Origin of the sequence: Diplocloster hominis, assembly GCF_032380655.1 — a bacterium.
Lineage (GTDB): Bacteria > Bacillota > Clostridia > Lachnospirales > Lachnospiraceae > Diplocloster > Diplocloster hominis.
Window position 1 is genome coordinate 57,672 of record NZ_JAWDIY010000012.1, and the last position, 96,917, is coordinate 154,588.

General features: G+C 43.3%; 79 protein-coding genes and 1 pseudogene (1 of these 80 only partly in view). 66 read left to right on the plus strand and 14 right to left on the minus strand.

The window, feature by feature from the left end:
• The 5 genes from ABC831_RS12770 to ABC831_RS12790 form a co-directional block, all read left to right on the plus strand.
• Positions 1 to 179, plus strand: partial view of a TetR/AcrR family transcriptional regulator gene (locus ABC831_RS12770; protein WP_343248513.1) — the 3' portion only. It extends 436 nt beyond the left edge of the window; the window shows 179 of its 615 coding nt (coding positions 437–615); its start codon lies beyond the left edge, outside the window; the stop codon is at positions 177 to 179.
• On the plus strand, positions 176 to 1,429 hold the full coding sequence (locus ABC831_RS12775; protein ID WP_343248514.1) for a cation:proton antiporter: 1,254 nt from the start codon (positions 176 to 178) through the stop codon (positions 1,427 to 1,429). Before ABC831_RS12770 ends, ABC831_RS12775 begins: the two co-directional genes overlap by 4 nt.
• 73 nt (positions 1,430 to 1,502) lie before the next feature.
• Positions 1,503 to 2,336 (plus strand): RNA polymerase sigma factor, encoded by an 834-nt coding sequence (locus tag ABC831_RS12780; RefSeq protein WP_343248515.1) that lies wholly within the window; start codon positions 1,503 to 1,505, stop codon positions 2,334 to 2,336.
• A 1-nt stretch (position 2,337) separates the two neighbouring features.
• Positions 2,338 to 2,700 carry a hypothetical protein gene (locus tag ABC831_RS12785; RefSeq protein WP_343248516.1) on the plus strand — a complete coding sequence of 121 codons (363 nt, stop codon included), beginning with the start codon at positions 2,338 to 2,340 and terminating at the stop codon, positions 2,698 to 2,700.
• Positions 2,697 to 3,014, plus strand: coding sequence for a hypothetical protein (locus ABC831_RS12790; RefSeq protein ID WP_343248517.1), 318 nt, complete (start codon positions 2,697 to 2,699; stop codon positions 3,012 to 3,014). Before ABC831_RS12785 ends, ABC831_RS12790 begins: the two co-directional genes overlap by 4 nt.
• A 548-nt stretch (positions 3,015 to 3,562) precedes the next feature.
• Here ABC831_RS12790 and ABC831_RS12795 read toward each other — a convergent pair.
• The gene (locus ABC831_RS12795; RefSeq protein WP_343248518.1) at positions 3,563 to 4,876 is read right to left on the minus strand and encodes an ATP-binding protein; all 1,314 of its coding nucleotides are present in this window, start codon (positions 4,874 to 4,876) and stop codon (positions 3,563 to 3,565) included.
• A gap of 730 nt (positions 4,877 to 5,606) precedes the next feature.
• Between ABC831_RS12795 and uvrB the strand changes: the two genes are divergently transcribed.
• Both uvrB and uvrA read left to right on the plus strand, forming a co-directional pair.
• Positions 5,607 to 7,592 carry an excinuclease ABC subunit UvrB gene (gene uvrB, locus ABC831_RS12800; protein WP_343248519.1) on the plus strand — a complete coding sequence of 662 codons (1,986 nt, stop codon included), beginning with the start codon at positions 5,607 to 5,609 and terminating at the stop codon, positions 7,590 to 7,592.
• 17 nt (positions 7,593 to 7,609) lie between these two features.
• Positions 7,610 to 10,450: an excinuclease ABC subunit UvrA gene (gene uvrA, locus ABC831_RS12805; RefSeq protein WP_343248520.1), complete on the plus strand. Its 2,841-nt coding sequence runs from the start codon at positions 7,610 to 7,612 to the stop codon at positions 10,448 to 10,450.
• A 9-nt stretch (positions 10,451 to 10,459) separates the two neighbouring features.
• Here uvrA and ABC831_RS12810 read toward each other — a convergent pair whose 3' ends face one another.
• Entirely contained in the window at positions 10,460 to 11,593 is a 1,134-nt protein-coding gene (locus ABC831_RS12810; protein ID WP_343248521.1) for a hypothetical protein, read from the minus strand.
• A gap of 282 nt (positions 11,594 to 11,875) precedes the next feature.
• Between ABC831_RS12810 and ABC831_RS12815 the strand changes: the two genes are divergently transcribed.
• The 10 genes from ABC831_RS12815 to ABC831_RS12860 all read left to right on the plus strand — a co-directional run bounded on the left by ABC831_RS12815 (position 11,876) and on the right by ABC831_RS12860 (position 22,478).
• Positions 11,876 to 12,790, plus strand: coding sequence for a diacylglycerol/lipid kinase family protein (locus tag ABC831_RS12815; RefSeq protein WP_343248522.1), 915 nt, complete (start codon positions 11,876 to 11,878; stop codon positions 12,788 to 12,790).
• Between the two features lie 195 nt (positions 12,791 to 12,985).
• Complete coding sequence (gene mreB, locus ABC831_RS12820; RefSeq protein ID WP_158341832.1) at positions 12,986 to 13,978, plus strand: rod shape-determining protein; 993 nt, start codon at positions 12,986 to 12,988, stop codon at positions 13,976 to 13,978.
• Positions 13,979 to 14,112: 134 nt separating this feature from the next.
• Positions 14,113 to 16,338 (plus strand): SF1B family DNA helicase RecD2, encoded by a 2,226-nt coding sequence (gene recD2, locus ABC831_RS12825; protein WP_343248523.1) that lies wholly within the window; start codon positions 14,113 to 14,115, stop codon positions 16,336 to 16,338.
• Positions 16,335 to 17,051: a ComF family protein gene (locus ABC831_RS12830; protein ID WP_343248524.1), complete on the plus strand. Its 717-nt coding sequence runs from the start codon at positions 16,335 to 16,337 to the stop codon at positions 17,049 to 17,051. The genes recD2 and ABC831_RS12830 overlap by 4 nt, the downstream gene beginning before the upstream one ends.
• An 86-nt stretch (positions 17,052 to 17,137) precedes the next feature.
• Positions 17,138 to 17,593 (plus strand): hypothetical protein, encoded by a 456-nt coding sequence (locus tag ABC831_RS12835; protein ID WP_343248525.1) that lies wholly within the window; start codon positions 17,138 to 17,140, stop codon positions 17,591 to 17,593.
• Positions 17,568 to 18,524, plus strand: a complete 957-nt coding sequence (locus tag ABC831_RS12840; RefSeq protein ID WP_343248526.1) for a hypothetical protein — start codon at positions 17,568 to 17,570, stop codon at positions 18,522 to 18,524. The genes ABC831_RS12835 and ABC831_RS12840 overlap by 26 nt, the downstream gene beginning before the upstream one ends.
• 114 nt (positions 18,525 to 18,638) lie before the next feature.
• A complete protein-coding gene (gene cdaA, locus ABC831_RS12845) occupies positions 18,639 to 19,520 on the plus strand; it encodes a diadenylate cyclase CdaA (protein WP_343248527.1) in 882 nt (293 codons plus the stop codon).
• Complete coding sequence (locus tag ABC831_RS12850; RefSeq protein ID WP_343248528.1) at positions 19,498 to 20,775, plus strand: CdaR family protein; 1,278 nt, start codon at positions 19,498 to 19,500, stop codon at positions 20,773 to 20,775. The genes cdaA and ABC831_RS12850 overlap by 23 nt, the downstream gene beginning before the upstream one ends.
• Before the next feature lie 75 nt (positions 20,776 to 20,850).
• Positions 20,851 to 22,200, plus strand: coding sequence for a phosphoglucosamine mutase (gene glmM / locus ABC831_RS12855; RefSeq protein ID WP_158351573.1), 1,350 nt, complete (start codon positions 20,851 to 20,853; stop codon positions 22,198 to 22,200).
• A 14-nt stretch (positions 22,201 to 22,214) separates the two neighbouring features.
• Positions 22,215 to 22,478, plus strand: coding sequence for an HPr family phosphocarrier protein (locus ABC831_RS12860; protein WP_158341818.1), 264 nt, complete (start codon positions 22,215 to 22,217; stop codon positions 22,476 to 22,478).
• Between the two features lie 885 nt (positions 22,479 to 23,363).
• Here ABC831_RS12860 and ABC831_RS12865 read toward each other — a convergent pair.
• From ABC831_RS12865 to ABC831_RS12885, 5 genes are all read right to left on the minus strand, one after another.
• Positions 23,364 to 24,239: an alpha-1,2-fucosyltransferase gene (locus tag ABC831_RS12865; RefSeq protein ID WP_343248529.1), complete on the minus strand. Its 876-nt coding sequence runs from the start codon at positions 24,237 to 24,239 to the stop codon at positions 23,364 to 23,366.
• 51 nt (positions 24,240 to 24,290) lie between these two features.
• Positions 24,291 to 26,237, minus strand: a complete 1,947-nt coding sequence (locus ABC831_RS12870) for a DUF2142 domain-containing protein (protein WP_343248530.1) — start codon at positions 26,235 to 26,237, stop codon at positions 24,291 to 24,293.
• Positions 26,234 to 26,893: a hypothetical protein gene (locus ABC831_RS12875; protein WP_343248531.1), complete on the minus strand. Its 660-nt coding sequence runs from the start codon at positions 26,891 to 26,893 to the stop codon at positions 26,234 to 26,236. Before ABC831_RS12875 ends, ABC831_RS12870 begins: the two co-directional genes overlap by 4 nt.
• An 85-nt stretch (positions 26,894 to 26,978) precedes the next feature.
• Positions 26,979 to 28,469 carry a glycosyltransferase family 39 protein gene (locus ABC831_RS12880; protein WP_343248532.1) on the minus strand — a complete coding sequence of 497 codons (1,491 nt, stop codon included), beginning with the start codon at positions 28,467 to 28,469 and terminating at the stop codon, positions 26,979 to 26,981.
• 14 nt (positions 28,470 to 28,483) lie between these two features.
• Positions 28,484 to 29,422, minus strand: coding sequence for a glycosyltransferase family 2 protein (locus ABC831_RS12885; RefSeq protein WP_343248533.1), 939 nt, complete (start codon positions 29,420 to 29,422; stop codon positions 28,484 to 28,486).
• A gap of 221 nt (positions 29,423 to 29,643) precedes the next feature.
• On the opposite strand from ABC831_RS12885, the gene ABC831_RS12890 reads away from it, so the two are divergent.
• From ABC831_RS12890 to ABC831_RS12900, 3 genes are all read left to right on the plus strand, one after another.
• Complete coding sequence (locus ABC831_RS12890; protein WP_343248534.1) at positions 29,644 to 30,390, plus strand: glycosyltransferase family 2 protein; 747 nt, start codon at positions 29,644 to 29,646, stop codon at positions 30,388 to 30,390.
• Between the two features lie 156 nt (positions 30,391 to 30,546).
• Positions 30,547 to 32,037: an MBOAT family O-acyltransferase gene (locus ABC831_RS12895; protein WP_343248535.1), complete on the plus strand. Its 1,491-nt coding sequence runs from the start codon at positions 30,547 to 30,549 to the stop codon at positions 32,035 to 32,037.
• Between the two features lie 126 nt (positions 32,038 to 32,163).
• On the plus strand, positions 32,164 to 33,114 hold the full coding sequence (locus tag ABC831_RS12900) for a hypothetical protein (RefSeq protein ID WP_343248536.1): 951 nt from the start codon (positions 32,164 to 32,166) through the stop codon (positions 33,112 to 33,114).
• A gap of 68 nt (positions 33,115 to 33,182) precedes the next feature.
• Here ABC831_RS12900 and ABC831_RS12905 read toward each other — a convergent pair whose 3' ends face one another.
• Positions 33,183 to 34,625, minus strand: coding sequence for a B12-binding domain-containing radical SAM protein (locus ABC831_RS12905; protein WP_343248537.1), 1,443 nt, complete (start codon positions 34,623 to 34,625; stop codon positions 33,183 to 33,185).
• An 84-nt stretch (positions 34,626 to 34,709) separates the two neighbouring features.
• On the opposite strand from ABC831_RS12905, the gene ABC831_RS12910 reads away from it, so the two are divergent.
• Entirely contained in the window at positions 34,710 to 35,066 is a 357-nt protein-coding gene (locus ABC831_RS12910; RefSeq protein WP_343248538.1) for a hypothetical protein, read from the plus strand.
• 31 nt (positions 35,067 to 35,097) lie between these two features.
• Complete coding sequence (locus tag ABC831_RS12915) at positions 35,098 to 36,033, plus strand: UbiA prenyltransferase family protein (protein WP_343248539.1); 936 nt, start codon at positions 35,098 to 35,100, stop codon at positions 36,031 to 36,033.
• A 94-nt stretch (positions 36,034 to 36,127) separates the two neighbouring features.
• Here the strand turns inward: ABC831_RS12915 and ABC831_RS12920 are convergent, their stop codons facing one another.
• Positions 36,128 to 37,111, minus strand: coding sequence for a hypothetical protein (locus ABC831_RS12920; RefSeq protein WP_343248540.1), 984 nt, complete (start codon positions 37,109 to 37,111; stop codon positions 36,128 to 36,130).
• 250 nt (positions 37,112 to 37,361) lie between these two features.
• On the opposite strand from ABC831_RS12920, the gene ABC831_RS12925 reads away from it, so the two are divergent.
• The 20 genes and pseudogenes from ABC831_RS12925 (at position 37,362) to glf (ending at position 58,748) form a co-directional block, all read left to right on the plus strand.
• Positions 37,362 to 38,033 carry an HAD family hydrolase gene (locus tag ABC831_RS12925; protein ID WP_343248541.1) on the plus strand — a complete coding sequence of 224 codons (672 nt, stop codon included), beginning with the start codon at positions 37,362 to 37,364 and terminating at the stop codon, positions 38,031 to 38,033.
• 1 nt (position 38,034) lies between these two features.
• On the plus strand, positions 38,035 to 39,417 hold the full coding sequence (locus ABC831_RS12930) for a hypothetical protein (RefSeq protein ID WP_343248542.1): 1,383 nt from the start codon (positions 38,035 to 38,037) through the stop codon (positions 39,415 to 39,417).
• A 513-nt stretch (positions 39,418 to 39,930) separates the two neighbouring features.
• Positions 39,931 to 40,087 (plus strand): annotated as a pseudogene (locus ABC831_RS26525) (DapH/DapD/GlmU-related protein); the annotation flags it as partial.
• Positions 40,088 to 40,239: 152 nt separating this feature from the next.
• A complete protein-coding gene (locus ABC831_RS12940; RefSeq protein ID WP_343248544.1) occupies positions 40,240 to 41,391 on the plus strand; it encodes a glycosyltransferase family protein in 1,152 nt (383 codons plus the stop codon).
• A 117-nt stretch (positions 41,392 to 41,508) separates the two neighbouring features.
• Positions 41,509 to 42,498, plus strand: a complete 990-nt coding sequence (locus ABC831_RS12945) for a glycosyltransferase (RefSeq protein ID WP_343248545.1) — start codon at positions 41,509 to 41,511, stop codon at positions 42,496 to 42,498.
• A gap of 5 nt (positions 42,499 to 42,503) precedes the next feature.
• Positions 42,504 to 44,048 carry an oligosaccharide flippase family protein gene (locus ABC831_RS12950; RefSeq protein WP_343248546.1) on the plus strand — a complete coding sequence of 515 codons (1,545 nt, stop codon included), beginning with the start codon at positions 42,504 to 42,506 and terminating at the stop codon, positions 44,046 to 44,048.
• Complete coding sequence (locus ABC831_RS12955) at positions 44,045 to 45,367, plus strand: UDP-glucose dehydrogenase family protein (RefSeq protein WP_343248547.1); 1,323 nt, start codon at positions 44,045 to 44,047, stop codon at positions 45,365 to 45,367. Before ABC831_RS12950 ends, ABC831_RS12955 begins: the two co-directional genes overlap by 4 nt.
• Positions 45,360 to 46,307: a hypothetical protein gene (locus ABC831_RS12960; protein ID WP_343248548.1), complete on the plus strand. Its 948-nt coding sequence runs from the start codon at positions 45,360 to 45,362 to the stop codon at positions 46,305 to 46,307. The genes ABC831_RS12955 and ABC831_RS12960 overlap by 8 nt, the downstream gene beginning before the upstream one ends.
• A 4-nt stretch (positions 46,308 to 46,311) precedes the next feature.
• Positions 46,312 to 47,358 (plus strand): glycosyltransferase family 10 domain-containing protein, encoded by a 1,047-nt coding sequence (locus ABC831_RS12965; protein ID WP_343248549.1) that lies wholly within the window; start codon positions 46,312 to 46,314, stop codon positions 47,356 to 47,358.
• Positions 47,359 to 47,436: 78 nt separating this feature from the next.
• Positions 47,437 to 48,435, plus strand: coding sequence for a glycosyltransferase family 2 protein (locus ABC831_RS12970; RefSeq protein ID WP_343248550.1), 999 nt, complete (start codon positions 47,437 to 47,439; stop codon positions 48,433 to 48,435).
• A 169-nt stretch (positions 48,436 to 48,604) separates the two neighbouring features.
• Complete coding sequence (locus ABC831_RS12975) at positions 48,605 to 49,294, plus strand: glycosyltransferase family 2 protein (protein WP_343248551.1); 690 nt, start codon at positions 48,605 to 48,607, stop codon at positions 49,292 to 49,294.
• 15 nt (positions 49,295 to 49,309) lie between these two features.
• On the plus strand, positions 49,310 to 49,750 hold the full coding sequence (locus ABC831_RS12980; RefSeq protein ID WP_343248552.1) for a DUF2304 domain-containing protein: 441 nt from the start codon (positions 49,310 to 49,312) through the stop codon (positions 49,748 to 49,750).
• A 46-nt stretch (positions 49,751 to 49,796) separates the two neighbouring features.
• Entirely contained in the window at positions 49,797 to 50,639 is an 843-nt protein-coding gene (gene rfbD / locus ABC831_RS12985; protein ID WP_343248553.1) for a dTDP-4-dehydrorhamnose reductase, read from the plus strand.
• A gap of 236 nt (positions 50,640 to 50,875) precedes the next feature.
• Positions 50,876 to 51,832 (plus strand): glycosyltransferase family 10 domain-containing protein, encoded by a 957-nt coding sequence (locus ABC831_RS12990; protein WP_343248554.1) that lies wholly within the window; start codon positions 50,876 to 50,878, stop codon positions 51,830 to 51,832.
• Positions 51,833 to 51,849: 17 nt separating this feature from the next.
• Entirely contained in the window at positions 51,850 to 52,653 is an 804-nt protein-coding gene (locus ABC831_RS12995; protein ID WP_343248555.1) for an O-fucosyltransferase family protein, read from the plus strand.
• Between the two features lie 90 nt (positions 52,654 to 52,743).
• A complete protein-coding gene (locus ABC831_RS13000) occupies positions 52,744 to 53,841 on the plus strand; it encodes a DegT/DnrJ/EryC1/StrS family aminotransferase (protein ID WP_343248556.1) in 1,098 nt (365 codons plus the stop codon).
• A gap of 4 nt (positions 53,842 to 53,845) precedes the next feature.
• Positions 53,846 to 54,265 carry a sugar 3,4-ketoisomerase gene (locus tag ABC831_RS13005; RefSeq protein WP_343248557.1) on the plus strand — a complete coding sequence of 140 codons (420 nt, stop codon included), beginning with the start codon at positions 53,846 to 53,848 and terminating at the stop codon, positions 54,263 to 54,265.
• On the plus strand, positions 54,258 to 55,298 hold the full coding sequence (locus ABC831_RS13010) for a glycosyltransferase family 2 protein (protein WP_343248558.1): 1,041 nt from the start codon (positions 54,258 to 54,260) through the stop codon (positions 55,296 to 55,298). The genes ABC831_RS13005 and ABC831_RS13010 overlap by 8 nt, the downstream gene beginning before the upstream one ends.
• 8 nt (positions 55,299 to 55,306) lie before the next feature.
• Complete coding sequence (locus ABC831_RS13015; protein WP_343248559.1) at positions 55,307 to 57,646, plus strand: hypothetical protein; 2,340 nt, start codon at positions 55,307 to 55,309, stop codon at positions 57,644 to 57,646.
• Positions 57,639 to 58,748, plus strand: coding sequence for a UDP-galactopyranose mutase (gene glf / locus ABC831_RS13020; RefSeq protein ID WP_343248560.1), 1,110 nt, complete (start codon positions 57,639 to 57,641; stop codon positions 58,746 to 58,748). Before ABC831_RS13015 ends, glf begins: the two co-directional genes overlap by 8 nt.
• 113 nt (positions 58,749 to 58,861) lie before the next feature.
• On the opposite strand, the gene ABC831_RS13025 is transcribed toward glf, so the two are convergent.
• Together ABC831_RS13025 and ABC831_RS13030 are read right to left on the minus strand one after the other, a co-directional pair.
• Entirely contained in the window at positions 58,862 to 60,253 is a 1,392-nt protein-coding gene (locus tag ABC831_RS13025; protein WP_343248561.1) for an ArnT family glycosyltransferase, read from the minus strand.
• Positions 60,246 to 63,383, minus strand: a complete 3,138-nt coding sequence (locus tag ABC831_RS13030; protein ID WP_343248562.1) for a fucose pyrophosphorylase domain-containing protein — start codon at positions 63,381 to 63,383, stop codon at positions 60,246 to 60,248. Before ABC831_RS13030 ends, ABC831_RS13025 begins: the two co-directional genes overlap by 8 nt.
• Before the next feature lie 598 nt (positions 63,384 to 63,981).
• On the opposite strand from ABC831_RS13030, the gene ABC831_RS13035 reads away from it, so the two are divergent.
• From ABC831_RS13035 to ABC831_RS13105, 15 genes are all read left to right on the plus strand, one after another.
• Positions 63,982 to 65,343: an exopolysaccharide biosynthesis polyprenyl glycosylphosphotransferase gene (locus ABC831_RS13035; RefSeq protein ID WP_343248563.1), complete on the plus strand. Its 1,362-nt coding sequence runs from the start codon at positions 63,982 to 63,984 to the stop codon at positions 65,341 to 65,343.
• Between the two features lie 18 nt (positions 65,344 to 65,361).
• A complete protein-coding gene (locus ABC831_RS13040; protein ID WP_343248564.1) occupies positions 65,362 to 66,189 on the plus strand; it encodes a glycosyltransferase in 828 nt (275 codons plus the stop codon).
• A 19-nt stretch (positions 66,190 to 66,208) separates the two neighbouring features.
• Positions 66,209 to 67,324, plus strand: a complete 1,116-nt coding sequence (locus ABC831_RS13045) for a glycosyltransferase (RefSeq protein ID WP_343248565.1) — start codon at positions 66,209 to 66,211, stop codon at positions 67,322 to 67,324.
• Between the two features lie 13 nt (positions 67,325 to 67,337).
• The gene (locus tag ABC831_RS13050) at positions 67,338 to 68,123 is read left to right on the plus strand and encodes an ABC transporter permease (protein ID WP_343248566.1); all 786 of its coding nucleotides are present in this window, start codon (positions 67,338 to 67,340) and stop codon (positions 68,121 to 68,123) included.
• An 11-nt stretch (positions 68,124 to 68,134) separates the two neighbouring features.
• Entirely contained in the window at positions 68,135 to 68,872 is a 738-nt protein-coding gene (locus ABC831_RS13055; protein WP_343248567.1) for an ABC transporter ATP-binding protein, read from the plus strand.
• 8 nt (positions 68,873 to 68,880) lie between these two features.
• Complete coding sequence (locus ABC831_RS13060) at positions 68,881 to 71,097, plus strand: glycosyltransferase (RefSeq protein ID WP_343248568.1); 2,217 nt, start codon at positions 68,881 to 68,883, stop codon at positions 71,095 to 71,097.
• Between the two features lie 12 nt (positions 71,098 to 71,109).
• Entirely contained in the window at positions 71,110 to 72,492 is a 1,383-nt protein-coding gene (locus ABC831_RS13065; RefSeq protein WP_343248569.1) for an FkbM family methyltransferase, read from the plus strand.
• A 21-nt stretch (positions 72,493 to 72,513) separates the two neighbouring features.
• Complete coding sequence (locus tag ABC831_RS13070) at positions 72,514 to 74,856, plus strand: glycosyltransferase (protein WP_343248570.1); 2,343 nt, start codon at positions 72,514 to 72,516, stop codon at positions 74,854 to 74,856.
• Positions 74,857 to 74,881: 25 nt separating this feature from the next.
• Positions 74,882 to 76,393: a glucosyltransferase domain-containing protein gene (locus tag ABC831_RS13075; protein WP_343248571.1), complete on the plus strand. Its 1,512-nt coding sequence runs from the start codon at positions 74,882 to 74,884 to the stop codon at positions 76,391 to 76,393.
• 35 nt (positions 76,394 to 76,428) lie between these two features.
• Entirely contained in the window at positions 76,429 to 77,571 is a 1,143-nt protein-coding gene (gene rffA, locus ABC831_RS13080; protein WP_343248572.1) for a dTDP-4-amino-4,6-dideoxygalactose transaminase, read from the plus strand.
• A 35-nt stretch (positions 77,572 to 77,606) separates the two neighbouring features.
• Complete coding sequence (locus tag ABC831_RS13085; RefSeq protein ID WP_343248573.1) at positions 77,607 to 78,539, plus strand: glycosyltransferase family 2 protein; 933 nt, start codon at positions 77,607 to 77,609, stop codon at positions 78,537 to 78,539.
• 88 nt (positions 78,540 to 78,627) lie between these two features.
• Complete coding sequence (locus ABC831_RS13090; protein ID WP_343248574.1) at positions 78,628 to 79,638, plus strand: NAD-dependent epimerase/dehydratase family protein; 1,011 nt, start codon at positions 78,628 to 78,630, stop codon at positions 79,636 to 79,638.
• Between the two features lie 14 nt (positions 79,639 to 79,652).
• Positions 79,653 to 80,801, plus strand: coding sequence for an ATP-grasp domain-containing protein (locus tag ABC831_RS13095; protein ID WP_343248575.1), 1,149 nt, complete (start codon positions 79,653 to 79,655; stop codon positions 80,799 to 80,801).
• Positions 80,802 to 81,059: 258 nt separating this feature from the next.
• Positions 81,060 to 81,434: a transporter gene (locus ABC831_RS13100; RefSeq protein WP_343248576.1), complete on the plus strand. Its 375-nt coding sequence runs from the start codon at positions 81,060 to 81,062 to the stop codon at positions 81,432 to 81,434.
• Complete coding sequence (locus tag ABC831_RS13105) at positions 81,415 to 81,768, plus strand: SMR family transporter (protein WP_343248577.1); 354 nt, start codon at positions 81,415 to 81,417, stop codon at positions 81,766 to 81,768. Before ABC831_RS13100 ends, ABC831_RS13105 begins: the two co-directional genes overlap by 20 nt.
• 337 nt (positions 81,769 to 82,105) lie before the next feature.
• On the opposite strand, the gene tnpB is transcribed toward ABC831_RS13105, so the two are convergent.
• From tnpB to ABC831_RS13120, 3 genes are all read right to left on the minus strand, one after another.
• The gene (gene tnpB, locus ABC831_RS13110; protein WP_343248589.1) at positions 82,106 to 82,306 is read right to left on the minus strand and encodes an IS66 family insertion sequence element accessory protein TnpB; all 201 of its coding nucleotides are present in this window, start codon (positions 82,304 to 82,306) and stop codon (positions 82,106 to 82,108) included.
• A 568-nt stretch (positions 82,307 to 82,874) separates the two neighbouring features.
• Positions 82,875 to 83,627, minus strand: a complete 753-nt coding sequence (locus ABC831_RS13115) for a hypothetical protein (protein ID WP_343248578.1) — start codon at positions 83,625 to 83,627, stop codon at positions 82,875 to 82,877.
• A gap of 16 nt (positions 83,628 to 83,643) precedes the next feature.
• On the minus strand, positions 83,644 to 84,681 hold the full coding sequence (locus ABC831_RS13120) for a DUF6077 domain-containing protein (protein WP_343248579.1): 1,038 nt from the start codon (positions 84,679 to 84,681) through the stop codon (positions 83,644 to 83,646).
• 328 nt (positions 84,682 to 85,009) lie between these two features.
• On the opposite strand from ABC831_RS13120, the gene rfbB reads away from it, so the two are divergent.
• The 9 genes from rfbB (at position 85,010) to ABC831_RS13165 (ending at position 96,713) form a co-directional block, all read left to right on the plus strand.
• Positions 85,010 to 86,086: a dTDP-glucose 4,6-dehydratase gene (gene rfbB / locus ABC831_RS13125; RefSeq protein ID WP_343248580.1), complete on the plus strand. Its 1,077-nt coding sequence runs from the start codon at positions 85,010 to 85,012 to the stop codon at positions 86,084 to 86,086.
• A gap of 145 nt (positions 86,087 to 86,231) precedes the next feature.
• Positions 86,232 to 87,101, plus strand: a complete 870-nt coding sequence (gene rfbA, locus ABC831_RS13130) for a glucose-1-phosphate thymidylyltransferase RfbA (RefSeq protein WP_343248581.1) — start codon at positions 86,232 to 86,234, stop codon at positions 87,099 to 87,101.
• A gap of 17 nt (positions 87,102 to 87,118) precedes the next feature.
• Positions 87,119 to 87,664 carry a dTDP-4-dehydrorhamnose 3,5-epimerase gene (gene rfbC, locus ABC831_RS13135; protein WP_343248582.1) on the plus strand — a complete coding sequence of 182 codons (546 nt, stop codon included), beginning with the start codon at positions 87,119 to 87,121 and terminating at the stop codon, positions 87,662 to 87,664.
• A gap of 34 nt (positions 87,665 to 87,698) precedes the next feature.
• Positions 87,699 to 88,676, plus strand: coding sequence for an ABC transporter permease (locus ABC831_RS13140; RefSeq protein ID WP_343248583.1), 978 nt, complete (start codon positions 87,699 to 87,701; stop codon positions 88,674 to 88,676).
• Between the two features lie 15 nt (positions 88,677 to 88,691).
• Complete coding sequence (locus tag ABC831_RS13145; protein ID WP_343248584.1) at positions 88,692 to 89,954, plus strand: ABC transporter ATP-binding protein; 1,263 nt, start codon at positions 88,692 to 88,694, stop codon at positions 89,952 to 89,954.
• Positions 89,955 to 90,015: 61 nt separating this feature from the next.
• Positions 90,016 to 90,945 carry a class I SAM-dependent methyltransferase gene (locus tag ABC831_RS13150; protein WP_343248585.1) on the plus strand — a complete coding sequence of 310 codons (930 nt, stop codon included), beginning with the start codon at positions 90,016 to 90,018 and terminating at the stop codon, positions 90,943 to 90,945.
• Positions 90,942 to 92,246 (plus strand): hypothetical protein, encoded by a 1,305-nt coding sequence (locus ABC831_RS13155; protein ID WP_343248586.1) that lies wholly within the window; start codon positions 90,942 to 90,944, stop codon positions 92,244 to 92,246. The genes ABC831_RS13150 and ABC831_RS13155 overlap by 4 nt, the downstream gene beginning before the upstream one ends.
• 30 nt (positions 92,247 to 92,276) lie before the next feature.
• Positions 92,277 to 94,418, plus strand: coding sequence for a glycosyltransferase family 2 protein (locus ABC831_RS13160; RefSeq protein WP_343248587.1), 2,142 nt, complete (start codon positions 92,277 to 92,279; stop codon positions 94,416 to 94,418).
• Between the two features lie 183 nt (positions 94,419 to 94,601).
• Positions 94,602 to 96,713, plus strand: a complete 2,112-nt coding sequence (locus ABC831_RS13165; protein ID WP_343248588.1) for a GH25 family lysozyme — start codon at positions 94,602 to 94,604, stop codon at positions 96,711 to 96,713.
• The last annotated feature ends 204 nt before the right edge of the window (positions 96,714 to 96,917 follow it).

The following is a 96,917-nucleotide window of genomic DNA, read 5'->3' on the forward strand; positions in this document are numbered from 1 at the left end:
GAATCTCCGAGGAGGACGCGATCGAGTATTTTCAGGCGTTTCAGGAGATATTTCATCGTCTGATGACCACAAAGTTTAAGGATGCCCCGGCGCAAAATGTGCTGGAACTGCATGAACAAGAGCTGCGGAAGAACCTGGGAATCCTCCTGTATGGCATAGCGAAGGAGGAGACCGTATGATCATAATATCGCTTCTTAGGCTGGCTATCGCTTTCGTGCTCGCCTTATTGCTGGGGAAACTGGTGGCGAAAATCAGACTTCCCTCAATCCTGGGATGGCTGCTGGCAGGTATGATTCTGGGGCCCCATGCCTTCCGGTTCATCGACACTTCTGTTTTAGATGCCGCATGGTTCCAAAATGCGGTACATATTCTGGAGTGCGCTGTGGGTCTGATGATTGGTACGGAAATTATCTGGAAAGTGATCAGGCGCTCCGGAAAACAGATTATCGTGACTACGCTGACGGAATCACTGGGTACTTTTTTGGTGGTGGCTCTGGTCTTTGGAGTTGTTTTCTTCATCGAGGGGATACCGCTTTATCTTGCCGCTGTCTTCGGGGCTATCGCATTAGCTACGGCTCCGGCACCGTCGCTCTCCATCGTCAGGGAGTTCAAGACCGACGGCCCGGTGACAAAGACGCTTATCCCCATGGCGGCGTTGGATGATATCGTAGGAGTTGTGGTGTTTTTTACGGTTATTTCTGTGGTATCCGCCAAAGTGTCCACTCAGGCGATGCCAATATGGGTGATTATACTCACACCGGTGCTTCCGCTGATTATCGGTATCCTTGTGGGAATACCCGCAGGTTTTGTATTGAAAAAGGATCGGGGACGGTATGCACTGCCCGTTCTGCTTGCCTTTATTCTGGCTGCGGCTGGCGTCGGATTTCTCTTTAACAATTGGATTATGCCGCAGCCTGTATTGAATTTTATGCTGATCGGAATGGCATTTTCCGCCACATTCGCCAATATCATCCCTTCAGCGCAGCTGGAAATTCTTATGAAGAGGTTTAATCCCATTCTGGGATTTTCCCTGATCGCGGTGATCCTTAATCTGGGAGCGCCGCTGGATTATCACTTGATTCTGGGGGCAGGCGCGTTCACCGCTGTCTATATAATTACCCGCGCCATAGGAAAATACAGCGGTGCGTGGTTTGGTGCGCGTATCACAAAATCCCCAAAGGTGATCCGGAAATATCTGGGATTAACATTGCTTCCTCATTCCGGTGTCTCTTTGGTATTTACCGGGATTGTGGTATCCACACTGTCGGCTCCAGCTCCTGAGGAAGCAAAAATCGTGCAGGGTACGATTGCGGCGGCTGCCGTGATCAACGAAGTGATCGCCGTGATCCTGGCGAAGAAAGGATTTGAATGGGCGGGGGAGACAGAGAGACCGGAAGAGGCAGGAAAAATAGTCACTAAGTGCTCATAGCTATAAAAAAATTGTCACAACCTGCGTTTGTGGCTGTCTAATATAGTGAAAGGAATGGAAGGAGGAAATTATCATGCAGACGGAAACTTTTGAACTGATCGACAAAGCCGTGGATGGCAACAAAAAGGCACTGGAAGGGTTGATCCTGGGGGTAGAGGATATGATCTACAACCTTTCCCTTCGAATGCTGGGCAGCCTTTATGACGCGCAGGATGCAACTCAGGAAATTATCATCAAAATCATTACCCAGCTCTCGACTTTTCGGAAAGAATGCGCTTTTACCACATGGGTTTACCGGATGGCGACAAATTATTTAATCAATTATAAAAAATCGATGTTTGCGCAGCGCCCGTTAAGTTTCGAGTTCTACGGACAGGATATCGAGGCGGGCTTCCTGCCGAACTCAGACGATCTTTTACAGGGGGTGGAGGAAGCAGTTCTGGCAGATGAGTTGAAACAGTCCTGCACCAACGTTATGCTGCAGTGTCTTGACCCGGAAAGCCGCTGCATCTATGTTCTTGGGCTGATGTTTAAGGTTGACAGCAAGGTTTGCGCGGATATATTCGGCATAACGCCGGAGGCCTACCGTCAGAGGCTGTCCCGGATTCGGAAAAGAGTTGGGGAATTTTTGGGAGAATACTGCGGATTGTCCAAAACAGGAAAATGCAGCTGCCAAAAGCGGGTAGGGTATGCCATATCAACCCATAGGCTGGACCCCGGGAATCTGGAATACAGTAAACTGGAAACTGCGGAGAATGACAATTTTACGCAGGCGATGGAGGAAATGGATGAGCTATCCTTTATCTTTGCCGATATGCCAAAATATCGGGCACCACAGGAAACGAGGGCTTTTCTCGATCAGCTTCTTTCTTCGGAAAGTATGAAAATTATCAGGGCGGAGGTGTAATATGTCACGGGTACCCAGTATAAAAAAGCTTGAAAATACGAGACTTGCCAGTACATACGGCGGCTGGATTTACTGTGGGGAATGCGGAAAGAATATCGGTTATCTGTGTTATGTCACCTATGACCATTTTCGCTTTGCATACAAATGTAAATGCGGGGCCTGCGGCAGTATACAGATTGATTTTGAACCGGAAAAGCAATACATTCCCTCGGATAAAAAAACCATAACAATAAAAAACAGACTGTGCTGCGCGGAGGATCAATCCCCCCTGCTCACCGTCCTGGAAAAAAATCTGGATTCGTACAGTTATGAGATCGGGTGCGTGAAGTGTAATACTAAATATGCGGAGGAAAAAACATTATGAAAGAATTCTTTATTACCCTGCTCCTGGGTATCGTGGCCGGTGCCATTGATGTGCTGCCGATGATGAAAATGAAACTGGACAGGCATTCTATCGCCTCCGCGTTTGTGTTTTACCTGATTCTGCCCTTTGTGATCCTGAATATTGATCTGTATGGGCTGGTCTGGTGGCTGAAAGGCGGCGTGACAGGACTCGCGCTTGCGCTGCCTGTTATTATCATAGTATCCGGAGAGGATAAAAAGTCTGTTCCGCCGATGATCGTCATGTCGGCGGTGCTGGGCACGGCTATTTCGGCAGCGGGGCATTTTATCCTGTAAGAATTCCGGTATAATGGAGTGAATTCCTGTATGCGTTCCGTCTTTTTTAAAGCCTATATATTGAATATGGATTAAGCTGCTTTACGGGAGTGCCGGGTGACCGGCTTAGGGGCTATGAAATCATGGCCTGTTATTACAAGAACGGATGAAGCGGAAGGACAAAAAATATGGCACTCCAGCGGCGGGGCGACCTTCCCGGATTATGCCAGGAAGGTGACCTGCCAATGGAGTGCTTTGCAGTAGATATTCACTAAACGGGACATTTCATTTTTGAAATTATATAGAGTCGTCAGATCCTGCACGCATTTCTAACAACTCTGTTACTTTTTCTATTTCCTGATCGATCAGGCCTAACGAATAGGACGCTTCTTCTGATAGCAGTCGGCACATTTCAACGTTACATTAGTATTAGAAAGTGTATTATAAGCGTTGATTTTACTTTCATCAAGTTCAATGGCTGTGATATTCTCACTATATCGCTTTAATTGAGGAAGAAACCTTCCATCCCCAGAAGCCGGTTCCAGTACGTTCAAAGGAAACGCGCTCTCTTATATTTTCTCCAATAGCTTTGTAGAAATCCCCTCTACCGCCCACAACGGCAGATTCAACATCCAATCCTCTTTCCTATAATCCGCCATGGAGGTTCGGATGGACAGCTTTGTTTGGAACTTCTCCCGATACACCTTTAAGCTCTTTGCTTGAAGATTGACCTCGGCCTTGACCTCCACGGGAATCACATCGCTGCCGTTATCAATCACAAAATCCACTTCTGCCGTGCCCCGCTCGGCGGTCCAATAGTAGATATTCAAGCCTTTAATCGTTTTCAGCTGCTGAAGCACATACTGCTCTGTCAGTGCTCCTTTGAATTCTTTGAACAGTTCGTTACCATCCAGCAATACATCTTGCCTCAGACCAACCATACAGGACAGCAGCCCCACATCCACGAGGAACAATTTGAATGCTTTTAAATCCTCATAGGCCTTTAGCGGCAGGTTGGGAACGGACACCCGTTGGACCTTATGGACAAGCCCGCAGTCGGTGAGCCAAAGCATGGCCAGCTCATATTCCTTAGCCCTGGCGCCTTCTTTGATGAGACCATAGATAAACTTCTTGTTTTCTTTGGCGAGCTGTGCCGGGATACTGTTCCACAGCATCCGGATGCGGGGGACTACCTCGTTGGGGGCATGCTTGGAGAAATCCTGCTCGTAGGCGTCCAAGATACGCTGCTGGATCTCCCGCGCCTCGTTGAAGTCCCGGTTGTCCGCAAAGGCCTGCACTACCTCCGGCATCCCGCCCACATAATAGTAGTGTTTCAACAGATCGATATAATCCTGCTTAAAGGTCGCAGCCATATCGAAGTCGCCCTTTTGCAGCAGCTCCACATACTGTCCCTTATTCATGGCCATCATGAACTCAAAGAAGGATAAGGGATACAGATCCAGGAATTCCACCTTGCCCACGGGAAAGGACGTCCCCTGATGGAGCGCCACCCCCAACAGGCTGCCGGCACAGATAATTTGATATTGGGGCGCGTCCTCATTGAAATACTTTAGGCTTGTCAGCGCCTTGGGGACCTCCTGTACCTCGTCGAAAATCAGCAGTGTATTATCCGGGTCGATCTTATGTCCGGCGTATAACTCCAGGCCGGTCACCAGCCGCTCCACTTCCAGACTGCCCTCAAACAGGTTGTGCATCCGTTCGTTATTATCAAAGTTGACGTAGACGACTCTCTCGTAGGCATTGGCCCCAAATTCTTTCATCAACCAGGTTTTTCCCACCTGACGGGCACCGCGAATAATAAGCGGTTTGCGTCGTTGTTTTGCCTTCCACTTTTGCAGTTGTTCAATCGCCGTCCGATACATAGGCATCACCTCACAGTAATCATGACGATATTATAGCACATCAATACAAAAAATCAAATGACTTTTTGTATTGATGTAATTTACTATTCGCAATGCTGCAAACTCGGTTAATAATTACACCATCAAGATCAAAGTTTTTTATGGATTCTTTCATGGTATAACTATGAAATTTCAAAACTGTGCTGACAGTCAACCTTTTCTTATTTATTTTGGATGCGCCATTTGCGCTCCCCGGCAAAATGAGAGGGGGTGATAACGATGCATAGCTGGCAAAAACTCCGTCTAATATTACTTATACCACCAAAGTTATATGCATTTACTCTTGCCAACTGGAAATTAAATTTTCATTCTACAACGAAATTTTGTTGGTAAAATTTAGATACATAAAAAAGAACAAGTGTTCCATTTTTGCCTATACTTTTTTGAATGTCTATGGTATAATTCTTGTTAGTCTGGGAGGAGAAATGGGGAGGTTATTAAAATATTGTCAGATAATTACGGATGCTTTTTACTGTAGAACAGTGCTGTCATAGTTGTTAAAGACTAGTAAGGGGGCAATTGAGTGGAAAGTAAATCGAATAAATCTGAATTATACTTAACTTCACCAAAAGAAGAACAGAAATTTTATGCGACTTGATTCAGAAGAACGTAATTACTATATTGAAGAGGCGATTAGAGGTAAAAATACTGGTACGTAATAGAAAAGGGTCACCAAGGAGGTAAACATATTATGGAGTTCAAACTGCAATCAGAATATCAACCAACCGGCGACCAGCCGCAGGCAATCGAAGCTCTCGTCAAGGGCTTCCAGGAAGGCAACCAATTCGAGACGTTACTGGGGGTTACGGGCTCTGGTAAGACCTTCACCATGGCCAACGTGATCCAACAATTACAGAAGCCAACGCTCATCATTGCCCACAACAAAACCCTCGCCGCGCAGTTATACGGAGAGTTCAAGGAGTTCTTCCCGGAGAACGCCGTGGAATATTTTGTTTCCTACTATGACTACTATCAGCCGGAGGCCTATGTTCCCTCCTCAGATACCTATATTGCAAAAGATTCCTCGATCAATGATGAGATAGACAAGCTGCGGCTTTCCGCGACTACCTCGCTGTCGGAGCGGCGGGATGTGATCATCGTGTCCAGTGTGTCCTGCATCTACGGCCTGGGAAGTCCGGTGGATTATCAGAATATGACCGTATCCCTGCGTCCGGGAATGCAGAAAGACCGGGATGAGGTGATCCGTAAGCTCATTGACATGCAGTATGACAGAAATGAGATGGACTTTAAACGCGGTACCTTCCGGGTGCGTGGCGATGTTCTGGAGATTATCCCGGCCGATTGGAGTGAAACCGCGGTGCGGGTGGAATTTTTCGGGGACGAGATTGACCGGATTGTGGAGATCGACATGCTGACCGGGGAGATTAAGAACACCCTTGCCCATATTGCCATCTTTCCCGCGTCTCACTACGTAGTTCCGCAAGATAAGATCAATGAGGCCTGTAAGCATATAGAAGAAGAGCTGGAGGAACGGATCCGCTATTTTAAGAGCGAGGACAAGCTGCTGGAAGCCCAGAGAATTTCAGAGCGGACGAATTTTGACATCGAGATGCTGCGGGAGACCGGTTTCTGTTCGGGGATCGAGAACTACTCCAGGCATCTGTCAGGTCTGGAACCCGGTACACCGCCCTGGACGCTGATCGATTATTTCCCGGATGATTTTCTGATTATGATCGACGAGTCCCATAAGACAGTTCCTCAGATCCGGGGCATGTATTTTGGGGATCAGAACAGGAAGAAGACTCTGGTGGAATATGGATTCCGTCTCCCCTCGGCCAGAGATAACCGGCCCCTTAACTTTGAGGAGTTCGAGAGCAAGATCAATCAGCTGATGTTCGTGTCCGCGACACCAGGAGAGTATGAGGCGGAGCATGAGCTTCTGCGGACGGAACAGATCATCCGGCCTACGGGCCTGCTGGACCCGGAGGTGGAGGTGCGGCCTGTGGAAGGCCAGATCGACGACCTGGTGGGTGAGGTCAATAAAGAAGTGGCCGCACATCACAAGGTGCTGATCACCACACTGACCAAACGGATGGCGGAAGATCTGACGGACTACATGAAAGATCTGGGAATCCGTGTAAAATATCTGCATTCCGACATCGATACGCTGGAACGCACGGAGATCATCCGGGATATGCGTCTGGATGTATTCGATGTACTGGTGGGAATTAACCTGCTGCGGGAGGGTCTGGACATTCCCGAGATTACACTGGTGGCTATACTGGATGCGGACAAGGAAGGATTCCTGCGTTCGGCTACCTCATTGATCCAGACCATAGGGCGGGCTTCCCGTAACTCCGAGGGACATGTCATCATGTATGCGGACAAGATTACGGATTCCATGAAAGAAGCCCTGGAGGAGACCGGCCGGAGACGGCAGATACAGCAGAAGTATAATGAAGAGCACGGGATCACCCCGCAGACGATCCAAAAGGCAGTGCGGGATTTGATCAGTATCTCCAAAGCTGTGGCGAAACAGGAGATGATATTTGAAAAAGATCCGGAATCCATGAGCAAAAAGGAACTGGAGAAGCTGGTGGCGGATCTGAACAAACAAATGAAACAGGCGGCGGCGGATTTGAACTTCGAAGCTGCCGCAGAGCTGCGAGATAAGATGATCGAGTTGAAAAAGCAGCTGCATGATCTGGAAGGATAAGAGCAGGAGTAAGAACGATGACAAAAATAAAAGATACAAAAAATTACATTAAAATCCGGGGGGCAAATGAGCACAATCTAAAGGATCTGAGCGTGGACATCCCGCGCAATGAATTTGTGGTACTCACAGGTTTGAGCGGATCCGGCAAATCATCCCTGGCCTTTGACACAATCTACGCGGAAGGGCAGCGGCGGTATATGGAATCCCTGTCCTCTTACGCCAGACAGTTCCTGGGACAGATGGAAAAACCCAATGTGGAGAGTATAGAAGGGCTGCCGCCGGCCATCTCCATCGATCAGAAATCCACCAACCGGAATCCCCGTTCCACGGTGGGGACTGTGACGGAGATCTATGATTATTTCCGGCTGCTGTATGCCAGAATCGGTATTCCCCATTGTCCGAAATGCGGCAGGGAGATTAAGAAACAGACGGTAGACCAGATGGTAGACCAGATCCTGGAGCTGCCGGAAGGAACCCGTATCCAGCTGCTGGCGCCGGTGGTCCGGGGCAGAAAGGGCGAGCATACGAAGCTGTTTGCCAAGGCCAAGAGAAGCGGGTACGTCCGGGTAAGGGTTGACGGGAACCAGTATGAACTCTCGGAAGACATACAATTATCCAAGAATATCAAACATAACATTGAAATCATAGTGGACCGGCTGATCGTAAAACCGGGAATCGAAAAGAGGCTGACGGATTCGATTGAAAATGTGCTGGAACTGGCGGAAGGCCTGCTGATCGTGGATGTGTTCGGAGGCGATCCGATTAATTTCAGCCAGAGCTTCTCCTGTCCGGACTGCGGGATCAGTGTGGACGAGATCGAACCCAGAAGCTTTTCCTTTAACAACCCGTTCGGCGCCTGCCCGGACTGTTATGGTCTGGGGTACAAGATGGAGTTTGATGAGGATCTGATGATACCGGATAAATCCATCAGTCTGGCCGACGGAGCGATCGTGGCCATGGGCTGGCAGTCCAGCACAGATTCCGGGAGCTTTACCCATGCGATTTTAAAGGCTCTGTCAGAGACATACAAATTTGATCTTCACACACCCTACCAGGAGCTGCCGGAGGACATCCGGGATGTTATCATTAATGGGACCAACGGCCGCGAGGTAAAGGTGCACTATAAAGGGCAGAGGGGAGAAGGTGTCTATGATGTGGCCTTCGAAGGCCTGATCCGGAATATGGAACGCCGTTACCGGGAAACCGGTTCCGATACCATGAAACAGGAATACGAGACCTTTATGCGCATTACCCCCTGTAAAACCTGCGGGGGCCAGAGACTGAAAAAATCTGCCCTTGCAGTCACCGTGGGAGGCAGGAACATTTACGAAGTTACCTCCATGTCCATCCTGAATCTCCGGCAGTTTTTGAATGATCTGGAACTTACGAACCAGCAGATGCTGATCGGCAGGCAGATCTTAAAAGAAATCAAATCCCGTATTGGATTCCTGAATGATGTGGGACTGGAATACCTGACCCTGGCCAGGGCCACCGGGACGCTGTCCGGAGGGGAAGCCCAGCGGATCCGTCTGGCCACACAGATCGGTTCAGGTCTGGTAGGCGTGGCATATATCCTGGACGAGCCCAGTATCGGGCTGCACCAGCGGGACAATGATAAACTGCTCCGGACACTGAATAACCTTAAGGAGCTGGGAAATACGCTGATCGTGGTAGAACATGACGAAGATACGATGTTTGCTGCGGACCATGTGATCGATATAGGACCGGGAGCCGGAGAACACGGCGGACATGTGGTGGCTCAGGGAACGGCCGAGGAGATTATGAAATCCAAGGATTCCATAACCGGAGCCTATCTGAGCGGAAAGATCAAAATTCCGGTGCCGAAAGTACGCAAGCAGCCCACCGGTTTCCTGACGATCAAAGGAGCCAGGGAAAATAACCTGAAAAACATCGACGTGGACATTCCGCTGGGCGTTATGACCTGTGTCACCGGAGTATCCGGCTCAGGTAAAAGCTCCCTGATCAATGAGATTCTGTACAAAGCGCTGGCGAAGAAGCTGAACCGGGCGCGGACCATACCGGGAAAGCATACAGGGATTCTGGGCGTAGAACAGCTGGATAAGGTGATTGATATAGACCAGTCCCCGATCGGAAGAACCCCCCGGTCGAATCCGGCTACCTATACCGGAGTGTTTGACCAGATCCGGGATTTGTTCGCGGGAACCCCCGATGCCAAGGAGCGGGGCTACAAAAAAGGCCGTTTCAGTTTCAATGTGAAAGGCGGCCGGTGTGAGGCCTGCAGCGGGGACGGAATTATAAAAATAGAGATGCATTTCCTTCCCGATGTCTACGTGCCGTGTGAAGTCTGCCAGGGAAAACGCTATAACCGCGAGACACTGGAGGTCCATTATAAAGGAAAGAACATATACGATGTGCTGGACATGACAGTGGAGGAAGCAAACAAATTCTTTGAAAACGTGCCGTCGATTCAGCGTAAGATCTCCACGCTGAACGATGTGGGCCTGTCTTATATCAAGCTGGGGCAGCCATCCACCACACTGTCCGGCGGAGAGGCGCAGCGGATCAAGCTGGCGACTGAATTAAGCCGCAGGAGCACGGGAAAGACGATCTATATTCTGGACGAGCCGACCACCGGCCTGCATTTTGCAGATGTCCATAAGCTGATCGAGATCCTTCAGAGGCTGGCAGAAGGCGGCAACACGGTTGTGGTCATCGAACATAATCTGGATGTTATCAAAACAGCGGATTATATTATCGATATCGGCCCGGAAGGGGGCGATGCCGGCGGTACGATCATAGCGACCGGAACGCCGGAAGAAGTGGCGAAGAATCCCAAATCCTATACAGGGCAGTATGTGGCAAAATATCTGGAATAGGTTCATGGATCATATGGTAATGTCTATCGTGACAGCAGCCCCTCCGCCCTGCATGACGGCGGCGGAAGGGATACCTGCTGGAACAGGGGTCGAAGACAGCATATCCTGACCGCTCTGGGTCATTCCCCCTGCAGCATTTTCCAGCTGGTCTTTCAGCCGTTTTTCTTCTGCCTTTAGTTCCTGGGGGCTGGGATAATAGTCATGTATCTGCCCGTATTCGCGAACCGTTCTTCTTACCTGTTTTTCTTTGAGGAGACGTTTTAAATACATGGCTTTTTTCAGATTTTGACTGCGCTGCGCTTTTTTACGGGCGGAGTTTATGAGTTCTTCTCTTTTTAGCTGTTTGCTCTTCAACAGGGCCTTTCGCAGGACCTGCTCCGCCTGATGTGTCAGAGGCATGGCCTCCTTCGCGGCATAAGAACCGGACTTCAGCTGATAGATATTTCTGCGGATGGAACTTATAGTAACCTTAACCATCTGTTGATTTCTGGCTCTGGCCAGCCGGGCCAGATCCCTGGATGGAGTGTAGGAAGGCTTCTTTTTTACCGTGATGGCTGAACCGTCTTTATTGTGATAACGGCTGATGGAATTCCCCTTAAACAGAGCGGAAGTTGAAAGGCCGGATTTGTTTTGGATCATATCCGGTTTCCTGCTGGCGATCCATTGACGGATGCTTCCGTCAGCTCCCATATAGATACCGGCTCCTGTGATCTTGCGGCCGGAGTTCGTGTAACGCTCCACCTGGTTAAGAAGAGACTTCCAGGTCTTAGTGAGCTCCTCCAGACACCAGTCCCTGAATTCTGTATCGTTTTGCATTTTCTGTAGCAGGTCCGGGGACAATACCAGTTGGAGCTGACCTTGATGCCCCCTGGCATAGAGGATAATCTGGTCTTTTCCCGACAGATCCTGTATGGCGATCTGCGCACCGGGCATCAATTGCTGCAAATTCAGGTTGCTGAGATATGCGGAAGTATTCCGGCTGTCACCTGCTGTTTTCACAAGCCGGTCCATGGTCATACTGCCGGCAGCAGAAGTATGCTCTCCCGACCGGGAAGTCTGTACACTTTGTTTCCTTTCGTCTGCGGTGCTGCGCTTTTCAGGAGCAAGAGCTGCGCAGGCCCCCCGTTTCTGTTGAATTTTCAAGAAATCATCTCCCTCCAAACCATTCCTATCCAAAACCAGTCAGTATGCGGCGTTTGTTATCCTTATTATATAACGCTGCATTACAATTGTTAACTTCTAAATTCAAAAATGTCTCCCCAAAATTAAAATGCCAAAAATTAAAATATCTCTGGGAAATGTCCCGGTCCCATAAGAAACTCCTCGGCCTTCCTGTGATCGTATATATTAAGATAAAATTAAGTTGCGGGATGGAAACGCAAGTAGTACAATTGGGATGGTAATGATTAGATAGAAGGAGTCTGTATGAGAAAGAAATTACTGTTTATCTATAATGTACATGCAGGTAAAGAGTTAATTAAAAATAAATTGGCCGGTATACTGGATATTTTCGCCAAGGCCGGATATGAGATCACTGCGTACCCCACGCAGAGGAGCAAGGACGCGGAAGAAAAAACCCGTGCGGATGCCGGCGATTATGACCTGCTGGTGTGCAGCGGAGGCGACGGTACGCTGGATGAGGTGGTAACCGGCATGATGAACCGGACCCAGCGGATTCCCATCGGGTATATCCCCGCTGGTTCCACCAACGATTTCGCCAACAGTCTGGGCCTGCCCAAAAATATGCTCCATGCCGCCCGGGTTGCTGTGCGCGGGGAAGGTTTTCCCTGCGACATCGGAGCGTTCAATGACAATTTCTTTGTGTATATCGCGGCGTTTGGAATATTTACGGACGTCTCCTATCTCACGCCTCAGGAGCGGAAGAACGTGCTGGGACATATGGCTTATGTGCTGGAAGGAGTGAAGCGCCTGTACTCGATCAAGTCTTATCGGATCCGGGTAACCTATGACGACGACAGTAAGGTAATCGAAGATGAATTTATGTTTGGCATGGTCACAAATTCGAGATCAGTGGGCGGATTTAAATCGATTATAGGAAAACATGTGGTACTGGATGACGGAGTGTTTGAAGTCACCTTGATCAAAAAACCCACGAATCCCATCGAACTAAATGAGATCCTCTCATCCCTGCTGATTAAGGAAATTAACACGAAGCATATGTATACATTCCGAACAGGAAGCCTGCATATTGAATGCAGGGAGGAGATTCCCTGGACCCTGGATGGAGAATTTGGCGGAGAGCACACACATGTGTTCATAGAAAATCATCACCAGGCAGTGGAGATCATGGTGAAGAAGCCGGAAATGGCTTTGAGGTAGAAAATAGGGCGGGAATATTAAGCGTTAACGATAAAAATAGAATAATTTCCCATCAGAAATTGGGGAAAACGTAAAAAATTATGAAAATACTTTGATTTTTTAAATGAATTGTATATAATAATGAATACACACGTTTAAAGATGCTTACGATTGGAAAAAATAAATGAAAAACGAGTATGATGAAAGGGGATTGTCATGATAGCAACAGATATCGGGATTGACCTTGGTACAGCCAGTATTTTGGTGTACATCAAAGGTAAAGGCGTTGTACTGAAAGAACCCTCGGTTGTAGCTTTTGATAGAGATACGAATAAAATTAAAGCCATAGGAGAAGAGGCACGGCTGATGCTGGGAAGAACTCCCGGTAATATTGTAGCGGTACGTCCGCTGAGACAGGGTGTTATTTCCGATTATACAGTTACGGAGAAGATGCTGAAATATTTTATACAGAAAGCCATCGGCAAGAAAACCTTCCGGAAGCCCCGGATCAGTGTCTGCGTTCCAAGCGGCGTCACGGAAGTGGAGAAAAAAGCCGTGGAAGATGCGACCTACCAGGCCGGAGCCAGGGAAGTTTCTATTATAGAGGAACCCATCGCGGCTGCCATCGGCGCAGGGATTGATATTGCCAGGCCCTGCGGGAATATGATCGTGGATATCGGCGGCGGTACTTCCGATATCGCTGTTATCTCCCTGGGAGGTACGGTGGTCAGCACCTCGATCAAGATCGCCGGCGATGATTTTGATGAAGCTTTGGTTCGTTATATGCGTAAAAAACACAATCTGCTGATCGGTGAGAGAACGGCAGAAGATATCAAGATAAAGATCGGATCGGCCTACCACAGAGCGGAGACGGATTCCTACGATGTAAGGGGAAGAAACCTGGTGACGGGTCTTCCAAAGACGGTTACCGTCACCTCCGACGAGACAGAAGAAGCTCTTCGTGAGACTACCGCGCAGATTGTGGAAGCGGTGCACAGCGTATTGGAGAAAACCCCTCCTGAGCTGGCGGCCGATATCGCGGACCGTGGGATTGTCCTGACCGGAGGCGGCAGCCTTTTGCGGGGACTGGAAGAACTGATCGAAGAAAAGACGGGCATCAACACCATGACGGCAGAGGATCCAATGACCGCTGTGGCGATCGGAACCGGTAAGTTCGTAGAGTTCCTGTCCGGAAAAAGGGATGATTAAAGCTGAATAATCGGGGACGGAGGCTTTGAGGTTCGCATTGTCGAGCTGGCAGAAGCCCCCGTCCCTTGTTGCATCAGGCGGAATAAGAACGAAGTTCGGTTGGGAAACTCGATTAAGATGAGAAGGGTGACGGGATGGAGAAGCTGGAAGGATACATAGAACATATTGTGTTCCGAAATGAAGAAAATGGATATACGGTTTTGTCCATGATCAGTGAAGGGGAGGAGATCACCTGTGTCGGATCTTTTCCTTATATAAGTGAAGGGGAGCGGTTACAGGCATCCGGCAGCTATACGGATCACCAAATCTATGGGCGCCAGTTTCAGGTGGAAACCTTCGAACTGAAATCACCGGAGGATATCATATCCATTGAGAAATATCTGGGGAGCGGGGCGATCAAAGGGATCGGCGCAGCCCTCGCGGCCCGGATCGTCCGGAGGTTCGCAGAGGACACCTTCCGCATTATGGAGGAAGAGCCGGAACGCCTGGCGGAGGTTAAGGGGATCAGCGAACGCAAAGCGCAGGAGATCGCGGCCCAGGTCGTGGACAAACATGATATGCGCAATGCGATGATATTTCTCCAGAAATATGGAATCAGTACCAACCTGGCGGCTAAAATATACGGACATTACGGCCAGGAGCTATATGGGATCATCCAGGAGAACCCTTACCGGATGGCCGACGAACTGGCGGGAGTGGGGTTTAAGATAGCGGACGAGATCGCGGCCAGAGTCGGGATTCAGTCCAACTCAGATTACCGGATCCGCAGCGGTATTCTCTATGTGCTGATGCAGGCGGCAGCGGAAGGACATACCTATCTGCCCGAACCTGTGCTGCTGAACAGGACAGGGGAACTGCTCCGGGTGGAGATCCCTCATATCGAGAAGTTTATCATGGATCTTTGTATAGATAAGAAACTGATCGTAAAGGAAAAAGACGGAGTCCGGAATGTATACGCCGCCCAGTACTACTATCTGGAGTTAAACGTGGCAGCTATGTTACATGATTTGAATGTAAACTGCGAGATTTCTACGGATAAGATCAGTGAACGGCTGGAGAAAATCGAAGAAATCGCACACATTGAGCTGGATGAGATGCAGCGGATGGCCGTGATCGAAGCGGTAAAAAACGGGCTGCTGGTGATAACCGGAGGTCCCGGCACCGGAAAGACAACCACGATCAACGCCATGATCAAATTTTTTGAGACAGAAGGCCTTGAGATCCGGCTGGCTGCGCCTACAGGCCGTGCGGCAAAGCGGATGACCGAGGCCACCGGCTACGAAGCACAGACCATTCATCGTCTGCTGGAGCTGTCTTATGTGCCGGATGATGACGACGGCCGGATAAATTTTGAACGAAATGAGCAGAACCCTCTGGAGGCGGATGTTGTCATGATCGACGAGATGTCTATGGTGGATATCAGCCTGATGAATGCTTTATTAAAAGCAGTTACGGTAGGCACCCGTCTGATTATGGTAGGAGATGTGAATCAGCTGCCTTCGGTAGGCCCCGGCAGTGTTCTGAAAGATATTATCGATTCTCATTGCTGCAACGTGGTCCGGCTTACGAAGATATTCCGGCAGGCATCCATGAGCGATATCGTGGTAAATGCGCATAAGATCAACGCCGGTGAGCAGGTGCTGCTGAACAATAAAAGCAAAGATTTCTATTTCCTGAAGCGGGAGGATGCCAATATCATCGCTCAGTCCATCATCTATCTGGTGGACAAAAAGCTGCCGCCTTATGTGGAGGCCAGGCCCTACGATATTCAGGTGCTGACTCCCATGCGGAAAGGCAATCTGGGTGTGGAACAGCTGAACAAAACACTGCAGCAGGCGTTAAACCCTCCCGGGCCAAATAAGCGGGAGAAGGAATACGGCGATCACATTTACCGGGAAGGCGATAAGGTAATGCAGATCAAGAATAATTATCAGCTGGAATGGGAAGTGCGGGGCCGCTACGGAATACCGGTAGACAAAGGGACCGGCGTGTTCAACGGAGATATGGGTGTAATCAAAGAAATTAATCTGTTCGCAGAGCTTTTAACCGTGGAGTTCGATGAGGGCAGGTGTGTGGAATATAGTTTTAAACAGCTGGAAGAGCTGGAGCTGGCCTATGCCATCACGATTCATAAGGCACAGGGGAGTGAGTACCCTGCAGTTGTTATACCGCTCCTGACAGGCCCCAGGATGCTTCTGAACCGGAATCTGCTGTATACGGCGGTGACCAGGGCCAAGCGGTGCGTAACGATCATAGGGAGCGAAACGACGTTTCGGGCTATGGTGGAAAATGAGAGTGAACAGTCACGTTATTCCGGTCTGCGGGACCGGATCAGGGAGGTGTCGCAACAGCATATATGAGATGGAAAGAACTGTTGTTAGACTTTTTCTTTCCCAGGAGGTGTCCGGTCTGCGATCAGATCGTGACGCCTTACGGGGAAAAAATCTGTAGAAAATGCCGCCCTCTTCTCAAGAGGATTGGCGAGCCCAAGTGCAAAAAGTGCGGCAAACCTTTGGAAAATGAAACGGCGGAATATTGCTATGACTGCGGAAGAAAGACGTATCATTATGAGAGCGGTGCGGCGGTGTTTCTCTATGACACTCGCATGAAAGGCAGTATCGCCAGATATAAATACCCGCCGTTTCGGCGTGAATACGCAGAGTACTATGTGGAAGAGATGATTCAGGCCAGCCGCATACAGATGCGGCGATGGAAGCCGGATGCGCTGATTCCGGTACCCATACATAAATCAAGGCTTGTTTTCCGTGGTTTTAATCAGGCAGAATTGCTGGCCCGGGGTCTGTCCAAAGAGTTTCAGATACCTGTCCGTACCGATCTGGTATATCGTACTAAGAAAACAATTCCCCAGAAAGAACTAAATGAGAAAGAACGTAAGAATAATTTAAAAACCGCTTTTCATGTAAAGCCAAATGCGATAGAATGTAAAACAGTAGTGCTTGTGGATGACATCTATACTACCGGAAGTACCATTGAGACGCTGGCAAAGGCGTTGAAAGCCGCTGGCGTGAACAGGGTGTACTTCGTATGCCTGGCGATTGGCAGGGGATATTGACCAAATTACTTTTCATTCCCGGGCTTCTATGTTATAATAAGTTTTATCAGAATTTGGAAATTCAATGAATGCTTTGAGGTGACCAGATGGTAAATGAAGAAAAGATCAGGTTGATGACAAAGCTGGCTATTTATGAAGAGAATGACGGAAAAAAAGAGATTCCGCTGGCCAGTTATTTTCAATCCGATTATATCAGTTATAATGTAATCAAAACGGCAATATTTGTCACGATTGCATATGCCATTATACTTGGGCTCTGGGCTGTCTGTAACATGGATTATGTTCTAGCAAATCTAAATCCCGACCAGCTGATCGTTATGATTGAAAAGATCGTAATTATATATGTGGCGGTAATGCTTGTGTATCTGATCTGTTCCTATATTCTATATCGGATCCGTTATAAACAGGCGAGAAAAGATTTGAAAGATTACTACAGGCTGCTGAAAGAACTGAATGCTTTCTACAGTAAGGAAGAGCAAAAGACAGGGCGCCAAGAACGATCAGGAGGACAACTTTATGATGATCACATTACTGGAATTTAGGGAGCAGTTGAAAAACTTCTACGCAAAATTCGAAGTTTATATCACACCGCTGTATAAGTTCTTAGTTTCGTTAACGGCGTTTCTGTTAATTAACCAGAATATGGGGTATTTGAAACCGCTGAAGAACCCGGCAATTGCAATCATACTGGCGCTGCTTTGTTCTTTTTTGCCGATGAATTTTGCGGTATTTTTTGCGGGGATACTGATACTCGGGCATGCGATTGGCCTTTCTCTGGAGGCCGGGATCGTGGTTCTGTGTGTGGAGCTCCTGATACTCATGCTCTATCTCAGGTTATCTCCGAAGTCCAGCTTTATACTGCTGCTGACTCCGATTGCGTTTGCACTGAAAGTGCCCTATGTGATACCGATCTCCGTTGGATTGGTGAGCATGCCGGTAGCAGCGCTGCCCGTAGGGTGTGGAGTGGCTGTGTATTATCTGATTGATTTACTGAAGACCAACGCCAGCGCATTAAGCAATTCGGATACAGAATCGATGCTGACCAGGATCAGTCTGCTGGTCAATGGTATTATCGATAACAAGGCCATGCTTCTGACGATTGCAGCCTTTACGATTACAATCATTGTAGTATACATCATCCGGCGTCTGTCTGTAGACTATGCCTGGAGTATCGCGATTGGTGTGGGAGCTATCACGGATATTTTCGTTCTGCTGATCGGCGACTTTATATTAGATGTGTCCAATTCCCTGCTCATGCTGATCGTGGGAAGTCTGGTGGCGGTGCTGGTAGCGCTGGTATTGCACTTTTTCCTGTTCAGTGTGGATTATTCCAGAACAGAACGGGTACAGTTTGAGGATGATGAGTATTACTATTATGTAAAAGCAGTTCCAAAGATGAGCGTCACTACGCGGAAGAAACAGATCAAGAAAATAAACGCGAAGAAAGACGACAGAAGAAACGAGCGATATTAAGAACTGCAAAAACACAGTTAGGGATAACCGTGAAAAAGCGTATAAGAGAGTGAAATATAACAGAGAAAAGACTGCCAAAGATAGTTAGATATAACAGAGAAAGGAAGTGAGAAAATGAGTACACTGGCAAATTATTTCAGTCAATATATAACGGAACTGAAACCCCTGAACCTGAAACTGACGGATTTCGTTGAAGTACTTATTTTGGCCTTCCTGATTTATGAGATACTGGTATGGATCAAAAATACGAGAGCCTGGATACTGCTGAAGGGATTCATTTTGCTGATGCTCTTCATTTTAATGGCGCTTATTTTCCGGATGGATACGATTCTGTTTATCGTGGGAAAATCCGTAAACGCCGGTATTATCGCGCTGGTGGTTATATTCCAGCCGGAGCTTAGAAAGGCTCTGGAGCAGCTGGGGCAGAAAAATGTAATTGCCAATATTGTCTCCTTTGACAGCAATAAGGAGCTTTCCGAGCGCTTCAGCGACCGGACCATCAACGAAGTTGTGAAAGCCTGCTTTGAGATGGGAAAAGTAAAGACAGGCGCATTGATAGTCATAGCCATGGACATACCGCTGACTGAGTATGAGCGGACAGGAATCGTCGTGGATTCCGCCATATCCAGCCAGTTGATTCTGAATATTTTTGAGCATAATACGCCATTGCACGATGGTGCTGTTATCATGTGCGGAGATCGGATCACAGCCGCAACCTGCTATCTGCCGCTTTCGGACAACATGGAACTCAGCAAGGAACTCGGCACCAGACACCGGGCGGCTATAGGTATCAGCGAGGTTACGGATTCCTTTACAATTGTCGTATCGGAGGAAACCGGTGCGGTTTCCATTGCACAGGGGGGACGTCTGTGGAGAAATGTAGATCAGGACGTGCTTAAAAAGCGTCTGGTGGAGATCCAGGGCAAGGAAGCCGAAGCCAGACGGTTCAGACTGTGGAAAGGAAGGCATAGAGATGAAAGAAAAGCTGGCCAATAATTTTGGTTTAAAACTGATCTCGCTGGCTGCCGCTATTGTCATCTGGTTCCTTGTGGTACAGATCAATGATCCTGTTATTTCGGGCTCCTTCGATGGAATCGCGGTGGAAATGCTGAATGTGAAAGCTCTTACCAGTGATCAGGAATACAGTGTGCTGGATGACAGTGATCATGTGGATATCACGGTAAAAGCGAGAAAATCAGTCATACAGGATTTAAAAGCAGAAGATTTTAAAGCCCATGCTGATATGCTGGAATTGACACAGATGGGATCAACATGGGTCGCTCCTATTGATATCACTCTTCCTAAGGATGTCAATGAGAGTGATATCTATTATCGTCCGCATAATTTGAAAATTTCGATAGAAGAATCAGAGACAAAAGCGGTGAAGGTCTCGGTGGTAACGAAGGGGACGCCCGGCGGCGGTTATGTTGTGGGTGAAAAGATACCGACAATCAGTTCTATAGAAATTAAGGGACCGGAGTCTGTTGTGAAGAAAGTGAAGAATGCCGTGGCTACGGTAAATGTTACGGATATGACCACTGATCAGACATTCTCTTCAATTAAGCTTACTATGGTGGATAGTGACGGAGATCCAGTAGTGAATGCGGATAAGCTCAAATATGAACAGAAGGAAAGCGGGATCAGTGTTAAAATTGTAATGTATAAGAAGCAGTTGGTCTCTTTGGTTGGTTCATACAGTGGAAGTCCGGCTCAGGATTACAGGGTAACCAACGTAGTTTGTGACCCGGATCAAATAACAGTAGCCGGTCCTGAGAGTGCTCTCGAAAAACTGGGGAATTCTATTACGATTAGCCCGTCATTGCTAAAAATAAGCGGTGAGGACAAAGATGTGAGTGCAGTGATTGATATTGCTGCAAAAGTTATTAACTCTGAGGAAATCAAAGTTGTGGACCCGGTAGATGAAGACGGAAAGAGCCAGGTATTGGTGATCGCCTATATAGAAAAAATGGTGGAATGGAATGAGCTGGTATCTAAAGATAGTATAGAAGTTACAGGTGCACCGGAAGGATATTCCTATTCCTTCCCCGATGAAGCGTCCAATCTGGTCGTTACTCTCGAGGCACTGGAAGCCGAAAAGGCAAAATTTGACCAGAGCACGCTGAAGACTTCCATCGATCTGTCCAGCTATAAAAGGGCGGGCAGTTATGAAGTTCCGGTAACCGTGACCGTTCCGAGTCCATATACTGTAAAAGACCAGGTCACTGTAAAAGTCGATTTGAGGAAAAAGTAGACGATATAGCAATTAAGCTTCTAAAATTAGACCTGAGTGACCTAAAAGAATAAACATAAAATCTGGAGGTTTTATATGGGAAGATTATTCGGTACCGATGGTGTTAGAGGAGTAGCCAACACAGAGCTGACTCCTACACTTGCGATGCAGCTTGGACAGGCGGGTGCCTATGTTCTGACAAAAGAAAATGAACACAAACCAACAATTTTGGTAGGGTGTGATACGAGAATATCCGGCGGTATGCTGGCAAATGCCCTGATGGCAGGAATCTGTTCCGTGGGGGCCAACGCAGTTTACATCGGAGTACTTCCGACACCGGCTGTAGCCTATCTGACCAGAAAATACCAGGTAGATGCGGGAGTCGTGATATCTGCCTCCCACAATCCGGTCGAGTTCAACGGAATCAAATTTTTTAACGGAAGCGGATATAAGTTATCGGACGCTTTGGAGGACGAGATTGAAGAAGTCATCCGAAGCGGTATGAAAGATCTTCCGGTTCCTGTAGGCCCCATGGTCGGCCACGTCAGCTATCGGTTCGACGCGAGGGAAGACTACATTGAATTTGCGAAATCAGTCGTGGATCTGGATCTGAAGGGATTGAAAATCGTCGTAGACTGTGCGGAAGGAGCTTCTTATTATACCGCGATCGAAACCCTGACCGAGTTAGGAGCCGATGTGGTAGCGATCCACACCGATCCGGACGGCACCAATATAAACGCCAATTGCGGTTCTACCCACATGGAAGAACTCATGGCCAGGGTTGTATATGAAAAAGCCTCCCTGGGACTGGCGTTCGACGGTGACGCAGACAGACTGCTGGCTGTAGACGAGCAGGGAAAAGTCGTGGACGGCGATCAGCTGATGGGCATCTGCGGATACTATCTCAAAGAAAAGGGAAAACTAAAACAAAATACAATCGTAGCAACGGTTATGAGCAATCTGGGATTCTTCCTGATGGGCAAGAAGAACGGCCTGGTGATCGAGCAGACGAAAGTCGGCGACCGATACGTATTAGAGCGGATGATAGAAGCCGGCTACAACCTGGGCGGTGAGCAGTCCGGACACATCATCTTCCTGGATGAAAATACCACCGGCGACGGCCTGATCAGCGCGCTGCATCTGCTGGAAGTCGTGGTCAAGACAGGAAAACCCTTATCGGAGCTGGCATCCATCATGCAGGTAATGCCTCAGGCTCTGATCAACGCCAAAGTCCCGACCCACAAAAAAGACCGCTACATGGAATATCCGGAAATAGCGGCTGCCATCAAAGAATTGGAAGACAAATTCGCCGGAGAAGGCAGGGTACTGATCCGTCCCTCCGGAACAGAACCATTGGTAAGAGTAATGATAGAAGGCAAGGACCAGAAGCTGATTGAAAAAGAAGCGAAAAAACTGGCAGATTTGATAACAAAGACCATGCTGTAGAGGAGGTATCATTTATGGTTAGCCAAAAAGTTGTCATCAAGAACCCGACCGGTCTACACTTGAGACCCGCCGGAATTCTATGTAAAACGGCCATGCAGTTTAAATCCGTGATTACATTCACATTTAAGGAAAACACGGCAAACGCCAAAAGCGTTTTAAGCGTATTAGGGGCCTGCGTGAAATGTGGAGACGAAGTTGAATTCGTATGTGAAGGAGAAGACGAGGAACAGGCACTTAAGACCCTGATAGAGGCCATCGAAGGGGGCCTTGGGGAGTAGAGGGTTGTACTGGAGGAGCGGAACGCAAGGACAGTGGCCGGCTGCAGTCTGCGTAAGCGGGGCCGGGCGTCTGGACGCCGTGATGCCGGGGGTTATCTCTGGCTGGGTTCCCGGCGGGGGCCGGCGTGTTTCATCCTGTCGGGCTGCTCTGTCACAGCTTTAAGTATCTCTAAAATGAAAAACCGCAGGAAATCGAAGAATCGGGCTGATTCGCGGAGAAATCTTGATGATTTCTCCACTCAACAGCCCTCTCAAAACGGTACGGAAAACCGTTTTGAGTCTTCGATTTCCTGCGGTTTTTCATTTAAGAGATACTAAAATCTGTGCCAATGCAGCCCGACAGGATGAAACACGCCGCCCCCCGACAGGAACCCAGCCAGCGATACCCCCGGCATCCCGACACCCAGCCGCCCGGCCCCGCTTACGCAGACTGCAGCCGGCCACTGTCCTTGCGTTCCTTTGCAATTTCCCCGATTGTTGGTTTGCAGCTACGGCACAAATATTTAATTTCTAATTTAGATTTAAAGCAGGAGATTGGAGAGTTGGGCGGATGCCATGGGGGCTGGGGTTTTGTACCTGGGGCGGCGGACTGTTGTTCCGGGGATGCGGCATTGGCCGATCGTATTAGATGTACTTACAGGGAAGGAGAAAAAGTCCCGTTTTCCGTCACACTGTTTGAGCCGTTTTTTGGCGAGTTTGTGACGGAAAATGTAATAAGGACTTTTTCTCCTTCCCTGTTAGTACATCTTATACGATTGGACACAGCCGCATCCCCGGAACAACAGTCCGCCGCCCCAGGTACAAAACCCCAGCCCCCATGGCATCCGCCCAACTCTCCAATCTCCGGCCCTAGAATTACAAGTAAATGAAAGCCAGCAACATTACTCAGGAAGCAATAATCTCGGCCTGTATCGCAGTCCAGTCAGGCAGATAGAAGTCATTGGTCCAGAGATCCGCCAGGGGAGCTATGACTCGCCTGGAAGGGTTCGGGTTCAGATAGGCGGCCCACCAGGAAAAGGTGCTGTTGGCTATGATCTGGTGTCGGCAGGCGGACATTAAATAGAATTCCTCCAGGTCGGTGAGTGTGAGGGAATCGCTCAGGAAAATAGGTGACGGCAGGGTGCTTAAGGCCTGCTTTACGTAAGGGATATCGTCGGAAAAGATGTAGAGACGAAGATCCGGCCCGGCAGATTGCTGCAGGAGGTTTAGGGCCTTCCTATAGTACGTGGGGGAAAGACATTTGCCGCCTTTGAAACTCACATAGTCTCCCCGGCGGATGTGGATAGCGGCGGAGTTTGTGGAACGGAGTGTGGATAACTGTTCCTGAATTTCGGGGCGGAAAGGGGCCTTAGGAATGTATTGACGCAGCAAATCCTGCCGGTACTGGTCGAAATAGCGATAATTTTGCCAATAACCGGTCAGGTGGATATTAGTGTCGTAGGCGAACTGCTCCGGAATATACTCGAACTCATTTTGCTCCCGCACCATTTTGATGGGAGAGGGAAGTTTACGGTTGCGCCTGTATTCATAAAATTTGGTGCGGAAGGGATGTTTATAACGGTCAAAAGGAGCAGCGGGCGGCAATAGCGTTTCCGTACAGTCGATGTTTAACTGATCCAGCTGGAAACGACGGAAATATCCGCAGTCATAGAGATGCTTGTCCAGGATCAGGGTATCGTTGTTCCGCTTTGCTGTTGCGTAGGCGCAGGCGTAGGAAAACAGCTGGTTTCCGAAGCCGCCCATGATTTCAGAGATAACCATTTTAAACTCCTTTTATTTTCTGCGTTATAGTTTTTTATAGCCCTAATTTTTTTATACGTTGAAAGGAAGCATGATAGAGTATGCGCCGTACAGGACGACAAAGGTCATGATGGCCATGACAATACGGTTGTAGTTCTGTATTTTTCCGTGGCAGATCAGGGTTTTGTTCCTGCAAAGGAACGGCAGCATGACCATGATAGGCAGGTAATAGCGGGGCTGCACCCCGTTGAAGCCCAGAGCGCCTATTTGAGTAAAACTTAAATACAGTGCGGTCCAGATCAGGCAGAATACACCGAAAACCAGGACACCAATCAGAAGTTTATACTTTTTGTCCAGTACGTATTTGGTTTCTTCCTGGCAGGAAAGGAAGCCCAAACCCAGGAAGAGCGGGGTGAACAGGTAGGTAAACTGCGCGGAATAAGCTCCCAGGAAGGCAAAATTAGCATTGGCGCCGATTCCGAATATATAGTCACAGAATGTCTTGAAGATCGTTCCAACCAGCAGTTTGGTATAGGTCCAGGGATGATCCAGGATCATCATTAGCTGTTTGACGATTCCGGTCTCGGACTGTTCATTTCTTACGTCAGATCCCCAGTTTACATTTCCCATAGAAGTCTGGGAGGCGACCGGGAACAGGAAGGTATAGATGATGGTTGCCATAATGGCTACGACACCGGCGATGAAACATATCCTCTGTTTTTTGCTGCTGAACTTGGTCTTTGGGAAGAAACACAGCAGGGCCAGCAATATGATATAGATCGCTTTGGGTAAGCTGGCGAATACGAAGCAGCCCACGATTGCCAGCACATTGTACCATTTCAGCTTCTTTTCCTTGTCGAGAACTTCATTTAACCAGAGGATAAAGCCCAGGATGGTAAATGAGATGGCCACACCGTCGTAGGCGTAACAGGTCGCCTGGAACAGGCAGGTGGGGAGCAGACCGATGACGGCGATGATGGCCTTCCCGACCTTCGCGTATTTGATTGCCAGTGCGACAACCAATGTGTAAAGGAGCAGATTGCCGAATTTACCAAACATATAGAGAATGGTAAAGGGCAGATGCAGCAGCCGTCCAACCGCCAGGAATAGAGTCTGGGTAATGTAGGCCCACTGATTATAGGGAATAAACCGGGCTTTGCTGACCAGAACTGCCTGATCGGTATTATCTTTGGAATTAAAATAGTCGGCAATGTACTGCCGTTCTTCCAGCGTATTGTAATAGGGCTGATGCGCCTCTTTCATGATCGTGGCGGCTTCCGTATATTGGACTGTTGAAAAATAAGCATTAGAATAGGCGTTGTCAAAATGGACCTGCTCGTCCCAGCCGATCCGGAGGGTACCGCCGAAAATAATGTAGATACTTCCAGCCAGCAGACTAAGGAAGGCAAAGTATACTTCCAGCTTACGGCCGAATACCGGTGCGCCGAAGATCAGGAACAGGATGCAGCTGAAAACGACAGCCAGGAAAAACATACGGTAGGGATTCATGGATAATTCGTTGCTGAATTCGATGAAATCAATAGTTCCGTTGAAATTGTTGACCACGCGGATCTTGCAGCCGGTGGCGTCCTGACCGATGTTGTTATAATAGTCGGTAAAGGCGGCAAGGGACTGATCGTAATATTCGGTAGTGGAGGTTTCGCCGTATCCGTTATCGCTGTAGGCGTTCATGGTGATGGAAAAATCTACCGGTGACTGGTAGCCGATATGCAGCTTTTTGATATACATATTTTCGGGGAAAGTAAAGGTATAGTCAGTTTCAAGACCCTTGCTTTCCACGGTTTTTCCGTCCTGTTCGGTTGTGGTAGAGTAATCCACATCCTCGATTTTCACATTGTCATACGTCTGGCCGTTTGTAAAATCATAGCGGGTTGTGTAAGTGTCATCAAACAGGGAATGAAAGTTAAACACCAGAAGTTCAACCAATACTGTCAAAAGAATTACCGTGCCGATCATGATCAGTAATTTTCGCCAGTGTTCTTTGATATAAGTTTTCATGCCTTCTTTTTCCCCTTTCTGATGATTGGCTGGCCCTGATCCGTGACGGCAAATAGGGTCAGCAGTACGAACAGGAATAGAACAAAATACCACAGCAGCGGTTTGTTGTACGCGGGATAACAGTAAGTCATGATCATATTTCCCTGTAGGACCTGGCCGTTGATACTGGTGCTGACATCCGGGATGATCTGCGGATTCGTATAGATCCCGGGGTAATTCCCATCGGTCACGCCGTCGCACCAGATGCGCAGGATCAGTGAACCGGAACAGGTCTCAAAGCCGGTGAACGGCATCAGCACATCCTGCCCCTCCGCGATATTAGGGGCGGCCATAGCAGAACTTCCCAGAGAATGGCCATCTGTCTGGGATAGGACTTCGTAGTGAATTACACCAGATGTAAGTTTCTTGTCATAAGTAGTATATTTCACCTGTACGCCCAGCAAACGGTCATCGACCTGGAACTTGTACTCCATAACCGTTCCCTCGGTCAGCGGGTTCTGGACCAATTGGTCCGCCTTGGTGTTATAGCCCTGTGTCGCCATATATTCATTGGGGAACAGGAAGCTTGCGATGATTCCAAGAATACACAGCAGCATCCCCAGCAGAAGCAGACGGCGGATATTCCGGTCTATCCAGTTACACACTTTTTTGATCATGTCTTACCTCTTTTCTATATCGTTTGTTACAATCCCATATCGGCTGTTACAATTTTTACCATCATACTATATGCGCGTAAAAGTGTCAATTTTCGGCTGATTGTTTCGGCGGAATGTTCAGTCCTGCTGTATAATCAGACTTTGCCGCGTAATAGAACAGAACCTCGTATTCATCGAAGGAAAAGGTCCCCCGGTATTCCGGCTGGTAACCGGCTGCTTTAAAATCCTCCAGTACCGTTTTATGAGCAGGATCAGCGGCGATCCAAATATGCCCTTTTACATGATCCAGCTGGGAGAGAGTATTTAATTCCCCGATCTGGTAATTCTGATAAACTTTTTGATAGACGTCTGTAATTTCCGACCCATACAGCTGCTGCTGCTCTTCTGGAAAATAGTAGGCAAAGCATTTTTGAACTCCATTGTGGGTATGCACGATGACGTCACCCGGTTCCAATACGGAATTCATATAGGACTCCATCTGCTCTGCGCCGGATTGGTAACGCAGTTCCAATATGTCCGCAAAATTCAGGACGCTGCATAATATAAGCCATACGGTTAACAGCCGGGTAACCCAGGGGCGCTTGATGTTACGGGCTTCGATGGCGAAGAACAGCCACATGCAGCCATAGGAAGACACCATATAGCGCTGATAAAAAACAGGCCGGATCAGGAATGAGGCGGCCAGTCCCACCAGGACCATGCCGATGGAAGTACTGAAACAGGCCGCAGCGAACCAGTCATCCCGCTCCTTTTTTCGGAAGATAAACAGTAAAAACACTGCCAGAAACACTAAAAGGAGAAGAAGGGAGAGAAGGCGGCTGCGCTTAACGGCAAAAGTATATTCGATATAAGTCACCAGCGTAGAAAAAGTAATAGGAGGAATCCAGTATTTCTCTGTCACCTGAGAGATCTGCCTGAGAACGACTCCCAGCCAGGGCAGATAGGCAAGTACAGTGAAAATGGCACAGAGCATCCATTTTTTCAAAACTTGTTTATTTTGCCTGAATGCGTGGATCAGGAGATAAAAATAAAGGAAAGCCACTGCTGCGCATGCAAAATAATGGGTATAAGCAGCCAGAAGGCTGAACACAGTAAAATACAGCCAGTTGCGGAATTTCCCGTCCAATATTATTTCATATGAAAACAGCGCTGCGGCAGTGACAAAGAACATGGCCCAGCTGTACATACGGATGTCTGTGGAGTAATACAGCATTTTTGGCATACCGAAGAGGCAGAGCAGAAACAAAAAAGATGTCCTGTCTCCAAAACGTTTCCGCACCAGGGTACAGCCCAGAATCATTTGGAAAAGAAAAGGAAGAAATGATACCAGGTGCATCACAATAAGACTGGTTCCGAAAATATCAGTCAGAAATTTCAGAATCAGATAATAAACCGGGGGATGTACATCCGCAGCGGTCAAAGCGATGACATCCCGGTAGGAATGCCCGGTCAGGGCAATCGTAAAAGCCTCATCCATAAATATATTTTTATGAAATATGAGGGTAAGCATCAACAGGCTTTCCAGAATACATAAACCAGCCAGAAATACAGTTTTCTGCTTTTTTGATAAAACCATAACAAAAAATCCTTCTACTTATCTTCGATGTTGGTTTCCTTGCAAATAAACAAGGGACGTTTTTTGGTTTCAAGATAAGTCTTAGCCAAATATTCGCCTAAAATACCTATACTGAATAATTGTAAGCCCCCCAACAGAAAGATAATACAGACCATGGATGGCCATCCGCTGGTCGGATCGCCGAAAATCAGGGTCCTTATAATGATAAAACAGATCATAATAAACGCGGCCAGACATAGAACCACGCCTGTAAAAGCAGCCAGGGCTAAAGGAGCGGTTGAAAATGCCACTATGCCCTCGATACTGTAAACCAACAGTTTCCAGAAAGACCATTTGGTCTCTCCGGCCACTCGTTCTACATTTTCAAATTCAATCCACTTGGTGTCAAAGCCCACCCATCCAAACAGGCCCTTGGAAAAACGGTTGTACTCCCCCATCTCCAGAAGCGCGTTAACAAACTGACGGGTCATAAGACGGAAATCCCGGGCTCCGTCCACGATCTCGGTTTTGGATATTTTATGCATGAATTTATAAAAACAGCGGGCGAAAAAGGAACGGATCGGAGGTTCTCCCTTGCGGGTTACCCTGCGGGTAGCAGCCGAATCATAGCCCTCTTTCGTGATGGCATCATACATCTGCGGCAGCAGTGCCGGAGGGTCCTGTAGATCGGCATCCATAATGGCTACGTAATCGCCCTGGGCATAGGAGAGGCCGGCATAAATGGCGGCTTCCTTGCCGAAGTTCCGGGAAAACGAGACATATTTTATCCGGGAATCTGTTTCGGCGAACTGTTTGGCGATCGCCAGTGTCCGGTCGGTTGAGCCGTCATTGACGAATATAATCTCGAACTCCACATAGGGCATGGATTCTGCAACGCTGCAGATTTCTTTGTAAAAATAGGGCAGGGCATCCTGCTCGTTATAGCAGGGGACAATTGCTGAAAGTTTTTCCATATAGATAGATCACGCACCTTTTTGTTTACCAGAATAATTTTTATTTTTTCAAATATAACTGATTAAATTCATGGACTAAATTTACAGCTACTATACCATAAACAGGCAAAACTTGCAAAGTATGGGAAATAGAAAAGAATTGTTAGGAAATAGAAAAGAATTGTTTGAAATAGAAAAGAATCCAGTTGAAAATAGGAGAAAAACTTGCTATGATGGAACACATGAATAAGCCAACTGTATCAGTGATAACAACCACATATAATAACGCAGATAATCTTAGAAAGACCATGGAGATGATATTGTCCCAGGACTATGAGCAGATTCAGTACGTGATCGTAGATGGAGGATCTACGGATGATACGCTCGCGTTAATCCGGGAATTTGAGCCCAGATTCGGTGAACGTTTAAAATGGATCTCTGAGCCGGATGAGGGCATCTACGATGCGATTAATAAAGGATATCTGCTGTCCGACGGTGATATCATCGGATACTGTTTCGACCGCTATGCGGATGAACATGTGATCAGCCGTATGGTGGAAACGATCGTACGTGAAAAAACAGACGGTGTACACAGCGATCTGATCTACCTGGATGGAGAAAAAGTCGTACGGAAATGGCATATGGGCCAGGGATCGATCCGGACCGGCTGGATGCCGGCCCATCCTACGCTCTATCTGAAACGGGAAGTATATGAAAAATATGGATTGTACAAAACGGATTATAAGTGCTCTGCGGATTATGAATATATGATCCGGTGCCTGAAAGACGGACAGGTTAAATTATCTTATATCCCTGAAGTACTGATCTATATGTATTATGGGGGGACCAGTACCAATGGGTTGTCCTCTTATCTGCTTTCCCTGAAGGAAGGGCATAGGGCTTTAAAAGAAAACGGGGTGGCTTTTGCCTGGGTGACGGATTTTCTGCGAATCGTCCGGGTTTGCCTACAGTTCTTAACAAAATCTTAAGGGTTTTTTTGTTGACTTTAGCACTCGAATACAGTAAAGTAATCTCAAGTTAAAAACGAAGTTTTGATTAATTTAGAACATAATTATATTTTTATATATAATAAAACCGTGCGTGAGAAGTAGTGATAAAATTTACTATGGAAAGGCGGCGGTAGGATGTCGTTTAATTCGATGGAATTCCTGCTGTTTTTTCCGATCGTGGTACTCATTTATTTTATCATTCCGCATAAGGTTCGATGGGTCTGGCTTTTGCTGGCCAGCTACTATTTTTATATGTCGTGGAATCCCAAGTACGCGCTGCTCATGGGTACTTCCACAGTGATTACATACCTGTGCGGAATCCTGATCGGGAGGACGCAGAAAAAGAACTGTAAAAATCAGATATTTTTGAAAAAGCTATGGGTAGTTTTAAGTTTGGTGTTGAATCTGGCCATACTCTTTTTCTTCAAATATTTCGATTTTGCGGTGAACAGCTTAAACAGTATTTTTTCGTATTTGAATCTTGCGCCGGTGCGGGTGTCGTTTGATGTGATCCTGCCGGTGGGGATCTCGTTTTATACCTTTCAGGCGCTTGGCTACACGCTGGATGTCTATCGCGGTGAAATTGAACCGGAAAAGAATCTGGGGAGGTACGCCCTGTTCGTCTCATTTTTCCCGCAATTGGTAGCGGGACCGATCGAACGCAGTAAGAATCTGCTGCATCAGCTCCGGGAGAAGCATATCTTTGATTTTGACAGGGTCAAGGACGGGCTTTTGCTGATGCTTTGGGGATTTTTCCTGAAGATAGTAATCGCGGACAGAGCTGCGATTCTCGTTGATCAGGTTTACAACCATTATGCTGAATATGAAGCTGTCGCGCTGATCCTGGCAACAGTCTTGTTTGCTGTTCAAATTTACTGCGATTTCAGTTCTTACTCCAATATTGCGATCGGAGCGGCCCGGGTAATGGGCTTTCACCTGATGACGAATTTTGAAGAGCCATATCTGGCTTCATCGGTTGCCGGATTTTGGAGGAGATGGCATATCTCCCTGAGTACATGGTTCCGGGATTATGTCTACATTCCATTAGGAGGAAACCGGGTCAAAAAAGGAAGATGGGCTTTTAACGTATTCCTCGTATTTCTGTTGAGCGGCCTTTGGCACGGGGCAGGATGGACCTTTGTAATCTGGGGCGCTCTGCATGGAGCCTATCAGATTATCGGAGGATATCTAAGGCCCTGGAAGCAGAAAATCTGGAAAGCCATGCATGTAAATGTAGATACTGCCAGTTTTCGGATAGGTCAGATATTGGTTACTTTTCTGCTTGTGGATTTTGGATGGATCTTTTTTCGATCCAACTCATTTGATCAGGCCAAAACCATTATAAGAAAAATGTTCATGGAATTTGAGTGGCCGCAGCTGTCCCTGAATTATCTGACCACTTTAGGGTTGGATTACCAGCAGCTGATGATACTTCTGGGAGCGATTCTGGTGTTGGGGGTTATCAGTCTCTGCCATTATCGGGGAATTCATATACGTCCCCTGATCGAGAGACAGCAGCTTTGGTTCCGCTGGTCCTGCTATTTGTGTTTGCTGTTTGCTGTTTTGACCTTTGGTATACTGGGGGTTCGCTATACCACGAGTCCGTTTCTGTACTTCCAGTTCTAACGAATAAGGCCAAAACAATTTTAATACCTATATGTACAAAAAACTGTACATAATGGAGGAACGGTTGAACAAAAAGATGTTCACCCATACCTGTATGTACAAATACTGTACATAATGGAGGAAACTATGAAAATAAAAAGAATAATGGCAGCAGTTGTTTTTCTTGTGTTGGCAGCGGGGCTGTATGTGGGGATCCCCAGAGTGATGACCGGAAATCATGTGCTGGTCCGATTTACCAATTCCATTTCCCTGGATGCCAGAATATATGAAACCCGCCGGCTGCCCGAAGAAAATTATGACTATCTGGCAGTCGGGTCCTCCATGACTATGAACAATCTGAACTCAGATGTATTGCTGAATTATCTTGGTCCCATGGGCGAGAAGTTCTATAATTTTTCCGTATGGGGTGTTACCATGGAGGATATCGAGAACTGGACGGAAGTACTGCTGGAAAAATATAATCCAAAAGGCATCATTATTTTCAGTTCCATGGAAGATTTCGACGGGGAGGAAAAAGATTATGATTATAAAGATATCAGCCGCTACATAAGGGGCTTTCCAGAGAGTATGTACTATCTGCATTACGGTGTGTTCGGGGATCTGCATTATTATGATGAATATGCGGAACTTAAGGGGTACAAGAATGACTATGATTCCCTGGATTTTGACGAGAATGGCGGTGTGGCCCTGGAGGTATATGGAATTGAACGCTCCATGAACCGCTGGGACAAGCAGTTTGCGGAAGTCTATCAGCAGGACGGCCCCAGCTATGAGAGTCTGTATCAGATGGCGGTAAAACTGAAACAAAAGGGAATCGACCTGTATTTTGTCCAGGTTCCCAGCAGACCGAATTATATGGCAGAGGAAGGTGCGAAGGAGGTACTGGATCAGCACATAGAGCGCTGCCGGGATATCGTGGAGAGCAGCGGACAGTATTACTACAGTGCGGTGGATTACGAACAATATTCTGATCAGTATTTTTCCGATTATACCCATATGGATGTCCATGGAGCTACTATGCTGACGCAGGAATTCCTGGAAAATGTATTGATACCGTCAAGAGAACAGGAATACTAATGCGAAAGTCAGGGACGGACTGGTTCCTGTATGCTTTCAGGTACCAGCCCGCTCTTTTTCCGGCTTATTTACTTAAATAGATTTACAACCAGTTTAATCCCATATTTACAATAATTCAGGAAGATTTTCGGATGTGTGATGCATTCCGCCATTTTTTTGAAAATATAGCTGGGCCGCAGGTAATATTGAAGCAGAATGCTTCTGCGCAGTTTCAGCAGCTCTTCCATACTCAGATACCTGGTTCCCTTCATGCTGGAGTGGAAAAAGTCGCTTCCCAGAACGGATTGGGCGAGAAGATTATCTTCTTTGCACATATTATAAAGCGGTGTCCCATAAAAAGGCAGGGCCAGCGTAATTTCGATGAAGTCGGGTTTCATCTGGAAGATGAGCTTTTTGGTTTCCATAATATGTTCCCTGGTTTCCCAGGGAAAACCAATTACGAAAAATCCCCATACGGTCAGCCCCGCCTCTTTGGACCATTTGCAGGCCTGGATGTTTTCTGCTACAGTCGCCCCTTTATGTACCTGGGTCAGCGTATCGTCACTGCCTGATTCAAAACCAAAGGCAATCGTAAAGCAGCCCGCCTCTTTCATGAGAACCAGAGTTTCTTTAGCGAGCGGACGGACTCTGGAATTGGCGGTAAAAGCAATTTTATTGTGAAGCGGTGAATTTATGATCAAAGTACATAATTCTTTGACCCACTGGGCGTTGATGGTAAATGTATCCGCTTTGAAGAAGAAATTATGGATACCAAACTTCTCATAGCATTCCGTCATTTCATCCATGACATTCTGCGGACTGCGGAATCGGACTTTCTTTCCGGATATCTCAGGGGACAGACAGAAAATACAGTTGGAGGGGCAGCCGCGGGATGTCTGTATCGTTGCCATAGGCTCATCCGTATCCGGGCGTGTATAAAGGGCGTTGTTCATCAGCTGGCGGGCCGGGAAGGGCTGGTTATCCAGATCCTGTCCCCACACATGGAACGGGGTTCTCTTTATATTACCGTCCGCATCCTTATAGAGGATATTATCTACATCCTCAATATTCCCTTTGTTGTGGAACTCATAATCAGCGATCAGGTCGATAGCGAAATCCACTTCTCCGCCAATCAGATAATCAATTTTGGAAAGATCCAGCAGATCCAGCATAGCCTGTTCCGGATCATAGAATATAGCACCCTTCAGGACCATAACCGCATTCGTCTTTTCTTTGATCCGATTAGAAATTTTAATATCATCAAAGATCGTGGTATTTGTAACACTGATCATGACCATATCCGGCCGATACTCTTCCAATTCACGGAACATATCCTCTTCTGAGCAGAATTCCGTCTGATAATCCCGCAGCTTTACATCATAATTTTTCCTAAGAAGAACTGCGGCGGCGTAGCCCAGATCATTGCAGGCACGCATAGCCTGTGCGCTGCCGTCGTCGATATTCTGCTGACAACGATCCTCACCTCTTTGAAATAATGGGCCTGGGGGATACATAAGTAATACTTTTTCCATAGTGTTTGGATATATTATTTACCAGCGATAATATATCCTGCTCCTTTCTGATAACTCATTTTTATCTTAAGCAAATATCTATGTATGCCATCTTATGAAACACGCGCCTGGGAAAGCTTTTTCGGCATGGTTCTATGTCTTTCGACATTATATCATAAAATATTGAACTTGCAAATATTGGTTAGAATTTTGAATGCTATAGGACCAAGAGGGACGGGAAGCCTCTGGGGGGCGGGATGGGATACTCCTGTTTGGGGAAGCGATTTGACTCCACAAGATGATCCGAACGGTTTTGAAGGCGCCCCTTCCCGCTCATTAAGGCCATTAGTTACCCCTCCATTTAACTATATAATAAGCTTGATAAAAATTGATAGAAAATTATGGGATATTTGGGAGAATTTTGTAAGAAAAGGTTGTTTCGTGGGGGAAAAATTGGTATGATATTTTAGAATTATGGAGGAGGGTTATTAAATTGAATCAATTAAAAGGTTATATCAAGATCGCAAGGCCGGACCATTGGGTCAAGAATGCCTTTATCGTTCCTGGTGTTATTATTGCTGAGCTTTTAACCGGAAAAGTGTTTGACTCCGGCGTTGTAATTCGTTTTATCTGGGGCTTTATGGCCACATGCTTCATCGCTTCTGCGAACTATGTGATCAATGAATGGCTGGATGCCAAATTCGACAAATATCATCCTACGAAAAAGAACAGGCCTGTTGTGGTATCAAACATCAAGTTTCATTGGGTAATGGTGGAATATGCTTTACTGATTATACTGGGTGTTGTATGCTCGATCCAGGTAAACCGCTATTTTCTGTATATGGAATTATGGCTTTTGCTGATGGGCGTTCTCTATAATGTACGTCCGGTCAGGACAAAAGATATTCCCTATATCGATGTCCTTTCAGAATCTTTAAATAATCTGATCCGTCTTTTGATTGGATGGTTTATTATTACCGAAGCTTATCAGCCGCCCAGCAGTGTGCTGGTAGGCTATTGGATGAGCGGAGCGTTCCTGATGGCGACTAAGCGGTACGCGGAGTACCGGATGATCGGAGATCCGGAAGTTGCTGGAAAGTACAGGAAATCATTCAAATATTATACCGAACATACCCTGCTGGTATCTGCCTTCTTTTATGCTATGAGCGCCACTTTCTTCCTGGGTATCTTCATGCTGAAGTACAAAATCGAACTGCTGATCGCCATGCCCTTTGTATTCGGCCTGTTCTGCTACTACCTGTATCTGAGTTTTAAAGAGGATTCGGCTGTGCAGAAACCCGAGAAATTATATAAAGAAAAAGGGCTTTTGATCTATATCGTAATATTGATCGCATTGATCGTGGTGTTGATATACAGCAGAATTCCTGCTATGGATTATTTTGTAGATACGATGCTGCTTAACGTGTAGGCCAACATAAGGCCCGGCTTATGAGATCGCGCTCCTTAAAGAGGAGTAGCGAATATAAAGCCGGGCCATTTTGTTTTCTGCATTTTCATTACTATCAAGGCAGTAAATTACCCGCATCGTCAGCAAGGATCCAGTTCGGGTCCTGCGGGTATCCATGCCAGAAATTTTTAGGGCAGATTTTCAATCCTCTGTTCAGCAAAGCTGGTTTATAGGAAAAGGAACTTTTACTTGTAATGAGGAGATCCGCATTTACCATATGAAGGAAAGAATCGATAGGCCCCATATCCAGGCAATAATGCAGATTCGGGAAATCTGCAAATTCCGGAAAATCATGTTCCTTTCCCTGAGAAAACAGGTAAACTGTAACCGGCTTATCCGCAGGCAGCTGCGGAAGTTTGAGCGCCTGTTCCAAAACCCGGAGAAAATAGGAGTTATCCTGCCAGCGTTTCGTAAGACCCGGGTCTTTGTTCGTCTGGCCAATCACAATATCGCCCCTTCGGACATGGACAGCGATATTAAACTCTCCGGGCCGGTAGATCAAATGATCCTCCCGGCGCGCCGATGCGTGATAGAATTTACGCTGCAGATCCTTCATGACACCGAATTGAGCCTTATAAAACTGATCCTGCTCACACAAAAATACAACCTTTTGATCCGCGTAAGCGTCTACGATCTTCCGGATCGCAGCCATTTCCCCGTCATTTGCCTCATTAAAATGGGGAATCCGGACCTTTTTATAATGCTGCCTCTTTACCAGATCATCCAGAGGAATCTCGTCCTCACCAAACCCTAAAAATTCTTCCCATTTCGACGAAGCAAACGGCATATGGGCAAAATTCAGCCCCAACACCTGTGCGAAATAATATCCGGCAATCCAGTTTGCCATCTGATGACCGATCCCGGAATCAGGGTTCGGCCGCGCGGCCAGATAATTCACATGGTCAACAGCTCTGTTTTCCTTTGCCGGATGCTTTTTCGCAAACCGATAGGAACCATAAAGTCTGTAATAATAATTTTTATTTCTTGTCTTAGCGATAAACACGGTACGTACCGCCCGCAATTTCTGTGCTAAACCCATGGGATACCTCCTGCAATCAAAAGAAGCGGAACCTTTTCCAATCCATCTTTGCCCAATATAACATGAAACCATGACATACACAACCCCTTTCCAAAGTCGCCCATAGGGGGAGAATGAGCAGAAAGGCATGGAAAGTCTGATAAACGTCTTGCATTCATTCGGGCTTGTTTGATATAATAGTATGACTTATACTTACGGAACAGAGGGACCTTAAGAATAGGAAGAAAGAAGTCTTGTTATGAAATTGCAAATGCATCGTAATTTAGAGGAGTATCACGCGGTTCTGTTTGATATGGACGGAACCCTCTATTATCAGCCGCCGCTTCGCAGAATTATGGCGGTCAGACTGGCCTGCCACTATGTGCTGCATTTCTGGAGGATCAAGGATCTACTGATTATAAAAAAGTTCAGGGAAGAGCGTGACCGGATGGTTACGGAAAGTCATAAAGAAGATCCTGAAAAATATCTTTATCGTCTGGTTGGAGAAAAATACCGAGTCCCGGCCTATCGGGTGGAATCCGTGATCGAACGGTGGATGTACCGCTTTCCCCTTCCGTATCTGAAGAAATTCCGTGATCATGAAGTGTATGACTTGCTGAAATATCTGCGTAAACATAAGATTACCGTGGGAATTTACTCGGATTATCCCGTCCAGGATAAGCTGGAAGCTTTGGGAATCGTGGCGGATTATTGTTTTGCGGCTACAGATCCCCAAATGCAGTGCCTGAAACCGGACCCCAAAGGGATGAAGGTGATTCTGAATGAATTGGGTCTGCCTGCGGAAGAGGTGCTGATGATCGGGGACCGCTATGAAAAAGACGGACTGTCGGCAGAAAGCGCTGGAGTGGATTATGTGATCCTGCCGGCACAGGCGAATAAGCGTCATGAAATACTTAAGCAGATAAAAAGGAGCACGCAGTAACATGGAGACAACGAAAGAGAAAGGTTTTCAGTATGATGCGGAGAAATCCGGCAAAGCGGCAGTTCCCGTGAAAACGTGGAAGAATATCGTATCGCCGGGAATGATTAAGAAGGTGCTGCTGACTGCGGTCGGGCTTTTTGCATTTTACTTGTTGAGCCTGACGCTGGTTTATTGTATCCCAAAATCAGCCATGGTAGAGAACGTGGCGGAATCGATCGGTGTGATCGCCCAGGATGGAAAATATCCCAACTGGTTTTTCGGATCTCCGGTCTGTTTTTTTGACAATTATTCGGATTCCCGGATGCTGAATATGGCGCTTCAGACTTCGGAGCATCCATTTCACGCGGCGATGTCTGCGGATTATGAGGTAGCGGAGGGCTCTGCGGATACCCCATTTCCACAGTATCTTGATCTTGTGGCGGCGGCAGAAGGAAAAGCAGCCAAAAGTGAGAGTTATGGAAGAATGTGGCACGGCTATCTGGTATGGTTAAAGCCTATGCTGACTTTTTTGAATCTGCATGAGATCCGGCAAATTATTTATATGGTGAGTTTCTTTTTATATTTACTGACAATTCTGGCAATGAATAAGAAGATGGGATTCCGGGCTGCGTTTCCGTTTATCTGCGCAACGCTTATGAGCTACACCACGATCATAACCATAAATATGATGTTTTCTGTGGATGTGAACCTGATGCTGTTGGGAGTGATGATGGTGCTGCTCTTTTCAGGCAGCCAGACATATGACAGGTATGAACCCTTGTTTTTCGGATTGATCGGAACGAGTATGGCATTTTGGGGGACCTTTGAAGCTCCTCTGATTACGCTGGGAATGCCGCTTCTGGTCTCGCTGCAGATGAGGCAGCGCCGGGGGAAGAACGCCAAACAGCTGTGGGGACACCTGATTGGTAATTGCGCCGGTTATGGCATCGTCTATTCGGTCACGCTGGTGTCGAAATGGATACTCGCCGCTCTGGTTACAGGATCCAGTGACGGCACCTCCGTATCCGGGGGATGGATCGGGCTGCCGCCAAGCTTTCGGGAATATATACGCCGGTTGGACAGCATACTTCAGGGCTTCCTGACTCCGCTGCGTTCCATGGGTATCCTGATATTGCTGACGGCAGTGGTACTGGTAGTATTAATGATCCGTTTCCGGGCGAAGAAGGTGGCCGTAAGCAGCCTGCTGCCGTATTTGTTTATTTTCTGTTTCCCGGCGTTTTGGGCGTTGGTGCTGTTCGGACATTCCGGTCACGGATTTACCAGATTTATCATGATGATTTCTGTGGATGCATTCTTATGGATCGCTATGAATTTTATTGACTGGGATTCCTTCCGGAGCAAATTGAGAAAAGGCCGTTTCGGAAAAACAGGTTTGTTGGGGTAACCCTGCCGGTATGCCGGTAAAAATGCTGGTAAAACGCAGGGAGCCGGACCGCTGGATCAGAGATTAAATGGCCTCGTGCCAAGGGAAGAAAGGTGGATTTGCGTGAACCGATTTCAGATAATAACAAATATATTCCGTTCTTTTTTCATGAAACGGAAATTGACGAAGCAAAAACATGTAATGTTCGGCCGCGGCGTATTTTTCGATGTGGATAACTGTGAATTCGAGGGACATGCCCGTATCTATTATCATGCTTATTTGTTGAATACGTATCTTGGATACGGCACCATCGTCCAGCATGATTGTGTGCTGAATGATGTGAAGGTGGGCCGGTTTACCGGGATTGGGCCGAATGTAAAGTTTGTGATCGGACAGCATCCCACTTCCAAGTTCGTCTCTACCCATACAGCATTTTTTACGCTGTCCCCGGTCAGCGGCTTTACCTATGTAAAGGAACAGAAGTATCCGGATTATGCGGATCCGGTTTGTGACGGGCGCTACCAGTTTAAAGTGGGAAGCGATGTATGGTTCGGAGACGGCGCCACGATCATGGCAGGGGTGACGATCGGAGACGGTGCGGTGATTGCGGCAGGTGCGGTCGTGACGAAGGATGTTCCGCCCTTTGCTATTGTGGGAGGGGTGCCGGCCAAAGTGATCAAATACCGGTTTGATGAGGAAGACAGGAAGTTTTTGATGGATTTTAAATGGTGGGACAGGGATATTTCCTGGATTGAAAGCCATGCGGATTATTTTGATGATATCGAGAGATTTAAGAAAATAGTAAAAGAGGAAGGCTTGCGATAGCCTGGAGGAAATGGTACGATGACGCAGTATGCAATAGTGGCAATCGGTTATAACAGGCCGCGCAGTATGGAGCGGCTGTTAAAATCTCTGAAACAGGCCGACTATGACGACGACCAGGTGACGCTGATTATCAGTATCGACAACAGCGGGGACGACAGCGTTTTGCGCTGCGCAAATGAGTTTGGCTGGCCATTCGGGCCGAAAATAGTAAAGACCTATCCAAAACGCATGGGACTGCGCAGACACGTTCTGTCCTGCGGGGATCTGGTGGCAGACTACGAAGCGATAGCTGTATTTGAGGATGATATCTATGTATCCCCAAATTTTTATCAATATATGAAACAGACGGTTGCATATTATGAGCAGGATGACCGGATCGCCGGAATTTCCCTGTACCAGCACTTGTGGAATGTCCATGCCAACCGGCCGTTTGTCCCGCTGGCCGACTCTAACGATGTGTACTTCGTACAGTTTGCCCAGTCCTGGGGACAGGTCTGGATGAAACGCCAGTGGATGGAGTTTCGCAAATGGTATGATGAGCAGGGGGAGGAGTTTCGGGAATCCGCGGATATTCCCGACTATGTAGCTTCCTGGCCTGGTACCTCCTGGCTGAAATATCATGTGAAGTATTGTATTGAGCGGAAGAAATATTTTGTCTACCCTTACCTTTCCCAGTGCACAAACTTTACAGACGCGGGAGAAAACTTCGCGATTCCCTCCACCGGTCTTCAGGTTCCGTTTCAGACGGGGATTCAGAGGGAATACCGGTTCGTACCGCTGGAAGGCAGTGACACGGTATATGACGCGTTCTGGGAAAATGAAAAGCTGGCCGGTATCCTGGGTCTGCCCGCAGAAGAACTCTGCACGGATCTTTACGGGGTGAAGAAAAACAGGAAAAATCAGAGATACTGGTTGACTTTGGAGATCAAAGATTATAAGATTGTGAGATCCTTTGGGTTGTTATTAAAGCCTCAGGAGCAGAACATATTGGCGGATATGGAGGGCAGCCAGATCTTTTTATATGATACATCACAAGCAGAGAAAAATCCGTTTCATCATCATGTGGGACGTCTGGCCTGCAACTACGATTTCCGGGGGGACAACCTGTCGGTAAGTATGCTTAAGAACATGCTGGTAAATAAAGTAAACCGACAATTTATGCACAAATAAGTGTAAGTCCGATCGTTTGTATTTTTATCAGAATCCGAAGAAAATAGTCAGGGATATGGCAAATAGGATAGGCACAACGCCGGTCCGGAATCTTTGCCGTATAGATGGGATAAAGCTATGAATAATCAGCCGAAAATATCGGTAGTCATTCCGATTTACAATGTAGAAAAATATCTGGCAGAATGTATCGACAGTGTGCTTGCACAGACCCTGCCCGATATAGAAATCATTCTGGTAAATGACGGTTCCACCGATGCGGGGCCGCAGATCGCCAAGAGATATGCGGAGCAGCATGGGAATATCCGACTGATTCATCAGGATAACGCAGGTTTAAGTGCGGCCAGGAATACCGGTCTGCGTGCCGCTTCCGGCCGGTATGTCTATTTCCTGGACAGTGACGATTACATTGAGCCGGACGGACTGGAAGTGATTTACACAGAGGCGGCGGACCAGGACTGTGATCTGGTATTGTTCGACGGAGCATCATTTTATGATGACGGGGATGTCCGGAAGCCGAATATGCAGTACGACTATCAGAAACACTATGAATACCCCGGCGTCTATGACGGCGAGGATTTATTTGCACTTACCCTTCCCAGAGAGGACTTTCGGACCCAGGTCTGCCTGCAGCTGGTGAAAAGACAGACGCTGCTGGAGCTGGGACTTACTTTTTTAGAAGGGATTATCCATGAGGATCAGTACTATACCTTTGCACTGATGCTGCAGTGCCGCCGGGTTAAGATCGTGCGTAAAATTGTGTATCACCGGAGGTTTCGTGACGGCTCCATCATGATGCAGGCAAAGACCCTTCGCAATTTTGAAGGCTTTTACCGGTCGGCAAAAGAGATGTTCGGATTCTATGAGGAACACCATTTCCGTCCGGAGAATGATAAAATGATCCGCAGGCATATCGCTAATGTGTTTTGCCTGACAACGGTGGATGTCTACCATCAGCTGGATCGGGCTGTTCAGAAAGAGCAGAAAGGAAAGATACGGGAATTGATTCGGATCGCCAGGGGAAAAGAGTATCTGGGTGACAGCCGGGTGAAATCCTACTGCTGGCTTTACTGGTTCTATCCTTTCTACAAAAAGCTAAAGAAAAGGTAAAATCTATGAGACTTGAAAAGATCATGAAAAACGGAGTGATCGGTCTGGTGACACAGGTCATCGTGCTGGTCATGGGGTTTTTAACGCAGATCGTATTTACACACTATCTGGGACAGACGAACTATGGGTTAAACAGTGTAATCAGCAACCTGCTGAATATGTTGTCTTTGGCGGAATTGGGTGTGGGAAGCGCGATTACCTATCATCTGTATAAACCCATTGCAGAGGGGGATCAGAATACTATTGCCAGTATTATGGCGTTGTTCCGGCGGGTGTATTGGACGATCGGTTTTGTGGTGTTCGGCCTGGGCTGTCTGCTGATGCTGCTGATACCGGTGTTCATTACGGAGTCCGGGGTGGATATTGCCTTTGTCCGGCTGATTTTCTTCATTCAGCTGATGTCCACCGTGTCCACGTATTTTCTTTCCTATAAAAGAACACTGCTGTATGCGGATCAGAGGAACTATGTCTGCGCACTGTATGATACTTTGATGAATATCATTTTCAGCGTGCTCAGGATCGTATCTCTGGTTCTATACCAGGATTACGTGATCTATTCCGTCCTGATGGTGCTGCAGCAGATCGCTGCGAATCTGCTGATCTCATATTACTGTAATAAACGATATCCGCAGCTTAAGGATAAGAATATTAAACCTTATGACAAGGCAAAAAATCTGTTTGTGGATACGAAAAATATCCTGGTCGGTAAAGTGGCTGTTTATATCTATTCCTCAACGGATAACCTGGTGATTTCTACGTTCAGCAGTATTACCGGCGGGTTATTTACCGTAGGCGGACTGAACTATTATGTATATATCACCAACGCGATACGGACGATCGTTAACAGTGTGCTGTATTCTATGGCGCCGGCGATCGGTAATTTTCTGCAGAGCGGCAGGGACAGAAAAGAAATGTATCCACTGTTTCATCACTATACTTTTGTGCGGCATTTCATAGCTACGGTGTCGGCTACCGGCCTGATCGTGTGCAGCACGCCGTTAGTATACATGTGTTATGGGGGAGAACAGGCGGTTATGCCGCAGATCGTGGTGCTGCTCATCAGCCTGGATGTATTTATCAGTATTACATCTGGGCCGATCAATGAGCTGATCAGTGTCCTGGGACTGTTCCATTATGAGAAATATCTGAATGCCATCGGCGCCGCCATGAATCTGATTTCTTCTATCATTTTTGTGCAGTTTATCGGCGTACCGGGTGTTCTGCTGGGAACGGTTATCAGCCAGCTGTTTTTCTGGATCAGTAAATGTATTCTGGTATTCCGGAAATATTTTGAGGACGGGATGGCGGAATATTGGAGAAAAATAGCAGCCTATACGGCGGTGGATATCGTTCAGGTGATTGGTCTTTTGTGGCTGTGCGGCAGGTTGTTTCCGGTGCCTTCGGTGGGAGGTTTTATCGGGGCGGCAGCCCTGTGTGTGGCTGTACCGTTTGTGTTGGTTGTTATCGTATTTCATAGAACAAAAGAATTTCAGTTTGCATACCAGCTGACGTTGGGCGTGCTGAGTAAATTAAGGAGAGTGAAGAAATGAATATTGCAGTTGCAGGGACAGGATATGTTGGCCTGGTTACGGGAGTTTGTCTGGCAGAGCATGGCCATGCGGTAACCTGTGTGGATGTAGACCAGCAGAAAGTGGAGACCATGCGCAAAGGGATATCTCCGATCTTTGAACCGGGGTTGGATGAGCTGATGCAGAAAAACATGGAGCGGCTTACCTTTACCACAGACTATCAGGCGGCATACCGCGGGGCAGATGTAATCTTTATCGGTGTGGGAACACCGGAAAAGAGAGATGGCTCTGCGAACCTGACCTACGTATATGAGGTGGCGGGACAGATCGCTGCCAGCGTGGAAAAGGACTGCGTTGTGGTGGTTAAGTCAACGGTGCCGATTGGGACAAACGATAAGATTGAAGCGTATATGAAAGCACGCCTTACGCATCCTGTTCAGGTATGGATTGCCTCCAACCCGGAATTCCTGGCACAGGGCACAGCGGTACAGGATACACTTCATGCTTCCAGAATCGTAATCGGGGTTGAGGAGGAGAAGGCGGGCGCTATCCTGCAGGAAGTTTATCAAGATTTCGACGCGCCTAAGCTGGTGACAAACCGTCGCAGCGCGGAGATGATTAAATATGCATCCAACGATTTCCTGGCTTTGAAGATTTCTTATGTAAATGAGATTGCGAATTTGTGCGAGACTGTGGGAGCGGATATTGAGGATGTGACCAAGGGGATGGGGTTCGACGGCCGTATCGGCAAGCAGTTCCTGCGGGCCGGCATTGGTTACGGAGGTTCCTGTTTCCCGAAGGATACAAAGGCGTTGAGCTGGCTGGCCAGTTTTAATGATAATGAAATCAAGACAATAAAAGCGGCGATCGAAGTCAACGAGAACCAGAAATATCGGCTGGTAAAAAAAGCCCGGAAATATTACGAAGATTTTAAAGGATTGACGGTTGCAGTCCTGGGTCTTACATTTAAACCGGGAACAGACGATCTGCGGGAAGCCCCCTCTCTGGTTAACATACCGGTATTCCTGGAGGACGGAGCTTTCGTTAAAGCCTGGGATCCGGTAGGGGTCCAAAACTTCAAAAAGAAGTGTGACGGTGACATACGGTATTGTGAATCCATTGAGGAGACCTTGCAGGGTGCGGATATTTGTTTTATATTTACAGAGTGGCCAGAGGTGAAGGAATTGGATAGTCATGTATTTGAAAAATGTATGAAACACCCGATCATTTTAGATGGACGGAACTGCTTTGATTTGGAGCAGATGGAACAGGCCAATGTGATCTATGAAAGCATCGGGCGAAAAGTTGTCCAACCGGCGAAGGAGAACCGCAATGGGTAAAAAGATGGAATGGTATGCCGCCAGAGTCAGGAATATTTCCAGGAAATTATGCGGCAGGATTACCAGAAAACCGATGATCGGCAGTAAGTTCGGCGGAAAAGCGGTACTTAAGCAGCAAGCCGGAAACGACCGGATTCAGTGGTTGCTCAGCCAGAAGCAGCCGTTTATGGTAGGGCGGTTTGGTTCTACGGAGCTGGCCGTGATGCGTTCCGTGGTGGCTTATCAGCTGGGAGTGCGCAAAAACGTGCACCCGGAGGTGGTTAACCGCATCTATGAGCTGTCTGGATTTTTCCCGAAGGATGAGCAGTTAACCATCCGCTTCTCCGATCTTATGTGTGAGAGCTGCGCTCAGCTGGACCTGATCGGGACCTGGTTCAATTTAATGGAGGACTATATGATCCAGCATTTTGCGCCGCAGAGTGAAGTGACCTATCTGCGGGCCATCGAACCGTGGTATCATGAAAAACCCTGGTCAGGAGCCCTTAAGGGGAAAAAAGTACTGGTGATCCATCCGTTTAAGAACACCATCGAGAGACAGTTCGCGCGCAGGGAATTATTATTCCCGGGTACGGATATTCTGCCGGAATTTGATCTGCAGGTGATCCGGGCGGTGCAGACGCTGGCGGATCAGACGGATGAGCGCTTTGCCAACTGGTTTGAAGCGTTGGAGTATATGTATCAGGAAGCCATGAAACTTGAGTTTGATGTAGCGATACTGGGCTGCGGAGCTTATGGGTTCCCGCTGGCAGCCAGACTGAAGGCCGCCGGCAGGCAGGCGATCCATATGGGAGGCGCCACCCAGCTGCTGTTCGGTATCCGGGGATCCAGATGGGATACCCATCCGGTAATTTCCAAATTATATAACGAAAACTGGGTGAAACCCAACGAAGATGAAAAGCCGGCCGGCTTCAAGAAAGTGGAAGAGGGCTGCTACTGGTAAATGAATGATGAAAATAGCCTTATGTGTAAACCATGATAAATATCTGCGGGATGGGATGTTTTCCGGGGACCGCTACGTGGAAAGCCATCTGCGGGAATTCTACCGGCTTCTGAAGGAAGCGGTGGAGGACAAGGGGGATGAAATCCATACTCTGGACCTTTATGGGGATACTGCGGAACCGGATGTATTCCTGTTCTTTGATTATCCGATCTTTAATCCGCTGGAATACTCTGCGGTAAAATGGAAAAATTACCGGCGGATGCTGAAGGTTCTGCAAGGGACGGGGCGTAAAATCCTGTACATTTGGGAAAGCCCGCTTTATAATAAGGGGAATTTTAATCCGGAGAATTACCGACGATTCGATAAGGTTCTTTGCTATTCACCTCTGGAAACCCAGAATTATGAATATTTCCCCTACTCCATCCGTCAGACGGATGTGAGCCGCTGCCGGGTGATCGGCCGGCAGGAGTTTGAAAGCCGCAAGCTGTCCTGCATGATCACCTCCAACAAACTGATCCAGGGAAACGGTTATGATCTGCGCTATCAGATTGTGGATTATTTTGAGAATCGGCCGGATGGTTTTGATCTGTATGGTGTCAACTGGATCTTTGGCGGAATCAGTAAGGCGGCCAGGGTTATTCTGAGAAAGAAATATGCGGCACACCCTCCGAAGAACTATAAGGGCAGCTGCGATTCCAAACAGGATACCTTTGAGCACTACCGGTTTGGGTTTGCCATCGAGAATCTGTACGGTTTTCCGGGGTATGTATCAGAAAAACTGTTCGACGTGCTGACTTCCGACTGTGTCCCGGTGTATACCGGTTCCAATATTATGGATGGCACGATTCCAAAAGATATTTACGTCGATATCGAGGCATTTTCCTCCTTAAAACAGCTGGATGATTATCTGAGAGCGATGAGCTATGAGGAGTACGCCGGTTTTTTGGAAAGAAAAATAAAATTTCTGCATTCGCCGCAGTTTGCCGATTATTTTCATCAGGCTAATGTGGGACGGATGATGGACGTCATTTATGGAAAGAATGAAGGATAGAGTGAGTGGAGGAACGGCTGAACAAGAGTTCATCCATACCTGAATTCAGTCGCGGTAAACGCGACACTGGAGGAAAGCATGAGAAGTGTATCTGTCATTGTACCGGTCTATAATGTGGAAAAATATCTCGCCAGATGCCTGGATTCTCTTTTGAACCAGACACAGCCGGAGATCGAAATTCTGGTGGTCAATGACGGCAGTACGGATGGATCCGGACAGATCGTCGATGAATACGCGCGAAAGTATCCCGACAGGATCCGGGCTTTTCATATGGAAAATGAGGGCGTGTCCGCGGCGAGAAACCGTGGTGTGGCGGAAGCGCAAGGCAAATACTTAACCTTCGTGGACAGCGATGACTATGTCACCAGGGATTATCTGGAACGCATGGTTACGGCTGCTGAAGAGAATGACTCTGATCTGGTGGTACAGGGATTCCGGATGGTGGATGAAAGCGGCACCGTGTTGGCCGAGGTCTGTCCTACCGGGTATATTCCAGGAAAAAAGGAAGAATGGCCGCTGCGGATTATATCTGCCTGGGGCCGGCTGTTCCGCCGGGATTTCTGGATGAAACATAAACTGATGTTTCCGCTGGGAGTGCGGGCGGAGGATGCGCCGGTGAATCTGGCGGCCAATGCACTGGCACATCATATCCAGGTGGTTCCCCATACGGGTTATCAGTATTTCCAGCATTCCGCGTCAGCCATGCATAATTTCAAGGGCCTGCAAAAATACAGGCTGCCCTATGAAGCGCTGGCGGAAACACTTCAGTATATTCAGGATACCGGCCTTGTGAACGATCGGTATTTTTACGAATATTGTGTAATGCGGATTCTGGCATTTTGGGTGTTTGAGTTCGCCAGAGGCAGTTCGGTTGCAAAAATCAAAGAATTGTGTCATTATATCATGGATATGTTAAAAACTTACATACCGGGATATATGCGTAACCCTTATGTAAATCCATTCCGAAAACTGGAGATTCCGTTTGTACACCGGGCATCCATTTTGGTACTGGCGGTGCTATGTAAGCTGCATATATTGACGCCGGTAATCAGAGTTTATTCAAAAATACTGCATTGATGGAAAACATCTGTATTGTTGCAAAGCTTTTAATTGATGGAAAAGATCTGCATTGTTGCAAAGCTTCTGTTATAGATGGAAAACGTCTGCATTGATGCGAAGTTTTGGTATTTGTATAAACACAGGATACTGCATGAATGGGATTCCGCGTCTGGAGGATCGAAAAAGTATGAAAAAATTAGTAATCATACCGGCATACAATGAGAGCAAAAGTATAGAGAGAACCGTACAGGATATTCTTACGAACGCACCTGATTTTGACTATGTGATTATCAATGACTGTTCCACGGATAACACGCTGGAGGTTTGCAGAAAAAATAATTTTAATGTTGTAGACCTTCCGATTAACATGGGAATCGGCGGAGCCGTGCAGACGGGATATCTCTACGCGTTCCGCTATGGCTATGATATGGCGGTTCAGTTCGATGGGGATGGGCAGCATGACGCGAAATATCTGGATTCCATGGCGGAGTATCTGATGGAAAATGCGCTGGATATGGTGATCGGATCGCGTTTTCTGGAAAAAGAAGGATTTCAGTCCACTGGGGCCAGGAGGATCGGTATCCGGTATTTCAGTGTACTGATCCGCATTCTGACCGGCAAGAAGGTCAGTGATCCCACATCCGGGATGCGGCTGATCAACCGCAAAGTCATGTCTGTCTATGCAAAGGATTATCCCAAGGATTATCCGGAGCCGGAGAGTGTCGTGGCTATCTTAAAAGAGGGCATGATCGTGAAAGAAGTACCGGTGGTGATGAAAGAGAGAAGCGACGGTGTCTCCTCCATCTCATTCAAACGATCGGTATATTATATGGTAAAAGTAACATTGGCGATTTTGATGGAGTGCTTAAGGCATTAGAAAGGGGCAGCCGGTATGATGACACTTAAGTTACAGATTATTCTGGGAGTAGTACTGATACTTGCGTTCCTGCTCCTGGTCAATATGATCCGGAAGAAGAGTCTGGAGTTGAAATACGCGCTGTCCTGGCTCATTGTCATATTTGCGCTGTTTATTCTGGATTGTTTTCCGGTTCTGCTGGATGATGTGGCCAGGTTTTTGGGTATCTTTTCCCCGGTTAATATGATCTTTTTCCTGGGATTTGTATTCTCCCTGCTGATCATCTTCGTGCTGACCATCGCGCTTTCCAGAATTTCGAACCGGGTAAGGGCTCTGGCACAGAATCTGGCGCTCAGTACGAAAAAACTGGAAATCCTGGAGAAAAAGCTTGCGGAGCTGGAAAATAGAAACGGGCAGGCAGAAGCTGTAAAGAAAGGGAAAGCGGAAGGCGATTCCTCTGAAACGCAAAAAGACTGAGTGATGTATGTGGGGAGCTCTAAGATGAAAGAAAGGGAGAATTATAATGAAGAAAATTATGATAACCGGATGTAACGGCCAATTGGGAAGAGCGATCAACAAAGAGATGGGTCGGGATCCTGCGCTGGAATTTGTTAATACAGATGTGGGAGAATTGGATATTACCGATGTAAACAAGGTTCTGAGCTTTGTACAGGAAGTCAAACCTTATGCCATTATCAATTGTGCCGCGCATACCAATGTCAACAAATGTGAAACAGATGTGGACAATGCCTATAAGATCAACGCGATCGGCCCAAGAAATCTGAGTATTGCTGCGGCCAGAACAGGTGCAAAGCTGATGCATGTGTCGACGGATTATGTATTTGATGGAAACGGTACAAAGCCTTATATTGAATTTGACCCGGTTGACCCGGTAGGGATGTATGGCGCTACAAAACTTGCAGGTGAGAATTTTGTCCGGGATTTTGCGAAAGACTGGTTTATTATCCGTACCGCATGGCTGTATGGGGACGGCAATAATTTTGTCAAAACGATGCTGCGCCTGTCGGAACAGAACGATACGGTGCGTGTGGTTGCGGACCAGTTCGGGACCCCTACCAGCGCGTCGGAGCTGGCAAAAGCTATCAAGGCCCTGATTTTTACAGATAATTATGGGATTTTCCATGGTACCTGTGAGGGAAGCTGCAGCTGGGCGGAATTCGCTTCGGAAATTTTCCGTTTGGCAGGGAAGAACACGAAAGTGGACTATATTACTACAGAAGAGTTCGCATCGCCCGCGCCGCGGCCGGCCTATTCCGTGTTGGAGAATTATATGTTAAAGCTGACCACTGATTTTATGTTTGCTGACTGGCACGATGCGCTGGTGGAATATATGAAGACCATTTAATCAAATCTAAACCGTCCATGAATCTGAAACAGAGGGAGGGGGCCTGTCCCCGGTTGTTGACTCGAACAGGCCTGTATCCGGGGACAGGCCCCTTTCTCCACTTAGCTGCTGAAAAATTTGGCTTTATTACCGAAAGGTGCCAGTCCCCTCCCTTCTAAAGAAGTGTCTTTGCGGAACAAAGAGAAGACTATTTGACGCAAAGCCCCTTTGATGTTAGAATGAATAAGTGTATGCCTATGAAAACAATAAAAGTAAAATGTATCGGCTTTTGGGGGGCTTTTGATCCCCAGGATAATTTCATACTGGATCTGCTGAAAAAACGTTATCGGGTGGAACTGTCGGACCAACCGGAGTATCTGTTTTATGCCACGTCCACCGAAGATTATCTGGACTATGACTGCGTGCGGATCTTTTATACCGGGGAAAATGTATGCCCGGATTTTAATCTTTGTGATTATGCCATTGGTTTTGAGAGGATGTCTTTCGATGACCGTTATTTGCGCCGCCCTTTTTATCTGGATGTTCCCATGTACCGGGAGGATTTGGAGCGGGCGATGCATAAGCATGAGTTTTCAATGACAGATCTGAAGGAAAAAACAGAATTCTGCAGCTTTATTTATTCGAACAAAGAATCCGATCCCTTCCGGGATCAGCTTCTGGACAAGATCAACAGTTACAAGGAGGTTCACTCCGGCGGGCGTTACCGGAATAATATCGGAGGCAGCGTGGATGATAAGTTCGCGTATCAGTGGAAACACAAATTTTCCATCGCGTCCGAGAACAGTTATCATACCGGATACAGCACGGAGAAGCTGGTGCAGTCGCTGGCGGCTCTGACCATTCCGATCTATTGGGGAGATCCTTCTATTTCCCGGGATTTTAATGAGAAGGCATTTATCAATTGTCATCAGTACGATTCCCTGGATGCGGTTTTGGAACGGGTAATTGAAATAGACCAGAATGAGGAACTTTATCTGCAGATGCTCCGGGAACCTGCTTTTTACCCGGATTTTTCCTTGGAAGAAAAACAGCGGGAGCTTGAGGAGTTTCTCTATCATATTATCGACCAGCCATATGAGAAAGCTTTCCGGAAGACCCGGTACTGCTGGGGCGCCATCTATGAGGCCAACGCGAAGCGGCATCGGAAAATGGACCGGATGGCAGAGAAGTTTTTGAAAATTTTCCATAGATAAGAACAGGAGGGATTCCCATGGTTACAGTGGAACCCGGAGGCGGATTGTGCAACCGTTTGAGAACGGTGAATTCCGCATATTTCCTTGCAAAGCAGCTGAATCAGAAGCTGCGGATTGTCTGGAAGTTGAATAAAGAATTGAATTGTGCCTATGAGAAGCTTTTTAAAAAGCCTAAAAATATAGAGGTCCTGAACTACCGCTATTCCTTTAACGGGGAACGCAAGAAATGGATCCGGACTGCGGATACGATCCTAACACAGGAAGATATATCTGTACAAACGGAGCGGGGAAACAGAATGCTGCCTCAGGAATTTATCGAATCCCTGGGAGAGGAGATCTATATCAATACCTGCCAGCAGTTCATGGATCATCCCGATTATCATCTCTTTGTGCCGACGGAGGAAATGCAGACCAGGATCGATGTGGTCAAGTCCAATTTTGGAAACGAGTGTGTCGGCGTGCATATCCGCAGGACTGACAGCATGAAGTCTATCGAGACCAGTACAACGGATGGATTTGTGGATGCGATGCGCAGTGAGCTGGAAAAAAATTCGCATGTTCGGTTTTATCTGGCCACGGATGATCCGGGCGAGGAAGAGAAGATTAAAAAAGAGTTTCCCGGAAAAGTATTGACTCTGGGAAATAAAACACTGGACAGGAACAGTGAGGACGGTGTCAAGGATGCCATGGTAGATTTTATGTGTCTCGCCGGGACGAAACGGCTGATCGGCAGTTACTGGAGTTCATTTACCGATATGGCAGCCGATTTTTATAAGATTCCGGTTTATATAGTAGGTGGAGAGACAGATATGGCGCAGTAAATGCGCTACTGGAGGAACGATTGAACGAAAAGGCTGTTCACTCATACCTGAATTAATGGCGCAGTGAATGCGCTACTGGAGGAAATTAAGATGAAAATAATGCCGAACCGTATGGATCGTGGCTTTTATCAATATCAGCAGGAGTTTGAGGACAAGGCATTGGAAGTTCTGCGTTCCGGCTGGTATGTGCTGGGCAAGGAAGTAGAAGCTTTTGAGCAGGAATTCGCGGCTTATACAGGCGGAGGATATTGTATCGGGCTTGCCAGCGGACTGGATGCTTTGTGGATTGCCTTCCGGCTGCTGGGAATCGGCGCTGGGGATGAAGTCATCGTTCAGGGAAACACGTATATTGCCAGCGTTATGGGGGTTACCATAAACGGCGCGACTCCGGTGTTTGTGGAGCCGGATTCATACTATAACATGGACACGGCGCTGATCGAGGAGAAGATCACAGAGCGGACCAGGGCGATACTGGTTACCCATCTGTACGGACAGGCGTCCCATATGGACGAGATCATGAGAATCGCCGGGAAGTATCACCTGAAGGTGGTGGAAGACTGCGCTCAGTCTCACGGAGCCTGTTATCAGGGACAGATGACCGGGACCTTCGGGGACGTGGGCTGTTATTCTTTTTATCCCTCTAAGAATCTGGGAGCTTTCGGGGACGGCGGGGCCGTAGTAGTCAAAGAAGAAAGCCTGGCGAGAGAATTCCGGATCTTCCGGAATTATGGAAGTGAGAAGCGCTATCATAATAAAGTGGTGGGGGCCAATTCAAGGCTGGATGAGCTGCAGGCCGGCCTGCTTCGGGTGAGACTTACACATCTGGAGGAGCTTACGAAGGAAAAAGAAAAAATCGCAAACCGCTATCTGAGTGAGATAAAGAATCCTGATATTATACTGCCGGAGATTCGGGAAAATGCTACCAGCGTCTGGCATCAATTCGTTATACGCTGTAAGAATCGGACCAGTCTGATCGATTACCTGAATGACCGGGAGATCGGGACGATTATCCATTATCCGATACCTCCGCATCTGTCGGAGGCTTATGAATACCTGGGCCATACCAACGGTGATTACCCGATTACCGAACAATATGCAAATGAAGTTTTATCGATTCCAATGTATAACGGAATGACGGATGAGGAACAACAGATAGTAATCGATGCGATCAATCAATGGAGGGCGTAGTTTTATGCGTATTGAAGATCAATATAAAATACTGGAATTCAAGGATTTCGGGGATGAGAGAGGAAACCTGGTGGTAGTGGAAGGAAATTCGGATATTCCGTTTGACCTGAAAAGGGTGTTCTACATCTACGGTTCCGATCCCGATGTAGTCCGCGGAATGCATGCCAACCGGAAGACGGAGTTTGTACTGATCAATGTCGGCGGCACGTCGAAAGTGAAGGTGGACAATGGTTTTGAGACGGTTGTGGTTGAATTAAACCGCCCCCGTATGGGAATCTACCTGCCGACCATGGTATGGAAAGAGATGTATGACTTCTCAGAGGATTCGATTCTGCTGGTACTGGCCAGCGAACATTATGATTCCAAGGAATACATACGGGATTATAATGATTTTCTGAAAGAAGTAGGAGGCATTCATGAGTAAAATATCAATCATCGTTCCGGTCTATTATAATTCGGATACGCTGATGCTTCTATATGAGGACATGAAAGAAAAGATCCTGGGTAAGCTTGATTATGAACTGGTATTTGTGGATGATGGTTCCGGGGATAATTCCTGGGAGATCATGCAGCAGATCCGGGCATTGGATGAAAATGTAAAACTGATCAGGCTCTCCCGGAATTTTGGTGAGCATTCCGCCATTCTGGCAGGACTGTCCCAGTGTACCGGAGACTGTGCCGTGACCAAACAGGCCGATCTGCAGGAGGATTCCGAGCTGATTCTTCAGATGTATGAGAGCTGGAAAAAAGGAAACAAGGTGGTGCTGGCCGTACGCTCTGACCGTGACGAGGGTGTGATCCAAAAGTTTTTTGCAAACCTGTATTATGGTATCGTACGGAAATGTATCGCTTCCAATATGCCGAAGGGCGGTTTTGACTGCTATCTGCTGGACCGGCAGGCGATCGAGGTGTTAAAGATGCTGGATGAAAAGAACTCCGCACTGACGCTTCAGGTTCTGTGGATCGGCTTTAAGACGGACAAGGTTTATTTCCACAGAAAAGCCAGGGAAATAGGGGAGTCCCGCTGGACGTTATCCAAGAAGGTAAAGCTGGTGCTGGATTCCATGATGAGCTTTTCCTATTTCCCGATTCGTTTTATGTCTTTTATCGGAGGCGCGTTTTTTCTGGTCTCCATGATTATGGTGATTTATCTGGTACTGGCGAAGCTGATATCCGGTGAAAACGTGGCCGGGTGGACGTCGTTGATGGCTGTGGTACTGTTGGCCTCCGGACTGATTATGCTGATGCTGGGCATACTCGGAGAATATGTGTACCGCGGTATGGACGCATCCAGGAACCGTCCTCCGTTTTTGGTGGATGAGGTGGTGGATTCCGGCAGGGAGTCTAAGCATACGGCCATGGCAGGGAATGCCGGTGAGGAAGAGTCCTCCTGTGTGGTTAAGAAATCCACCGGGGCAAATGAAATGGATGACCAGACCCAAACAGAAGGAAAGTGATTCAAAGTATGGACAGACTGGCAGAATGTATAAAACGCCATTGGTGGTTATATGTGTTGTGCCTGGGTGTGATGATCTGGGGAATATTCAGCTGGAACTCAAGTTCCAGCTTTTATGAACGAGCATTTCAAAAAGAAGCGCTGACGATATCCGCAGCGACAGAACAATGCTATGTAGTCTCACCGGATCTGTATCTGGAACCGGGAGAATACGTAGCATTTTTGACATTATCCGCCGGCCATGGTGACATTGCATTTACGGTATGTGACACTTACGGAGTGTCTGAGGATAATAAAACAGGGATTTCCCTGGGAGATATGGAGTTGGAAACAGGTGAGGATGCCGGAAGTATTTCATTTACTGTAGAGCAGGAAATGAAACATGTACATATGGAGCTGACCTGTTCGGAGGAGGATGCAGAGCTGATTGCCGGAATGGAGGTCCGGTCTGCACATCCCATTTATCATGATTCTCTGGTTAGTATCCTTCTGGCCCTGCTGGTTATGGTGGGCTTACCGGTGTATAGCCTGTGCTCAGGCGGAAAATGGGATGCGGCGGAGAAAAAGAAGCGGCTGGTGATCGGCGGGGTGCTGCTGACGGCAGCTATGATCGCCAGTTTACCCATGTTAAATCAAACTACCTATTGGGGGCACGATATCTGGTTTCATCTGAGCAGGATAGACGGTATTGCTCAGGGGCTTCTGGACGGACAATTCCCGGTTCGGATGCATCCCAACGGAAACCATGGTTTCGGATACGCGACCTCGGTTTTTTACCCGGAGGCTTTTTTGTATATACCCGCTGTATTGAGGATAATGGGTGTGTCTACCTATATGGCCTATAAAACGCTGCTGGTGGGCATAAATCTGGCGGCGGCGGTGATTTCCTATCACAGCTTCTCTAAACTGCTGAAATCACAGAAAATCGGCCTTCTGGCAGCGGTTCTGTATACCCTGTCTCTGTACCGGCTCATTAACCTGTATACGAGGGCCGCTGTGGGGGAAAGCCTGGCCATGGTATTTTTCCCGCTGCTGATGTGGGCCATCTATGAGATCGTCAGGGGAAATGAGAAAAAATGGCTGTGGACGGTGGCGGCGTACAGCTGCATCATCCAATCCCATGTCATTTCCATTGTTTTGGCGGCTATCTGTATTTTGATATTTCTGCTATGCAATCCCGCGTTTTTCCGGGATAAAAATAGGCTGATTGCTATGGGGAAAGCAGCGGGAACGACTCTTTTGCTGAACCTATGGTTTTTTGTGCCGCTTTTGGCTCACGTCGGATATCCGTATTACTCCATGGAGATGAATTACAGGATGCGGGATGGCAGTCTGTATTTGAACCAGCTGCTGGCGGTTACAGGATTCCAGCCGCAGGCTCTGAGCGCTGATCTTGGGGTAGTTACCGGGGAGATGCCGTATGCGATTGGGTTCGGGCTGCTGGTGGGGGCGGCGCTGTTTCTCGGTTGGTATTTATTTGATAATATACGCAAAAATAACAGGGAGAGCTTGCACAGAAAGATTGGGCTTTTCTGTTTCTGGATGTCGGTTTGCGCTGCAGTGATGACTCTTTATCCATTCCCATGGGATTTGGTACAGAGCATACCCGGGGTAGGTAAAGTACTCGGGTCTTTTCAGTATCCATGGAGATTTCTCTCTGTGCCGGCTCTGTTTTTGTCGGTGACGGCAGCGTTGGGATTCTCTTATGTCTGCGTGAAGGCGGAGACTCGGCGGATTATGGTCACGGGCGGTATGATAACTGCTGGGTTCTGCGCTTTGATCTATTTGAATATTTTTTGCGAGAACTCTGAATATTTCCTGAACCGGAACGAAATGCCGATGGATAAATATGATTATATGTATACCATGGCAGATGGGAACTGGGGGGCTTTTCAGCAGAGGAATAATCAGCTGGAGGCGAGCCGGCCGGGGACGGTGTTCTCGGAGTTTGAGCGTGGATATGGGCATGTTTCGTTTCATTATGTGATGGAAGGGCGTACGGAAGAGGATTATATTGAGATTCCGCTGATATTTGATCCGGATTACCGAATTATATATAGCGATGGGAATAATGATAGGGGTGGGAATTATTCCAGTACTGGCAACAGTTATAAAAACGCTGATAAGGAGACAAAACTGGAAGGCGGGTGGAGCAGTAACAGTCTGCTGTCAGTGAATCCGCCGGAGGATGAAGGGGTAATCACGGTGGATTACCAGGTACCCTGGTATGACCGGGCGGGTGATTTGGTATCGCTGGTGACTTTGCTTGGACTGCTGAGTGGTGTTATTTGGAACAGAAAAAGCTGCCGTGTAAAGGAAAGGCAGAGAAGGGAGGATCAGAATGGCTGAGTTTGATTATTTGATCGCAGGGGCGGGATTATATGGCTCTGTTTTCGCGCATGAGATGAAAAAACGCGGAAGAAAGTGCCTCATTCTGGAGAGCAGAGACCATGTCGGAGGAAATATTTATACGGAAGATGTTGAAGGAATACAGGTCCACCGGTATGGGGCTCATATTTTTCATACAAGTGATCCGGCCGTATGGAACTATGTCAACCAATTTGCGGATTTTAACCGGTATACTAACTCACCAGTTGCGAGATATAAGGATGAATTGTATAACCTGCCATTTAACATGAATACGTTTCACCAGTTATGGGGAGTAACCACGCCGGCTGAGGCAAGAGATATAATCGAGCGTCAGAAAAAGGATTGCGGAATTACGGATCCGAAGAACCTGGAAGAACAGGCGCTGATGCTGGTGGGACGGGATATTTATGAAAGGCTGGTAAAAGGTTATACGGAAAAGCAGTGGGGCAGGCGGGCCAGTGAGCTTCCGGCTTTTATTATTAAGAGGCTGCCCGTTCGGTTTATCTTTGATAATAATTATTTTAATGACTGTTATCAGGGGATACCGATCGGCGGTTATACAAAAATGATAGAAAAAATGCTGGATGGCGTCGAGGTGAAACTAAATACCGACTATCTGGCAGATAAAGAAGTCTGGGATGTGATGGCAGACAATATTTTGTTTACCGGCGGAATCGATGCTTACTTCGGGTACTGCTATGGACCATTGGAATACCGGAGCCTCAGGTTTGAGAGTCAGCTGCTGGATATGGAGAATTACCAGGGGAATGCGGTAGTGAACTATACTGAGTATGAGGTGCCGTATACCAGAATCATCGAGCATAAACATTTTGAGTTCGGTACGCAGGAGAAAACGGTGATTACACGGGAGTATCCGATGGAATGGCAGTGCGGGATGGATGCGTACTATCCGGTGAATAATGAGAAGAACGATGCGCTTTATGAGATGTACAGGGCGCTTGGGGAGAAAGAGAAGAAGGTTGTGTTTGGCGGTAGACTTGGTATGTATCGCTATCTTGATATGGATAAAGTGGTGAAAGCCGCGTTGCAGGCCGTAGAGCGGACTGTGGTACAATCGTAGAAACGTTGAGAATAGGATAACGAAAGTAAATAAATGAACAAGCACAGGATCATTGCAAAATGTATATTGCTAATCCTGTGCTTGTTTCATTGCTTATAAAATCTCAAAGAGCATCAATTCATAGCCAGGCAGGCTGTCCGATAACTCCAAAACCCTACAAAACTGATACCAAGAACAATTATACAGATTATAACTTTTATGACCAGATTTGCCATCTTGTTCTTTACAAAACGATCGAGGAGCGCGGTGATACCATAAACAGTAAAATACATGAGCGGTATCAACATCGGCATACTATACCGTCCCTGGGGCTGGTAGTCGATCGCGTACGAGGCATACAGATTCAGGATATTCGGAATGATAAGCGCAAGGATCATGAACCAATTGAAAAATCCTTTTTCCTGCCATTTTCCATCTTTGCGAAGGGCTAACAGTTTGGGTATTTCGATGATACAGCCTAAAATGCCAACCGCAAAGATAATCTTATAAATGGTATAGCAAATCGCAGGAAGTAAAACGGCCATCTCTTTAAAGATACCAATGAAACTCTTAAACGTATCAGAATGCCATTTCCACTCCCAGAACAGCATTTTCAAGGCTTCGGATGCTGAGACGCCGGACATCTTAATCGTCCAGTGTTTGGACGGCTTGAAAGCATCCTGGGCGTGCAGCTCGCCGCAGATATCCCTGGCAGTTAATCCAAGAAAATCACCTTGATAAAGTATCGCATTTCTGATAAACCACCAGCCGGCCAACAGCAGGAAAACGGCCAACACAACAAGGCCTTTTAGGATCATGCTCTTGAAATCCCATTTTTTGTCCTGGCAAAGGAGGATCGTCAGACAGAACAGGAAAAAGCTGCACAGGAGGAAGCCATAGGCGGTCACATAGGAGAGGGCGCATAGAGATAACCCAACGCCAAGCCAGATACAGCTTTTGATATCCCATTTTCTCTCCAGTCCGATGATCCAGCTGTAGATGATCACAGCGGTACTGAATATAGCCATGCTTTCGCAGTTCATATAAGAATTCAGGTACACCATCTGAGGCAGGAAAGTGACGAGAAAAATAAAAATCCAACCGTTCGCTTTCGCTGGGAGAAGCTTCCTGGCAATTTTAATAGTGAACCACACGGTACCTGCTCCGAAAAATACACTTGCCAGCCGTCCGACAAAAATCAGGATGTGCAAGTCCTCGGTAAACAGTTTAGCTACCCGGATAAACAGCGCGCTAAAAATATGGGGAATATAGGGCTGAAAAGCATAGCTGAATCCCCAGATCGGATTAATGATGGAAGGGTCGTCACCTCTGGGCAGGGACCAATGTTCCACCAGATAGTTTACAATGTCATAGCGCATCAGTTCATCGGGACCATCCATATAGGAGGACTGCCAGGCCCACAGCAAAAAGAATACCGCCGCAAGGCCGACGAAAACCAAATCAATCACCAGCTGCCTATTTTGTGCATTGCCGGCAGTCATATCCCGGGTTTGAATCTTAGTCATACAATACCTCGCAATCCCAAACGTCTACACCGCTGTCCTGGAAGACACCTCGTAGCCGTTCTCTTAATTGTTCGTGGGTAACTCCCTTTTTCATGATTACCTGTATAAAGCCGCCTCCGCCGGCCCCGGCGATGAAGCGGGCGTCGATCAAATCTTCGCAGGATAAGAATATCTGATCGATACAGGTGTTCGTGGAACCGTGGTCCAGCTGTTTGGAGAGTTCCCAATGTTGATTAATCAGTTGTGCAAAGCCATCCACATTATCACGTTCCAGTTCGAATTTCATCAGGGCTGCCAATCGCTGAATATCGTGAAGGGCATGGATAGACTCCGGACGGGAGCCGATATAACCGCCGACCACATCTCTGAGAAGATTCCGGGCCAGCCTGCGCTGTCCGGTGTAGATCAGAGCAAACCGGTCGTTTATCTCTCTCTTCGTCTGTTCGGAGAGATGGACCTGTTCTACCTGGATCTTCTGCAGAATTCCGGGCGTAGTGGTGCAGTATTTGACGCCCGGAGTGAGTCCGCCGACCTGATCCTGCCAGCCGCCGCCGGTACTCATCACCTGCTCCATACACAGGACAATATCATATAATTCATTATCCGACAAGTCCTGTCCCAAAAATTCAAAGATCCCTTTTACGCAGGCACCGGACAATATGCTGCTGGTACCCAGGCCGGAGCCCTTGGGTACGCCAATGACCTGGGTAGACAAGTAAATGCCGCCGCCCAGTTTCTTCAAATGTTCGCTGAGATTACAGGGGCCTTCCAGAGGAATCACGCCGCAGGCGATCAGTGCGGCCTTATGAAGGGCAAACGGGTCAAAGGGATCGTGGCAGTTCTGGATATCTGCTGCGTCCTCGACGGTACCAAACACGCCGATGTCCTGGCTCTCGAACTCCACATGGAATTCCGGGAGGCGTTTTAATGTGATCTGGATCGGCAGACTCCCGCGCAGCTTCAGCGCAGCGTTCAGGACGACACCACCGCATTCATTGCAGTGCGGAGGTGTATCTGACCATCCGCCGCCCCAGTTGACACGGACAGGAAGGCTCACATCTACGCGGTCTTTGCAGATGCGGTAGGAATCGCTGTTTTTAATGTTAGCGATTACACTGTTATAGATTTCCTGCTGTATGGTCTCAAAACAGAGGCTTTCCACTTTATCGTAGGAGTATTCACCGATGGTCAGGGAATGTTCCTTCATGAAGCGGGAGACTGCGTAGTAAATTCTTATTTTGGTAGAGAATGAAGCCGCTTTTGCCTTTTCTAAAAGTAAATCAAACTGGTGGTGGCGGATGCCGGAGATGCCGAAAACGTTTAGGGCATCTTTATAATAGACTCCGGATTCCAATTTGTGAATGAACTTATCCACCAGAATCCGGGTTTTTAGTTCCTGAGTCCAGGGGATGACGGATTTGACGTCTGCTTCGTTGAAGCTGGAATACAGGCTCATTCGGGGGGCTGCTTTCCAAGCTGCTATCTCGGCGGCGGATGGTGCTGCATAACTGGCAGATCCAATTGAACGGGTCATGTTATAGAGAATGAGGGCATAATGAACAGCCTGTTCCATGGCGTCACAGACAGGGTACAGGTCGGCGAACCATAGATAGGAAGGCTGATCCGGCCAGAGATCCGTTTTAGACAACTGGTAGCGGTCCATGAATTTACGGATGGGCTCTCCAAGGAATAACGTATCCTGAGCTAAAGTTCCCTTTGGATTGTCGCAGACACCGTAGATGCGAACGATGTATTTACCGCTTTTTAAGCGAAGTCCGTGAAGTACGACGTCATCGGGTACGGAACTGTCCTGTAAAGTGAGATTGGATATAACCGAGCCGTTTCCAATATTGGAAGAACCCAGGATGTTACTATTTTCAATATAGGAGTTGACACCAACACTGGAAGCGTCCTCGATAAGGCTGTTGTGGGAGGCAAAAGGTACCGTGTCGGGTACATTCGTGATCACACAGCGCTTCCAGTCCAGGAATTCATAGTCTGTGATATCTGTGGTAACCAGGGAGAGGAGTTCAGCTGTGGTCCCGAAGTGTATGAATTCGGCCGGAGAAAGACAGAGAAGTTTCATATTGAAATCGTGGAGCACTTCCCATAGTTTTGTTCGGCAATCGTGGAGTTCAGGACAAAATTCACCCTCAGGTGCTTCCTGGTAATACTGTTCTAGTGTGGATTTGCGGGCCAGGGGATATAGAAAATCACCATAGAAACTGATACGTGATTTCTCATTGACAAATTCGTTGAATTTGGCCTGATCCGGCTGATTATTGGTACTGATCAGGGAGTAGAGCGCGTTTAACAGGGAGCTGTCCATAATGACGGCGCCGGTGTCAAGGTCTACGTGATCGTGGTCGTTAACGGCTCCCAGAGCGCGGAGCTGTTCGATGGATTGTTTGTGGAGAAAGCGATCTACGTGGTCATGACCGTCATTTAAGAAGACCCCGTGATCCTTGCCGGTGTTTACATGTTCTTTGATGGAAATGGCTGCCGCGCCGTGGTACTGGAAATCCAGCTGAAGCGGATTGAACAGCAAAAGAACATCGCCGGATAGAATGAGCATGCCTTCCTTGATGCGGGAAGGAATGCCGGACATGGCGATGATGAATTCATCAAATAAGGTGGACGGATAGCCGTTGGGCAGTTCCCTGGGAACCGGGGAGAAGAGCTTGCCGCAGGCGGAGTACTGGGGGACGCGCTTGCTGTCGCCGCCGGAGTGGATGACCAGGATACGCTTGTTGGCGAAATGGTTAGAGGAGGCGGTTGAGGATTCGGGGGATTGGGCGTCTGTGTCTATGGTCACTGCGTTTTTTTGAATGTCTTGTTCCGCGATGTAACGTAAGACGTTAAAGGTGGCACCACCGGAGCCGACCCGCTTGCCGTCGGGGTCGGGGAGGACGACGTATTTGGTCGTCGCGGGGAGAAGGTGGTGCTTGAGGCGGAAGCTGATCTGGGACTGGTAGGCTTCGGCCTGGTCTGCATTTGAGGCGGTCAGGATGATGTAGTCCCAGCGGATGTAGCTCTCGTTTTGGATGCTTTTTTCGTAGTCTTCCCAGGAGTCTAGGTAGCTTTGACGGAGGAAGAGGTGTTTTATTTTTTTGTATTCGGGTGTTTGCATTTGGGTATCCTCACTATTTTGGAATAATTTTGGCTGCTATTACTTTAAATAGCTGATTTTATATGATTGGTTAACAGCCTTCTTATTAAGTATAATAACATACCTTTGAATATTTTCAAAGATTGCAGTGATTTTTTATCTCTTTATGGTCTTTATACTGGTATATAAATTGAGAGTTCTTCAAAACCGTTTATATTATTCTATAACTACTAATTGTTCTATGTTCTGTCGTAATATTGCTTCTTTATCTATCTTAAAGTTATTAATTTATAAATAGTTATAGCGGAGAGAAGGGGTTTGATTGGGAAAAGACAAAAAAATTGATGATATCTACAGTATGTAGTAAAAACATTTCGCAAAAACATTTCAAGAAAAATTAGTGAATATATTAATCAAATGAGTTATAATCTTGATTATAGATGAAATTGCAATCTTTTATAATTATAGTTACATCAAGAGTAACAAAGTATAAGCAGAATATTATATTAATATGTGATAAATAATATATAAGTGTTATTGATTGACAAAAGTTATTGCTTTTGTTAAACTTACACCGTCAGTTACTACTTATAATTAGAGTTATAATGAGGTAGAAGATGTGAAAAGCCGTGAACAGTTTAAAAGGATAATTATGACAGTGGCAGCTTTGGTGATATTAACACTCCAGACTGCCCTGTTTTGGTATATATGGTATAAACATTTTAGTGATTCAATACCATTACCTTTTTGGCGCAGAGGTAACTGGGTAGTTGTTGGTTTGTATGCAATAATACTTATATTCTTTTCTAAAGTATATGGAGCTTTGAAAATAGGATATCTCAGGATTGCAGAAGTTATTTATTCACAAATTTTATCGGTTTTATGTGTAAATGCTATAACTTATATACAGATTTGTTTAATAAATAGATGGTTTGTGAATCCACTGCCTTTATTTTATATGAGTATTGGGGATATTATCCTTATTATAATTTGGGCGTTTCTTTCCAAACGGATCTACATGAAATTATTTCCTGCTCGAAATATGCTGATAGTGTATGGAAATTATAATATAAATGAATTAGTAAGAAAAATGAATTCCAGAAATGATAAATATAATATAACGAAGTCGATAGCTATTAATGCAGGGATTGATAAGATAATAGATTTAATTAAGGCTTATGATGCGATAGTATTATGTGATATACCGTCTAAGGAACGTAATTTGATTTTAAAATATTGTTTTGAAGAATCTATACGTGCATATATAACGCCCAAGATATCGGATATTATTTTAACAGGAACGGAAAAAATACATTTATTTGACACACCACTTTTGCTATCGAGAAATCAAGGACTCAGTATCGAACAAAAAATTCTAAAGAGGATATTTGATATAATTTTATCAATCATAATGCTAATAATAACTATGCCTGTTATGCTTATTATCTCAGTTGCAATCAAGTGTTATGATGGTGGTCCTGTTTTTTATAGGCAAAAACGATATACGATAGATAAAAAGGTATTTAGTATTTATAAATTTAGAAGTATGACTGTCGATTCAGAACGAGACGGAGCTAGACTTGCTAGAAAGAATGATGATAGAATTACGCCAATTGGTAAAATATTAAGAAATATACATTTTGATGAATTACCTCAGCTTATCAATGTTTTATTGGGAGAAATGTCAATGGTAGGCCCTAGACCTGAAAGACCTGAGATCAATGCTTTATACGAGAATAGTATGCCAGAGTTTAATATGAGATTAAAAGTAAAAGCAGGACTTACTGGTTATGCCCAAGTATATGGAAAATATAATACAGTCCCTTATGATAAATTAAAATTAGATTTATTTTATATTGAAAACTATTCATTTTGGTTAGATTTAAAACTCATACTAATGACATTTAAAATTTTATTTCAAAAAGAAAATACTGAGGGCATTGATGATAATCAGATAACTGCTGAAAAGTTAAGGAAGTAGTTTTTTATGGAGGTATAAATGGAATTTAGGGATAAATTTTCATTTTCTGTATTAATGTCTATTTACATTAAAGAAAAGCCCAATAATTTGCGAGAATGTTTGGATAGTATTCTATCTCAAAGTGTAGAATGTGATGAAATAATAATAGTAGAAGATGGCATATTGACAGATGATCTATATAAAGTAATTGATGAATATAAAAGAAAATTTAATAAGATCAGAACTTATCAATTTGAAGAAAATGTAATGTTAGGAAGGGCATTGGCTAAAGGAGTAGAATTATGCAAATATGATTTAATTGCTAGAATGGATACAGATGATATATGTTTGCCTAATAGATTCGAAAAACAATTAAAATTTCTAAAGGATAATCCGGATATTACAGTCGTAGGTGGAAGCATAATTGAATTTGACCCAAATACAAATATAGAACTTATAAAAAATATGCCAACAGATTATTATACTATAAAAAAGTATGTTAAATTTAGAAATCCAATGAACCATATGACTGTTATGTTTCGAAAAGGGGAAATACTTGCTGCTGGTAATTACAAACATTGGCCTTACTTAGAGGATTATTATTTATGGAGTAGACTCATTGTTAGAGGAGAGAAGTTATGTAATATTGCAGAACCATTAGTAAGGGTAAGGGTAGATAACAATTTGTATAAAAGAAGGGGTGGAATAAAATATTTCAAAACATATTTAAGATTGCGACGGGAACAATTTAATATAGGGTTATTAGATAAAAAAGAATTAGTGTTTAGTATATTTTTTACTAGTATAATTACATTGATTCCAAGTAATTTTCGTAAAGTTTTATATAAAAAATACTTACGTAAATAGTAAATATGGAGTTTTAATTATGATACGTATATTACAGGTAATTGATAAAATGGATATTAGTAGTGGAGTTTATTCCATGCTGATAAATTATTACCGATTCATAGACAAGGAAAAAATTATATTTGACTTTGTAGTTCATGATGAAGTGTCTGAGGATTTGAAAGAATATTATATAGACAAAGGTTCAATCATATATAAATTATCAGACTTATCATTTAAAAATTTATTTTCAAATGCAAAAGTTTTTACAAGAATATTAGAATCAAATAAATATAGTATTATTCACATTCATATACCTAATATTGCGTTTTTATATTTTAATATTGCAAAGCGATGTAAAATACCAATAAGAATAATGCATAGCCATAATTCTGTTGGATCTGAAATATTATGGAAACGTATAAGAAATAAAATTCTTAACCAAATAGGCTTGTTTTATGCAAATAGATATTGGGCTTGTTCTAAATTAAGCGCTAAATATTTATTTGGTAATAAAAAAATAGAAACTGAAAAATTTAAGCTAATAAATAACGCAATAGAAGTCGATAAATATAAGTATAATCAACTTATTAGATGTGAAAAAAGAAATGAATATAATTTGAATAATAAATATGTGATAGGAAATATTGGTAGATTAGCGGTACAGAAAAACCAAGAATATTTAATTGATGTTTTTTATGAATTTCATAAAAACAATTTAGATAGTATTTTATTAATAATAGGCGAAGGAGAATTAAAATCTAAAATTGAAAATAAAATATCTGATTATAATTTGAATGATTCAGTTTATTTATTGGGTGCACGTAAGGATGTTAATGAGATTCTCCAAGTAATTGATGTATTTGTATTACCTTCATTATTTGAAGGTTTACCAGTAGTGAGTATTGAAGCACAAGCTGCTGGTCTAAGATGTATTTTATCTGATACTATTACGAAAGAATGTAGTATTACAGAAAATGTTATTTTTCTTAATTTAAAAGATAAATATAGTTGGTTAAATGCATTAACAAATTGCAGAAAGTATAATAGAATAAATACCGATCAATATATAATTAAAAATCATTATTCTATTAGCGAAGAAGCGGTTTATTTACAAGAATGTTATTTACAAGAATATAATAATTTACTGATATGATATGGAGGGAATAATGAAAAGAATTAAAGAGTTTTTAGGAGGATTTTTACATTATAAAGCTTTATTATATGAACTTGTTGTCAGAGATATAAAAGTACGTTATAAGAGATCTTTTCTTGGATTATTATGGACTATAGTAAACCCGCTTTTAACCATGGCTGTTATGACTTTGGTTTTTTCCCATCTATTTCGTTTTGAAATAGAAAATTTTACGATATATTTTTTGACAGCAAATATTATGTTTACTTTTTTTACAGAATCTACAACTAATGGTTTACACTCGATAGTTGATAATGGAAATTTAATTAAGAAAGTATATATACCAAAATATCTTTTTCCTGTGTCTAAAGTTATGTCTGGTGTTGTAAATTTGTTTTTTTCTTTTATAGCATTAATAATAATGATGATAGTTACTGGGTCTCCATTTCATTTGACAATGTTACTTACTCCTATAGTTATGATATATTTGATCATGTTTTCAATGGGACTTGCTTTGATTTTGTCAGCTTTTATGGTTTTTTTTAGAGATATAGCCCAATTATATGGTATTTGTACACTGCTTTGGATGTATTTAACTCCTATTTTTTATCCAGTTTCGTTATTAAAAGATAATGCACCATGGGCTCTTAGTATTAATCCAATGTATTATTATATTGATTATTTTCGGATGATTGTTTTGGAAGGTGGAGTTCCCAGCTTAAGGATGAATATTATATGCTTTTTAATTTCATTTATTGTACTTTTAGTAGGTTTAGTTATTTTTTATAAAAAACAGGATAGATATATATTATATATTTAGAGGAGTGTGTGATGGACACTAATATAATTAAAGTAAAAGATTTGTCTATTATGTTTAATAAAAGTTCAGAAAAAGTTGATAGTATAAAAGAATATACTATAAAGTTTGTAAAACATCAATTAATGTTTGAAGAGTTTTGGGCTTTAAAGGAAATATCTTTTGAAGTAAAAAAAGGGGAAGCTCTTGGTATTGTAGGATTAAACGGGTCAGGTAAAAGCACATTACTTAAAACTATAGCAGGTGTGTTAAAACCAACAAAAGGGTCAGTTGAGGTTAGTGGTAATGTAGCACCCTTGATCGAGTTAGGGGCTGGATTTGATGATAATCTGTCAGCCAGGGAAAATATATTTTTAAATGGCGCAGTTTTGGGATATGATCGTCCTTATATGAGAAAACAATTTGAGGCAATCATGGATTTTGCTGAATTATGGGATTTTGTTGATGTACCCATTAAGAATTTTTCCTCAGGTATGACAGCCAGGCTAGGTTTTTCAATTGCAACGATGAATGTACCAGATATTTTGATAGTAGATGAAATTTTGGGTGTCGGAGATTTTAAATTTCAAGAAAAATGTGAGAAAAGGATGACAGAAATTATTAATAATGGAGCGACAATAATATTTGTGTCTCATTCTATCAATCAAGTAAGGGATCTTTGCTCCAGAGCTTTATGGTTAGAAAAAGGTAAGAAGATAATGGATGGCCCGGTGGAAGAAGTTTGTGACAATTACATGAATGAGAAAAAGTGAGGTAAACTATGGAATTTGATTATACACAAGAGCCAGGTAAGGTTCTATATGAATCTGCACAGATTAATGATGATTTAGGATATCCATTAATATCCATTATTACTCCATTTTATAACTCTTCGAAATATTTTGAACAGACTTATAATTGCGTTTTAAATCAAACTTTTCCATGGTTTGAATGGATAATAGTAAATGATGGAAGTACGGAAGATATAAATGATGTTATCAAGTTGGTAGATCAGGATATTAGAATTAAGCTTATTAATCAAGAGAACAAGGGACAAGCGAGCGCCAGAAATAGAGCTATCAAAGAGTCAAATACAGACATTATAGTCCCTTTAGATGCTGACGATTTAATTATCCCAACGTTCCTCGAGTATATTTTCTGGGGACTTTATTTTAACCCCGAATGTAGTTGGTGTTATACGGATTCGGTTGGATTCCAAGAAGATAACTACGTTTGGTCTAGAGAGTTTTCGTCTGATATGATGAAGTATAATAATATATTAGTTTGTACAGCGGGAATTAGAAGAAATGACATTTTAGAGATTGGCTGTTATGATGAAAGTAGACAACATTATGACGAGGATTGGAAGTTATGGCTGGAATTATTAGCTAAAGGGAAAAAACCGGTACATTTGAACGTGATTGGTTTTTGGTATAGACGTACTTCATCTGGTATGGGGAAAAGGTTAAGAAATAATGATAGACTTTTAAAACAATCAAATGAATTAATATCAATTTCTGCTAAAAAAATTAAAGAACCTGTTTATGCTACCGAATTTCCTTTAATGGGTATCACTAATCGTTTTAAAAGTCCTGTTAAACATATGTGGAAAAGATATAAAGAGTCATCCAATAGTAAGACAAATGTGCTTATGATAATACCCTGGATGGAAATGGGCGGGGCTGATTTATTTAATTTGGAAGTTGTGAAGAGGATTAATAAAAATAAATTTAATATTAGTATTATGACGACTACTTATGCGGAAAATAGTTGGAGACAAAAATTTGAGAATGAAATACAAGAAATATTTGAATTGCCTAAATTTTTAGAGATTACTGATTATGCAGAGTTTATCAGCTATTATATAGTGTCGAGAAAAATTGATGTTATCTTTCTTTCGAACTCGTATATAGGTTATTATTTATTACCATGGTTAAAAATAGAATTCCCTAAGATAAAAGTAATTGATTATGTTCATATGGAAGAATGGTATTGGAGAAATGGCGGATACGCCAGATTGTCCGGAGCTTTTGGAACGTTAATTGATAAAACATTAGTTTGTAATAACAAAACAGAAAACGTACTATACGATCATTTCGAGAGAAAACATAATACTGTTAGTACTGTTTATATTGGTGTAGATAAGGATATTTTTAGTAATAAGGGAGTTAGAAAAGGTTATTTACATGAAAAACTTAATATAGATGCCGATAGACCAATAGTGCTTTTTCCTTGTAGGATACATCCTCAAAAGCGCCCCTTTTTAATGGTTGCAATAGCAGAAATGTTACAGAAAAGGTATAAAGAAATTGCATTTGTTGTTGTAGGAGATGGTCCGCAGCTTGGTGAAATGCAGTCTCTTATTAGAGAAAAAAACCTTGATAAAATAGTATATTTTAATGGACGCCAAAATGATATGAGACCTTGCTATGCAGATGCATTTGTTACACTGATTTGTTCTTTGAAAGAAGGATTGGCATTAACGGCATATGAATCTTTAGCGATGGGGGTACCGGTTATTACATCTGATGTAGGTGGTCAAGCTGAATTAGTAGATGAATCGGTTGGGTGTGTACTGCCTTTATATCAAAATGAAGAAGATTCTTTAGACGAACGTATCTATGAAAAAAAAGAAGTTGAGCAGTATGTGAATGTAATAATAGAAATGTTAAAAGATAATGATAAGTACTCTATAATAAAGGAGAACTGCCGTAAAAGAATTGAAGAGAAGTTTTCGTGTGACATTATGATAAATAATATTGAACATGAAATTCAAAAAGTATTATCGGTAAGTAATGTGCAGGAATATAATTATGAAGCATTGGCAGCTGAGTTTATTACTCTATACACAGAATATGAATTGCTAGAAAATTATGCTAACAATGTTAACCATCCAATAAATGAAAAAAGTGAGTTGCTGCGAATGGCAAACTCTAGATTAGGTTCAAAGCTAATAAAAATAGCATTTAAATTAAGATTAAATAAATTATTTAGATAGGGAGAAATGTATATGGACTTAAAAGAATTAAAAGAATATATGAAATTAGATATTAATACAATTTTAAAAAATGCCTTAATTAATTATTTTTGTATATCTGATAAAGAACGTGATTCATATACATTGGAAGAATTAAGTGACGAATATAATACCGAAGAGAATATAGAATTAACGCATGATTTGGATTACTTTAAATCGTCCATAATAGATATTAAAGAAAATTTCTCTAAGTATGAGTGGGTATATAATCGGCTCGATGACTTCAAGAGTAAAGAAATCTTTTTAAATCTCTTAAATGCAAAAGTTTTAATGGATTCAGAACTTGTCGAAAAATCTTATATGGATTCCCAAATCTATTTTTCTTCGGATTTATTTGGGAAACTTTTTAATGAATCATATGTTGATTGTGGGGCTTACAATGGCGATTCTATTATTGATTTTATATTAAAATGTCCTGATTACAAAAAAGTATATGCTTTTGAACCTAGCGCAGAAAATATAAAAAAATTAAAACTTAATTTAGATTCTTTATTAAATGATGATTCTATTCTAATTTATAACTATGCTGTCTATAATCGAAATACAGAACTTTATTTTGATGATAGACAAGATGATGGTGATAAAATAATTGAAGTTGGCGATATTAAAGTTAATGCTATAAAATTAGATGATATAATAAATGATGAAGTAACTTTTATAAAGATGGACATAGAGGGAAGTGAAAAAGAAGCTGTTGAAGGTGCAGAAAATATAATAAAAAAATATACGCCTAAGATGGCTATTTGTATTTATCATAAGCCTAATGATTTTTGGAGTATTATGGAAAAGATAAACGAATTTAATGTGAATTATAAATATGCTATTAGACATTATAGTCTAGAATCATATAGTGAAACAGTATTATATTGTATTCCTCAAAAACGAAATGAAATGGAGTGCCAACCTTTAAACATATTAAATGTTAATATAATAGAACAACGAAAAAATTTAGCTCTAAAAGTTGCTTATGGTTTTATGAATAGTAATTACGATCTTTTATTACGTTATACAAATTATCATAAATGGTTACTGAAATTATTAAGGTATAAAATCAATGATATTAAGATTTTGAAAAAATGGATCGACGAATTAGATGGAAGTAGAGATTATTTGAAAAAATTAGCTGATGAAAGAGAAGAAGTTGTACAAGAAAAAGAGAAGACAATAAAGTATTTAGAAAATTTAATCCGAGAACAATCAGAAATAAATGCTGTTCAAAATGATAAAATTAAGATTATGGAAGACCAATTAAATAATGAAAAGAACTTAAACTCAAAATTAAATTATAAATTAGATAAATTATTAGGTGATAAATGGATTCAAAAAATACTAAAAATTAAAAAAATAGATGTGTAGAATGGGTTAGGGGGATTACAAATGAATTTTGATTTTAAAATGGAACCAGGCCAAGAGATAAAAAGGGAATTATATTTGGAGTTGGATCATAAATCCCCTTTAGTATCTATAATAACCCCTTTTTATAATGCAGGAAAATATTTTGAACAAACTTTTAAATGTGTTGTAAACCAAACTTTTCCGTGGTTTGAATGGATTATAGTTGACGATGGATCTACTAATCAAAGTGATCTTTCGTTGTTGGATGATATTGCAAAAAGAGATATAAGAATAAATGTGTATCATAAAAGAAATGGTGGTATATCAACAGCTAGAAATTACGCTGTTAAAGAGAGTAGAACAGAATTTATAATACCATTAGATGCTGATGATTTAATAGCTCCTACCTATATAGAATGTTTATACTGGGGCTTATTCTATAATAAGGACTGTGACTGGGTTTATACAAAAAATATAGGATTTGGTAATCAAGAATATATATGGGATAAACAGTTCGATGCAAATTTATTAAAAACATATAATTTTTTAACCTATTCTGGTATGATTAGAAAATCGGCTATATTAGAGGTCGGAGGATATAATGAGATAACCAAACATTATTTTGAGGACTGGTACCTGTGGCTAAAACTGCTTTCGGCAGGAAAGAAACCTTTAAAGTTAGGTTTTTATGGATTTTGGTATAGAAGATTAGATACGGGTGTATTATCTATTGTAACAAACGATCCTCAAATAAAAAAAATAGCTGATGAATTAATATCCGATGCCGGACAAAATGTAGATATTTCTATTTCAGCAAAAGAATATCCTCGTATTAATGAAAAAGAGGCTTTTCGAAAAATTTCACGAATAACTTGGAATAGGGTATTACCAAAGAATAATAAAAAAAATATACTAATGATCATACCTTGGATGGAGATGGGGGGGGCTGATCTATTTAATCTGAATTTTATTAAACTCATTGATAAACAGCGGTTTTCGGTTTGTATAGTAACAACGGTGCCATCGGAAAGTACTTGGCGTCAAAAATTTGAAGAATTTACTGATGAAATATTTGAACTACCTACATTTTTAGATAACACAAATTATATTTCTTTCATTGATTACTATATTAAATCAAGGAATATAAATATAGTTTTCAATACTAATTCTTATTATGGATATTATATTATTCCTTGGATACGAATGAACTATCCAAGTATTAAAATAATTGATTATGTTCATATGGAAGAATGGTATTGGAGAAATGGTGGTTATGCAAGGATTTCAGGCGTTTTTGATAATTATATTGATAAGACCTTTGTGTGTAATAACAATACAAGAGAAACCATGATTAAATATTTTAATAAAGATATAGCTAAAATAGAAACCCTTTATATAGGTGTTGATACAGATAAATATAACGAAGAAAATGTACAAAAAGGTCTTATACGAAATAAATTTGATATAGATTGTGACACGCGAATTATCTTATTCCCTTGTAGAATTCATTTACAGAAAAGGCCATATTTAATGTTGGCTATAGCTGAAAAACTATATAAAGATAATTTTGCTTTTGTGATTGTAGGCGATGGACCTCTATTAAGTGAAATGCAGGAATATGTAAAATTAAATAACTTGGATGAATATATTTATTTTGCGGGAAGGCAAGAAAATATGTTGCCTTTTTATAAAGATTCTGATTTGACTTTAATATGTTCATTGAAAGAAGGATTGGCATTAACGGCCTATGAATCTTTAGCTATGGGAACGCCAGTTGTTTCTTCTGACGTAGGAGGTCAAGCTGAATTAATAGATAATGAAGTTGGTAGAATAATACCAGTTTATACTAATGAAAACGATATAAATAATAAGGTGTTTCAGGAAGAAGAGGTAAATCAATATATTTTTGCTATTAAGGATATATTAAGCGATCAAACAAAATATACTCAAATGTGTTCAAATGCTAAAAATAAGGTAAGAAATAATTTTTCATTATATACAATGATAGAAAAATTGCAATATGAATTAGAAACAATTTACGAGAAGAATGAGGAAGATAGAAGTAAAAATACATGGTTTCTATCTGATAATAAATTTATGGTTGAAGAATTACCGATATTGTATAATGAATTTGACAACATACATTGCGAGGCGGAAATTGTTTGGATAGAAAAAGAAAGAATTAAACAACTGTATGATAAAGTAGTTGAAAATTATCAAAATGAATTAAGAAGGATAGAAGAATGTAAAAACGAAGCTAATGATGAATTAAGAAAAATTTATAGTATGAGAAGTTGGAAGATTATTAAAAAATATCAATTTTTTATGAATTCAACGATAATTGGAAAAATATTATCAAAAATAAAATGTATTATATTTAAATAATAATTATTTTACAAAGGGATAGGAAATGAATAAAAATAAAAAGGAAAAAAATTATCTTGTAATATTTTTTTTGAATTTTATTATAATTACTTTATGTTATAGTGTATATATTTTTAATAGACATTATAGCGCTGATACTTATTTATCTGTTTTAGATCTTAATAATGTTGCTACTACCAATTTAAATAATGGAAGAGTTTTTCATTATTTAATTTATTCATTTTTTGATTTAATCAATTTTAATATACTTGATTATCAAATTTTAACTCAATTACTGTTAACTTTTGTTATAGCATGGGGGACTACATTAATATTTATTAAGTTTTTAAAACTTAATAATCAAAAAAATGTGTTTAAAAGTCTTATAATAGATGTTGGATTATTATTATTATTTTTAAATCCTAATTTTTTATTCGGTTGGTATTATTTTCCTGAAACATGTTTAGGCGCATCAATTTCGATGTTTGTAACTTTTTTATCAATTAATTATTTTTGTAATCAAAATTTACAGATAAAGAATATATTTAAAAGTTTTTTTTGGCTATTTTTAGCCATTGGAATGTATCAAGTTTATATCGAAATATACGTAGGTATATGCTTAACATATGTATTATGTAAACATAATGTAAAATTTAATAAGGAAGCGTTAAAAGAGTATTTATATATTGTTTTAGGCGGTGGCTTAATATGCCTTTTGAATATTTTTTTGATGTATATATTAACAAGTATAGATTTAGTATCCAAAGTAGAGCGATCTGCAACATTATCTTTTGAATTAATACTAAATAATATTAAAACAATTTTAAATAACCAAATTTGTATTTGGTTATCAATGGATGGCCTGCTACCTAATTTTTATTTAATATTGTTTTTAATAATAATTACATTGGCTTGTTTTTTGGGAGTTAAAATTAGTAAAGTTAGTTTAAATGTAAGAGATATTCTGTTTTTTATACTGAATTTATTAACTACTTATGCAGTAGCCTTTTCACCGAATATAATTAGTGGTTCTATTTATTTAGCTCCTAGAACTTATGTAGGTTTTTATTCGATTTTTTTTATGATCATTATCTTTGGAATTATATATATCAAAGATAATAAAATATTTAAATCAGTTTTTTATATTATTAATATTTTTTTAATAGTAGGTATAATACAGCTAATTGTAATACAAACCAATACAATAATTTCAAATCGGTTTGATGAAGCAGAAATTCAAACAATTAGTCGGAAAATTAAAGAATATGAAGTGGAAACAGGAACTATTATTAATAAGATAAGCTATACCTATGATGCGCATAGACGATACGGATACGATGGTGTTAAATATGTATTATATGACAATAATATTCGTGCTATGACTCATACATGGGGGTTCGAAAATATGATAAAATATTATATTGATAAAAATATAAATGTGACTGAAATGAATGATGGAGATTATTATGAATACTTTAAAAGTCAGGAATGGGATTACTTTGATCCTGACGAACAATTATGTTTTGTTGGATCGACCCTTTACTTGGTTATTTATTAGAAAAATTTATTTAACATGGAAGGAAAGGTTTAAAGATGATAAATTTTAATATTCCACCATATTCGGGAAGGGAATTAGAATATATAAAGAAAGCAATTGAAAATAAAAAAATATGTGGTGATGGTATTTTTACTAAGAAATGTCACTCTTGGTTTGAAAAAAATCTAAAAGCACAAAAAGTATTATTAACAACAAGTGGTACAACTGCGTTAGAAATGGCGGCTATTCTGTGTGATTTGCATCAGGATGATGAAGTAATATTGCCCAGTTATACATTCTCAAGTTCTGCATCATCTATTGTTTTAACTGGTGCAACACCTGTTTTTGTTGATATAAGGCCTGATACTATGAATATTAATGAGGATAAGATAGAAGAGGCTATTACAGACAAAACAAAAGCCATAATGGTGGTTCATTATGCAGGAGTAGCTTGTAATATGAAAAAAATAATGGATATTGCTCATAAATATGGTCTTAAGGTTATTGAGGATTCTGCGCAAGGGGTGATGAGTACATACAAGGGAAGAAGTCTGGGAACCATTGGTGATTTTGGCTGTTTGTCATTCCATGAAACAAAGAATTTTTCTATGGGGGAAGGCGGGGCTTTAATAATTAATGATAAGGAATATAACGAAAAAGCTGAAATTCTTAGAGAAAAGGGTACAAACAGAACGCAATTTTTTAGGGGACAAGTTGATAAATACACCTGGGTAGATTATGGAAGTAGTTATCTACCTAGCGAATTGAATGCGGCATATTTATTTGCACAATTAGAAGTGGCTAATGATATCATAGAAAATCGATTAAAGTTATGGAATAACTATTATACGGCGTTTCAACCACTGGAAAAGGTAGGCGCTCTTGAATTACCAACAATACCAGATTATTGTACACATAATGCACATATGTTTTATTTAAAATTAAGTGATCTAAATGAGCGCTCGACTTTTATATCATATTTAAAGGCTAATGGAATACAGAGTACATTCCATTATATACCGTTACATTCTTCTCCAGCCGGGAAAAAATTCGGAAGATATCATGGGGAGGATAAATTTACAACAAAAGAAAGTGAACGATTAGTTAGACTGCCTTTATATTATAATTTATTAACTGAGGATCAAAATAAGGTGATTGATAATGTTTTAAATTACTTTGATAATCATAAATTAAAATGATTTTTTAATGATAAATCGAAGGAAGGTATAAGGATATGGATATATCAGTAGTAATTCCTGTATATGGTTGTAAAGTCGCATTACCTGAATTATACAGAAGATTGTGTGAAAATTTAGAAAATTTAGTTATATCCTTTGAAATTATTTTTGTAGATGATTTTTGCCCTCAAAACTCTTGGATGGAAATAAAAAACATTTGTGCAAATGATAATCGAGTTATAGGTCTACGTTTGTCACGAAATTTTGGACAAATTCGTGCAATAACAGCAGGATTAGATAAGTGTAGAGGAGATTGGATAGTTGTTATGGACTGTGATTTACAGGACCGACCAGAATCTATTAAAGACCTTTATGAGAAAGCACTTGAGGGTTATGATGTTGTATTTGCACGGCGTATAGGGAGGAAGGATAGTTTTATAACCAAATTTTTTTCACGTTGTTTTTACAAAATCTATGATTATTTTACAGAAGGAACATTTGACAGTTCAATATGCAATTTTAGTATTTCCAAAAGAATAGTTATAGATAATTATTGTCGTATGCGAGAACAAAATAGAGCATACACAATGTTTATACGTTGGTTAGGATTTAAACAAATCGCAATTGATTTAAAAGCAGATGAGAGATATGAAGGTAAATCATCATATAGTATCAAGAAAAAAACAAAAATGGCCTTGGAAATAATAACATCACAATCTAATAAGCCGTTATTGTTTTCGGTTAAAATTGGTTTTTTAATTTCATTGCTATCCCTAATCTATATTCTTTATTTAATATGCAGGTATCTGATATTAGGTGATATATTGGTCGGATGGACTAGCTTAATTGCATCTATCTACTTGATGGGTGGAATATTATTATGTGCAATTGGGATTGTAGGCATTTATGTGGGAAATATATTTAACGAAGAAAAAAAACGTCCCTTATATGTAGTTGCTGAAAGCCTTAATGAAGAGATTAAAAGATAAGTCTTTAAGTCAATCTTTTTAATTACAAGTATAGAGTAACCAAAAAAATGAATGTAATCAAAGTATGATTTGAAATTTGGAGGTAAGTATGGTTATTGTTATAGGAGCTACAGGATTTATAGGAATGTACACGGTGGAAGCCTTTTTGAAAGCTGGCAAAAGAGTCGTTGCGACAGGAAGGAATATGGAATTAGGTCGCAAATTAATTGAAATGGGTGCTGATTTTATAGAATTAGATATTACAAGACCAACAGATTTTGAAAAATTGCCCAAAACTAATATAGAAGGTGTTATATTACTGGCGGGTTTATTGCCAGCTAATGCAAAAGCGGATTTGGAGAATACTGAGAATGCAGCAGACTATTTTAATATAAATGTTTTAGGTGCAATTAATGTATTAGAGTTTTGCAGAAAGAATGGCATTAAAAAAGTAATTGGAAATTGTAGTTATAGTGATGTGTCAGGATCTTGGGGAAAGGGATATCCAATTACTGAAGAAGAACCACGCAGTTTTAAATTTACGGGAGATCATGCGGTATATGTTATAAGTAAAAATGCTTGTAACGATGTGATGGAATACTATAATCAGCAACACGAAATGCAATGCGCATGGTTTCGCTTCCCTCCAGTATATGGAGTGGGACCTCATGGTACAATATATGTTAATGGTAAAGTTTATAAATCAGGTATCGCAACATTTATAGATAATGCAATACACGGAAAAAATATTGAGTTGTGGGGCGATCCTCATATAAAAAGGGACATTATATATGTAAAAGATGTTGCTGATGCATATGTATTGGCGCTTGAAGGCTCAAAGACATACGGATTATATAATATGACTGGAGGTACACAAATTGACCTAGAAGAACAAGCTAAAACAGTTATAGAATTATTTGGAGATATTGAGAAAAGTAGTATTATTTATAGACCAGAAATGAGTAATAATACACCTTCCTTTCTTTATAGTATGGAGAAAGCAAAGCTTGATTTTGGATTTGTTCCGAAATATAAAAAGTTTTATGATATGATGTTGGATTACAAAAAAGAATTAGATTCTGGGCGATGGAATGTGCTGGTTGAAGCAAGGAGAAAATAGAGGGGGAGTAAGTTTTGAAAAGATTAGCGATTATTGGAGCCTCATATTTGCAAGTGCCTTTAATTATAAAAGCAAAAGAGTTGGAGGTTGAAACCCATGTGTTTGCATGGGGAAAAAATGAACCTGGTGAGAAGTGTGCTGATTTTTTTTATCCAATAAGTATTATAGATAAAGAAACAATATTAAGAGAATGTAAGAAAATTGGAATAAGTGGAATATGCAGTATAGCATCTGATCTTGCTTCGATTACAGTAAATTATGTAGCGTGTGCTATGGGATTAGTAGGTAATTCTATTGAATGTACAATGATGTCAACCAACAAATATATGATGCGTCAGGCCTTTGAAAAAAATGGGGATCCTTCGCCCAAAAGTTACCTTGTATCTGATGGTATTTGTTTAAAAAATAAAAGTTTGAAATTTCCTATTATCGTAAAACCTACTGATCGGTCTGGGAGCCGAGGGATTACTAAGCTAAAAACCGAAGAGAATCTGGAATATGCTATACAGATAGCGAAAGAACAAGGATTTGAAAAAAAAGTTTTGGTGGAAGAATATGTTTACGGGGAAGAATACAGTATTGAGTGCATTTCTTGGAGAGGTAAACATAGTTTCATTGCAATGACAAAAAAATATACGACAGGAGCCCCCCATTTTATTGAAATGGCACATTTACAGCCAGCACTAGTTTCTCCAGAGATTTTAAACAAAGTTAAGAGGATTGTTTTTCATGCTCTTGATAGTTTGAAAATTGAATTTGGAGCTTCCCATACAGAAATAAAAATAGATAAAGCTGGCTCGATTAATTTAATAGAGATAGGTGGAAGGATGGGAGGGGATCTTATAGGTAGTAAGCTTGTAGAATTGTCAACAGGCATAGATTTTGTGCGTGCAGTAATACAAATAGCATTATCAGAAAAGCCGAATTTAGATCCTATAAAGGAAACGTCAGCAGCAGCAGTGCGCTATATATTTTCCGAAAAAGACATGAATGTTTTAGGTAAGATAAAATTAGAACATCCGGAAGTTCTCGTAAGCGCAGATATACAGGAAGTGGGGAACGGAAAGGTTACGGATAGTTCCAATAGGTATGGTTATTTTCTTTTAGAATCTAAAGATGTCAGAGATTTATTAGAATATATGCCAAATCAAATGGAGGATTAGTTAAGTTACCGATAAGTAGTAAGCAGCTTATCTGGTAGGAGTCAAGCATTACCATGAGTATTCGTGCTTTTTGGGAAGGGGTTATATGTTAATTTCAATAGATTCATTTACTGCATTTTGTAATCGTTGCTTATTCAGAAGATAGATTGCAGGGATTTGTAGTGTAGCTCCATGTAAGTATTATGTTGAAAATGGTGGAGAACTCACCATTTTTTATATTTGTTTCGCCAAACTTTAGTGGCAGAATGGATGATAAGCATGACTAATTCTAAGGTTAAAACTTTCTTTATGTTACATTTGTTAATAATGGTTTACTCTATGAGCGGTATATTAAGTAAAATGGCAGCCAAGCAGCACTTTTTAAGTTTCCAATTTTGTTTATATTATTCGTTGATTATTCTATTACTTGCAATATATGCTATTGGATGGCAGCAGATTATTAAAAAATTACCGTTGACTACTGCCTATTCAAATAAAGCAGTTACGATTGTGTGGGGACTTGTGTGGGGATTTGCATTTTTTCGTGAAAGTATTACTCTAGGTAAAATTATTGGTTCGATTCTGGTATTGATAGGAGTAGTTATTTTTGCGAGAGCGGACGAGGAGAAATTAGATGAACATATTGATTCTTAAATATAGCTGCATATTATTGGTAGGTGTTTTTATAAGCGCAATCTCACAGGTAATGTTAAAAAAGTCTGCGTTAAAAGAATATGAATCTAAGTTTAAAGAATACTTTAACCCTAGCGTTATAGTAGCATACGTATTATTTGTAAGCACAACATTCTTGTCTATAATTGCTTACAAAGGAATACCATTATCAATGGGGCCGGTATTAGAAGCAACAAGCTATATTTATATTACAATTTTTGGAGTGACTATATTTAATGAGAGAATAAATGCTAAAAAAATTATAGCCTTAATGTTTATTGTTATTGGGATAACTATATACTCAACATTGGGTTAAAAGTATTAGCATATTTTGTAAGTGATGATCATACAGAAAAATCGACAGATGATTTATTGTATGAATTAAATTATAATTAAATTTGTTCGTATACGGTAGACCATGAGAGCAGTTTTTTAGAATTTTTAAAGTGCTTATCCACAAAATACCTTTGAGATAAAAAGCACTCTGCAGGGAACAAATGGAACGGTCGCGCTTATGTGAATAACTCCTCGTACATGAGATTTTTGTATAAAACACACTTTTTAAAGTACTCTGTTTTGCGCAAAAGATCAGAGAATTTCAGTCGGGTGAGTCCCAATGAGTGAATGCTTTGCGACAACCTCCAGACCCTGCATCAGAAGCCGCCCGTTATGATCACTATAGCCTCTTCCGAAGATCGCGACCAGTTAAATTCTTCCAGTTCCAGACGTTTATACAAAAGCAGAACCCCATCGCCTTCCCAGTCCAGCTCCTTGTTTCGATCTGTGAGTCTTCCACAAAACAAAAACTGGATATCCTTCTGATAGGGATCCAACTGGAAATTAAATTTCACAATCGATGCTAGTCCCCAATTCCACGCCTGAGATCCGTATAGCCTGTCTCAAGATAAATTTCAGGAATCCGGTGGTATTATTTAGCATGAAGGAGTTCCCAAGTATCGAAAGTAGAGATTCTGATGCCAAGTTGGAGAGCTCTATCGTAAGATCACGTTTTTGGAGTATGATATCCGGTTGAAAGGACATATTAGGCAGCGATTTTTCAAAAGACGAACCTCCGCAAAGGAAACTGCCTGTAGTGCAGGCTGTGAAGGGAATTGTTCCCCTCCAAAAGTTCAGTTTGCGATTGTTCATAGGCTTCCTTGCGAAAAAATCTTTGCTAGTAGAAGAACTGTTTGTTTGAGAGACCATTTGACGTACATCAGGCAGTTTTTGTCATGACACTATTCATGCATTCCACCAAGATCTTGGCCCAGTGTTCTGCACGGACCTGATGGGTAATCTTATCCGTGATCAATAACTCCTCAAAAAACTTCTAGTTTTGTAGAGATATTATCTCATGGATTGAAGGAGATGGCACGGTACCAGCTATTTACAGTATATAAATCTTTAATTGCTGATGTTTTATCAATATAAATCTTTATAAATTCTGTAGTACCCCGCAGTAGCAATCTCATCAAATCCCAACTCCCCTGCATCAATCTCAGGAACCTGCCAAGTATACAAGGCAAAATACCGGCAACCATATTCCCGGGCAATTCGAACCACAACATTCAGATCAGGACTATCACTATTCAGCTGGTCATACATCTCCATGCTTTCAGGACAACTGGATTCTTCCGGCCTTCTTCCAAACAGCAAAGGGATCGTGGCATCATACTGCCGAATCGTAGTGGCCAGCAGATGTGGTGCTGCTAATTTTAAATCCCCGTCCTCCCCAGAGTCCTTATGGATTAATTGGCTAACCTCCAGTGTCGCCGTCGGTAATTTAAAATAATTTTCAGAAGTTTTAAAATTTCCATTATTAAAATTAAAAATAAAATCACCACTCATAATAATCAAAAGTGTTACAATGATTAGTACTGAATACCGTAAACCATTATTCTTTTGCCGTACTATAATATGAGTGAATACATAAGCTAATAGAATTGGTATAGGAAGTAACCAGAACATCCTCCAATAAACTGCTTCCTCAAAAAAAAATTTGGTTACAATCTTGAAAAATATTGGATTAAAAGTTAACAGAGTGACTAATACAGAAGGATAAACGAAATATTTCCGAGAGTCTTTTTCAATTAACAATATATATATAACGGCTAAAAAATATAATAAAAAGTAAATACCATTACCATTAAACTTTATAAAAGTGTCCCATATCATTGATTATTTCACCGCCCTATCTGATGATTAAATAAATGCACCCAAATATTAAACTCGGGGTACAGGCCAAAATGGCTTTCCATACAATCGAAATATTTTTTAATTCAAAACAAAGAACAATAATCTGCAGACCCAGGAACATAGGAAAAAGAAAAACTCCCATTGATGTAAGCACACAGGCAGCCATATTTGCAACTGCCATATTGACCCATAAAGCCACGCGGTTATTTTCTTTAACGGTTAATACCAAATACAGGCAATATGGAAGCATAGCATTTACTAATAATGATTTCCCCTGCCAAATACGAAACAAAAGAAACGATGAAACGGTATAGTCAGAAGCATTGCCCCAGATATTCAAAAGACATACTAAAATCAAAAAAACTGCTATTTTATTTCTATCACATTTAAATAATTTTGTCCCCACTAAATAAACCGCTCCGTAACACAATAAAATAAGGAATAAAGGAAGTATCGTATGTGCAATAATGGTAGGATGGAAGCCGGATATATTTGCTAATGCAGCATATAATAAGGGAAAAGGCGATAATACATAACGGGAGGGAAACATATCGTATGCCTCCCCTGTATATGGAGCATATTGAAACATTGTATTTGTCTGCCAGCTTGTTACAGCAGTTCCTACATAAAACGCATCGTCGTCATCCACATGTTGGAAGAAAGTAACCATAAAAATCTGTGCGGCAATCAATAGCAAAGCTATAACATACAGCCATGATATTTGTTTCAAATTGAAATGAAAGACCAAAGCTTTATTTTGCGGCAGTAAGATTCTCCTTAGCAGCAGTAAAACAATCGGTATTAAAAAAACAAATATTGCCCATGAAAGCACCAGATAATTAAACTTAACATATAAAAAAGTCATGGGTATAGCCAGAATACCAAATAAAGATAATATACCCATCCAGCCAGCAACATAATAAAATACAATGCCTACATGATCTGTTTTATAATATAAATTTAATACGATCCCCCAAATTATAGGCATAACTAATAAAAATAAAAATATTATTCCTATTTTTATGAGAAACATTATAAATTCTCCTCAAAGAAAAGTAATCCGCAAACAACAAGCGACGGTGATAACATAAAATAAGTACCGATATTTATATATTATATATAAACTATCGTTTGTAAGTTTAACAAAACTCTGTAGGGTTGTCAATGAAGTGATAGGAGAATCCCAGCAAAACCCTGGCAGATACCCAGCCTTGCAAACCTTGCAAACCCATCTTGCAAACCCATCATTGAATAATTTCTCCCATAATGCTATAATAATCAAAGTTCATCATAAAACGTGGGTAGAAACAACCCAATAAACAAAAACTAAAACCATAATTAAAACCGGAGGTACTCCAAAAATGAAAACATACCTGGTAACAGGCGGAGCTGGCTTCATCGGCTCCAACTACATCCACTACATGTTCCAAAAATACGACAATGCAATACGCATCATTAACGTAGACAGTCTCACTTATGCAGGAAACCTGGAAAACCTGGCAGAGATAGAAAATCGTGAGAACTATACCTTTGCAAAAGCAGACATCTGTGACGCCGAGGCTATCCAAAAGCTATTCGATGAAAACAACATAGACCGCGTGGTCCACTTCGCTGCGGAAAGCCACGTAGACCGGAGCATCCGAAACCCTGACGTATTCATCAAGACAAACGTTTTGGGCACGCTAAACATGTTAAATGCGGCAAAAAATTCCTGGGAGAATCCCGACGGGACATACAAACCGGACAAAAAGTTCCTGCATGTGTCCACAGATGAGGTATACGGCTCCCTGCCGGATGACGGAGGCTACTTCTACGAGAACACCCCCTACGATCCCCATAGTCCGTATTCCGCCAGCAAAGCATCCTCGGACATGCTGGTAAAATCCTACATCGACACCTATGGTTTCCCGGCGAACATCACCAACTGCAGCAACAATTACGGCCCCTATCAGTTTCCTGAGAAGCTGATCCCTCTCATGATCAACAACGCGCTGCAGGGCAAAAGCCTCCCGGTGTACGGAGACGGACTGAATGTCCGCGACTGGCTCTACGTGAACGACCATGCCAAAGCTATCGATCTGGTACAGGAATCCGGACGTTTGGGAGAAACCTATAATATCGGCGGACACAACGAGAAGAAAAATATCGAGATCATTGAGATCATACTGGATACCCTCCTGGAAATATTGCCGGCAGAAGATCCAAGACGCGCCAACATCAGCCGGGATCTGATCACCTATGTGGATGACAGGAAAGGGCATGACAGAAGATATGCCATTGCGCCGGATAAGATCAAAGCGGAGATCGGCTGGTACCCGGAGACGATGTTCAAAGAAGGTATAAAACTCACGATCCAATGGTATCTGGAGCATGAGGAATGGATGAAAAATGTAACTAGCGGCGGCTATCAGAAATACTACGAAGAGATGTACAAATAATTTAAAATAAGGCAGTATCCGTTGGGTACTGCCTACGTCTTGTGTGCCTCAATGTGTTATTGCTAAAGTAAGGAGCTCTGCAAACTAATGTAATTGAACAAAGTTATTTTATTTAAGATTAATATTATAACAGGAGGTTGAATGAATGAAAGGAATCATACTGGCCGGAGGTTCCGGTACCCGGTTATACCCACTGACCAAGGCAATATCCAAACAGATCATGCCTGTTTACGACAAGCCTATGATCTACTATCCTTTATCAATATTAATGCTCTCAGGCATCCGTGACATATTAATCATTTCCACACCAAGAGATCTGCCTGTATTTAAGGAACTCTTCGGTGACGGATCCCAGTTAGGCTTAAATTTATCTTACGCGGTTCAAGAGCACCCCCGCGGTCTGGCGGACGCATTTTTGGTAGGGGAGAAATTTATCGGAACCGACAATGTCGCGCTGATTCTGGGAGACAATATATTTTACGGCCAAAGCTTTTCCCAGATTCTCTACCGTGCTGTCGGACGTGAAAAGGGAGCGACGATCTTCGGCTACTATGTCCGCGACCCGCGGGAATACGGGGTCGTAGAATTTGATGCAGAAGGCAGAGCACTCTCGATCGAAGAGAAACCGGAGCATCCGAAGTCTAATTATGCAGTTCCCGGGCTATACTTTTACGATAATGATGTAATTGAAATTGCGAAAAATGTGAAGCCTTCAGCCAGGGGAGAAATCGAGATTACCAGTGTTAATAATGAATATCTTCGCCGTGGAACATTATATGTAGAAACTCTGGGACGGGGATTTGCATGGCTGGATACCGGGAACCATGATTCCCTGCTGGATGCGGCCGATTTTGTATCTGCGGTTCAGAAACGCCAGGGAATGTATATATCCTGTATTGAGGAAATCGCATACCGCCGTGGATTTATCGGTAGAGAACAGCTGGAAATGCTGGCTCAGCCGCTGTTAAAAACGGCATATGGGAAGTATTTGTTAGATATCGCGAATGGATTGTAAGAGAGGGGATTTTTACGATGGGACAAATTACAGTAACTGAGTGTGCAATCGAGGGCCTCAAAATCATAGAACCAAAAGTATTCGGAGACGAAAGAGGATACTTTATGGAGACATACAACTATAATGATTATGCGGCTGCCGGCATCGATATGAAATTTGTACAGGATAATCAGTCCAGCTCCAAACGAGGTGTTCTCCGGGGCTTGCATTTTCAGATCAATTACCCCCAGGACAAGCTCGTGCGTGTGGTCAGCGGGACAGTATTTGATGTGGCGGTGGACTTAAGGCCCGGGTCGAAGACATACGGCAAGTGGCATGGAGAGATTCTCTCAGCGGAAAATAAAAAACAGTTTTTCATTCCAAAGAATTTTGCCCACGGTTTTTTAGTGTTATCAGACAATGCAGAATTTTTCTATAAATGTACAGATTTCTATCATCCGAATGACGAAGGCGGCCTGCTGTGGAGCGATCCCCAGATCGGTATCGACTGGCCGGTTCCCGAAGGTATGGAGTTAATCATAGCAGAAAAGGATACCAAGTGGAGCGGGTTGGACAGTCTGTAATGAGTGCATGAAGAACTGATAAAGGAGTAATACAATGACCAAAAAAAAGATGGCTGTTGCGGCCATAGTGGCTGGCGTCATCCTGAATATTCTGATCCTCCTGGATTCCAGCCAGCAGTTGGTTACGCAGAATCAGGTGATCCTCGACTGGGGAAAGAAAATCCTATCATGCTTAATCCTGGATGGTTTACTGTTCGGACTGATACATTTTTGGGAAAAACTCACGGTACTGCCTGTGGAACTATACAAAAACCGCCGGCTGATCTGGAAACTGTCCATAAATGACTTTAAGACCCGGTTCGCAGGTTCTTATCTGGGAATTATCTGGGCTTTTATTCAGCCGGTAGTGACGATTCTGGTTTATTGGTTTGTCTTTGGCGTGGGTTTTCGTTCCGGGCAGGAGATGGCGTACCCGTTTGTCCTGTATCTGGTGGCCGGTATGGTCCCTTGGCTGTTCTTTTCAGAGGCATTGAATTCAGGAACGAATGCGCTGCTGGAATATAACTATTTAGTGAAAAAAGTCGTGTTTAAGATTAGTATACTGCCGATAATCAAGATTTTATCGGCAGCTTTTGTGCATATTTTCTTTTTGGCATTTGCACTGGTCCTTTTTTCAGGGTACGGGTACTTTCCTGATCTGTATACCCTGCAGGTGATCTATTATTCGTTCTGCCTGTTTGCATTGGTGCTGGGATTGTCCTATGCTACCTGTGCCGTGGTTATTTTTTTCCGGGATCTTTCGCAGATGATCTCTATTGCGCTGCAGGTAGGGGTATGGCTGACGCCCATCATGTGGGATGTCAGTATATTCCCGGAGAAATGGAGATGGATTTTTAAACTGAATCCGATTTATTATATTGTAAATGGTTACCGGGACGCCTTGCTGGATAAAATATGGTTTTGGGATCACTTTTATTTTACCCTGTATTTCTGGCTGTTTACGATAGCGGCATTTGGCTTTGGTACATTAATCTTTAAGCGGCTGAAAGTTCATTTTGCCGATGTATTGTAAAGTGAGGGAGCCTCGATGAAAGAGAATATAGCGATTCAAGTGGAAGATATCACCAAAATTTATAAACTTTATAACAAACCCTCCGACCGCCTGAAGGAATCCCTGGGTTTAACCAGACAGAAGAGACACAGGGACCATTATGCGCTGAAACATTTGAATTTTGATGTTTTCAAAGGGGAAACCGTCGGGATCATCGGGACGAACGGTTCCGGGAAATCGACGATATTAAAGATTATCACCGGCGTATTGAATCCTACCGGGGGAAACATAAGCATTGACGGACGGATCTCAGCGCTTCTTGAATTGGGCGCGGGATTCAACATGGAATATACCGGGATTGAGAACATCTATTTAAACGGTACGATGATAGGATTTTCCGAAAAAGAGATAGATGAAAAACTGGACGACATTCTGGAGTTCGCTGATATCGGAGAGTTTGTAAACCAGCCGGTTAAGACTTATTCCAGCGGTATGTTTGTACGTCTGGCCTTCGCGGTTGCCATTAATATCGATCCTGAGATTTTGATTGTGGATGAAGCCCTGTCTGTGGGAGATGTATTTTTTCAGGCGAAATGCTATCATAAGTTTGAAGAATTCAAAAGACTTGGAAAAACGATTCTGTTCGTCAGCCACGATCTGAGCAGCATCAGTAAATACTGTGACCGGGTGATCTTACTGAATCAGGGAGAAAAAGTTGCGGAGGGAAAGCCGAAGCAGATTGTTGATTTATATAAAAAAATACTGGTGCATCAGTTTGATCCAGATCAGGAGGGGGTAACCAGAGTGACGGATACCCCTGGCGAGAATACCTGGAAGTCACATTTCCGCCTGAACCCTGAACAGTTGGAGTACGGGGAGAAGCAGGCGGAGATCGTGGATTTCGCTGTGATTGATGAGGAAGATGAGTACAGCACGAATATCATCAAGGGGAAAAAGTTCAAGATTAAAATGAAGGTGCAGTTCCATTCCACAGTAAATGAGCCGATTTTTGCGTTTACGATCAAGAATCTGCAGGGAACGGAGATCACGGGCACGAATACCATGTTTGAGCATATCTATATTTCGCCGCAGAATGAGGGAGACGTAAGAGAGGTTTCTTTTGAACAGGATATGCCGCTGCAGGGGGGGGAATATCTGTTGTCTTTAGGCTGCACTGGCTATAGAAACGGGGATTTTGCGGTTTACCACCGACTGTATGATGTCTGTGGAATTACTGTGATCTCCGATAAGGATACGGTTGGATTTTTTGACCTGAATTCGCAGATCGAGGTAAGCTGAAGGAGCATCCGGCAGACAGATGATTAATTATAGAAAAGTATGCTTAGGAAGGAGGCTGCATATGAAAGAAACGATCGGCCGCGTGATTATCAATTATGATTATTATACCGGAAAGGATTATTACAGCGACGGTGCGGTAGAAGATGAGATTCTGGAGATAGTACAGAACTATCCGGAAGAGGAGTATAATAAAGTAATCGCTCAGCGTAAGAGCTGGCCCATTCTTTACCACTTATCACACCTGCGCTCGAATATAGTCCGTTGGCTTCCTGTTCAGAAAACAGATAAGATTCTCGAAGTGGGTGCGGGGTGCGGAGCTATAACCGGTGGACTGGCAGATACCGGAGCCCAGATTACCTGTATCGATCTCTCGAAGAGAAGAAGTCTGATCAATGCTTACCGGAACCGGGATAAGAGAAATATCGAAATCATCGTCGGTAATTTCGCGGATGTGGAGCCGAATCTGACAAAGAGATATGATATCATTACTCTGATCGGTGTGTTTGAATATGGTCAGGCGTACATTCCCGGGGATCGTCCCTATGAGACTTTTTTAAAAACGATAGCCAGGCATCTGGCTCCAGGCGGGAAGATCGTGATAGCGATTGAAAATAAGTTCGGTTTAAAATATTGGGCAGGCTGTAAGGAAGATCACGTGGGAAAATATTTCGAGGGAATCGAGGGGTATCCAACCACCAGCGGAGTACGTACATTTTCGAGAAAAGAGTTAGAGGATCTGGCAAAACAGTGTGGATTCTGCAAATGGGAATTTTATTATCCCTATCCGGATTATAAGTTTCCACTGTCCATCTACTCTGATCAATATCTTCCCAAACAGGGAGAACTGTTGAATAACCTGAATAATATGGACAGGGACAGGGCGATTCTGTTCAATGAGGCGAAAGTTTTCGACATGATTATTGAAGAGGAGATGTTTCCATTTTTTTCAAATTCGTATCTGATGGTCTTGGAAACAGATAAAGAGCTATGAGAAAACTGATATTTTCGAAATTTTCAAATGAAAGAGCAAAAAAATTCAATATCAGAACGGATATTCTGGAAGATGAACAGGGGAAACGTTACGTGAGAAAATATCCGGATACCGTTGAGAGTGAGCAGCACGTCGCATCCATTTATCATAGCTTCCAGCAACTTACAGAGCTGTATTGCAAAACGACCATCCGCGTGAACCGCTGTGAACGGATTGCAGAAACGACGATGACAGGAAATCTGGGCGGGCTGGAGTTCGAGTATCTTACGGGACCGACTTTGGAAGAGATTCTCGACCGTTTACTCCTGAACGGAGACAAGGAAGGTATGTTTTCTGAAATGTTAAAATTCACGGATGTTGTAAAGCAGCAGGCAACCGAGAATTTTGTGATAACTCCTCAGTTTACCGAAGTCTTTGGCGAAGTTAATTTGCCGGCCGGACTTCTGTGCGCATCAGTGAATAATATTGACATGGTGTTCAATAATGTCATTGTGGATGATTGTTATAGTCTGATTGATTATGAGTGGACCTTTGACTTTCCGATACCGGTGAATTATATACTGTACCGCGCGCTGTTTTATTATTCACGCGGAGACTCCAGGGCGGAGGTAAAGGATATGGGCCTGTTTCATCGGCTTGGCATAACCGGTGATGAGATGGCGGAATATATGAAAATGGAGATTCATTATCAGGGATACCTTCTCGATGGGCATGTCCCTGTGCGGGATATGGTGGCGGCGATCGGACAGCCGGTGATCCGGGCTGATCAGGCTTTTGAAAATGAGTTGATCAGACAGAATAGAAGAATACAGATATATTATGACTTTGGAAACGGATTTTCAGAAGAGAATTCCTGTCACATTGTTCCCCGGTCAATGGAAAGCGGCTGCGCAGAACTGGAGATCGATATCCCTGATCAGACTGTCGTAGTACGGATTGATCCGTCAGATTTTCCATGCATCGTGAAAGTACAGGAATTGCTGGGCTTTTCGGTCAATGCAAATGCCTATGAAAAACTGGAATTTTTATCGAATGGATTCAACCTGCCAGAGAACATGATTCTGTATCCGTTCTCTGACTCTCAGATTTTGATTGCTCTGAAACCGGATATCAAAAAACTGTTTTTCCGGATGAAGATAGAACCATTGGAGGATGGGATCTACCAGGAGTTATCTCATTCTTTAAAAGAATACCAGAAGGATATTGATGAGCAGATCCGCTTTCTGGAGAACAAAACCATAAAGGGAAAAGTGGTCACTATTATGAAAAAAGTGAAACATAAATTTGTGAAATCACCCTGAGTGGATGTTGTGATGCGGGAAAGGCAGAGGATGAACATGAATAAAATGGTCTTAAAGGATATATCCGGTGAATTAAAACGGATCCGGCGGCAGGAAGGGCTTCGTTCTTATCTATGGGCGAGGCCTTTTCTGTATGAAGAAGCTTTACAGAAAAATTTGTATTATGCCTGGTATAGGGAGAAGGAAAAAGTCAGTAAAGAAGGGATATGCAGTCGAAAGACACAAAAATTTACAGTTGCTGTTTATCTGTCGTCTGAGCGGGAAGAAAAATTGCGTGACTCTTGGGTTGAGGCAGTGAATAACGATTTTTCGAAATATAAAGCAGCCCAGCAATATCATAAGGTCAATTACCTGCCAGTTAACCGTTTGAGTGATGTTAGGACAAAGGATACAGGTGATTTTACTGTGTTCTGGCGGTTTGGTGATGTTTGTGCGCCCAATGCATTGCGGGAACTCGCCAAACTCATCCATGAGCGCCCGGATGTGGATATCATTTATTCCGACGAGGATCGCCTGACAAAGGATCACACCAGAACAGATCCGTTTTTCAAACCGGACTGGTCGCCGGATACCTTTCTGTCTTTTTTTTATATCGGGAATCTTCTTTGTGTGCGTACCGCACTGTTAGAACAGCTTGATCTAATTGAATATGGCGATATGAGACTACAACTCTACGACGCCATATTAAAGGCGTCGGAGTGCACGAATCGTATTTTGCATATTCCCCAAATTTTATATCATAACAGGGAAGGCTTTCGGGAGGAAAACTGTCCAATTGGGGAATTCATCTTCGAAAAAGAAACGGTGGAAACAGCAGCGATAAAACAGCAGGCTCTTGCAAGAAGAGGGATATCCGGATGGTTACAGTGGGAGCCTCAGATGTGTATGTACAGACCCGTCTATAAAGTTCCGGAAGATACCCCCCAAGTTGACATCATAATACCATCTAAGGATCATTTTCCGATACTGAGCAGGTGTGTAGAGTCGCTGATCGGAATGACGGCCTATAAAAATTATCGGATAACGGTCGTTGATAACGGAAGCCGGCCGGAATGCCGGAAGAGTACAGAACAGTTGGTGAAAAGAGCCAATGGGCAATATCTTTATCAGGAGATGGAGTTCAATTTTTCCAGTATGTGTAATATCGGGGCGCAGAATACGGAAGGGGAATATATTCTTTTTCTCAATGACGACATCGAAGTCATACATCCGGAATGGCTGTCGATCATGTTGGGACAAGCGGCTCTTCCCTATATTGGAGCGGTTGGCGCGAAGCTTCTGTATCCGGATACGAGGCTGATACAGCATATTGGTGTGACGAATCTGAAGATTGGCCCTGCACACAAATTATCTATGGAGACGGACGAAAAGTCCCATTATTTCGGAAGAAACAGAATGGAATATGATTATCTCGCTGTCACCGGCGCGTGCCTGCTCGTATCCCGGAATAAATTCGAATGTGCGGGAAGATTCGATGAAGCAATGAGAGTGAGATATAATGACGTAGAACTGTGCATGTCCTTATATGAACATGGATATTACAATGTCGTCCGTACTGATGTATCTTTATACCATCATGAGTCCATCAGCAGGGGGGATGATACCCTGGATGTAGAAAAAATGCGGGAACTGATACGGGAGCGGGAACATTTGTATAAGAAACACCCGCAGTTTAGGGAGCGCGATCCGTTTTATAATCCGAATCTTGTTGATCATAAGACCTTATATCAGCCGGATTATATCTATGGTTTTGAGAAGAGGGCAGAACGAAGCAGCTGCCGCCGATTCAAAAAGCAGATAAAACCAGAGTGGATCAATGAGTGTTTCCGTCTGCATATAGAGAAGATCGAACAAAAGGAAGGATATATATATCTGGAGGGGTGGTCGTTCATCCAGGGAAGTGATAACAGCGCTTATAAGAGAGATATTCTATTGCGGGAATGCAGTCAGGACGGAGAAATCCTGAAAGTATCTGTTGTACCTCGGTACCGAGACGACGTGCTAGGCCAATATCCAGCGGAAAAGAATATAAGTTTGTCAGGTTTTGTATGTCGTATTCCAAACGACGAGTTGAAAAAAAATACTTCCTATAATATAGCGATGCTGGCTAAGGCGGCCTATTCCAGACAGATTTTGTTTATTGCCTCAACATCGGAGATATCTGTATCATGACAGGTACTTCTACTATATAAGTCGAGCTGCTATAACTTAATATAAAATTAATAAAATGTTAAGAAAATACAATAATTGGTATTTGCTATAGCATTGCGAAATAGTAGGAAAAATGTTATACTTTTAGACGAATTATGTAAATTATACACGAGGGTGTTAAATAGGGTTAAGGAGGAGCAGGTAGTGAAGATTACAAAGGCGTTGCTTATAGCAAAAGAATTTTTCGCGAACCTATCAAGGAAGCAGATTATAATCGCATCGGTCACCGGTGGACTGCTGGTTACTGCAGGTGCAGTTGCGTTAGGCGTTCATGCATATAATAATAAGGATAACATGGATTTAACAGTTTTAAGCGGAGCAGTGGAAAGCGGAGGGCAGATCGGCGGGGACCTAATGGATAATTATGTCCAGGTGGTGGCTGCGGCTAATGAATTGTCAACTCCGCTTCCTGAACAAACGCCTGTACCGACACCGGAAGTGGTTGAGGAAAAAGATATTCCCGTTACATTGAAGGCAAATTCTGTTGAAAAAGACCTCAAGGTAAAAATAGTAGACGCAAAGGGCAATCTTCTTAAGGGCGCTGAATTCGAAGCAAATATCGCAAAGTTTAAGACGAAAAAGAAGACGGAAAAATCTAAGGTTTATAAGGATGATGATAAAGACGGAATCATTTATCTCAAAGATCTGGAGCCAGGAGATTATCAGGTCGTACTAAATGAGATAAAGGGGTATGAGATTCCCAAATCTCCCACAAAAGTAACAGTAAAAGATAAAATTGAGTATAAACCGATTCAAGATATTAAAAATGAGATAAAGAGTGAGAGTGAGATCGTAGTTTCAAAGGAGGATGCGTCGGCGGTAACTTCCCGGCCGAGTTCACCGGCTCCGGATGATTCCGTTCCCTATGTAGCTTCCTCGAAAACGGAAAATAAAACTGCTGATATGGAAAATGGAAAACCGGTCTATGTAGTCACCGGAGAGGAACAAACAAGAGAGAATCAGGCAGCGCTGCCTACGGCGAATGCCGGTGAAATCGTGGCCAAGACGGTGGATGGCAAAGCGATCAGCAATACGGCGGATTCCTATATTTTCAAGGAAGGAAATGCATACTACTATCTGAAAAGTTATAAGAAGGTAACTGGAAATGTTCCAAGCCCCAGCCCGTCACCAAGCGCGAGTCCGAGTCCCAGCCCGTCACCTACGCCGACAGCTACTCCGGAGCCCACACCTACACCGACGGCTACTCCGGAGCCCACACCTACGCCATCAGCTACTCCGGAGCCTACCCCTACACCGACGGATACTCCAGAGCCTACTCCCTCGAATACGCCGGATGTGACAGAGGAACCTTCGCCTACCCCGCAGCAAACCGGTGAGCCGACTGCATCCCCCGCAAATTCACCGGAGAGTACTTCAGTAACTGTTGGATCGACAGGAATGGTGAAGAACTTTCAGAGTATTGCATCTGTATCAAGAAATGCAGCCCCGAGGGTGGCGACGGCAAATGCGAAGGATACTTATACTTATGTCTATCAGAAGTTGGAACCCAGTGTTACAGTATCTTATAAATATACCGGCTGGCAGACCATAGACGGTAAAAAATATTACTACGATAAAAATGGCAATAAGGTGACCGGACAGCAGGTTATCCAGGGAATCAAATATAATTTCGGTTCCGACGGCGTTTGTGTTACCAATACTGTGGTTGGAATCGACGTGTCCAAGTATCAGGGAAATATTGACTGGGAAGCGGTAAAGAACAGCGGCATCGAATTTGCTATGATTCGTGTCGGATATCGAGGATATGGTTCCGGCGTGCTGGTTGAAGATCCTTACTTCAAGAGAAATGTTAAGGAGGCTAATCGGGTCGGTATAAAAGTAGGCCTTTACTTCTTCACGCAGGCAGTCGATGAGGCGGAGGCTGTGGAGGAAGCCAGTATGGCGATCAGCCTGGCCCGCAATTATTCGATCTCTTACCCGATCGCCATTGATACTGAGCGTGTGAATGGGTCCGGCCGAGCCGACGGCCTGGACAAAAATACCCGGACGGCTGTCGTGAACGCGTTTTGTAATACAGTAAGAAGTGCGGGCTATGCGCCGATGGTTTACGCAAGCTCGAATTGGTTTAAAAATAATTTGAACGACAGTTCTATATCTGCGGCTAAATGGGTAGCTCATTATGGTGTTGACAAACCGAGCTATGGCGGTAATTATCAAATCTGGCAGTATACGTCCAGCGGTCAGGTTTCCGGAATCAAAGGGCGCGTGGATATGAATATCAGCTATATGAACTAAGGTATACTGTAAGTTGTAGATTAAAATCCCTGCCCGATAAAGGCAGGGATTTTTCTTGTATAATAAGAAAGTTCGCCAAATAGCGAACTATTGATTAAAAAAGCCCGCAAAATGCGAGCAAAGTAAACAGACGGTGGTTAGAAGAGGTCAATATAAAATCCTTCTTCAAATTCATCGTCATCCAGGTCATCATCCTCCGTAAGA

Coding starts and splice junctions, on each gene's coding strand:
- ABC831_RS12775 (WP_343248514.1), top strand. CDS start 176: ATGATCATAATATCGCTTCTTAGGCTGGCTATCGCTTTCGTGCTCGCC.
- ABC831_RS12780 (WP_343248515.1), top strand. CDS start 1,503: ATGCAGACGGAAACTTTTGAACTGATCGACAAAGCCGTGGATGGCAAC.
- ABC831_RS12785 (WP_343248516.1), top strand. CDS start 2,338: ATGTCACGGGTACCCAGTATAAAAAAGCTTGAAAATACGAGACTTGCC.
- ABC831_RS12790 (WP_343248517.1), top strand. CDS start 2,697: ATGAAAGAATTCTTTATTACCCTGCTCCTGGGTATCGTGGCCGGTGCC.
- ABC831_RS12795 (WP_343248518.1), bottom strand. CDS start 4,876: ATGTATCGGACGGCGATTGAACAACTGCAAAAGTGGAAGGCAAAACAA.
- uvrB (WP_343248519.1), top strand. CDS start 5,607: ATGGAGTTCAAACTGCAATCAGAATATCAACCAACCGGCGACCAGCCG.
- uvrA (WP_343248520.1), top strand. CDS start 7,610: ATGACAAAAATAAAAGATACAAAAAATTACATTAAAATCCGGGGGGCA.
- ABC831_RS12815 (WP_343248522.1), top strand. CDS start 11,876: ATGAGAAAGAAATTACTGTTTATCTATAATGTACATGCAGGTAAAGAG.
- mreB (WP_158341832.1), top strand. CDS start 12,986: ATGATAGCAACAGATATCGGGATTGACCTTGGTACAGCCAGTATTTTG.
- recD2 (WP_343248523.1), top strand. CDS start 14,113: ATGGAGAAGCTGGAAGGATACATAGAACATATTGTGTTCCGAAATGAA.
- ABC831_RS12830 (WP_343248524.1), top strand. CDS start 16,335: ATGAGATGGAAAGAACTGTTGTTAGACTTTTTCTTTCCCAGGAGGTGT.
- ABC831_RS12835 (WP_343248525.1), top strand. CDS start 17,138: ATGGTAAATGAAGAAAAGATCAGGTTGATGACAAAGCTGGCTATTTAT.
- ABC831_RS12840 (WP_343248526.1), top strand. CDS start 17,568: ATGATGATCACATTACTGGAATTTAGGGAGCAGTTGAAAAACTTCTAC.
- cdaA (WP_343248527.1), top strand. CDS start 18,639: ATGAGTACACTGGCAAATTATTTCAGTCAATATATAACGGAACTGAAA.
- ABC831_RS12850 (WP_343248528.1), top strand. CDS start 19,498: ATGAAAGAAAAGCTGGCCAATAATTTTGGTTTAAAACTGATCTCGCTG.
- glmM (WP_158351573.1), top strand. CDS start 20,851: ATGGGAAGATTATTCGGTACCGATGGTGTTAGAGGAGTAGCCAACACA.
- ABC831_RS12860 (WP_158341818.1), top strand. CDS start 22,215: ATGGTTAGCCAAAAAGTTGTCATCAAGAACCCGACCGGTCTACACTTG.
- ABC831_RS12865 (WP_343248529.1), bottom strand. CDS start 24,239: ATGGTTATCTCTGAAATCATGGGCGGCTTCGGAAACCAGCTGTTTTCC.
- ABC831_RS12870 (WP_343248530.1), bottom strand. CDS start 26,237: ATGAAAACTTATATCAAAGAACACTGGCGAAAATTACTGATCATGATC.
- ABC831_RS12875 (WP_343248531.1), bottom strand. CDS start 26,893: ATGATCAAAAAAGTGTGTAACTGGATAGACCGGAATATCCGCCGTCTG.
- ABC831_RS12880 (WP_343248532.1), bottom strand. CDS start 28,469: ATGGTTTTATCAAAAAAGCAGAAAACTGTATTTCTGGCTGGTTTATGT.
- ABC831_RS12885 (WP_343248533.1), bottom strand. CDS start 29,422: ATGGAAAAACTTTCAGCAATTGTCCCCTGCTATAACGAGCAGGATGCC.
- ABC831_RS12890 (WP_343248534.1), top strand. CDS start 29,644: ATGAATAAGCCAACTGTATCAGTGATAACAACCACATATAATAACGCA.
- ABC831_RS12895 (WP_343248535.1), top strand. CDS start 30,547: ATGTCGTTTAATTCGATGGAATTCCTGCTGTTTTTTCCGATCGTGGTA.
- ABC831_RS12900 (WP_343248536.1), top strand. CDS start 32,164: ATGAAAATAAAAAGAATAATGGCAGCAGTTGTTTTTCTTGTGTTGGCA.
- ABC831_RS12905 (WP_343248537.1), bottom strand. CDS start 34,625: ATGGAAAAAGTATTACTTATGTATCCCCCAGGCCCATTATTTCAAAGA.
- ABC831_RS12910 (WP_343248538.1), top strand. CDS start 34,710: ATGCCATCTTATGAAACACGCGCCTGGGAAAGCTTTTTCGGCATGGTT.
- ABC831_RS12920 (WP_343248540.1), bottom strand. CDS start 37,111: ATGGGTTTAGCACAGAAATTGCGGGCGGTACGTACCGTGTTTATCGCT.
- ABC831_RS12925 (WP_343248541.1), top strand. CDS start 37,362: ATGCATCGTAATTTAGAGGAGTATCACGCGGTTCTGTTTGATATGGAC.
- ABC831_RS12930 (WP_343248542.1), top strand. CDS start 38,035: ATGGAGACAACGAAAGAGAAAGGTTTTCAGTATGATGCGGAGAAATCC.
- ABC831_RS12940 (WP_343248544.1), top strand. CDS start 40,240: ATGACGCAGTATGCAATAGTGGCAATCGGTTATAACAGGCCGCGCAGT.
- ABC831_RS12945 (WP_343248545.1), top strand. CDS start 41,509: ATGAATAATCAGCCGAAAATATCGGTAGTCATTCCGATTTACAATGTA.
- ABC831_RS12950 (WP_343248546.1), top strand. CDS start 42,504: ATGAGACTTGAAAAGATCATGAAAAACGGAGTGATCGGTCTGGTGACA.
- ABC831_RS12955 (WP_343248547.1), top strand. CDS start 44,045: ATGAATATTGCAGTTGCAGGGACAGGATATGTTGGCCTGGTTACGGGA.
- ABC831_RS12960 (WP_343248548.1), top strand. CDS start 45,360: ATGGGTAAAAAGATGGAATGGTATGCCGCCAGAGTCAGGAATATTTCC.
- ABC831_RS12965 (WP_343248549.1), top strand. CDS start 46,312: ATGATGAAAATAGCCTTATGTGTAAACCATGATAAATATCTGCGGGAT.
- ABC831_RS12970 (WP_343248550.1), top strand. CDS start 47,437: ATGAGAAGTGTATCTGTCATTGTACCGGTCTATAATGTGGAAAAATAT.
- ABC831_RS12975 (WP_343248551.1), top strand. CDS start 48,605: ATGAAAAAATTAGTAATCATACCGGCATACAATGAGAGCAAAAGTATA.
- ABC831_RS12980 (WP_343248552.1), top strand. CDS start 49,310: ATGATGACACTTAAGTTACAGATTATTCTGGGAGTAGTACTGATACTT.
- rfbD (WP_343248553.1), top strand. CDS start 49,797: ATGAAGAAAATTATGATAACCGGATGTAACGGCCAATTGGGAAGAGCG.
- ABC831_RS12990 (WP_343248554.1), top strand. CDS start 50,876: ATGAAAACAATAAAAGTAAAATGTATCGGCTTTTGGGGGGCTTTTGAT.
- ABC831_RS12995 (WP_343248555.1), top strand. CDS start 51,850: ATGGTTACAGTGGAACCCGGAGGCGGATTGTGCAACCGTTTGAGAACG.
- ABC831_RS13000 (WP_343248556.1), top strand. CDS start 52,744: ATGAAAATAATGCCGAACCGTATGGATCGTGGCTTTTATCAATATCAG.
- ABC831_RS13005 (WP_343248557.1), top strand. CDS start 53,846: ATGCGTATTGAAGATCAATATAAAATACTGGAATTCAAGGATTTCGGG.
- ABC831_RS13010 (WP_343248558.1), top strand. CDS start 54,258: ATGAGTAAAATATCAATCATCGTTCCGGTCTATTATAATTCGGATACG.
- ABC831_RS13015 (WP_343248559.1), top strand. CDS start 55,307: ATGGACAGACTGGCAGAATGTATAAAACGCCATTGGTGGTTATATGTG.
- glf (WP_343248560.1), top strand. CDS start 57,639: ATGGCTGAGTTTGATTATTTGATCGCAGGGGCGGGATTATATGGCTCT.
- ABC831_RS13025 (WP_343248561.1), bottom strand. CDS start 60,253: ATGACTAAGATTCAAACCCGGGATATGACTGCCGGCAATGCACAAAAT.
- ABC831_RS13030 (WP_343248562.1), bottom strand. CDS start 63,383: ATGCAAACACCCGAATACAAAAAAATAAAACACCTCTTCCTCCGTCAA.
- ABC831_RS13040 (WP_343248564.1), top strand. CDS start 65,362: ATGGAATTTAGGGATAAATTTTCATTTTCTGTATTAATGTCTATTTAC.
- ABC831_RS13045 (WP_343248565.1), top strand. CDS start 66,209: ATGATACGTATATTACAGGTAATTGATAAAATGGATATTAGTAGTGGA.
- ABC831_RS13050 (WP_343248566.1), top strand. CDS start 67,338: ATGAAAAGAATTAAAGAGTTTTTAGGAGGATTTTTACATTATAAAGCT.
- ABC831_RS13055 (WP_343248567.1), top strand. CDS start 68,135: ATGGACACTAATATAATTAAAGTAAAAGATTTGTCTATTATGTTTAAT.
- ABC831_RS13060 (WP_343248568.1), top strand. CDS start 68,881: ATGGAATTTGATTATACACAAGAGCCAGGTAAGGTTCTATATGAATCT.
- ABC831_RS13065 (WP_343248569.1), top strand. CDS start 71,110: ATGGACTTAAAAGAATTAAAAGAATATATGAAATTAGATATTAATACA.
- ABC831_RS13070 (WP_343248570.1), top strand. CDS start 72,514: ATGAATTTTGATTTTAAAATGGAACCAGGCCAAGAGATAAAAAGGGAA.
- ABC831_RS13075 (WP_343248571.1), top strand. CDS start 74,882: ATGAATAAAAATAAAAAGGAAAAAAATTATCTTGTAATATTTTTTTTG.
- rffA (WP_343248572.1), top strand. CDS start 76,429: ATGATAAATTTTAATATTCCACCATATTCGGGAAGGGAATTAGAATAT.
- ABC831_RS13085 (WP_343248573.1), top strand. CDS start 77,607: ATGGATATATCAGTAGTAATTCCTGTATATGGTTGTAAAGTCGCATTA.
- ABC831_RS13090 (WP_343248574.1), top strand. CDS start 78,628: ATGGTTATTGTTATAGGAGCTACAGGATTTATAGGAATGTACACGGTG.
- ABC831_RS13100 (WP_343248576.1), top strand. CDS start 81,060: ATGACTAATTCTAAGGTTAAAACTTTCTTTATGTTACATTTGTTAATA.
- ABC831_RS13105 (WP_343248577.1), top strand. CDS start 81,415: ATGAACATATTGATTCTTAAATATAGCTGCATATTATTGGTAGGTGTT.
- ABC831_RS13115 (WP_343248578.1), bottom strand. CDS start 83,627: ATGATATGGGACACTTTTATAAAGTTTAATGGTAATGGTATTTACTTT.
- ABC831_RS13120 (WP_343248579.1), bottom strand. CDS start 84,681: ATGTTTCTCATAAAAATAGGAATAATATTTTTATTTTTATTAGTTATG.
- rfbB (WP_343248580.1), top strand. CDS start 85,010: ATGAAAACATACCTGGTAACAGGCGGAGCTGGCTTCATCGGCTCCAAC.
- rfbA (WP_343248581.1), top strand. CDS start 86,232: ATGAAAGGAATCATACTGGCCGGAGGTTCCGGTACCCGGTTATACCCA.
- rfbC (WP_343248582.1), top strand. CDS start 87,119: ATGGGACAAATTACAGTAACTGAGTGTGCAATCGAGGGCCTCAAAATC.
- ABC831_RS13140 (WP_343248583.1), top strand. CDS start 87,699: ATGACCAAAAAAAAGATGGCTGTTGCGGCCATAGTGGCTGGCGTCATC.
- ABC831_RS13145 (WP_343248584.1), top strand. CDS start 88,692: ATGAAAGAGAATATAGCGATTCAAGTGGAAGATATCACCAAAATTTAT.
- ABC831_RS13150 (WP_343248585.1), top strand. CDS start 90,016: ATGAAAGAAACGATCGGCCGCGTGATTATCAATTATGATTATTATACC.
- ABC831_RS13155 (WP_343248586.1), top strand. CDS start 90,942: ATGAGAAAACTGATATTTTCGAAATTTTCAAATGAAAGAGCAAAAAAA.
- ABC831_RS13160 (WP_343248587.1), top strand. CDS start 92,277: ATGAACATGAATAAAATGGTCTTAAAGGATATATCCGGTGAATTAAAA.